90 protein-coding genes, 3 pseudogenes and 1 riboswitch (1 of these 94 cut by a window edge) are annotated in these 90942 nt (G+C 34.9%); of the genes and pseudogenes, 63 read left to right on the forward strand and 30 right to left on the reverse strand.

The features are described 5' to 3' along the window. The 6 genes from AC1Q8M_RS00330 to AC1Q8M_RS00355 all read left to right on the forward strand — a co-directional run. A protein-coding gene (locus tag AC1Q8M_RS00330) for a BglG family transcription antiterminator (protein WP_072939921.1) crosses the window boundary here: on the forward strand, window positions 1-187 show its 3' portion. It extends 1754 nt beyond the left edge of the window; the window shows 187 of its 1941 coding nt (coding positions 1755-1941); its start codon lies off the left edge, out of view; the stop codon is at window positions 185-187. A 110-nt stretch (window positions 188-297) separates the two neighbouring features. Then, on the forward strand, window positions 298-618 hold the full coding sequence (locus AC1Q8M_RS00335) for a PTS lactose/cellobiose transporter subunit IIA (protein ID WP_000774623.1): 321 nt from the start codon (window positions 298-300) through the stop codon (window positions 616-618). A gap of 1 nt (window position 619) precedes the next feature. Further along, the gene (locus tag AC1Q8M_RS00340; RefSeq protein ID WP_000275643.1) at window positions 620-925 is read left to right on the forward strand and encodes a PTS sugar transporter subunit IIB; all 306 of its coding nucleotides are present in this window, start codon (window positions 620-622) and stop codon (window positions 923-925) included. An 83-nt stretch (window positions 926-1008) separates the two neighbouring features. Continuing rightward, the gene (locus AC1Q8M_RS00345; protein ID WP_001013060.1) at window positions 1009-2319 is read left to right on the forward strand and encodes a PTS sugar transporter subunit IIC; all 1311 of its coding nucleotides are present in this window, start codon (window positions 1009-1011) and stop codon (window positions 2317-2319) included. Next, complete coding sequence (locus AC1Q8M_RS00350; protein WP_000900046.1) at window positions 2295-2573, forward strand: hypothetical protein; 279 nt, start codon at window positions 2295-2297, stop codon at window positions 2571-2573. The genes AC1Q8M_RS00345 and AC1Q8M_RS00350 overlap by 25 nt, the downstream gene beginning before the upstream one ends. Beyond that, window positions 2563-3648: a DUF871 domain-containing protein gene (locus AC1Q8M_RS00355; protein WP_098366075.1), complete on the forward strand. Its 1086-nt coding sequence runs from the start codon at window positions 2563-2565 to the stop codon at window positions 3646-3648. The genes AC1Q8M_RS00350 and AC1Q8M_RS00355 overlap by 11 nt, the downstream gene beginning before the upstream one ends. 274 nt (window positions 3649-3922) lie before the next feature. On the opposite strand, the gene entC is transcribed toward AC1Q8M_RS00355, so the two are convergent. The 4 genes from entC to AC1Q8M_RS00375 all read right to left on the reverse strand — a co-directional run bounded on the left by entC (window position 3923) and on the right by AC1Q8M_RS00375 (window position 8721). Next, window positions 3923-5311, reverse strand: coding sequence for a cell wall-binding protein EntC (entC, locus tag AC1Q8M_RS00360; protein WP_025118402.1), 1389 nt, complete (start codon window positions 5309-5311; stop codon window positions 3923-3925). Between the two features lie 457 nt (window positions 5312-5768). Continuing rightward, window positions 5769-6920 carry an ABC transporter permease gene (locus AC1Q8M_RS00365; protein WP_404978291.1) on the reverse strand — a complete coding sequence of 384 codons (1152 nt, stop codon included), beginning with the start codon at window positions 6918-6920 and terminating at the stop codon, window positions 5769-5771. 26 nt (window positions 6921-6946) lie between these two features. Then, on the reverse strand, window positions 6947-7621 hold the full coding sequence (locus AC1Q8M_RS00370) for an ABC transporter ATP-binding protein (protein ID WP_000609100.1): 675 nt from the start codon (window positions 7619-7621) through the stop codon (window positions 6947-6949). Then, window positions 7618-8721, reverse strand: coding sequence for an efflux RND transporter periplasmic adaptor subunit (locus AC1Q8M_RS00375; RefSeq protein ID WP_000728805.1), 1104 nt, complete (start codon window positions 8719-8721; stop codon window positions 7618-7620). Before AC1Q8M_RS00375 ends, AC1Q8M_RS00370 begins: the two co-directional genes overlap by 4 nt. A 211-nt stretch (window positions 8722-8932) precedes the next feature. Between AC1Q8M_RS00375 and AC1Q8M_RS00380 the strand changes: the two genes are divergently transcribed. The 3 genes from AC1Q8M_RS00380 (at window position 8933) to AC1Q8M_RS00390 (ending at window position 11628) form a co-directional block, all read left to right on the forward strand. Beyond that, window positions 8933-9667, forward strand: coding sequence for a YwaF family protein (locus AC1Q8M_RS00380; RefSeq protein ID WP_000388713.1), 735 nt, complete (start codon window positions 8933-8935; stop codon window positions 9665-9667). A gap of 88 nt (window positions 9668-9755) precedes the next feature. Then, window positions 9756-10622 carry an ABC transporter permease subunit gene (locus AC1Q8M_RS00385; protein WP_000239699.1) on the forward strand — a complete coding sequence of 289 codons (867 nt, stop codon included), beginning with the start codon at window positions 9756-9758 and terminating at the stop codon, window positions 10620-10622. 1 nt (window position 10623) lies between these two features. Continuing rightward, window positions 10624-11628: an ABC transporter permease gene (locus tag AC1Q8M_RS00390; RefSeq protein WP_000269952.1), complete on the forward strand. Its 1005-nt coding sequence runs from the start codon at window positions 10624-10626 to the stop codon at window positions 11626-11628. Between the two features lie 47 nt (window positions 11629-11675). Here the strand turns inward: AC1Q8M_RS00390 and brnQ2 are convergent, their stop codons facing one another. From brnQ2 to AC1Q8M_RS00410, 4 genes are all read right to left on the reverse strand, one after another. Then, complete coding sequence (gene brnQ2 / locus AC1Q8M_RS00395; RefSeq protein ID WP_000557554.1) at window positions 11676-12992, reverse strand: branched-chain amino acid transport system II carrier protein BrnQ2; 1317 nt, start codon at window positions 12990-12992, stop codon at window positions 11676-11678. 217 nt (window positions 12993-13209) lie between these two features. Next, complete coding sequence (gene cotJC, locus AC1Q8M_RS00400) at window positions 13210-13779, reverse strand: spore coat protein CotJC (RefSeq protein WP_000265273.1); 570 nt, start codon at window positions 13777-13779, stop codon at window positions 13210-13212. Window positions 13780-13791: 12 nt separating this feature from the next. Then, a complete protein-coding gene (locus tag AC1Q8M_RS00405; RefSeq protein WP_001076510.1) occupies window positions 13792-14055 on the reverse strand; it encodes a spore coat protein CotJB in 264 nt (87 codons plus the stop codon). Between the two features lie 8 nt (window positions 14056-14063). Continuing rightward, window positions 14064-14279: a spore coat associated protein CotJA gene (locus AC1Q8M_RS00410; RefSeq protein WP_001046257.1), complete on the reverse strand. Its 216-nt coding sequence runs from the start codon at window positions 14277-14279 to the stop codon at window positions 14064-14066. Between the two features lie 48 nt (window positions 14280-14327). Here AC1Q8M_RS00410 and AC1Q8M_RS00415 point away from each other — a divergent pair, with 48 nt between their 5' ends. Together AC1Q8M_RS00415 and AC1Q8M_RS00420 are read left to right on the forward strand one after the other, a co-directional pair. Then, entirely contained in the window at window positions 14328-14741 is a 414-nt protein-coding gene (locus AC1Q8M_RS00415) for a VOC family protein (RefSeq protein ID WP_072939912.1), read from the forward strand. A gap of 14 nt (window positions 14742-14755) precedes the next feature. Next, on the forward strand, window positions 14756-15535 hold the full coding sequence (locus tag AC1Q8M_RS00420; RefSeq protein WP_000440991.1) for a DUF2935 domain-containing protein: 780 nt from the start codon (window positions 14756-14758) through the stop codon (window positions 15533-15535). Between the two features lie 18 nt (window positions 15536-15553). Here AC1Q8M_RS00420 and ku read toward each other — a convergent pair whose 3' ends face one another. Further along, window positions 15554-16366, reverse strand: a complete 813-nt coding sequence (gene ku / locus AC1Q8M_RS00425) for a non-homologous end joining protein Ku (RefSeq protein WP_065228343.1) — start codon at window positions 16364-16366, stop codon at window positions 15554-15556. Between the two features lie 338 nt (window positions 16367-16704). On the opposite strand from ku, the gene AC1Q8M_RS00430 reads away from it, so the two are divergent. The 4 genes from AC1Q8M_RS00430 to AC1Q8M_RS00445 all read left to right on the forward strand — a co-directional run bounded on the left by AC1Q8M_RS00430 (window position 16705) and on the right by AC1Q8M_RS00445 (window position 18435). Then, complete coding sequence (locus AC1Q8M_RS00430) at window positions 16705-16986, forward strand: YkvA family protein (protein ID WP_000733837.1); 282 nt, start codon at window positions 16705-16707, stop codon at window positions 16984-16986. Between the two features lie 11 nt (window positions 16987-16997). Then, window positions 16998-17603, forward strand: a complete 606-nt coding sequence (locus AC1Q8M_RS00435) for a DedA family protein (protein WP_000435017.1) — start codon at window positions 16998-17000, stop codon at window positions 17601-17603. 98 nt (window positions 17604-17701) lie between these two features. Next, complete coding sequence (locus AC1Q8M_RS00440; RefSeq protein WP_001277540.1) at window positions 17702-18070, forward strand: DUF3992 domain-containing protein; 369 nt, start codon at window positions 17702-17704, stop codon at window positions 18068-18070. 20 nt (window positions 18071-18090) lie between these two features. Beyond that, on the forward strand, window positions 18091-18435 hold the full coding sequence (locus tag AC1Q8M_RS00445; protein ID WP_000525814.1) for a DUF3992 domain-containing protein: 345 nt from the start codon (window positions 18091-18093) through the stop codon (window positions 18433-18435). Window positions 18436-18494: 59 nt separating this feature from the next. Here the strand turns inward: AC1Q8M_RS00445 and AC1Q8M_RS00450 are convergent, their stop codons facing one another. Then, window positions 18495-18878, reverse strand: a complete 384-nt coding sequence (locus AC1Q8M_RS00450; RefSeq protein WP_232292655.1) for an S-Ena type endospore appendage — start codon at window positions 18876-18878, stop codon at window positions 18495-18497. On the opposite strand from AC1Q8M_RS00450, the gene AC1Q8M_RS00455 reads away from it, so the two are divergent. The 4 genes from AC1Q8M_RS00455 to AC1Q8M_RS00470 all read left to right on the forward strand — a co-directional run bounded on the left by AC1Q8M_RS00455 (window position 18763) and on the right by AC1Q8M_RS00470 (window position 22198). Continuing rightward, complete coding sequence (locus tag AC1Q8M_RS00455; RefSeq protein WP_033657453.1) at window positions 18763-19011, forward strand: hypothetical protein; 249 nt, start codon at window positions 18763-18765, stop codon at window positions 19009-19011. The genes AC1Q8M_RS00450 and AC1Q8M_RS00455 overlap by 116 nt on opposite strands. A 261-nt stretch (window positions 19012-19272) precedes the next feature. Beyond that, window positions 19273-21732, forward strand: a complete 2460-nt coding sequence (locus tag AC1Q8M_RS00460) for a LamG-like jellyroll fold domain-containing protein (protein ID WP_141533066.1) — start codon at window positions 19273-19275, stop codon at window positions 21730-21732. Between the two features lie 79 nt (window positions 21733-21811). Further along, a complete protein-coding gene (locus AC1Q8M_RS00465) occupies window positions 21812-22015 on the forward strand; it encodes a hypothetical protein (protein WP_000435797.1) in 204 nt (67 codons plus the stop codon). A gap of 12 nt (window positions 22016-22027) precedes the next feature. Beyond that, window positions 22028-22198, forward strand: a complete 171-nt coding sequence (locus AC1Q8M_RS00470; protein ID WP_001174835.1) for a hypothetical protein — start codon at window positions 22028-22030, stop codon at window positions 22196-22198. Window positions 22199-22226: 28 nt separating this feature from the next. On the opposite strand, the gene bcaP is transcribed toward AC1Q8M_RS00470, so the two are convergent. Then, window positions 22227-23630, reverse strand: a complete 1404-nt coding sequence (bcaP, locus tag AC1Q8M_RS00475; RefSeq protein WP_000838715.1) for a branched-chain amino acid transporter BcaP — start codon at window positions 23628-23630, stop codon at window positions 22227-22229. Between the two features lie 258 nt (window positions 23631-23888). Between bcaP and AC1Q8M_RS00480 the strand changes: the two genes are divergently transcribed. From AC1Q8M_RS00480 to AC1Q8M_RS00520, 9 genes are all read left to right on the forward strand, one after another. Beyond that, on the forward strand, window positions 23889-25016 hold the full coding sequence (locus tag AC1Q8M_RS00480) for a cation:proton antiporter (RefSeq protein WP_000899807.1): 1128 nt from the start codon (window positions 23889-23891) through the stop codon (window positions 25014-25016). Window positions 25017-25140: 124 nt separating this feature from the next. Then, on the forward strand, window positions 25141-25455 hold the full coding sequence (locus AC1Q8M_RS00485; protein WP_000704961.1) for a hypothetical protein: 315 nt from the start codon (window positions 25141-25143) through the stop codon (window positions 25453-25455). Window positions 25456-25484: 29 nt separating this feature from the next. After that, window positions 25485-26348 (forward strand): MurR/RpiR family transcriptional regulator, encoded by an 864-nt coding sequence (locus tag AC1Q8M_RS00490; protein WP_000648167.1) that lies wholly within the window; start codon window positions 25485-25487, stop codon window positions 26346-26348. A gap of 155 nt (window positions 26349-26503) precedes the next feature. After that, a complete protein-coding gene (gene murQ / locus AC1Q8M_RS00495) occupies window positions 26504-27388 on the forward strand; it encodes an N-acetylmuramic acid 6-phosphate etherase (protein ID WP_000892347.1) in 885 nt (294 codons plus the stop codon). A 24-nt stretch (window positions 27389-27412) separates the two neighbouring features. Further along, window positions 27413-28777: a PTS transporter subunit EIIC gene (locus AC1Q8M_RS00500; protein ID WP_098361164.1), complete on the forward strand. Its 1365-nt coding sequence runs from the start codon at window positions 27413-27415 to the stop codon at window positions 28775-28777. Window positions 28778-28825: 48 nt separating this feature from the next. Next, a complete protein-coding gene (locus tag AC1Q8M_RS00505; protein ID WP_025118497.1) occupies window positions 28826-29902 on the forward strand; it encodes a DUF871 domain-containing protein in 1077 nt (358 codons plus the stop codon). A gap of 152 nt (window positions 29903-30054) precedes the next feature. After that, window positions 30055-30459, forward strand: a complete 405-nt coding sequence (locus tag AC1Q8M_RS00510) for a DoxX family protein (RefSeq protein ID WP_001077751.1) — start codon at window positions 30055-30057, stop codon at window positions 30457-30459. A gap of 154 nt (window positions 30460-30613) precedes the next feature. Further along, window positions 30614-31015 carry a nuclear transport factor 2 family protein gene (locus tag AC1Q8M_RS00515; RefSeq protein WP_001126708.1) on the forward strand — a complete coding sequence of 134 codons (402 nt, stop codon included), beginning with the start codon at window positions 30614-30616 and terminating at the stop codon, window positions 31013-31015. Then, a complete protein-coding gene (locus AC1Q8M_RS00520) occupies window positions 31015-31500 on the forward strand; it encodes a PRK06770 family protein (RefSeq protein ID WP_492334107.1) in 486 nt (161 codons plus the stop codon). Before AC1Q8M_RS00515 ends, AC1Q8M_RS00520 begins: the two co-directional genes overlap by 1 nt. A gap of 34 nt (window positions 31501-31534) precedes the next feature. On the opposite strand, the gene AC1Q8M_RS00525 is transcribed toward AC1Q8M_RS00520, so the two are convergent. Beyond that, the gene (locus AC1Q8M_RS00525) at window positions 31535-32446 is read right to left on the reverse strand and encodes a DMT family transporter (RefSeq protein ID WP_001146242.1); all 912 of its coding nucleotides are present in this window, start codon (window positions 32444-32446) and stop codon (window positions 31535-31537) included. Window positions 32447-32651: 205 nt separating this feature from the next. Between AC1Q8M_RS00525 and AC1Q8M_RS00530 the strand changes: the two genes are divergently transcribed. Together AC1Q8M_RS00530 and AC1Q8M_RS00535 are read left to right on the forward strand one after the other, a co-directional pair. Continuing rightward, the gene (locus AC1Q8M_RS00530; protein WP_000446096.1) at window positions 32652-33146 is read left to right on the forward strand and encodes an Lrp/AsnC family transcriptional regulator; all 495 of its coding nucleotides are present in this window, start codon (window positions 32652-32654) and stop codon (window positions 33144-33146) included. Window positions 33147-33274: 128 nt separating this feature from the next. Further along, window positions 33275-33730, forward strand: coding sequence for an N-acetyltransferase (locus AC1Q8M_RS00535; protein ID WP_061660053.1), 456 nt, complete (start codon window positions 33275-33277; stop codon window positions 33728-33730). A gap of 80 nt (window positions 33731-33810) precedes the next feature. On the opposite strand, the gene AC1Q8M_RS00540 is transcribed toward AC1Q8M_RS00535, so the two are convergent. Beyond that, window positions 33811-34581 (reverse strand): SDR family NAD(P)-dependent oxidoreductase, encoded by a 771-nt coding sequence (locus AC1Q8M_RS00540; RefSeq protein ID WP_000878082.1) that lies wholly within the window; start codon window positions 34579-34581, stop codon window positions 33811-33813. Between the two features lie 134 nt (window positions 34582-34715). On the opposite strand from AC1Q8M_RS00540, the gene AC1Q8M_RS00545 reads away from it, so the two are divergent. The 5 genes from AC1Q8M_RS00545 (at window position 34716) to AC1Q8M_RS00565 (ending at window position 38294) form a co-directional block, all read left to right on the forward strand. Further along, on the forward strand, window positions 34716-35075 hold the full coding sequence (locus AC1Q8M_RS00545) for a MerR family transcriptional regulator (RefSeq protein WP_000288074.1): 360 nt from the start codon (window positions 34716-34718) through the stop codon (window positions 35073-35075). Window positions 35076-35486: 411 nt separating this feature from the next. Then, complete coding sequence (locus AC1Q8M_RS00550) at window positions 35487-35831, forward strand: DMT family transporter (RefSeq protein ID WP_000796020.1); 345 nt, start codon at window positions 35487-35489, stop codon at window positions 35829-35831. A gap of 2 nt (window positions 35832-35833) precedes the next feature. Next, window positions 35834-36148 (forward strand): DMT family transporter, encoded by a 315-nt coding sequence (locus tag AC1Q8M_RS00555; RefSeq protein WP_000539671.1) that lies wholly within the window; start codon window positions 35834-35836, stop codon window positions 36146-36148. 151 nt (window positions 36149-36299) lie between these two features. Further along, window positions 36300-36878: a TetR/AcrR family transcriptional regulator gene (locus AC1Q8M_RS00560; RefSeq protein ID WP_001999151.1), complete on the forward strand. Its 579-nt coding sequence runs from the start codon at window positions 36300-36302 to the stop codon at window positions 36876-36878. A gap of 213 nt (window positions 36879-37091) precedes the next feature. Further along, window positions 37092-38294: an MFS transporter gene (locus AC1Q8M_RS00565; protein WP_000742945.1), complete on the forward strand. Its 1203-nt coding sequence runs from the start codon at window positions 37092-37094 to the stop codon at window positions 38292-38294. A gap of 108 nt (window positions 38295-38402) precedes the next feature. Here the strand turns inward: AC1Q8M_RS00565 and AC1Q8M_RS00570 are convergent. Then, window positions 38403-38896 (reverse strand): annotated as a pseudogene (locus tag AC1Q8M_RS00570) (DDE-type integrase/transposase/recombinase); the annotation flags it as partial. A 669-nt stretch (window positions 38897-39565) separates the two neighbouring features. Between AC1Q8M_RS00570 and AC1Q8M_RS00575 the strand changes: the two are divergent. From AC1Q8M_RS00575 to AC1Q8M_RS00615, 9 genes are all read left to right on the forward strand, one after another. Then, window positions 39566-39946 (forward strand): hypothetical protein, encoded by a 381-nt coding sequence (locus AC1Q8M_RS00575; protein ID WP_000721368.1) that lies wholly within the window; start codon window positions 39566-39568, stop codon window positions 39944-39946. 487 nt (window positions 39947-40433) lie between these two features. Continuing rightward, window positions 40434-41132 carry a response regulator transcription factor gene (locus AC1Q8M_RS00580; protein WP_000802753.1) on the forward strand — a complete coding sequence of 233 codons (699 nt, stop codon included), beginning with the start codon at window positions 40434-40436 and terminating at the stop codon, window positions 41130-41132. Then, on the forward strand, window positions 41125-42210 hold the full coding sequence (locus tag AC1Q8M_RS00585; RefSeq protein ID WP_086387963.1) for a HAMP domain-containing sensor histidine kinase: 1086 nt from the start codon (window positions 41125-41127) through the stop codon (window positions 42208-42210). Before AC1Q8M_RS00580 ends, AC1Q8M_RS00585 begins: the two co-directional genes overlap by 8 nt. A gap of 276 nt (window positions 42211-42486) precedes the next feature. Then, a complete protein-coding gene (locus AC1Q8M_RS00590) occupies window positions 42487-43587 on the forward strand; it encodes an efflux RND transporter periplasmic adaptor subunit (RefSeq protein WP_086387962.1) in 1101 nt (366 codons plus the stop codon). Continuing rightward, window positions 43584-44258, forward strand: a complete 675-nt coding sequence (locus AC1Q8M_RS00595) for an ABC transporter ATP-binding protein (protein ID WP_000609180.1) — start codon at window positions 43584-43586, stop codon at window positions 44256-44258. Before AC1Q8M_RS00590 ends, AC1Q8M_RS00595 begins: the two co-directional genes overlap by 4 nt. A gap of 2 nt (window positions 44259-44260) precedes the next feature. Beyond that, a complete protein-coding gene (locus AC1Q8M_RS00600; protein WP_001020777.1) occupies window positions 44261-45439 on the forward strand; it encodes an ABC transporter permease in 1179 nt (392 codons plus the stop codon). A gap of 171 nt (window positions 45440-45610) precedes the next feature. After that, a complete protein-coding gene (locus tag AC1Q8M_RS00605) occupies window positions 45611-46381 on the forward strand; it encodes an ABC transporter ATP-binding protein (protein ID WP_000859666.1) in 771 nt (256 codons plus the stop codon). Window positions 46382-46457: 76 nt separating this feature from the next. Beyond that, a complete protein-coding gene (locus AC1Q8M_RS00610; protein WP_000172532.1) occupies window positions 46458-47825 on the forward strand; it encodes an FtsX-like permease family protein in 1368 nt (455 codons plus the stop codon). A 312-nt stretch (window positions 47826-48137) separates the two neighbouring features. Then, window positions 48138-49145: an MBL fold metallo-hydrolase gene (locus AC1Q8M_RS00615; RefSeq protein WP_000875674.1), complete on the forward strand. Its 1008-nt coding sequence runs from the start codon at window positions 48138-48140 to the stop codon at window positions 49143-49145. Between the two features lie 174 nt (window positions 49146-49319). On the opposite strand, the pseudogene AC1Q8M_RS00620 reads toward AC1Q8M_RS00615, so the two are convergent. Further along, a pseudogene (locus AC1Q8M_RS00620) lies at window positions 49320-49728 on the reverse strand (IS3-like element ISBt2 family transposase); the annotation flags it as partial. Between the two features lie 48 nt (window positions 49729-49776). Continuing rightward, window positions 49777-50115 carry a winged helix-turn-helix transcriptional regulator gene (locus AC1Q8M_RS00625; RefSeq protein ID WP_000997917.1) on the reverse strand — a complete coding sequence of 113 codons (339 nt, stop codon included), beginning with the start codon at window positions 50113-50115 and terminating at the stop codon, window positions 49777-49779. A 169-nt stretch (window positions 50116-50284) separates the two neighbouring features. Here AC1Q8M_RS00625 and AC1Q8M_RS00630 point away from each other — a divergent pair, with 169 nt between their 5' ends. Together AC1Q8M_RS00630 and AC1Q8M_RS00635 are read left to right on the forward strand one after the other, a co-directional pair. Further along, window positions 50285-50824: an ester cyclase gene (locus tag AC1Q8M_RS00630; RefSeq protein WP_086387960.1), complete on the forward strand. Its 540-nt coding sequence runs from the start codon at window positions 50285-50287 to the stop codon at window positions 50822-50824. A 23-nt stretch (window positions 50825-50847) separates the two neighbouring features. Then, window positions 50848-51396, forward strand: a complete 549-nt coding sequence (locus AC1Q8M_RS00635; protein WP_000789185.1) for an NAD(P)H-dependent oxidoreductase — start codon at window positions 50848-50850, stop codon at window positions 51394-51396. Window positions 51397-51458: 62 nt separating this feature from the next. Here AC1Q8M_RS00635 and AC1Q8M_RS00640 read toward each other — a convergent pair whose 3' ends face one another. Beyond that, window positions 51459-53219 carry an SgrR family transcriptional regulator gene (locus tag AC1Q8M_RS00640; protein WP_000569522.1) on the reverse strand — a complete coding sequence of 587 codons (1761 nt, stop codon included), beginning with the start codon at window positions 53217-53219 and terminating at the stop codon, window positions 51459-51461. A gap of 83 nt (window positions 53220-53302) precedes the next feature. On the opposite strand from AC1Q8M_RS00640, the gene AC1Q8M_RS00645 reads away from it, so the two are divergent. Then, window positions 53303-54559 carry an MDR family MFS transporter gene (locus AC1Q8M_RS00645; protein WP_000508235.1) on the forward strand — a complete coding sequence of 419 codons (1257 nt, stop codon included), beginning with the start codon at window positions 53303-53305 and terminating at the stop codon, window positions 54557-54559. A gap of 44 nt (window positions 54560-54603) precedes the next feature. On the opposite strand, the gene AC1Q8M_RS00650 is transcribed toward AC1Q8M_RS00645, so the two are convergent. From AC1Q8M_RS00650 to AC1Q8M_RS00670, 5 genes are all read right to left on the reverse strand, one after another. Beyond that, window positions 54604-54807 carry a hypothetical protein gene (locus AC1Q8M_RS00650; RefSeq protein WP_001063872.1) on the reverse strand — a complete coding sequence of 68 codons (204 nt, stop codon included), beginning with the start codon at window positions 54805-54807 and terminating at the stop codon, window positions 54604-54606. A gap of 325 nt (window positions 54808-55132) precedes the next feature. After that, the gene (locus AC1Q8M_RS00655; protein WP_000037522.1) at window positions 55133-55648 is read right to left on the reverse strand and encodes a type 1 glutamine amidotransferase domain-containing protein; all 516 of its coding nucleotides are present in this window, start codon (window positions 55646-55648) and stop codon (window positions 55133-55135) included. A 33-nt stretch (window positions 55649-55681) separates the two neighbouring features. Next, window positions 55682-57679 (reverse strand): catalase, encoded by a 1998-nt coding sequence (locus tag AC1Q8M_RS00660; protein ID WP_086387959.1) that lies wholly within the window; start codon window positions 57677-57679, stop codon window positions 55682-55684. Window positions 57680-57870: 191 nt separating this feature from the next. Further along, window positions 57871-59070, reverse strand: coding sequence for an ABC transporter permease (locus AC1Q8M_RS00665; RefSeq protein WP_492334108.1), 1200 nt, complete (start codon window positions 59068-59070; stop codon window positions 57871-57873). Between the two features lie 60 nt (window positions 59071-59130). After that, a complete protein-coding gene (locus tag AC1Q8M_RS00670) occupies window positions 59131-60555 on the reverse strand; it encodes an amino acid permease (protein WP_001186293.1) in 1425 nt (474 codons plus the stop codon). 147 nt (window positions 60556-60702) lie between these two features. Further along, window positions 60703-60884, reverse strand: a riboswitch (Lysine riboswitch). Window positions 60885-60993: 109 nt separating this feature from the next. Between AC1Q8M_RS00670 and AC1Q8M_RS00675 the strand changes: the two are divergent. Continuing rightward, window positions 60994-61233, forward strand: a pseudogene (locus tag AC1Q8M_RS00675) (glutamate racemase); the annotation flags it as partial. Between the two features lie 112 nt (window positions 61234-61345). Continuing rightward, a complete protein-coding gene (locus AC1Q8M_RS00680) occupies window positions 61346-62431 on the forward strand; it encodes a DUF3626 domain-containing protein (RefSeq protein ID WP_025118545.1) in 1086 nt (361 codons plus the stop codon). A 78-nt stretch (window positions 62432-62509) separates the two neighbouring features. Here the strand turns inward: AC1Q8M_RS00680 and gapN are convergent, their stop codons facing one another. After that, window positions 62510-63949, reverse strand: a complete 1440-nt coding sequence (gene gapN, locus AC1Q8M_RS00685; RefSeq protein ID WP_000213615.1) for an NADP-dependent glyceraldehyde-3-phosphate dehydrogenase — start codon at window positions 63947-63949, stop codon at window positions 62510-62512. 613 nt (window positions 63950-64562) lie between these two features. Here gapN and AC1Q8M_RS00690 point away from each other — a divergent pair. From AC1Q8M_RS00690 to AC1Q8M_RS00710, 5 genes are all read left to right on the forward strand, one after another. After that, window positions 64563-66323: an ABC transporter ATP-binding protein gene (locus tag AC1Q8M_RS00690; protein WP_000953766.1), complete on the forward strand. Its 1761-nt coding sequence runs from the start codon at window positions 64563-64565 to the stop codon at window positions 66321-66323. Continuing rightward, complete coding sequence (locus tag AC1Q8M_RS00695; protein ID WP_000116644.1) at window positions 66320-68320, forward strand: ABC transporter ATP-binding protein; 2001 nt, start codon at window positions 66320-66322, stop codon at window positions 68318-68320. The genes AC1Q8M_RS00690 and AC1Q8M_RS00695 overlap by 4 nt, the downstream gene beginning before the upstream one ends. Window positions 68321-68599: 279 nt before the next feature. After that, the gene (locus AC1Q8M_RS00700; RefSeq protein ID WP_000732856.1) at window positions 68600-69397 is read left to right on the forward strand and encodes an amino acid ABC transporter substrate-binding protein; all 798 of its coding nucleotides are present in this window, start codon (window positions 68600-68602) and stop codon (window positions 69395-69397) included. Beyond that, window positions 69384-70082, forward strand: coding sequence for an amino acid ABC transporter permease (locus AC1Q8M_RS00705; RefSeq protein ID WP_000281499.1), 699 nt, complete (start codon window positions 69384-69386; stop codon window positions 70080-70082). Before AC1Q8M_RS00700 ends, AC1Q8M_RS00705 begins: the two co-directional genes overlap by 14 nt. Before the next feature lie 28 nt (window positions 70083-70110). Further along, window positions 70111-70845 carry an amino acid ABC transporter ATP-binding protein gene (locus AC1Q8M_RS00710; protein ID WP_000623591.1) on the forward strand — a complete coding sequence of 245 codons (735 nt, stop codon included), beginning with the start codon at window positions 70111-70113 and terminating at the stop codon, window positions 70843-70845. Between the two features lie 51 nt (window positions 70846-70896). Here AC1Q8M_RS00710 and sasP read toward each other — a convergent pair whose 3' ends face one another. Further along, a complete protein-coding gene (gene sasP / locus AC1Q8M_RS00715; protein WP_000013338.1) occupies window positions 70897-71100 on the reverse strand; it encodes a small acid-soluble spore protein, SasP family in 204 nt (67 codons plus the stop codon). A gap of 451 nt (window positions 71101-71551) precedes the next feature. Here sasP and AC1Q8M_RS00720 point away from each other — a divergent pair, with 451 nt between their 5' ends. Next, window positions 71552-71797, forward strand: coding sequence for a hypothetical protein (locus AC1Q8M_RS00720; RefSeq protein ID WP_000510474.1), 246 nt, complete (start codon window positions 71552-71554; stop codon window positions 71795-71797). A 19-nt stretch (window positions 71798-71816) separates the two neighbouring features. Here the strand turns inward: AC1Q8M_RS00720 and AC1Q8M_RS00725 are convergent, their stop codons facing one another. Both AC1Q8M_RS00725 and AC1Q8M_RS00730 read right to left on the reverse strand, forming a co-directional pair. Beyond that, window positions 71817-73274, reverse strand: a complete 1458-nt coding sequence (locus AC1Q8M_RS00725; RefSeq protein ID WP_000658097.1) for a YheC/YheD family endospore coat-associated protein — start codon at window positions 73272-73274, stop codon at window positions 71817-71819. Window positions 73275-73294: 20 nt separating this feature from the next. Continuing rightward, complete coding sequence (locus tag AC1Q8M_RS00730) at window positions 73295-74347, reverse strand: YheC/YheD family endospore coat-associated protein (RefSeq protein ID WP_016513646.1); 1053 nt, start codon at window positions 74345-74347, stop codon at window positions 73295-73297. 129 nt (window positions 74348-74476) lie between these two features. Between AC1Q8M_RS00730 and AC1Q8M_RS00735 the strand changes: the two genes are divergently transcribed. The 4 genes from AC1Q8M_RS00735 (at window position 74477) to AC1Q8M_RS00750 (ending at window position 79687) form a co-directional block, all read left to right on the forward strand. Further along, entirely contained in the window at window positions 74477-75613 is a 1137-nt protein-coding gene (locus tag AC1Q8M_RS00735; protein WP_029948477.1) for a DUF445 domain-containing protein, read from the forward strand. A gap of 142 nt (window positions 75614-75755) precedes the next feature. Then, window positions 75756-76112 carry a YlbF/YmcA family competence regulator gene (locus AC1Q8M_RS00740; RefSeq protein WP_000164614.1) on the forward strand — a complete coding sequence of 119 codons (357 nt, stop codon included), beginning with the start codon at window positions 75756-75758 and terminating at the stop codon, window positions 76110-76112. Between the two features lie 579 nt (window positions 76113-76691). Then, window positions 76692-78995 carry an ATP-binding protein gene (locus tag AC1Q8M_RS00745; protein WP_016513648.1) on the forward strand — a complete coding sequence of 768 codons (2304 nt, stop codon included), beginning with the start codon at window positions 76692-76694 and terminating at the stop codon, window positions 78993-78995. A 35-nt stretch (window positions 78996-79030) separates the two neighbouring features. Continuing rightward, on the forward strand, window positions 79031-79687 hold the full coding sequence (locus tag AC1Q8M_RS00750) for a response regulator transcription factor (RefSeq protein ID WP_000626498.1): 657 nt from the start codon (window positions 79031-79033) through the stop codon (window positions 79685-79687). A gap of 526 nt (window positions 79688-80213) precedes the next feature. Here AC1Q8M_RS00750 and AC1Q8M_RS00755 read toward each other — a convergent pair. Both AC1Q8M_RS00755 and AC1Q8M_RS00760 read right to left on the reverse strand, forming a co-directional pair. Further along, window positions 80214-80810 (reverse strand): NDxxF motif lipoprotein, encoded by a 597-nt coding sequence (locus tag AC1Q8M_RS00755; RefSeq protein ID WP_098361170.1) that lies wholly within the window; start codon window positions 80808-80810, stop codon window positions 80214-80216. 21 nt (window positions 80811-80831) lie between these two features. Further along, the gene (locus AC1Q8M_RS00760; protein WP_086387956.1) at window positions 80832-81392 is read right to left on the reverse strand and encodes an HAAS signaling domain-containing protein; all 561 of its coding nucleotides are present in this window, start codon (window positions 81390-81392) and stop codon (window positions 80832-80834) included. 436 nt (window positions 81393-81828) lie between these two features. Here AC1Q8M_RS00760 and alsS point away from each other — a divergent pair, with 436 nt between their 5' ends. Further along, a complete protein-coding gene (gene alsS / locus AC1Q8M_RS00765; protein ID WP_000103523.1) occupies window positions 81829-83517 on the forward strand; it encodes an acetolactate synthase AlsS in 1689 nt (562 codons plus the stop codon). A gap of 16 nt (window positions 83518-83533) precedes the next feature. Next, the gene (gene alsD / locus AC1Q8M_RS00770; protein ID WP_000215018.1) at window positions 83534-84292 is read left to right on the forward strand and encodes an alpha-acetolactate decarboxylase; all 759 of its coding nucleotides are present in this window, start codon (window positions 83534-83536) and stop codon (window positions 84290-84292) included. A gap of 36 nt (window positions 84293-84328) precedes the next feature. Here alsD and AC1Q8M_RS00775 read toward each other — a convergent pair whose 3' ends face one another. Together AC1Q8M_RS00775 and AC1Q8M_RS00780 are read right to left on the reverse strand one after the other, a co-directional pair. After that, window positions 84329-84685, reverse strand: coding sequence for a hypothetical protein (locus AC1Q8M_RS00775; RefSeq protein ID WP_001214380.1), 357 nt, complete (start codon window positions 84683-84685; stop codon window positions 84329-84331). A 21-nt stretch (window positions 84686-84706) separates the two neighbouring features. Further along, window positions 84707-85324, reverse strand: coding sequence for a DNA-3-methyladenine glycosylase (locus AC1Q8M_RS00780; RefSeq protein ID WP_001148794.1), 618 nt, complete (start codon window positions 85322-85324; stop codon window positions 84707-84709). A 134-nt stretch (window positions 85325-85458) separates the two neighbouring features. Here AC1Q8M_RS00780 and AC1Q8M_RS00785 point away from each other — a divergent pair, with 134 nt between their 5' ends. Further along, entirely contained in the window at window positions 85459-86331 is an 873-nt protein-coding gene (locus tag AC1Q8M_RS00785) for a Cof-type HAD-IIB family hydrolase (RefSeq protein WP_000640419.1), read from the forward strand. A gap of 394 nt (window positions 86332-86725) precedes the next feature. Next, window positions 86726-90942 (forward strand): MSCRAMM family protein (locus tag AC1Q8M_RS00790; RefSeq protein ID WP_492334109.1); only part of this gene is annotated, 4217 nt, incomplete at its 3' end.

Here is a 90942-nt window from a genome sequence, read left to right on the forward strand (position 1 = left end):
GGCTGTTGATTGGGGAGATAAAAAAGTACAAGTAATTATTTTATTTAGTGTAAAGCGCAATAATAATGAAGATTTGCAAAGGCTTTATGATTTTTTATATGATATTATGTCTAGTCAAACTACGATAGAGAAACTTACTCAGACCGAGGTAATTGAAGATTTTCAAGAGATTTTATTATCATTTTGAAAAAGTATATAAAAACTTCCGTTACATAACGGAAGTTTTTTATGTTTAATTGTATGCGTTTTCATAATAAGATAAAAATATAGAAAACATATAGCTTGGGGGAATTTAAAATGGCTGATATGCAAACTCCATTTGCGTTAATTTTACATGGTGGCAATGCGAGAAGTGCAGCGCTTGAAGCAATCGCTTTTGCAAGACAAGGAGATTTTGAGAATGCGGGTGAAAAGATGAAACTTGCTAGTGAGGAAATTTCAGCAGCGCATCGTATTCAAACGGATTTAATTCAAGAAGAGGCAAGAGGAAATCATGCAGAAATCAGTTTACTGTTAGTGCACGCACAAGACCATTTAATGAATGCAATTACAGTGAAAGAACTAGCTGAAGAATTTATTACTCTTCATAAACGAGTAGAAGAGAAAGTGACAGTATAAGATGTATATTTTATTATGTTGTGCAGCAGGCATGTCAACGAGTATGGTCGTAAGAAAAATGCAAGAAGAGGCAAAGAAACAGGGGAAGAATTATAAAATTAAGGCGGTTGATTCAGAACTTGTGAAACTTGAAATAAAAGAAGCCGATGTCGTTTTAATCGGTCCACAAGTGAAATATTTATTTCCAGCTGTAGAGTTTCTTGCAAACTCATACAACATACCAGTTGCAATTATAGACCAACGAGATTATGGCATGTGTGATGGTTTGAAGGTGCTTAAGCAAGCAGAACAATTAGTTTTAACATAATTATATCTTTTTAAATATAAACATTATAATGTTATAAAGTTTATTTCATTCTTTTATAGTAGAGAGAAAGAGGAGGGCTATTGATGAATGGGTTTATGAGTTTTATGGAACAAAAGATTATGCCAACAACGCAAAAGATTGCAGGACAACGACATTTATTGGCAATTCGAAATGGGGTTATTTCTACATTACCGTTAACGATCGTCGGGTCATTTTTCGTTATCTTTTTAAATTTACCAATTGATGCATATATGGAATGGATTGCACCGTTCCGCCATATTTTAGATATTCCATTCCGATTTACAGTAGGACTAATGGCCTTATACGCAGCGTTTGGTGTAGGGGCTTCGCTCGCGAACTTTTATCAGCTCAATCAATTAAGTGCAGGGCTACTATCTGTACTCGCCTTTTTACTAGCATCAGTTGAACCAATTCAAATTACGAAAGCTGTACCAGGTGTTATTGATGCAGGTCGATATATTTCAGTAGGAACATTAAGTGCAACGTCTTTATTCGGCGCAATTGTTACAGCATTAATTGCAGTAGAAATTTATCATTTTATGATTAAGCATAATATTTCAATAAAATTACCAGACAGTGTACCACCAGCAGTTTCAAATTCGTTTGCAGCATTAATTCCAACATTAGTAGTTATTCTTTTATTCTGGGGCATTCGCTACGGTTTGAAATTCGATGTAAATACAACAATTACATACTTAATCGCACCATTAAAATCAGTACTAGTAGGAAATAACTTATTCGGTGGTTTATTAACAGTATTCTTAATCGTGTTCTTCTGGTCATTTGGTATACATGGACCGGCAATTTTAGGACCAATCATTCGTCCGATGTGGGATTCCGCAATTCTTGAAAATATGGAAGTGTTCACGGCTACAGGAAATGCACATCAGTTACCAAACTTATTTACAGAGCAGTTCATTCAATGGTTCGTATGGATTGGCGGATCTGGCTCAACGTTAGCTTTAGTAATTATGTTTATGTTCTCTAAATCTAAGTTCCTAAAAGAGTTAGGTAGATTATCATTCGTACCAGGTTTATTCAATATTAACGAGCCAATTATTTTCGGGGCACCAATTGTAATGAACCCAATCTTAATTATTCCGTTCGTTATTACACCGTTAGTGACAACGACAGTATCATATTTCGCAGTTGTTTCAGGTATGATTCCACTCATGATGGCGAAATTGCCATTTACGATGTTAGCACCAATTGCAGCGGTAATTAGTACGGACTGGACAATTATGGCTGGTGTACTTGTACTTGTTAACTTTGTAATCTCATTCGTTATTTACTATCCATTCTTCAAAATGTATGAGAAACAACAATTAGCAGGAGAGGAGAAAACAGAATGCTCGGAGCAATTATCATCTTAATTACATTCGTGGTCGGACAGTGTATTGCCCATTATTCGAAATGGGTACAAAGTAAATCTTTATTAGTGTTACTACTAGTATCAGTTTTATTTATCGGTTGTTCAATGGGTGCATATGTAATGTTAGGTCTACACTCACCGTACGTAATTATTGTACCGACAATTTTATGTGCAACGTGTTTATCTGCAAAATATAGATTTACGAGCATGGCATTAATACAACGTGTGAAGGAGATGCAAAAGCATGGAGCGTAAATTAGGAATTTCACTTTATCCAGAACATTCAACGAAAGAAAAAGATATGGCTTATATTTCCGCAGCGGCACGACACGGTTTTTCAAGAATATTTACTTGTTTGTTATCTGTGAATCGTCCGAAAGAAGAAATTGTAGCTGAATTTAAAGAGATTATTAATCACGCAAAAGATAACAATATGGAAGTTATTCTAGATGTAGCTCCAGCTGTGTTTGATCAGCTTGGTATTAGCTATAGTGATCTATCATTTTTCGCAGAGTTAGGTGCAGATGGTATTCGATTAGATGTAGGCTTTGACGGATTAACGGAAGCGAAAATGACGAATAATCCGTACGGTTTAAAAATTGAGTTAAATGTAAGTAACGATATTGCGTACTTAGAAAATATTCTTTCGCATCAAGCGAATAAATCAGCTTTAATTGGTTGCCATAATTTTTATCCGCAAAAATTCACTGGTCTTCCGTACGATTATTTCATTCGCTGTAGTGAACGCTTTAAAAAGCATGGTATTCGCAGTGCAGCATTTATTACATCACATGCCGCAAACATCGGTCCATGGGATATTAACGACGGATTATGTACGTTAGAACAACATCGGAATTTACCAATTGAAGTACAAGCGAAGCATTTATGGGCGACAGGGCTAATTGATGATGTCATTATCGGAAATGCTTATGCGAGTGAAGAAGAATTAGAGAAACTAGGAAACTTAAATCGTTACATGTTGCAGCTAAAAGTGCACTTTGTAGACGAAGCAACAGAAGTAGAGAAGAGAGCTATGCTGCAAGAATTACACGTAAGACGCGGTGACATAACAGAGTATATGGTACGTTCTACAGAAGTGCGTAAAAAATATAAAGACTATGACTTCCCAATGCGCGAAAGTGTGCTACAGGAAAGAGGGCAAGTTGTAATTGGTAATAACTCATTCGGAAAGTATAAAGGTGAACTGCAAATCATTCTAAAAGAAATGCCGATAGATGAACGGAAAAATATCGTCGGTACAATTGCGGAAGAGGAGCTATTCTTACTAAATTATGTAGGAGCTTGGACGCAGTTTACTTGTGTGGAATAGGGAAGATAGGGGGCGTTCCAAATTTTGGACCGCCTTTTTAATATTAAAGTACTTTTAACGTCAAAATTTGTCGGTAAATCGATATCTCTTGTCGAATCGTTGATATATTATAAGTTACGATAGATATATTCGAAAAATCGTTGATATATTGTAGGTTACGATAGATATATTTGAAAAATCGTTGATATAATTTCATTTACTATGTCATTTTTCAGTAGTTTAATAGAGTAAAAAAAGAGCCAGCCTCAACGATGAGACTGACTCTTTTTTATAACTAGTTTAATACTTTAACTGTAACTGTTTTACGTCCCCAGCTACTTGATGTGCCTTTATCTGGCATTAAAACGTCGATTTTATTACCTTTAATAGCTCCACCAGTATCACCAGCGATTGCTACTCCGTAACCTTCAACCCATACTTTTGAACCTAATGGAATGACACTTGGATCAACTGCAATTAGTTTCATGTTTGGATTAGCTGTTAAGTTGTGGCCTAAAGCTGATTTTACTTGGTCGCCTGCTTTATAACCATTTTCAAGTGGATCTGCTGTATAAGCTGTTGCTACAACACGTAACTCACGAGAAGATGATGGTGCACTTGTTTCAGTTTCTTTTGCAGCAGGTTGTTGTGTAGCTGGTTTTTGAGCTTTAGCTGCTTCTTTAGCTTTAGCCGCTTCACGAGCTTCAGCTGCTTCTTGAGCCTTAGCCGCTTGAGCTTCAGCATCTGCTTGAGCTTTAGCCGCTTCACGAGCTTTAGCTGCTTCTTGAGCCTTAGCCGCTGCTTGAGCTTCAGCATCTGCTTGAGCTTTAGCTGCTTCACGAGCTTTAGCCGCCTCTTGAGCTTTAGCTTCTGCTTGAGCTTCAGCATCTGCCTGAGCTTTAGCTGCTTCTTGAGCCTTAGCTGCTTCACGAGCTTTAGCTGCTTCCTGAGCTTTAACTTCTGCTTGAGCTTCTGCCGCTTCACGAGCTTTAGTTGCTTCTTGAGCTTTAGCTTTTGCTTGAGTTTCAGCTACTTCCTGAGCTTTAACAGCTTCACGAACTTTAGCTGTATCTTGAACTGTAGTTGTTTTTTCAGCTTTAACTACTGGTTGAACTTTAACTGGTGCTTTACCTGTTAAGTAAGGAACATGAACATAAGCTGTTTTTCCGTTATATTCAAATTGAATCCAATCATTTTGTACTTGGTGTGTTGTTTCGATTATATCATCTTTTTTCAACTTACCAAGAATCTCTGAGTCTGTGTTTGCACCAGCACGTACGTTTAATACGTTTGCTGTTACGTAGTAAGTGTCTTTTGTATAGTCAGCGTTTATGAAAGCTTCTTTACCGCTATTCAATTGAACTTTTGACCAACCATTTTCTGTATGTAAAACATTTACTTTATATCCATCTAATAATTTTCCTACAACTTTTGATTCAGTAGTTGGGTTTTCTCGTACGTTTAGTACGTCAGTCGTTACGATCGTTTCTGCTTTAGCAGATGTTGTGAAAATCCCAAGACCAAAAACCGCTGCTGTTGCTATACCCATAAATTTTTTCATAATAGCCTCCATTGCATTTGTTTTCGTTGACCTCATTATAGCAACCATTATTTTCTTATTTGCGAAAAACATATAATTACAAAGCTTTCGTAACGGGTCATTAATATTCTGTAACAATTCCATAAATATCCTGATAGCGCTTCCTTGTTGTTTTTTGGCGTATTAGGGCATGTAAAACACAAAATGAGTAGTATTTCAATTACTGTAACATTAATAATGTTACAGTAATGTTTCTTGAGGATATCTATAGTGTTACGAAAACAGCTTATTTTACTGTTTAAATGAAAAAATAGTTATGGGATAATAACCTTTTTAGATGGGAAAAGATATAAATGAGGTGAAATTTAATGAAATATCGATATAATTGTTACAAAATCAGTCGAAGCATGGAAAAAATTACGCCTTGATTTTCGTCTGTTACATAGTATTTTTGCAATAATAGGATTAGATAATAGCCTTAGTACCTATAAATAATGAAGAGTATTAGAATGATAGTTGTAACGTGAAACATATATAATAGAAGAAACTCGATTTAATAGGTAAATAAAAAACGTAGGAGTGTAAACTCCTACGTTTTTGTTTATTCATATCGTAAACATTCAATTGGATCAAGTTTTGCAGCTTTGTTAGCTGGTAATAGTCCGAATGCAATACCGATTAGCATTGAAATACCTACTGCAAGAAGTCCAAGTTCTTTTGAGACAACGAGTGGCCATCCAGCAAAGATTGAGACGATCCAAGCGAAGAAAATACCGAGCATGAATCCGATGAAACCACCAAGTCCTGTTAAAATACAAGATTCGATTAAGAATTGTGTTAATACTTTACCACGTGTTGCACCAAGTGCTTTACGAATACCAATCTCGCGCGTACGTTCTGTTACAGATACAAGCATAATGTTCATTACACCGATACCACCAACAAGTAAGGAGATAGCAGCAATACCACCGAATACCATTTTCATCATACCGATTGATTCGTCTAGTTGTTTCGTAAATTCACCTAAATCTTGTGCTTCGAATTTGTGCTCAAATTTAGGAGCTTTCATTTCGTTTAAGACAGAAACAGCTTGTTTTTCTACACTTTTACGTTCTGTCGGAGAGGTCATTGTTAATCTTACAGAGTCATACTCATTTACTCCTGAAATGACAGGCGCGTTTTCAAGTGACGTATAACCTTCAGGCATAGGCATTCCGAAGTCGTTTTTCGTTTCGTATACACCGACTATTTTATAAGGCTTTCCTTTTATATCTGTGTATTGGTTTGATTCCCAACCACTAAATAATTTGTTGAAAGCTTCTTCATTTAATATAACAGCAGGGATTGCTTGGTTTAGTTCACTGTCATTTAATTCACGACCGTGAACTAATTTTATTTTCGAATCTTTCATAAAGGCGCCTGTTCCACCTTTTAAATCAAGATTTACATCTTTTGAACCAGCAGCTGCTTTTACTTTCATACTTACGTCTGGATATACATCTTTAACGCCTGGTACAGTTTGCAGACGGTTTAGCATATCAGGTGTGATTTTGGCACTATCTGTTCCGTAATCAGGGTTGTTGTAGTAAATCGTTACTTCATTATCTTTTCCTTGGCCTAATTCTTTTTTAAACTTTGCGTTTGTACCATCACCCATTGAGATGATAGTAATAATGGCACTAATACCGATAATAATACCTAACATTGTTAAGATAGAACGCATCTTATGAGCAAAGATAGAGGAAAGGGCCATGCGTATATTTTCACTCGTATTCAAAATTAACCCCTCCAATCTTGGACGATATTTCCGTCACGAATTACAATTTGACGTGCTGCAGCTTCCCCGATTTCACGATCATGGGTAATCATAATAATTGTTGAGCCTTGTTTATTTAATTCGTAAAAGAGGTCCATAATTTGTGTGCTTGTTTTCGTATCAAGTGCTCCCGTCGGTTCATCGGCTAAAATGAATTTTGGGTTATTTACGATTGCACGTGCAACAGCGACACGCTGCTTTTGCCCACCGGACAATTCGTTCGGTAAGTGAGTAGCGCGATCAGCTAAGCCTACTTTTGTTAAAGCAGCTAACGAGCGCTCACGTCTTTCTTTTTTATCGACTCCAGCGTAAATAAGAGGTAGCTCTACATTTTGAAGTGCTGTAAGTCTAGGTAATAACATGAAGTTTTGGAATACGAATCCGATTTCTTTATTACGTACGTGTGCAAGTTCTGTTTCAGACATGTTTGAAATGTTTTGACCAGCTAGTTCGTACGTACCTGTCGTCGGTTTATCTAAGCAACCGATAATGTTCATTAATGTTGATTTACCAGAACCAGAAGGTCCCATAATCGAAGTGAATTCTCCTTGGTTCAGTGTTACATCAATCCCGTGTAATATTTGAACGGACTCTGCACCATTTTGGAAGGATTTCGTGATGCCTTTTAAGTTAATCACTGGGCGACAACCTCCATACCATCTTTTAAGTCTTTTTCAGGCTTAGAGATAATTTCCTCTCCTTTTTTCACTCCAGAAACTTTTGCTTCGCTATCAGTCTCGAATTCAACAGTAACTGCTTGTTCTTTCGCTTTACCGTCTTTTACAACGAAGACAACATTTTTGTCACCTTTTTTCACGATACTGCTTTTCGGAATAATTGTACCAGTTGCTTCGCCAGATTTACTTGTTACGTAAACGTGGAAGCCGTTTTGTAGTTCGTCACTATTATCTAATGTGACAGTGAATTGGTAATTAGAAACAGTTTTATTTTCATCCATGCTCTTTAAAGGTGTAGAACCGATTTCTGTTACTTTTCCTGTCCAAGTCTTACCAGCGACAGTTTTTGAGGAAACAGTTACTTCTTGCCCAACTTTCATACTAGCAAGCTCATATTCAGAAAGTTGACCTTTTACTTTAAATTGACCAGCGTGACGAAGAGTAATTCCGCTCATACCTGTTTTTTCGTCAGCAGTTTTTACGATATCATCAATTACGCCATCAGCAGGACTTGTTACAGAAAGATTGTTTGCTTTCTCTTTTGCTACTTTAATCATTTCATCAGCTTTTTCAACTTCAAACTTTTTCATTTCAATTTGTGATTCTAATTGCCCAACTTCGGCTTCTGATGCTTTTAATGCTTCAGCAGGAAGGCCTGCATTTTTATCTTTTTGTAATTTTTGTTTCGCTGCATCAATTTGTTTTTGGAGCAACGTTACTTCTTTTTGTGCGATTTTCTTTTGCATTTCTGCTTCTGTTACACCTTGTTTCGCAGTCGGATCATTGTATTTAAATAGAAGCTGACCCTTTTTCACTTCATCGCCTTTTTTCACAGCTAATTCATATGTTCCTTTTGTTGGATCGAATGAAATAGTTTCAATTCCGTTTGGAATAACTTCGCCACCAAATTTTTGCGCGTTTTGGATTTGTTTTTCAGTTACTTTATATCCGCTATATGCCATCGCTACATCTGAACCGCCCCCAGCAAATGCAAAGTATGATCCAGCTGCAATTCCGATTGCTACTACACTAGTAATTAACACTTTATTTTTCTTCTTCATCTATTTATCACCTTTTCGTTCGTTTTAGTATCTACATTAAGTATAGAAGAGGTGAAGAATCTGACAAATCGTTTTAGCTTACAATAACCTTACAGTTTTGTAAGGTATGAATATGTAAATGTAAGGTAGAGCTTGTCCAAGTGTAAGCAAATGAATTGACTCGTCGTTTCTTTCTTACAATAATATTGTATGAAGGAGAGGAGGAAGGAAGATGGAAGCTTATTTTAGTGCGCATCCATTAAAATCGTTTATTCCATACTCAAGGCAACATGCCATTATATTATTTATTATGTTGGTGGGGATATTTTTTCTGTATCAATACCAAGATGTATTACGTCAAAGTGAGTGGAATATAACGGTTCGATATGCAATTGCATTTTTATTTATAGGTAGTGAAATTGGGCTTCATATGTGGGAGTGGAAAGCGGGGATTTTTGAGCTAGCTACTTCATTACCGTTTGAATTATGTACGATTAGTTTATTATTAGCGTCGATTATGATCGTAACGAAAAGTTACCGCATATATGAGATTGTATTTTTCACGGGAATTATTGGTGCATCACAAGCTATTTTAACGCCAAACTTGCAGTATGCTTTTCCGCATTTTCGTTTCATTGAATATTTTATTGCGCATATATTGCTCATTTGGGCACCACTCTTTATGACTTGGGTGGAAGGATATCGTCCGACAGTACAATCTATTAAACGCACAATGATATTTTTAAACATATTGATTCCAATTGTTTCGTTTGTAAATTACAAAACAGGTGGTAATTATATGTTTTTAGCTCATAAGCCAGAAACAGCTTCATTACTTGATATGTTAGGGCCGCATCCTTACTATATTATTTCATTGGAAATAGCTGCGCTTATTGGATGTTTGGTTTTGTATATGCCGTTTGCGAAAAGAGAAAGGCATGCGCATAAGGAATCACTAGGATCATAGCCTAGTGATTTTTCGCTCTTAAAATATTTACAATTCAGAAAATTAAGAATAAAATTAAGGGGTAAATTATAGAGAGAGAAGGGCGAAAATGGTCAAAAAAGTATTTTTGAATGGAATGGAAGTGACGATTCAATTTCTTATTTCGATTTTGGGGATTATTATGTTAGGGGCTCTGCCGAAATTGTTTTATGGATTTAAGCTGGATGTATCAAAGTACATACAGAGTTTAAAAGAAGTGTTTGTGAACTTAATGGATATTTCCAATTTGCAATATGTGAGAGGTAAATTTTTATTTCCGCAGTTGTTCGTCCATTATAAAGAAACGATTATTATTTTTTTAGCTGCTTTTTTTATTTCATTATTTGTAGCATTTTGTATTGTTTATGTAATTATGAGTAGTTCACCGCGTATACAACATCGAATTAAATCATTTCTTATCTTCCTAGAATCCATTCCAGATATCCTTCTTATTTTAGTATCACAAATTTTAGTTGTATGGTTTTTTAAACAAACAGGTTTTTTACCTTTTCAAATTGCTTCAATTGGAGGCGAGTCGATTAGGGGGTTGCCAATATTGTGTTTGAGCATCCCGACTACGATTATGTTTGTAAAAATGGTCGTGCTTCGTTTTGAAAATGAACTAGAAAAAGATTATGTACTATTTGCTAAGGCGAAAGGGCTGGGGCGCTTTCATATTTTAAATCGTCATATTTTACGAAATGTGTTGCTTAGTACATTATTCTTTGCGAAAACGAATATCTTTTTTATGTTATCTAATTTATATATTATAGAATGGATTTTTAATACGGGTGGTATTTTTATGTTTTTGAAATCGTATTTCGGTATTAGAGTTGAGGTTTTCATAGTGAGTGTACTGCTTATATATATTCCGATTTTTATTTTATTTAAATTGTTTCATTATCTCATTCCGGCTGCGATGAAGGAGAGATTATAATATGTGGACGTATATAAAACGTGATAAAAGATTTTGGATAAGCATTGGTTTTCTTCTCCTATTAGTTCTTTTGAGCATCGGAAATACGTTATGGAATGATGGACATATTAGACAAGTTACATTGCAATATGATGCGGATGAAAATCCACAAGTGCCACCGTTTCCACCTTCATTACAATTTTTACTCGGGACAGACCGGAAAGGGTATGACCTGTTACATTTAGTCATTGAGGGCGCGAAGTGGACGATTGGTATATCTATTTTAATTGCGGCACTTAGAATGGTAATAGGTGTGTTTTTCGGTGTCGTACTCGGAACGTATATAAAAAGAGGATTTTCAAAAATTGAGGCTTTCTTTGATAGTTTTACAGTTATTCCGACAGTTATGATTGCGTATTTTTTTCTTCAATCTGCAAATGCATTTGGAAGCGGAGAGGAGACAACAACCTTTTTTGAAAGGGCTTCGTTTCAAGTGGTATTACTTGTACTGCTTGTAATGCCAGTTATTGCACTGTATGTGGCGAAGGAAGTTCGTAAATTGCGAACGGAAGAATTTGTTGATGCCGCGCGCATATTAGGTGGATCGAGAAGACATATTGTTATAAAACATATTTTTCCGCATCTCTATATGCCGTTTATACTCGTATTTCTTCAGCAGTTTACGCAGACTCTTACTATTTTACTGCACTTAGGATTACTTGAAGTGTTCTTTGGTGGGACTGTAATGTTTGGTGGACAAATAAAAGAGGTGGAATCTTATACGCATGAATGGTCAGGTTTAATTGGAGTATACTTTAGGTCATTAACAGTGAATCCGTGGATCCCTCTCGTTCCGATTACATTTTTTGGACTTACTATTTTTTCAGGAAATATGATTGTAAAAAGTATCGAAGAGGCGATGATGAAAGTAAGGTTAGGAGGAGAGCTAAAGAAGGATGTTGTAGAAGAGGAACAATCTGTTGTGCAGTCGAAAGAAGAGTTATTTACTTTTAAGCATACGATGTGAAAATAAAGAAAAGAAGCAAGCATGTATTTCATGCTTGCTTCTTTTCTTTATTTTGTAGAGACTTCGCCTTCCGCTTCTGCTTGCGGAATAAAGTATCCGATTATACCACCGATTATTGCTGGAATGATCCAGCCAATTCCTAGGTTATAAAAAGGAATTGTGTGTACGATATTAGCGATAAAACTTGGTATCAATTCCACATTATCAAGTGCATGAATACAGCTAATAATGAATGCTGCGAGCATTGCTCCGATGTAGACAGAAGGTTTACGTTTCGTATATTTATCAATAAATGATACGAAAATTAAAATGATTGTAATTGGATACAAAATGATTAATACAGGTAATGTGATTTTAATTAATAAGCTTAATCCTAAGTTTGAAATCACGAAGCTAAAAATACAAACGTATAGTACGAGCTTCTTATATGAAACGTTTGTTAGTACTGTTGCGAAATAGTTGGCGAACGCACTTACAACGCCGATTGCTGTTGTTAAACAAGCGAAGATAATGGCGATACTTAATAAAACATTACCGCTTGTCCCAAAGAATTGATACATAACAGTAGCTAATAGCTGCCCACCGTTTTCGAATTGTCCTAAGTTTCCGTTTGAAGCTCCAATATAACCGAGTAAGAAGTAAACAATTGTTAAGAATAGAGCAGCGATACTTCCGCAAATGATTGTATATTTTGCGATAGATTTCTTCTCTTGTATACCATTTTGACGAATTGCATTTACAACAATTGTTGATAGTACGAGAGCCCCAATTGCATCTAACGTTAAAAATCCTTCAAGAAATCCTTTGAAAAACGGGATGTCTTTATAGTCACCGATAGGTTCTGCAAACGTCCCTGGTGAAAGAATCGCTTTTGTTGCCATAATTGCAATAATTACAAGTAAAATTGGCGTTAATATTTTACCGATATGATCTACTAGCTTGGATGGATTTAATGATAAGAAGTAAACGACTGTGAAGAAAATCGCACTAAAAACTAACATAGAATACCATTGATCTGGGAAAAGTGGTGCAATCCCGATTTCATAAGATACAGATCCAGTTCGTGGAATAACAAATAGTGGGCCGATTGAAAGATAAATAATGATAGCGAATACTGCTGCGAATTTTGGATGAACACGGCTCGCTAAAGTGTTAAAACTACCACCAGCAAGGGCAACAGCAACGATAGCAAGTAAAGATAAACCGACGTCTGTAATAATAAACCCTGTAATGGAAACCCACATATTTTCTCCGGAAGAAAGACCAAGAAGGGGCGGGAAAATCATATTACCAGCACCGAAGAAAACTGCGAATAGTAATAAACTAATCGAAAGTATTTGCGCTGGTTTTAAAGTTGTATGCATATAAAGAAAATCCTCCTAATGAGTGTTTTTGTCGAAAATTCAAATAATTTGTCGAGTAACTGTTATTATTTTAAAGGTCTGATGACTAGAAAGCAATAGGGAATTTTGAAAATATTAAAAAATAATGCATTAAATCGAATAAATATACTATTTATATGTTTAATAGGAAGGATTTAACTTTTAACATAAAAAAACACATATCGCTAGGATACGTGTTTTAAAAAAATATTTTTTTATCGCGTTCTTCTTTTAAAATTTCAACTGCTTCTCGGAAACGTTGTGAATGGACAATTTCTCGTTCACGTAAGAAGCGTAGGCTGTCATTTATATCTGGATCATCTGATAAGTTAATGAGCCATTGATATGTTGCGCGTGCTTTTTCTTCAGCTGCAATATCCTCGTATAGATCGGCAATTGGATCACCTTTAGCTTGTATATAGGTTGCAGTAAATGGAACACCAGCAGCGTTATGGTAATGAAGAGCACTGTCATGATCAGCGTAATGAGGGTCAAGACCAGCAGCTTTCATTTGTTCAGGGGTCGCATCTTTCGTCAGCTTATAAACCATCGTAGCAATCATTTCAAGGTGAGCAAATTCTTCTGTACCAATATCAGTAAGTAGGCCAATGACTTTATCAGGAATTGTATAACGTTGATTTAAGTAACGTAGTGCAGCAGCTAATTCTCCATCTGCACCACCGTATTGCTCGATTAATAATTTTGCAAGTGCGGGATTACAAGTTCCCACTTTAACTGGGTATTGTAATTTCTTTTCATAAATCCACATAGTTTCTCTCCTTTATATTTGCCATGGCCAAGGACCTTTGCTCCATTCCCAAGGGGCATTAGAATAGCTGTTTCCAAACTGTTGGAGTGGTCCGTATTTTTCTTCCATCTTTTGTTTTAATACTCTCCGCTTATAGGAAAAGTCATTAAATTGATTAATCGCGGCGGTGTCATCTGGATGTGTATCTAAATAAAGAGTGAGTTCAACTAGTACAAAGTCTAATTCTTGAAGCTCCAGTAAAAGCTGATAGTATTCTTCTGGTAGCGATTGATTCACGTCAGTAGTCACCGCCCTTTTTTATAAGGATTTTCATAATAGTCATAAAAAACAGGCCATAAAGTCCCTTTTTGTAGTGCTTCTTTTGGTGTGAATTGAGGCAAGTTTGGCGGTTGAAAGCCTAAAAATAAATTAGGAGGAGTAGAATAATATTTTTTTCCGATAGGAGGACAAGGATCGAGAGGACTATGATAGGGCACGAATGATCTCATATATTTATTCATGAATAAACCTCCTTACATGTTCATTACTACGTATTGTATTCAGACATAATGAGCATTTATGACACATATAAAAAAGTAATAAGTACAGGGGGAATGAATGTGGAGAATGTAAAGAATTTAATCGTGTTAGAAGTAAAGAACTTAAAGGAAACTCTGTATTTTTATGAAGGGATTTTAGGAATCAAGCCTAGTTTAGAAAGACCCCAATTAGATGTAACAGGGGTTTGGTATGATACTGATTCAACGAGAATTAGTTTTGTAATGAATCGTAGTTTGGGTGGGCGTGAGAAGAGTGTTACGGATGCGGTTGATGTTCTAATGTTTTCAATTTCTAACATAGAGAATTTAAAGAAGAGGTTAGTGTTTTATAAAATTGCATATACAGAAAACAAAAGTGAGAAGAGTATTGTAGTACAAGACCCAGATGGATATAAACTTCAAGTGATAGAGAAGGATGAATAAACGGAGGCGATTTAGTGGAGAGGAATTATGAAGAAAGTGCGTTGTTTGAGCATCAATTTTGGCTAAGGGTGCTTACTGATCATTCGCAATTTTTACTTGATGCATTAGCTCCGAAGGAAAAAGAAGATATAAAGAAGGCCACATATTTTCTTGAAACATTTACGAATCTTTTAAATAAAGTTCATAATGTGAATCTCATTGCATTTTCAAAAGAGGCAGAACGAGCCGCAAAGGAAATACGAACGTTTAAATTAAGTATTATACAGAAACAACTCGAGGGAAAAATCACTATTCATTTTACACCAACTTTCATCAATCATATGGTAAACGAAGTAGAAGAATATATAACGGTGTTAGAATTTTTAAAGAAAGGAGAAGTTCCGCCTGTTTTTCATGAATTACATTACCATCTCGTTTGGTTAACGGATGCGGCTGGTCATGCAGGCTCTATTTCTGGTGGATTAGATCTTGTTGAAAAAAGATTGAAAGAGAAAAGTGAAGAATTTACGAAGCACTTTGAACAATTTTACTTAAAGGCAGTTGAGATGACAGGTTATTTACGGACAGAGCTTCATCATTTTCCTGCATTAAAGAAGTTTACAAAAGATGTTTCACTTGAGTTAAAATTATTTTCGCATTTTCTCCATGAGGTTGAAGAGATGGAGTTATCGAATGAAATATTAAGTGCATTATCTGCTAGAATGGCGGATCATATGGCAAGAGAAGAATGTTATTACTTATTAAAATTAGCACAATCTTCTGGACTTGAGATGCCAAAATGTAATCCGCTTTAAAGAAAAAAGAGGTCAATTTTATTTGGCCTCTTTTTCTGTTTTATTGTCTCTTTTTATTTTTGCTTGTTCAATACTTGCCTGTAATGTCTCCATAATATTGATGATGTTTGGAGCAGGAGAGATGGTTTCGGTTTTTTCTTGTTGTTCAATTTTATTTTCGATTAATTCGGTAAGAGCTTCTTTATATTCATCTGTATATAACTCTTGTTCGAAAGGATTTGTAAGATGGTGGATTAAATTGATTGCTGCTGTGAGTTCTTGTTTTTGAATTGGATAATTTTCATTACTTGGTAAGTTAGGTGTATTTGTTATATCGCGAATTTCATTAGGGTAGTGAATAGTTTGTAATATAAGCCCATCTTCAAAGTTACGGATAATAGCTAAATGTTGTTTTTTTCTAATGGAAATATGGATAAGACCAAGTTTATTCGTACGTTCAAGAGCTTCTTTTAATAATAAATATGATTTTTCATGTCCTAGGGTAGGTCCTATAAAATAAGAGCGATCATAGAGAACAGAATCAATTTCGTTATTTTGGACAAAAGATATAATACGAATGGATCGTGGTTCATGAGCTTGTTGTAATTCAGCTAATTCTTTTTCATCCATAATAATATATTTATGAGGTGCGTATTCATAGGCTTTTACAATATCTTTATCATCAATTTCTTCATCCGTACAATCAGGAGCAAATTTTTTATATTTAATAGGTGTTAAGCATTCTTTATGAAGACTTAAAAATTTTATGTCGTTTTCTTCTACGGCACTATATAGTTTGATTCCTATATTTAATAGTCCAAGTGAAAGTGCACCTTTCCATACAGTATGCAAATGAAACATCTCCTTTCGTTCAAAAATGATTATGTATATTATGAGATAGTAAGAAATTTCCTATACGTTTTTTGTTTTTTACGAAAGGGATTGGGATATAAAATATATTGACAAGCCCTCTGAAATATTTTAATGTGAGTGTATAAAATTGTGTATAAAGGGGAGTAACTTATTACAGTAAAGTCGTCATTACAGGGAGAAACCCTCGGCTTTATTGGCAACGTTTCGTTGTTAGTGAGACCTTTACCAGCAATGGTAAAGGCCCCTTTCTGTCTTTTTGAGGACCCTTACCATATTTGGTAGGGTCCTTTTCGTATACAAAGAGAGGAGATATAAAAATGAAAAAACTTATTAGTAGATTAAGAGTTGTATTTCATATTCGCCGATTTGTTCCATTCCTATTTGACTTTTTCACTTCAAAAGAGGTTTCAATAAAGAAGAAAATTTTATCTATTGCGTTTTTAGTTGGTTATGTTGCGATGCCGCTCGATTTAATTCCAGACTTCCTGCCGTTTATCGGTATTTTAGATGATATTGGAATTGTGTTATTTATTTTGAACCGAATTGTAAAAATGGCGCCAGTTCAATTACAAGAAAAGCATAACGTAAATGTAGGATAGGAGTTAAAAATATGGAGCAAATTATTTTAGATATAATCGAGTTTTTAAAGCAGTTTTCTTATTTTGGAGTTGTGTTAGCATTAACGTTTGAATTTATTCCGGCAGAAGTAGTTTTGCCCATGGTTGGGTATTGGGTATACGAGGGTGATATGAATTTTTGGCTTGCTGTACTAGCCGGAACGCTTGGCGGAACGACAGGACCGTTAACGTTATACGCACTCGGTTATTACGGTGGTCGTCCGCTATTAATAAAATACGGAAAATACTTCTTTATTAAAGAAGAACAAATTCAAAAAGCAGATGATTTCTTTGAGAAATATGGACCAGTTGTAGCATTTGTTGGACGCTTTGTACCGGGAGTTAGAACGCTTATTTCTGTTCCATGCGGTATGGCGAAAATGAACATATGGAAATTCAGCATATATACATTTGTAGCAATGTTCCCGTTAACGACTTTGTATGTTTATTTTGGAATGAAATTAGGTCCGCATTGGGAAAAAGCAGCAGATGTTGTTGGGCAATATATGCTACCGATATTAGGGGGCGTTATTCTTATCGTTGCTAGTATCTTTGTCTATAAATATATGAAGAAAAGAAACAAAACGGAATCTATCTAGTCATTTGAATATTTTTTGAAAATAGATGAATAGTACAGGCAAAAGACTCTGAGGGACATACACATATAGGGAATATAAAAGAGAGAGGGGAAACAACTATGTCTTGTGAGTGCTCAGGGTCAGCATTAACTTGTTGTCCAGATAAAAATTATGTGCAAGATAAAGTGTGTAGTCCGTGGTCTGCTACTGTAGTTGCAACAGCAATTGATAATGTTCTCTATACAAATAATATTAACCAAAACGTAGTTGGTACTGGTTTTGTTAAATATGATGTTGGACCAGGCCCAATTACTGTAGAAGCGCTTGATTCTGCTGGGGGTACAATTGATACACAAACATTAAACCCAGGAACGAGTATTGCTTTTACGTATCGTCGCTTTGATAGTATACAAGTTGTGTTACCTGCAACACCTGCTGGAACGTATCAGGGAGAATTTTGTATTACAACACGTTATCCACTTTCATAGCAGAATAGGAGAGGATCGAAATGGGAATGAGAAGTTCCAGTTTGTCTTGTTGTTCTAATAAAACACTTGTGCAAGACCAAGTATGTACAGACTGGTCTATTACAGGTGCTGGTACTCAAATTGTATATACAAATAATATCACGCAAGAAGTATATGGTTCAGGTTACGTGAAATATGATGTAGGTGCGAACCCGATTACAGTTGATTTTTTAGTTGGTGCTACAGTAATTGATACAATTACTGTACAGCCGCAAAGTAGTGGTACTTTCACTGTACGATATTTTACGACTGTTCGAATTACTACGACAGGAACAACTGTTAATCAAGGAGAGTTTTGTATTACTGTACGTTATCCGATTTCATAAAAAAAAGCATACCGTAAATGGTATGCTTTTTTTATTGAGAAAGTAATGAAATTGGTATTCTATAAGCAACATGTAAATTCGCAACAGTACTTGCCTTCTAAATATAGTGAAGGATTACTTGTTATATTGATAATATTGACCGACTGTAGGTTTTTTCCTGTGTACGATATTGTATTACCAGGAAACACAGTGAAAATATTGGTTACTGTTCCAACGATTTGAATTGTAATTGCTTCGGTGCTGCTAGTACTATTGTAAACCGAGACAGTACCTGATATAAGTAGTATCCCATCACTTTGCCATAGTATCATTGATTGTGATGCATCTTTGGCAGAGGGGATGGTGTTATTAGTTATGAGGAAATTCCCTGCAAATTCATTTGTTACTCGCTCGCAATTTGGATTTGGAGGAGGGGGCGGTGGACAAGGGTCTGGACAAATAATAGATAAAGGAGCGAAACAGCCGATATTTTTTTTATTCTTCAATACAACCCCTCCTTTTAAGTTGTTTTTTACTACTATTAAATGTAAAAGCATGGCCGATGTGTTAAAAAAAGAAGGAAATATTAAAAATTAAGATTGTCTAATAGGCTTAAACCTTAACTTATCATTAGCGTTATAGAAAAGATTATATGTGAATAGTCATAGGAAAAGAATGATCAGACTCTTTTAGACAAAAGGTGGTTGTATACAATAGTACGAGGAATGTTGGACTTAATTTCTAATTAACTGTATATTTACAAAAATCTAATAAAATTCATTTGTTATTTAAACGACATTAACATGTATTAGATAAAATAGCCCTTGTAATGAATCAATTATTATGAGGAGGATTCACGTGGACAGAAATGCTTTAAGAAAAGTAAAAGGCCTTATTGGATTATTAATGGTTTTTGTATTAGCGTTCGTATCATTTCCGTGGAGTACATCAGTCAAGGCGGAAGAGAAAAAGCAAGAAAAGGCATCAAGTGAGAAGAAGATAGTTTTTCCAGTTGTAAGTGATGTGCATATTAAAAATAGTGGAACAGATGATACGTTTCGCTGGAAAAGAGCGATCGAACAGTTTAATACATTAGCACCGAAGCAAGATGCATTTGTTATTGTAGGTGATTTCACGGATACAGGATCGGTGCAGCAATATGATCGTTTCATGCAAGTGTACAATGAAAATGCAAATAAAGATGCTGTGCGAATGAATTCTCTTGGTAACCATGATTATTGGAACGGTTTATCTGTAGAAGGTGCGCAGAAGCGTTTCTTAGAAAAAACAGGTATGGAATCAATTTATTATCATAAAGTGGTAAAAGGTTATCACTTCCTTGTTATGTCTCCAGAGAATGGAACAACTCATGGCTATTATTCGGACAAGCAAATTAATTGGTTAAAAGAAGAAATGGCAAAAGCGCAAAAAGATGATCCAGAAAAACCGATTTTTGTATTTTTACATCAACACATTAAAGAGACAGTATACGGTAGTCATGAATGGGGAACACAAGATAGCGCAAAAATTAATGCGGTATTAAAAGAATACCCACAAGTTATTACGTTTTCAGGTCATTCACATTATCCATTAGATGATCCGAGATCGATACATCAAAAAGACTTTACATCAGTTGGTACATCTTCAGTAAGTTATATGGAAGTTGAAGGTGGTAAAGTACAAGGGAATATCCCGCCAGGAGCTAGTACGTTAAGCCAAGGTTTATTAGTAGAAGTAGATGATAAAGAAGTAACGATTAATCGTCGTGATTTCCATACGAATTCTTGGACAGGCGAGCCTTGGAAAATTAAATTAACAGCAAAGAAAGAAACATTTACACATGTAGAAGATCGTGATAAAGAAAAGCCTTACTTTGCTAAGGATGCAAAGCTTGCTGTATCAAATGTAACAGAAAATGCGGCAACAGTAACATTCCCGCAAGCATTGGACAACCTCCTTGTTCACTCTTACCGTGTACAAGCTAGAGATAAGCAAACGGGTGAAATAAAAAATAAATTGTTAGCATTCTCAGAGTTTTATCGTGATCCAGTGCCGAAAGATCTTACGTTTACGCTTGCAGGGTTAGATGGCGGGAAAACATATACACTTGAAGTAGTTGCGATTGATTCATTTGGCAATGAAACCGCGCAGCCGTTAACTGCGGAAATTACTACGAAAAAAGATAATATTGACCCGAATGTGAAAGTACCAAAAGCTGATGTTTTCGATGTAAACTTTGCAGATGGTACATTTAAAGACAATTCACCATTTGGTACAAAAGGTGATATGAAGGGTAATGTGACTATTGAATATGATAAAACATTGAAGAAGAATGTTATGAAGTTAAACGGAAAAGCAAATACATTTGGATACCTTCCATTTTCAGCAGCACAAAAAGAGAAAATAGCAAATACGTTTACGTTAGAAACTGTATTTTCAATGAATGAAATTCGCGGACAAGGTATTTTGCAAAATACAGAAGGCGGCGGAATTGGATTTGAGTCTACAGGGAGTGGATATGTTGAATTATGGGCTCACATTGGTGGTAGCTATAAACGTGTTGGCGTTCAATTAGAAGCAAACAAAACATATCACTTAACAGGAACGTATAACGGAAGCGAAGTGGCAATTTACGTAGATGGTAAAAAAGTAAATAGTCAGCCAGCTACTGGGAAAGTGTATCATCCAAACGTACCATTTGCATTTGGAGCGGATCCTGATAGTAACGGAAATGGTGGTATTCCGTTAAATGGACAAATCGCGCTTGCGAAATTATATAGTAAAGCGTTAAGTTCTTCAGAAGTATTAGCGGCGTACAATGAGTTTTCTAACCGCACAAAGTTAGAGCAAGTGAACGCGTTATATGAAGAGCTTGGAAAAGTGAAAGAAGTGTTAGCTGGTACGTATGAGTTTGGTGATAAGCCAGGTCAATATTCAAAGGAAGCATTTCAAGAACTAGAGAAAAGCTATAACATTGCAAAGCAAGCATTTGAAAATGTAGGAAGTACTGGGGAACAAATTATTCAAACATATAACGAATTAAAAACAGCTAATGTAACATTTGTACAATCTAAAGTAGTAGAACAACCGAAAACACCGAAAGAAAAATTACAAATCAATATTGAATCTGCAAAAGTAGTAGTGAAAAAAGCGCAAGATGCAAATGTAACGGACGGTTCAATGAAAGCACTGATTCAAAAAATTACAGTGGCCGAAGCTGTAGTGAAAGATGTAAAAGTAAAAGATGCACAGGTAGAAACGATGAATCGTACATTAGAGTATACAATTTCACTTGTTGAAAAAAGCATAAACAAATAAGAGAGAAGAAAAGAAGCTTATCATGATAGGCTTCTTTTTTGTTATACTAAAAGTAGTATAGAATGAAGGAGCGAATAATTTGGAACAGAAAAAGCTAAAAAGAATTCTTGAATATGTATGGATTGCGGTTGTGCTCCTTGTAGGATATTATTTCTTAAAAGAGAAAAGTATTTGGGTTTTATTTTTAATGACTTTCTTATTAGCAGGACTAGGAACGTTATTTATTAACTTTTTCTTTGATAGTTTGAATGCCTGGAAGAATAAAAAGAAGGGAACGAAGTAAAGGAGGGAATATATGCAAAAGTGGAAGCTCATATATCAGGTGATTATTTTCCTATTACTTGTAGGTATTGGAATTATTAAATACGCAACGCCAATAGGAAATTGGGCATGGTTTACAGCTTGCATCGGCATATTTTTCATTTTACAGTCGTTAACGAAAAAATATAATAGTACAGAAAAATAGCTCGCCGCTAAAACGGCGAGCTATTTTGTTATGCTTTTTTCTTTTCATCATTCGTTTTTTCGGTAGCTAAATGACTATGTTTCCTAGAGTAGAAGAAATAGAAGCATAAGCCGACTATAAGCCAAACTGCAAAGCTAATCCATGTTGTTTTAGACAAATTGATCATTAAATATAAGCAGCAAAGAATCGCGACAACTGGTAATACAGGTACGAAAGGTGTACGGAATCCACGTTTTAAATCAGGATGTGTTTTTCGTAAAATAAGTACTGCGCAGCAAACGAATGTAAAGGCTGTTAACGTGCCGATGTTTACTAAATTCGCTAGCAAATGTAAATCTAAAAGTCCTGCTAATAAAGCGGCAACAACGCCAGTAATCCACGTATTTAATAAAGGGATTTTTACTCTTTTATTTACACGTGCTAACGCTTTTGGAAGTAGACCGTCACGGCTCATTGCATACGAAACGCGAACTTGTCCATACATAACGACTAAGAGAACGGTTGTCATTCCAGTCATCGCTCCGACAGCGAGTAGTCCTGCAATTGTATCCTCACCAACGAAATGCAATGCAAATGCAACTGGATCAGAGACGTCTAATTGCGTATAAGGAACCATACCTGTTAAAACGAAAGATACAATCATATATAAAACAGTACAAATAAGAAGAGAACCGATAATACCAATTGGTAAGTCACGCTGCGGTTTTTTCGTTTCTTCTGCAGCGGTTGCGATTGCATCAAATCCTAAGAAGGCGAAGAATACAGTGGCGGCCCCAGTAATAATACCGTCGTATCCGAATGGGATGAACGGTGTCCAATTTTCAGGTTTTACATATTTTGCACCTGCTACGATAAAGGCAATGATAACAGCTAGTTTAATAAGAACCATAATATTATTAATGCGTGCACTTTCACGTATACCAAAACTTAAAAGGCCAGTAATAAGAAGTAAAATGCAGACAGCTGGTAAATCGATGAGACCACCTTTTCCTACGCCGGGGGCCGAGGCGATTATGGCGGGCAGGTGTATATTGAATCCTTGTAGTAATGATTGCAAATAACCAGACCAACCGACAGCTACTGCCGCGACTGCAAGTAAATATTCGAGCATTAAACACCATCCGACGATGAAGGCGACGACTTCTCCGACTGTCATATATGCGTAAGTATACACACTTCCTGAGACAGGAATAGAAGAAGCAAATTCAGCATAACAAAAGGCTACACAAGCACAAGTAAATGCAGCAATAAGAAATGATAGCATAATACCAGGACCAGAATGTTTTGCTGCAACAATACCTGTTAATACAAAGATCCCTGTCCCAATTACGGCGCCTATCCCTAAAAACGTTAAATCGAGTGCAGTTAATGTTCTATCTAGCTGCTTTGGTGATTCAGTACTAAGCGCTTTTTTTCGTAATAATGACTTCACTGTGGACTCTCCCCCCGTTTTTTCATTTCCATAACTGCGACTATAGTATGAGCCCGTTAAAAAAGAGTATGTAAGGAAATGGAGGTACAGTTATGGTATGTAGTTTTTTAAAATTGCTGGATTAATCTTAATATAATTCAGAATATTTTGTCAAATAAAAATATGAAAAATAAAATTCGGATCAATAGGGGAAACTACTTGCAGAAATGAACGGGTGTTAACGACCCACTGATTAAAGTTAAAGTAGGAGCAGATGCTATGTTATTTTATTTTGAACTTGTCGTCATTTTACTTTGTACGAAATTAGCTGGTGACATTAGCGTGAGACTTGGTCAGCCTTCTGTACTTGGTAAGTTAATTGTCGGTATTATTATCGGTCCAGCTGTACTCGGTATTATTAATAGTTCTGAACTAATTGATGAACTGAGTGAGATTGGTGTTTTGTTACTTATGTTTATGGCGGGACTTGAAACAGATTTAGAAGAGTTAAATCGGAATTTGAAATCGTCATTTGCAGTAGCGGCTGGTGGAATTATTTTTCCTTTTATCGGTGGTTATGTAACAGGATTGCTGTTTGGATTAATGCAGTCCCATGCCATTTTTTTAGGATTATTACTTTGCGCAACATCGGTTAGTATTACGGTGCAGACGCTACGTGATTTAGGAAAAATGAATACGAGAGAAAGTACAACAATTTTAGGTGCTGCCGTATTTGATGATGTCATTGTCGTTATTTTATTGGCATTTGTAATGAGTTTTTTAGGAACACAAGATGTAAATATAACACTTGTCATTGCAAAGAAAATTATTTTCTTTGTAAGTATTGTTTTTATTGCTTGGAAAGTCGTTCCTTGGATTATGAAAATGCTTGTCCCGCTTCGTGTAACAGAAGCGTTAATTAGCGCGGCTCTTATTATTTGCTTCTCTTTTTCTTATTACAGTGAAATGATGGGAATTGCAGGCATTATTGGAGCATTTGCAGCAGGAATTGCTATTTCTCAAACAGAGTATAAGCATGAAGTGGAACATAAAATTGAACCGATTGCTTATGCAATATTTGTTCCAGTATTCTTCGTAAGTATCGGAATGGAAATTACATTTCAAGGCATTGGAAGCCAGCTTTGGTTCATTATTATTATGACCCTCATTGCAATTTTCACAAAGTTAATTGGATCAGGTTTAGGAGCGAGATTGACAGGTTTTAATCTCCAATCTTCTATTAGTATTGGCGCGGGGATGGTATCACGTGGTGAAGTAGCGCTTATCATCGCAGCAAATGGACTTACGGCGAATTTATTAGCGAAAGAAAATTTCACAGCAATTGTTATTGTTGTTATATTGACGACGATTATTACACCGCCACTTTTGAAGAAATATTTTGTATAGAGAGGAAGGGCTTATCTGATGTAGGTAAGCTCTTTTTTTATTCCCCAAAGCAATGATCATATAGCATGAAGGGTTTGTAATTATGGTAAAATCTATGTATGTGATATGACAAGGAGAGGGAAGTGTGAAGATTACGAAGGAGAAGGTTATCGGTGTAATCGTACTTATTGCAGTATGTATACCATTTACTGCATGGAAAGAATCAAAAGTGAAAGATTTTCCGGTTTCTATTTTTTCGAAAGAAGCAGATGGTGAGTACGATCAGAAGCTGAAATATACTGCTTTTTTACCTGATGTTGCGATTTGGATGAACGGTTGGAAAGAGAAGTGGACAGAAGGAGAAAGAACTGTTTATCAAAAAGGGAACCGCATTGTAAATGTGTTTCATCCTCCTGGCGATGATGGTTTTTACCTTCTTGAAGCAAGAGAAAATAAGTGAACGCAACCGTAAGAAGTGGAGGTTAAATAGTGAAAGCTTCAACGTTACTATTTAAAATTGAAAGTAATATGGATCAATTTTCACCAGCTGAAAAGAAGGTTGCCATGTACATAATGGAGAATGCAGAGATTGTTCCGAACTTAACGACGAAAGAAGTGTCAACGAATGCAGGAGCAAGTGAAGCAAGTGTTGTTCGCTTTTGTAAATCGATTGGGATCGGAAGTTTTAAAGCATTTAAGATAGCACTCGTTCGTGAATTAACGATTGCTGATTATAATATTAACGATTTTTCAGTGATGAATACGGAAGATGGCCCGTACGATTTGTTTAATAAAGTCACTTATGTGAATAAAGCTGCAATTGAGGCGAGCGTTACTGCGATAGATAAGAAGGAACTTGAAAAAGCTGCAGATCGTATTGTAAATGCGGATAAAATTATCTTTTACGGAGTAGGCGGATCAGCTACGCCAGCAATGGACGGGGCTTATAAATTTACGCGGCTTGGATTTACAGCGATGATGCTATCTGATTTTCATATGATGTTGCCGCTTGTGACGAATTTAAAAGAAGGCGATATATTTGTTGCGATTTCAACATCTGGTCGAACGAGAGATGTGCTTGAAATGGCGCAGTATGCAAAGAGACAAGGTGCAACTGTTATTGGAATTACGAAGCTAGATCAATCATCCCCCTTATATAAAGAAGCAGACATTCGTCTTTGTATGCCAGATGTAGAACAAGATCATCGTATTGCAAGTATTGCGTCGAGAATGACGCAACTGAATATGATTGATGCTTTATATGTGATTACTTTCAACCGAATTGGTAATAAAGTATTGGATCAATTTATGGAGACGCGAGAAGAAGCGTTGCGGTTACGGAAGTTAAAGTAGAAGAAAAGATGAGGAGACTCATCTTTTTTATTATCTTTGACACAAATATATCATGTTGTGAAATTTTATTTCATAAAATAAGAAAGGGTTATTGATTTTTAGTTTCTTAAAGTTATAATAAAAGTGTGAAATATAATTTCAAAGAGGGTGGAAATATGTTAGAAAATTTATCGACAGAACATCGTAATGAGAAAACAATGAATCTGGATGAAATGAGCATAAAAGAAGTGTTGCAAAGTATGAATGAAGAAGATCGAACTGTTGCGTTAGCAGTTGAAAAAGAGATAGAACAAATTGAAAAGGTTGTACAGACTGTTATTAAATCTTTTGAAGAAGAGGGACGTTTAATTTACATTGGTGCTGGTACGAGTGGTCGTTTAGGTATTCTAGATGCAGTGGAATGTCCGCCGACATTTGGCACGGATGATAAAATGGTGCAAGGATTTATAGCAGGTGGGTTGAAAGCGTTTACTAAAGCGGTGGAAGGTGCCGAAGATCGCGAAGAGTTAGCAGAAGAAGATTTAAAAAGTATTGGATTAAATGAGAAAGATACAGTGATTGGAATTGCTGCAAGTGGCAGAACTCCTTACGTAATTGGCGGCTTGAAATACGCACAGAGCGTAGGAGCGAGTACAGCGAGTATTTCTTGTAATAAAAATGCTGAAATAAGTAAATATGCAAAGTTAAATGTAGAAGTAGAGACAGGTGCAGAAATATTAACAGGATCAACGCGTTTAAAAGCTGGTACAGCACAAAAATTAGTGTTGAATATGATTTCAACAGCTTCGATGATTGGTGTAGGAAAAGTATATAAAAACTTGATGGTAGATGTTCAATCCACAAATGAAAAGTTAGTAGAACGGTCAAAACGAATTATTGTGGAAGCAACAGGCGCTAGTTATGAAGTAGCGACAGAGTATTATGAAAAGGCAGAACGTAACGTAAAAGCTGCCATTGTTATGGTGTTGTTGCAGTGCGAATATGGGGAAGCACTGGAGAAACTAAAATGCGCAAAAGGGTTTGTGAAGAAAGCACTATAAAATAATAGGGAGGGGGATTCTATTATGAAGAAAGAAGAGAGAATGGCCAAGGAAATTTCGGAGCAACTTGGAGGAATAAAAAATATTCGTAGTATTGCTCATTGTATGACGAGACTACGTTTAACGCTTCATGATGAAAGTAAAGTAAATATGGACCTTTTGAAAAAAGTTGAAGGTGTTATGGGTGTTATAGAAGATGAGACGTTTCAAGTTGTCGTTGGCCCAGGAACAGTAAATAAAGTAGCAGCTAAAATGGAAGGTTTGACAGGACTACGAATTGGTGAGGTAGCAGATCATCACCTTGAAGATATTGGGCAAGAGATGAAGTCAGAGATTAAGAAGAAAAATAATACGCCAGTGAAAAACTTTTTACGAAAAATAGGAAGTATTTTTATTCCGTTAATTCCGGGGCTTGTTGCGTCAGGAATTATAAACGGGGTTGCTAACTTTGCGAAAAATGCTGGTGCTGATCCAAATGCAACGTGGTTACAAATGTTACTACTCATTGGCGGCGGTATCTTTACATTCTTAGGAATTTTAGTCGGCTGGAATACAGCGAAAGAATTTGGCGGGACACCGGTTCTTGGGGCAATTGCTGGTATTTTAATTTTCAACCCGGCGATGGCAAACGTAAAATTGTTTGGTGAAGCATTAGTGCCCGGACGGGGCGGATTGTTTGCAGTTATTTTTGCAGCATGGCTTATGGTTGTAGTGGAAAGACAAGTTCGAAAAGCAGTGCCAAACGCAGTTGATATTATCGTGACACCACTCATTACTGTATTAGTTGTAAGTATCGTAACGATGTTAGCCATTCAGCCATTAGCAGGTTTCTTATCAGATGGTATTACGAGCGGAATTAATGCTATTTTAAATATTGGCGGAGCATTTGCTGGCGCAGTACTTGCGGGAACATTTTTACCTCTCGTTATGGTCGGATTGCATCACGGTTTAACACCAATTCATATGGAATTTATTAATCAAACACACGTAACACCTTTATTACCAGTACTCGCAATGGCTGGTGCTGGCCAAGTGGGCGCAGCAATTGCGATTTATGTGAAAACAAAAAACAAACGACTTCGAAATGTAATTAAAGGTGGATTGCCAGTTGGCTTTTTAGGAATTGGTGAGCCGCTATTATACGGGGTTACATTACCACTTGGGAAACCGTTTATTACTGCTTGTTTAGGAGCAGCTGTCGGTGGTGCATTCCAAGCAGTTATGCAAACAGCTTCTCTTGGGATTGGCGTATCAGGGCTATCTTTAATTCCGTTAATTGCTGACAATAAATATTTACTATATTTCTTAGGTTTAGTAATTGCATATGCTTTCGGATTTATCTTTACGTACTTCTTCGGATTTAAAGAAGAAATGGCAGAAAACATATAGAGAAAGGGATTCCTTTCTCTTTTTCTATTAATAGAAAGGGAGATTTATATGATCGGAGTTTCCATTTATCTTTCAAAAGAACGAGTAGAGAAACAAGAAGAGTGGCTAAAAGTAGCGAAGGAAAATGGGTTTACATCTATTTTTACATCACTGCACATTCCAGAAGATGATCCAAATACGTATAAAGAGTTAATTCAAATATTAGGGAAACAAGCTCTTGCACATGAAATGGAGTTAATGGTTGATGTTTCTCCAAAATCGTTACATCATTTAGGGCTAACATATGAAAATGTGGAAGAACTATTGGACTGGGGCATTACCGGTTTAAGAATGGATTACGGCATTGCGCCAAAAGAAATTGCAAGCGTATCTCATAAGATGAAAGTAGCTTTAAATGCGAGTACGATTACAAATTCATTTTGGAAAGAATTACTTGCAGAACATATAAGAGTAGAGAATGTAGAAGCATGGCATAATTTTTACCCACGTCCAGAGACAGGACTAGCAAAGTCCTTCTTACAAAAACAAAATCAATATTTACAGAAGTGCGGAATAAAAAAGACGATGGCATTTATTCCAGGAGATGCGGAAAAACGAGGTCCGTTATATGAAGGGTTACCAACGTTAGAAAAACATCGCAATATGCGCCCGCTTGAAGCCTATTTAGAACTTGTTCAAGATTGTGGTGTTGATAAAGTATTGATTGGAGATATAAGCGCAAGTTTGGAAAGTATGCAAGAAGTAGCTAGTGCGAGTAGAGGGATTATTCCATTGCGTTACAAATCATTTATAACTGATAAAGAAGTATTAAAAGTGGTGGAGCAAGTGCATACAAATAGACTAGATTCGGCTCGTGATGTTATTCGATCTATAGAATCAAGGGAAAGAAACAGAGTGGTTTTACAGCCGATGCATACAATTGTAAGAAAGAAAGGCAGCATTACAATTGATAATGAATTGTACGGTAGATATGCAGGGGAGATGCAAGTTGCTACACATGATTTACCTGTAGATGAGAAAGTGAATGTTGTTGGAATGGTTGTGGAAGAGGACGTTTCTTTACTACCTTATATTGGCGCTGGAAAAATGTTTCAACTTTTTCTATGCGATAGAATAAAAGCTTGAATTAGCGCTATTTTGTAGGAAAACATTATCCGTAAAACGGATAATGTTTTTTGTTTTCTTTAAAAAAGTATTTGACGAATGAAATAAAATACCGTATTGTTTTGACTTGTAAATAAAAGTTCACCATAACAAAACAAAAAGGAGAGTTCAAAATGAATCAATATATTGGGAATTTAATTATTCGTATCGTGTTAGGAGTTACGTTCTTTGCACACGGTTTAGCAAAATTTCAATCAGGTATCGATAATGTAGCAGGATGGTTTACAAGCATCGGTTTACCAGGTGGCCTTGCATACGGCGTAGCAACTGTAGAATTAGTTGGTGGTATATTATTAATTATCGGTTTAGGTGTACGATATGTAGGATTGTTATTCGCTCTTATTTTAGCTGGAGCTATCGTAAAGGTAAATGGAGCAGCAGGTTTATTAGGAGATGGAAAGAATCCAGGATATGAATTAGATCTTGCATTATTATCAATGGGTGCGTATTTATTCGTAGTAAAAGCAGAAGGATATGTAGATCGTTTCTTAAAAGAGAAAGTAATGAAAACGAAGTAAATTTTATTTATAAATTGTTGACTTGAAGAATTATTGTAACTATAATGATTACAACTGATGAATTACGAATGAAATAATTTAAATATTTTTTTACACAAGATGTAACTGCATTGGTTACGTCTTGTGTAAAAATAAATAAACGGGAGGAAGTAATATGCCTAAATCAAATTTAGAAATTATTCAAAGCACGTATGAAGGATCAGCTTCTTCGAATGCAAAGCATTTAGCAGAAGCCCTCTCTGAAAAAGTGGAATGGACAGAGGCAGAAGGTTTCCCGTATGGCGGAACATATACAGGCGTAGAAGCTATAATGGAAAATGTATTTAGCCGTTTAGGATCAGAATGGGATGATTATAAAGCAAGTGTAAATACATATCATGAAGTAAACGGAAAAGATGTAATTATTGCTGAAGGTATGTATTCTGGAGTTTATAAAGAAACAGGAAAATCATTTGAAGCAGAATTTGTTCATATATGGCAGCTTGAAAATGGAAAAATCGTGAAGTTTAAGCAGTATGTAGATAGTCATATTGTTAGGGAAGCGATGAAGAGCTAATGCTTTTTAAATGGATTGTAGGTATATGTATTACCATTATGGTAATCATCTCTTCTATAGTTGGCGGAAAGAAATTGCTTGCATATGTGGAAAAAGAAAATACAAATATTCAAACCGAGCGAGCGGCAAACGAAAAAGAGAAAAAAGCTGCAGAAGAAGCCCAGCAAATTAGTGAAGGTGAAATTATTTCTACTATGCATAAAATGGTGCACCAAAAGGTAAAATCCTCTGAAAAATGGGGATTTGTAGAGATGACAAAAAAGGAAATTTCTAATGTAAAAAGAGATATTGAAAATAGTACAGGTTTTCAATATAAAATGAAGTTATTTTCTATTATAAATAGATGGGAAAAAGGAGATTTTTCTCAAACTGTTGAGGAGCATAACTTTTTATGGAGCCTTCAAGGTGGAGATACTGGCAAGGCGACGGAACGTTTATCGCCAGAAGAGGAAAAGCAGTATATAAAAGAAATGAAGAGAAAATAAAAACATCGCCAACCTAGATGACGATGTTTTTTCATTAAGAATGTTTTCGCATTAAAGGTCTAACAGGCTGAACGGCAACAGTTTTAAAATGAGAAAATAAATAACATCCTGTTACAACGACAATTGTCCCTAAAATTTGTATCCACGTTAATTCTTCTCCGAGGAATATGAATGCTAAAATGGCTGTGAAAATTGGATTGAAGTTTAGAAAAATACCTGATGTAGTTGCGCCTAATTTTTGTACACCAATATTCCAAAATACCATACAAAGAACTGTCGAAATAAGCCCAGTATATAAAAGTGATGTGATGAAAGAAGTATTTATATTTGAAACAGTGAAGCTACCTATGTTAAACGGTAGTAATAAAATAACGCCGAAAATACCAGAGTACAACGTTGCCATAAGTGGTGTAGTTGTTTTTGTTGCCCATTTACTACAAACAGAATAGATTCCCCAAATACAAACTGCTGCAATCATCCATAAATCACCGCTATTAAAATGTAGTGAAAATAAAAGCGAGAAATCACCTTTTAATAGGACGAGGATAACCCCGAAGAATGAAAGAATCATGGATAGGATTTGAAGTGTATTTACTTTTTCTTTTAGAAATAATACTGAAAATAATGCGATTGAAATTGCATTCAAAGTAGAGATAAGACCTACATTCGTAGCGGATGTTTTTTCTAATGCTAAAAATTGAAAGATGTTAAAAAGAGCGACCCCTGAAATTCCCATCAATATTAAAGGAAGTATTGCGGTACGTGGTGGAAGAATTTTCTTTTCTTTAAACCATACCATTGGTAATAAACAAACAATCGCAATCATCCATCTTAAATTTGTCAGTGTCATCGGCGATGCATGATCGACGAGTGATTTTCCAACGACAAAATTTCCTCCCCATAATAAGCTCGTTAGTAATAGTAAAAAGACGTAAAAATAAGGCATGCTAAAATCCCCTTTTTTATAATCAATACGAATTGTAAATAATTTTAGCATTTTTCTTTATTGTATAATATATTCTTTTGTATAATGGTAAAAACTCGATAAAATATTTATCTGTGAATGATATTTACGGAATGATATTCAGTTTTGGATAAATTATAAGGTGTTTTTTCGAATAATCATCGGTAAGAAAAAAGGGGGAATTGTAATGGAGTCGTCTGTTATTAAAGTGTTGGATGATTTGGATGTACAAATTTTAGATATATTGCAGAAGGAGTCACAAGTAAGTAATGCAGAGCTGGCACGTCGCGTTAATTTATCACCGGCTGCGATGCATGCAAGAATAAAAAGGTTAGATGGGGAAGGGTTCATCGATAAGCAAGTTGCGATTTTAAATCAAGAAAAGCTTGGGTTTGATTTATTATGTTTTATTTTTATGAGTACAAATATTCATCAATTTGACAAGCTGGAAGTGTTGGAGAAAGAATTAGAATCGATGCCGGAAGTGTTAGAATGTCACTGTTTAACAGGAGAGTACGATTATTTATTAAAGGTTGCAAATCGTGATCGTAAAGAACTGGAGCAGTTTATTAGAAAGCTGAATAAGCTTGGTATTACAAGGATACAGACAAGTTTAGCACTTCGTGAAATTAAATATTCGACGGTATTGCCGATACGAGATGAGGAACCGAGCATCAATTAGATTGCTTGGTTTTTTGTTTGCATAAAGTGATTGACGAGGAGAAAAGAGAGCTGTATTATTATATAAAATTATGAATTAAAATTCATTTAAAGTTATAAATATTAATATCGAGGGCAAGGGGATGTAATATGAAAATCTGTAATGCGGTGACGAGTGATGTGAAAGAAATTTATAGTCTTATTGAGGTTTATGCAAAAGAGGGAGTGGTTTTACCACGTTCTCTTTTGTCTCTTTATCAATATTTGCAATGTTTATATGTTATGAAAGAAGACAAGAGAATTGTTGGAGTTGCTGGATTGCATGTATTAGGAGAAGATCTTGCAGAAATACGATCGTTAGTAGTTTCGCATACATATGCAGGGAAAGGGATAGGGCGTATGCTCGTAAATCATGTAATGGAGGAAGCTACGAAAATAAATGTAAGAAGAGTAATTTCCTTAACATATGAAACAGTATTTTTTCAAAAGTGTGGATTTGATTTTATAAACAAAGAAGCGTTGCCAGAGAAAGTATGGATTGATTGTAGACATTGTCCAAAGGTGGATTATTGTGATGAAGTGGCGATGGTGCGGTATGTTGGATGAAAAATTTATAGGGAAAAAGTTCCCACTATTATTTACATATATAGTGGGAATATATATTTCCATAAGAAATGGACAGGTTATTAAGAATTTGAGTTCTTTTGTCTCACGGCAAAATTATAAAGTGGATCTTTAAGTTCATAGTTATACGTTAAACCGTCGACAATTCCTACAACTTTATCATTATCATAAAGGTCGAGCATAAATTGTGCCATTTGTTTTGCAGTGTGGAATTTTGGTACAACATTATCGTATTGGAATTCATCAATATCAAATGAACGCTTCGCAAATTCTGTTTCAGTTGCAGCAGGAGCTAAAACTTTTGCTTGCAGTTTTGCGCCTTGTTCTTTCAGTTCGTGAGACAGCCCTTCTGTAAATGCACTTACATAGAATTTCGTAGCGCAATACGTAACAGCATCAGCAACAATCGTGTATCCGCCGCCCGATGAAACGTTAATAAGCTGTGTTCCATCAACCATTGAATAATCTCGAACGAAAAGAGAAGAGAGTATTGTTAGTGCTTCTATATTTACATGTAACATCGTTTCGATTTTATTTAAATTTTGTTCAGCAATTGAGGCGAAATTACCAAAACCTGCGTTGTTAATCCACGTTTCAATTTGAAAAGCTTGTAGGCTTTCATAAAGTTTATAAACATCTTCAGTAACAGATAAATCAGTTCTTCGAATGACAACATCTAACTCCGGATGCATTTCGTTAATTTTTAATTTTAATCCGTTTAATTCTTCTTGTCTTCGAGCTACAAGTACTAAATTTTTTCCGCGAGATGCAAATGCTAAAGCTGCTTCATAACCAATTCCGGAACTTGCACCAGTAATAACCGTGTATTTCATATAAAATCCCCCTAAATTCAAATTCATTTATGGTTAGATTGTATTTGTTAGAGTATACTCTAAGTCAAATGTTTTTTATAAATTTGATACGGTCATAAAATATATGAGGGTAAGCATGTGGAGGGAGCTTTAGTATGTACACAATTAGTGAGGTAGCAAAATTATTAGGCGTGAGCACACATACACTACGTTATTATGAAAAGGAAAATATATTAATTGCAAATCGTGATACAAATGGAAATCGACTTTACGAAGAGTCACATATAAAGTGGTTGCAGTTTGTAATGAAATTAAAACAAACGCAAATGCCAATAGCGAAAATAAGAGAATACGCTAGATTATATACAGAAGGGGTGCATACAACAGAAGCTCGTTTACAGCTCCTAGAAGATCATAGGAAATCTATTCAGATTCAAAGAGAAAACTTAGAGGTTACAGAGAAGATGCTTGAGAATAAAATTCGTACATACAAAAGCTCATTGGAAAATAAATAGATGTTGTTATGTGATGAAAAATGGATTTGATCTATGAGTATTTCATCATAGTGTGCGGATAAATAAAAAAGAGCAGTTAGCAAAAGCTAACTGCTCCATTCAAGGGATCTCTCCAAGGGGGAGTGGAGAAAATATTATGTTACTAGCATTATTGACAGATTATTAGGAAATATACAAATCAGATGAAAGAAATTTTAAATAAACTTTCGGCATTGACAGTTTTTAAAATGTTCATGTACAATATATATGAATGACATTCAGTCATTTTGTATGACAGGATGCAGTTTACTTGGAAACGGAACAAATATAAATGGTAAATGAGGATGATATTTGTTTTTATATAGTATTGATGAAAGAGTATATTTTTTTAAAATAAAAATGACTGATAGTCAGTCATAAGAGGTGAGAGGTATGAAAAATAGAGCTTGGTTATATGTCATATTAACATGTATCTTTGAAATTTTTTGGGTGTTTGGTTTTAATACGGCTAATACTTGGTGGCATTGGATTATTATTTTAGGAGTTATCGCTGTTGATTTTCACTTCCTTTCTAAAGCGTGTGAACATCTTGCAACAGGAACTGTATATGCTGTTTTCGCTGGAGCTGGTACGGTAGGTACTTTCTTAATGGATGTATTTCTTTTCGGTGGAAGTTTCAGCGCAGGCAAACTATTCTTCATTCTTATGGTAGTAGCCGGCGTTATCGGTTTAAAGTTAGCTGACAATAAAGAAGAAACTGTGGAAGGAGCTGCTTAAAAATGGGTTGGTTTTTCGTATTTTGTGCTGCAATTAGTGAAATAGTCGGTGTGATAGGACTTAAAATGTATAGTAAAGATAAGACATTAGCTAATGGTGCGATTTATATAGGTGGGTTTGCTACATCCTTCGCATTTTTGTATACTTCCTTCTTATTTTTACAAGTAAGTGTCGCGTATGCGGTTTGGATTGGTATCGGAACAGCAGGTGCAGTTTTGTTAAACATGTTCTTGTTTGGTGAGTCGAAAAGTAAAGCGCGTATCATTAGTGTGTTTCTTATTGTATGTGGAGTGACAGGATTAAAGGCACTTTCTTAAAGGTATATTGTATTTTTATCTCCTAATTGTTTATTAGGAGATTTTATTATAAAAAAATGATTTCCTCTTAGAGTTCACTATCATTGACAGTACAATCGATTATCTTATAAAATGAGTGACAGTCATTCAATATGCGTGTGAAAGGGTTTAGATGATGAATAAAAAAGAGAAAATTGTCTATGCAGCTATTGAAGTGTTTCAGGAAAAGGGCGTCGAAAAAACGAAGATTTCTGATATCGTGAAATTAGCTGGCATTGCGCAAGGAACTTTCTATTTATATTTTCCTTCTAAGTTATCTGTTATGCCTGCAATAGCAGAAGTGATGGTTGAAAAGATGATACTTGCAGTGAAAGAAAAAGTGCAAAACGATGCGCCTTTCTCAAGTAAAGTGACGCAAGTAATAGATGCGGTGTTTCACTTTATAGCTGAATATCGTGAAATACAAGCTTTAATGTATGCTGGTCTTGCATCTACAGAACATATAAAAGAATGGGAAGCTGTGTATGAGCCCCTTTATATGTGGCTAAGTGAATTTTTAAATGAGGCAAAAGAAGCTGGTGAAATTCGTGATTCGGTTCACGCAGAGCGAACAGCGAAGTTATTTATCGCTCTAGTTGAATCAGCAGCGGAACAAGTGTATCTATATGATCATAAAGATGATGAGCAAGTGGATTTGCAAAAGGCAGAAGTACTAGATTTTTTAACACATGCACTACATATAAAGAAATAGTGAGATGAACCTGTCTGAAAAGGTAGGTTCATTTTTGAGGAAAACTGAATGATAGTCATTCACCTAATGCGTATGTATGTGTGGAAGGATAGTGTGAAATTCTAACGAGTAGGGGGCATCTCTACTCATGACTAGCCCACAAATAGAAGGATAGAGAAAAAGCTTCTTGGGCATTATTTTTTGAGAGGAACTTACGGGAAGAGGTGTTAAAAAGTGAAGAAACCGATAAAAGAACAAAAGATGGTATTGGTCATTCTTTTGAGTAATATATTTATCGCTTTTTTAGGGATTGGATTAATCATTCCGGTTATGCCGTCCTTTATGAATGATATGGGTTTAACAGGGAAGACGATGGGATATCTCGTTGCAGTGTTTGCAATGGCACAGCTCATTACTTCACCTATTACAGGCCGGTGGGTTGATCTTTACGGTAGAAAGAAAATGATAATCATTGGATTATTTATTTTTGGTGTTTCAGAGCTTCTTTTTGGATTAGGAAAAGATGTATGGATGCTTTATGTAGCAAGGGTATTAGGCGGAATTAGTGCTGCTTTTATTATGCCTGGTGTTACGGCATATGTTGCGGATATTACATCTATTCAGGAACGTCCAAAGGCGATGGGATACTTATCTGCGGCTATTAGTACTGGATTCATTATAGGGCCTGGAATCGGCGGATTTATTGCAGAATACGGTATACGTGTGCCGTTTTTCGTTGCAGCAGTAATTGCTTTTATAGCATGTGTGATTTCGATCTTTATTTTAAAAGAACCGTTAACGAAAGAAGAACTTGCAGAGATTTCTTCTAATACGAAAGAATCAAGTTTTATTGGGGATTTAAAGAAATCATTACATCCAATGTATGCAATTGCATTTATTATCGTATTTGTACTCGCATTCGGATTATCAGCGTATGAAACAGTGTTTAGCTTATTCTCTGATCATAAATTTGGTTTCTCGCCGAAAGATATTGCAGCAATTATTACAATTAGTTCAATCTTTGGGGTAGTTGTGCAAGTATTTATGTTTGGCAAATTGGTAGACATGTTCGGTGAGAAAGTGTTAATTCAAATATGTTTAATTGTAGGTGCAGTATTAGCATTCGTCTCAACTGTAGTCTTTAATTATTGGATTGTACTTCTCGTTACTTGCTTCATTTTCTTAGCATTTGATTTACTTCGTCCAGCTTTAACGACATTTTTATCAAAAGCAGCCGGAAAAGAGCAAGGATTCGTCGCTGGTATGAACTCGACTTATACGAGTTTAGGAAATATCGCAGGACCAGCGATGGGCGGAATATTATTTGATATGAATATTCATTATCCATATGCATTTTCAGGCGTTGTTTTAATTGTTGGTCTCGGCATTACATTTATGTGGAGAGAGAAACAGTTGGCTGAAAGTTTTGCGAAGTAATAAAACCCCTTACGACGTGAGGTAAAGTGACCCCCGACAACGGGACACATATCAAAACACCTAAACCATCTGTTCCTTAAATTCTTTAGGGGATAGGTGGTTTGATTTTCATTGAATTTTCACATAATTGTAGTAATGAATGTATTCTAGCACAATCTTTCGCACAGTTTGGATACTTTTGTTATCTTTTGTGAATGGAAAGCTTCACTTTTTAAATGGCCAAAGAAGCTTTCCATGACGGCATTATCATGGCAATTTCTTTTACGGGACATGCTGGTGATGATGCCGTTTTGTTTGGCATACGCTTGAAATTCCTTCGCAGTATAAATACTTCCTTGATATGAGTGAAGGATGACATTTTTTACTTTTCACCCTCTCATTGCTTGTTTCAATGTCTTCGTCGCTAATGTCAGTGTTTGTAATTCGTTGATGACACAACTAATAATTTCGCGATTAAGGGCATCCATGATCGTTGATAAATACAAGGTACGCTCTCCAAATAAGAGATACGTCACATCCGTAAACCTGGATGTATTGAATTGGCACTCCAATCGATGAGGGGCTACCATTGGTTCCGCACCATTGATATATTTCTTTTTTTCGACGTCCTTTACTTTCTCTTCTAAATGGGATACCACCCGCATTTTAACGAAAGTATACGCTAAGCAAATTTTGACATAAAAAAAGCCGATTTTTCTACTCTAAGAAATTTTCGGCTCTAATTCGTTATAGGTTAGTTGTTACTTTGTGTGCTTCATATTCTTTCACTATTTTATAAAATTATTTTTCTTCAGTTTTAATAATTTCATAAACTTAACTCCTGTTATTTCTCTATTTTTCTACCTTGGATAAATTTCTTCTGTAAATATTTTGCATATAAAATTATCTCTTTACATTTGCTACCATAATTATACCGCTACAAACTAATGTTGATTTCCCAATAATCTGTTTTAATATTAAAATCTTAAAAGTAATTAATCTTTTATAGGAAGATATTTTTAAGCACATTTATTTTGCTTAAAGGTATCTTTAAATAGCATAAGTGAACAAGACTTGCTGGAAGTAATGAAATAAGAGCAATATTTAAAATAAGATTGCAAAATGCAGAGAGTTTAAAAATTTAATGAAAAATTTATATTTGCCCTACATTTTATTTAATTAATTTTCTCTATCTTATATATGTTGGAATTCATATAATACCTTTCTGTTAAAGAAGGAATTGTACTAAGTTACGCATTAGATAAAAAGTGATAATGAAAGGTAAATGTATAATGAAAAAAATAAAAAAGTTAATTGTTCCAATTAGCTTCAGTTTATTGCTAATTGGATGTAGCGGTAAAGAATTGAATGGGAATTGGAGATTAGCGGATAATGACACTACTTGTCCGGTTTCTTACCAGTTTGATAAAAAAATCGAAGTTAATCCAGAAAATAAAAAAAAGAAAACTATATGGTTAATAGAGATGCATACTCAAAAAATATCAAATGAATATAAAAATGCAGGGACATACACTTGGCTTGATAATGAATGGATAAATATTGATTACGGCAACAATTTTACTCAAAAACAAAAAATGGTACAAAATAAAGACAAATTGACAATTTATTTTCCATGGGTAGAAAAAGTATGTACGTATAAAAAAACAAATTAAGATGCCTTCAAAATTATAGAAGAAACTATGGATTGATAAAGAAACTTTAGATGGATGGCTAAAAAGTAATCTAGATATTATATATATTTGATATGTATGTAATGGAATACGAGCTGGTTTTGCTTGTTATCTATTCAATGATACTTTATTCCAAACTTGACTGTATGCGATAAGTTCTATTTATAATGGAGCTACATTTTCAATGAAGGAAAATATTAGAATGACGCTAGTAAGGTATTTAAAAATATTCTTTATTAGAGACATTCTGCGCTTTCCTCCTGAAAATGATAAGATTTCAATGTAGAGACGTGGAATTTTATAGCCATTCAAAAAATACTAAAAGAATTTGTCTTTTTAAGGGAATGATAGGAATTCAAACTATTTTCAAAAAGAATGAATTACACATTAGTAATTTTGCAGATGAAATTAATAGAGTGATCAATTTTTTTATTTGAATATAAGGAAGAAAAAGAAGAGGTAGGATAAAATGAAGCCGATTACAATTCTAATAGCTGATGATGACTTGAAGATTGCTGAATTAATTGAAATACATTTAAAAAAAGAAGGATACCAGGTTGTAAAAGCAACTGATGGAGAAGCCGCAATTGAAATTATTCAATCGCAGGCAATTGATTTAGTGGTTTTAGACATCATGATGCCAAAAATGGATGGTTATGAGGTGACGCGTCAAATCCGTACTAAACAAAATATGCCAATTATTTTCTTAAGCGCGAAAACATCTGATTTTGATAAAGTGACGGGTCTTGTACTAGGTGCAGATGATTATATGACGAAACCTTTTACACCAATTGAATTAGTTGCACGTGTGAATGCTCAACTTCGCCGATTTTTTACGTTAAATCAGCCGAAAGTAGAAGAAACATCTGTTTTAGAGGCTGGAGGCATTGTTATTGATTTTGAGAAAAGAACGGTACATGTATACGGAGAACGAATTGATTTGACACCAAAAGAGTTTGATATTTTATGTTTATTGGCAAGTCATCCGAAAAAAGTATATAGCCTTGAAAATATTTTTCAGCAGATATGGACAAATGATTATTATGATGATAACAATAATACAGTTACGGTGCATATTCGTACTTTACGAAAGAAACTTGGAGAAGATAAAAGGAAGAACAAGTTAATAAAAACGATATGGGGAGTAGGTTATACTTTCAATGGCTAAAATAGTAAAAAGTTTTAGGTTTAAAATGATTGCCTTGTTTGCACTAAGTATGATGTTAGCAGCTTTCGGAACATATATAATTTATAAAACATTAGGGTTCTCTTTTAGAATGATGGTTAGTCATGAAGACTATGTAGCAAATAGAGTGGTTGGGGGAAGTATTTATTTCTCTTTCCTTTCCTTCACTTTGCTATCTATTTTATTCTTTTTCTTTTTAACGAAACCTTATTTAAAGTATTTTGATGAAATTTCTAATGGCATTCATCATCTCTCTAAAGGAGATTTCACACATAAAGTTTATATTTCATCAAATGATGAATTCAGCGATATTGCACGCGCAATTAATATTGCAAGTGAAAAATTAAAAGAGGCGGTTGAACGAGGAGACTTTGCAGAAAGTAGTAAAGATCAACTTGTTGTTAACTTAGCTCATGATTTAAGAACACCATTAACATCTGTCCTAGGTTATTTAGATTTAATTCTCAATGAGAAAAACTTAACTGCGGAACAAATTAAATATTATTCTACAATTGCATTCGCAAAATCACAACGACTTGAAAGTTTAATTGATGAGTTATTTGAAATTACACGAATGAACTATGGTGTACAACAAATAGATAAAAAAAACATTAATATAAGTGAATTGCTCGTGCAATTAGATTTGGAATTATATCCATTATTAGAGAAAAATCAATTAGAGGCTAGATTACATGTTGCACCAAATTTAACTATCAACGGTGACGGGAATTTGTTAGCACGAGTATTTGAAAATCTTCTAACAAATGCGGTTCGATATGGAAATAATGGGAAGTTTGTTGATATGAATGGATACATTGAAGATGGAGACGTTGTTGTACAGATTATTAATTATGGAGAAAGTATACCAGAAGAAGAGTTACCTTATCTTTTTGATATGTTTTATACAGGTGATAAAGCAAGAACAGTACAGAAAAATAGTACGGGTCTTGGATTATTTATTGCTAAAAATATTGTTGAGAAACATAATGGGAAGATTTCTGCAGAAAGTAATGTAGTGAGAACAATTTTTGAAGTGAAATTACCAAAAGAAGAGAATTGAAAAATTTAATAAATATTTAATTATTACCCCACTTTTTATTTAATTAATTTCTTCTATCCTATTTATAGGTTAGGCCAAAGAGAAATTACTAATAAAAGGTGGGGCTTTTTATATTGCGAAAAGTATACGCCTAGATTTTTATCACAATTTGATTTTAAAAGAGATATGTTAATACTTTGAAATCTAATTTATATATAATTTCTAAAAATGTTAACTAATTATACAAACGGAAATAATGGTCTCCAAAAATAAAGTACAAGAAATAGTGAGGATAATATGAAGACAGTAAATAAGGTAGTCATTGTTGGTGTATTAACAGTTGGTTTAGGAGCTGGGGCTTATATGAATTTTGCCGGAAGTTCTGAACCAGTTATGACCTATAAAACATCTGAAGTACTAGAAAAACAAATCGAAAATCAGCAAAAGTTTGCTGGTGAAGTGATTCCAAATGGAATGGAGATCATTTCATTTGATCCAACAAAAGGTACGAATGAACTAGCTGTTAAAAAAGGCGATGAAGTAAAGAAAGGACAGCTTCTGTTTAAATACAATGATCCAACTGTTAAACAAGGTGTAACAGAAGTGGAAATGCAAAAGAAAATTGCACAAAAAGAAGTAACATTACAACAAAAACAAATTGATGCAGCAAAACAAAAGCTACAAAAAGATAAAAATGCTGGTCTTCCTGCAGAAGCAGTAAAAGCGTCAGAGATTGAAATTCAACAATTAGAATCACAGCTTGAAATGAAGAAGTTTGAAGTAGAAAAAGCGGATGAAATGATTAAAGTAGCAAAAGAGAAAGTAAACACACTTTCTGTTATGAGTCCTGCTGACGGTGTAATTGATGATATTATTACAGCTTCTAATGAAAGAAACGGTATGAGCGGAATTACACTTCGCCATGCAGGTCCATTTAAAGTAGCAGGTCAAATGTCTGAATTTGAACTTGCTAATGTAAAAATTGGACAAGAAATAACAGTTTCATCAAAAACTGTAGCGGGTAAAACATGGACAGGAAAAGTAACAGAAATTGGTTCTACACCATTAAAAAGTATGGATGAAAACAAAACAGTTTCTAGTTATCCATTTACTGTGACGTTAGACAATAGTGAAGGCTTACAAAATGGTTTCCACGTATACGTAGAAACTAAATCAGGCGAAGCAAAGGGTACAGTCATTCCAAAGACCAGTATTTTAAAAAAAGGTGATAAAAACGTTGTCTTTGTTGTAAAAGACGGAAAAGCAAAAGAACAAGTTGTTACGGTTGAATTTGAAACAAGTAATGAAGCAAAAATTTCCGGAGTGAAAAAAGGAGAAAAAATTATCTCTAGACCTACTGTAAATCTAAAAGATGGTATGGAGGTTGCCACGCAATGATTAATTTACAAGGCATTACAAAATCTTTTCAAAATGGTGAAGAATCCATTCAAATATTGCACGGAATTGATGTAACGCTAAATCAGGGAGATTTCACTTCTATCATGGGGCCTTCTGGTTCTGGTAAATCAACATTAATGAATATTATTGGGTGTTTAGATAAGCCTACGACAGGTTCCTATGAATTAGCTGGACAAAATATTTCAAACATGTCTGAAACCGAGCTTGCGCATGTTCGTAATAAAGAGATTGGATTCGTATTTCAAAACTTCATGTTACTGCCACGACTTACAGCGTTGCAAAACATTGAATTACCACTTATTTATGCGGGAGTCGATAAAAAGGAAAGACAAGAGCGTTCATTAGCAGCCTTAACAAAAGTTGGTTTAGCTGATCGCGCTACCCACTTTCCAAATGAATTGTCAGGTGGACAAAAACAACGCGTTGCAGTTGCACGCGCAATTGTAAATAACCCGAAATTTATTTTGGCAGATGAACCAACAGGTGCACTAGATACGAAAACAAGTGAACAAATTGTAAATCTATTTTATGAATTAAACAAGCAAGGTTCAACGATTATTATGATTACTCACGATCGTGAAATCGGGGAAGCCGCAGCACGTCAAATCGTTATTCGTGACGGAAACATTGTTCAGGATTGGAGAGAATAAAATTGAATATACATGAAAATATACGTATGGCTATCTCTTCTATCTTTGCCCATAAAATGAGATCTATTTTAACGATGCTGGGAATTATTATTGGAATCAGTGCGATTATTACAATTCTCGCAACGGGGGATGGAAATACTGCAAAGATGCAAAAAGAGATTGAAGAGAGCCGCCATATGGATGAAATTAATATAGAGTATATCAACCCAGATTTTCCGCTGGAAATAGCAAAGATTACACCAGATATGGTAAAGCAATTAGAAGTAATACCAGGTGTAAAGGATGTGTACCCACATGTGAATATGGACGTAAAAGCATATGTAGGTTCAAAAGAAGCTTCTCTTAATTTAAATGTGGGAACAGGTAATTTTATGCAGGATCACAAACTACGAATGATACACGGGCGTGAGTTAACAGAGACTGAGCTGGAAAAACCAATTCCTGTTTTGATTATCAGTGAAGCTCTATTTAAAAAACTATATGATACATGGGAAAATGATTTATATATAGATATAAAAGGAAAACCATATAATATTGTCGGGGTGTACAAATATGATAATATATGGCAATCAAATGTGTATGCAGGATATACCTCGGTTGATAATGCACCGTTGATCTCAGGTGTTGAGGAATATAATGCAGTGACCATTAAGTTATCTTCTTCTAGCGAGCGAGAAATTGTAGGGAAACAAGCTGTATCTGTATTAAATGGATTGAAACCACCAGAATTTGAGCATCTATTTACAGTAGAGGATGAGACAAAAAACGATTTGGTCGTAGAAGAATCATTAGATACGATGAAAATGGTATTCACTGGTGTTGCTGGAATCTCTTTAATCGTAGGTGGTATTGGTGTGATGAATATCATGCTTGTATCTGTTACAGAGCGTACACGTGAAATAGGTGTTCGAAAAGCACTTGGTGCAACGAGAAGGGAAATATTAATGCAATTTCTTATTGAAGCTTGTATTTTAACAGCATTAGGTGGAGTAATTGGTTTTGTGTTAGGTATTTTCTTTGCTTGGGTATCGGCAATCGTAGGTGGATGGCCACTTGTTATTTCAGTAAATCTAGGTCTACTATCTGTTGGAATATCTATATTGATTGGCATTGTCTCTGGTATACTTCCAGCAAATAAAGCAGCTAAACTAGACCCAATTGATTGTCTACGATATGAATAATAGTTGTAGGTGAAAGATAAGATATTCTAGAAAAGAGTAAATACCCATATGGGTATTTACTCTTTTTGAAAATAAGGATTTTCATGGTATAAGCAAAAATCTAAACAATCTTAACTCTAATTTTATATAGATTTCTTGGCTGTAAATACTAAGAGGAGAGAGGAATATAAAATGAAAACAGTGCTAGAAGCAAAAAATATTAAAAAAGTATATGACACAGGTGGAAATACATTTGAAGCGTTAAAAGGGATTAACTTACAAGTACAAGAAGGAGAATTTGTTGGGATTATGGGCCCTTCTGGTTCAGGTAAGACAACTCTATTAAATGTTCTTTCGACAATTGATCATGTGACGAGTGGTGAGATTTTAATAGATGGAAAAGATATTGTAAAAATGAGTGATGATACGTTGGCATTATTTCGGCGCAATCATTTAGGTTTTATTTTTCAAGATTATAACTTATTAGATACGTTAACGTTCAAAGAAAATATCGCATTGCCTCTCGCTTTATCAAAGGTGAAGGTTAGTGAAATTGATCGGCTTGTTCTTGAAATCTCTAAGAAGTTTGGCATGGATCATATCTTAAGTCAATACCCATATCAAGTATCTGGGGGACAGAAACAACGCTGCGCAGCATCACGTGCCATGGTTACGAATCCGAGTATGATTTTTGGGGATGAGCCAACTGGGGCGCTTGACTCTAAATCAGCAACGGATTTATTAGAAAGTATGAAGTCATTAAATGAATATGATAACTCAACCATATTAATGGTAACGCATGATGCGTTTGCGGCAAGTTATTGTAAACGAGTGATTATGATTAAAGATGGTGAATTATATAAAGAATTACACCGTGGAGAATTAACACGTAAGCAATTCTTCCAACAAGTCATTGATGTAATGTCTTCCATTTCTGAAGATAAGGCTGATGATCTTATCTAATATGGCCATTTATAACATAATGTGTGATTAAAACAATGTATATTTTGTAGAAATAGTTTTTAGGAGGTTAAAATAAATGACTTTAATTGAAATCGTTCAACGAAATATAAGGCGAAATTTTAAGGAGTATATACTTTATTTTGTATCTTTAGCTTCGAGTATGCTGATTTATTTTATATTTGCGTCACTTCGATATAGTACGCAAATAAAAAAAGAAATGCTTAATAATGTAATGATTAATAGTGTTCTTCAGTCTTCAAAAGTGATACTTATTATTTTTATAGCCATATTTATTATTTACTCTACTAATTTTTTTATAAGAAAACGTAAAAAAGAGATAGGGTTATATTCTTTACTAGGTATTACTAAAAAACAAATTGGTACGATGTTATTTTGTGAAACATTAATAATGGGGGGCGTAGCTTTAATAGTTGGGATATTGATTGGCAGTATAAGTTTTAAGTTATTTTTAGAACTTCTAATGAGTTTGATGAAATTAAATGTGCCAATTACGTTCGAGTTATCTATAAAGGCCATAATAGACACAATTATTGTTTTTTTATCGATTCTATTATATACAGCTTGGAAAAACTCGCGCTTAATTTATCAATTTCCATTAATTGAAATGTTCCAAGCGAATCATAAAGGAGAGAGTATGCCAAAAGGATCTAAATATTTGGCATATATAGGTCTTATTTTAATTGGCTTTGGTTATGTTTTAGCATTCTTTTTTCGCGAAGTCGTAAAATTTGTGCAGAACCCTGAGGACCCTATGCGTCCGCTAATGGATCCTAAAATAATTCCGTTATGTATTTTGATTGCGATTGTTCTTGCAACCTACTGTCTATTCACTTCTTATACAGTTATTGTATTAAAGAAAATTAAAAGTAAGAGCAATATCTATTTTAACGGTATGAATATACTAAATATTTCACAGTTGTTATATCGAGTAAAAGGAAATGCCAAATTACTTGCGACTATTGCTATCTTAAGTGCCACAGCTTTAACGGCAGTTAGTACAGTTGTATCAGGATATTATGTAGGGCAATCTGAAACAAATGAAGATTTTATGCAACTGTATGGAGTTACATTATTTATTGGAAGCTTTTTGGGAATTATATTTGTACTAGCAACTGGTTCTATTATTTATTATAAACAACTATCTGAAGCACATGCTAATCAGAAATACTATGAGGTTCTTCGTAAGATAGGTGTTACGAAAAAAGAAGTAAGAACGTCAATTTCGAAACAAGTTAGCTTTAGTTTTATTTCACCTATAATAGTCGGACTTACTCATAGCTTATTTGCTTTACCAATAATAAACAACATGCCTATATACAGTATTATGATTCCTATTTCCATTAGTTCTATTGCATATTGCATAATCTATTTTGGATATTATATATTAACTGTTAATTCGTATTTTAGAATTGTGTATAAATAATAAATTCTTTTGATATTGCGTAATAAAATTAGGAAATACAACCTATCAAGTTCTAAAGAATAATGAAATGAACAAAAGCCGATACCCTTAACGTGTAGGGAATCGGTTTTTTCTATATGGGGTACCGCCACATCGCTATCAAGCTAAGAAAACAAAATTCCTCCTAAAATGAAAAAATAAGCTATTCTTTCTGTAGAATCGTAGGAAAGGATGGCGTTTTTTAATTTTTATAGATACTTTGTGGTAACCTCAAGTAGGAGGATTTAGCACAGTCAAATAATAATATCTTTTGTCTAGAAAGGAGAATGTTTTTTGAAATATAAATTAAGAAAAAAATTAAGCGTGTTTTTTATAGGATTACTAGTACTAGTACTAATCGCTTCTATTTTCGTTTATTATAAGTTTCTAACACCTTCAGCAGATATTCAACAATACAAGGCATATTATGCTCCAAAAACAACACAAAAAGTATTGAATCACGGTGAGGTAAAGGTCACATTCTTAGGAACATCATCTTTACTATTTGATGATGGAAATACGCAATTAATGATTGATGGTTTTATTTCTAGGCCATCCTTACCAAAAATATTGTTCAGCAATATAAAAACAGATGAAGATACTGTGGATAAAATTTTTAATCAAATAGGGGCTGATAATAATAAACTTAAGGGATTATTTATTGCACATACACATTATGATCATGCGTTTGATTTAGCTTACATAGCTAAACGAACTGGAACACATGTATATGGTTCAGAGTCAGCAATTAACATAGGTATTGGTGGTGATATAAATAAGAACCAGATGTCTGTATATGAAGTAAATAAGGCTATGAAGTTTGGTGATTTTACTGTTACTGTCCTTCCATCGAAACATTCACCAACCTTTGATGAAGGAGAAAAAATAAAAAAGCCACTTAAACAACCAACTAAAGCACTAGATTATCATGAAGACTCTTCATATGATTACTTGATTACGTATAATAATAAAACTTTCCTTGTTAAACCAAGTGCTAACTATATAGAAGGTGTATTAGATGATATTCGAGCTGATGTCCTGTTTTTAGGAATAGGGGGATTAGGAAAGCAGGAAAGTAATTTCCAAAATATGTATTACGAGCAAGCTGTACGAAAAGTACAACCGAAGCTTGTTATTCCAATACACTGGGACGATTTCACCAAACCATTGACAGATACACTTGAAGCAATGCCTAAATATGCGGACAATACTAAAAATGGATTAGATTTTATAATTCAAAGGACAAAAGCAGATAAAATTGATCTTCAAATACTACAAGGTGTTAGAAGTATTTACTTCTAAAAAAGGGATCCACCACACCTCTATCAAGTTAAGAAACATAAAAAACGATAATAATGAACTTCCGTGCTAAAAAAGCTACAAAATTTTCGTTTAGGGACAATCTGTTCTGTTAGCTTGATGGCGATGTGTCTGTACCCCTATATCATCTTTCAGATCTTCCGTTCGTTGTAATCAACGATAAAATGTGGAAGGGGTAATTCTAATACGTTACGCAATTCTTTTACCGTTATTTTTGTTTTTAAATTTTTCCATAAAGTAACTACAGTTTCTGATTTCAGCCCCTTCCGATTTCCAGATAATTTCTCCATACAAGTAATTTTGTTTTTAGGTGTTTATTTTCTATACGTAGCTATTCTAATTCACTGAGCTCTTTTGGTCTTTTTCCATAAGAATACTGTTTTCCTACAGGTTGTTGAAACTGATACGTTCGATCTGTACGATACCATTTCATCTATATCTTAATTTGGGAAACATTTTTAATCCCGAGTTTCTCCATAATGGTCCAATTGGAATACCCATCCTTTTTCATTTCAATCACTTTCCACTTTACTTCTTCTGGGTAATGAACTCTTATTTTTTTCATGTACCACTATTCGGGTTCACTTCACTTTAACGGTAAGGCTTTTTTGTTTTATAAGCTTAATCCAAACCGTTTTAATTCAATAAAAATCCCCTCTAATTGCTTTCCTTTATCCGTTAATGTGTACTCTACACGAGGCGGAACTTCTGGATATACTTTTCTCGTTATAATGCCTTGAGACTCTAATTCTTTTAGTCGAAGCGATAATGTTTTTGGACTAATACCATCCATTGATTTTTGTAAATCACTAAAGCGTAATGTTCCTTCGATAAGAAGATCACGAATGATTAAAAACGTCCATTTTGTACTAATTACATCAAGCGTTTTAGCGATGGGACAAGGTATGCCAGGTAAACCTTTCGTTAATTCAACTGGATTTATATCGTTCATGGAACTAGCCTCCATAAAATTTTTTTGGATGAATTTGCTTTATAGTATCACAAAACTATACTTTTGGTAACTATATGAAAAAAATATCACTACTTCCATAAAGGAAGTTAGTGCATATACAATAGCAATACGAAACAAAAAGGATTTATATAAGGAGGTGGTGATTTCCATGGGGATAAAAAAGTTATTTAGATTTCTTAGTTTGTTTGTTATTTGTATTGTGCTTGTAGCATGTGGTGTGGAACAAAAAACTGAAGTTCAGTTATTAAAAGAAATGCCAAAGCCAAAAGCAATGACAATTGATCCCTCACTAAGTAAAAAAGAAGCGACAGAAATGGTTCATGCGGCGCAGCGTTTTTATGCATTTTGGGATACAGGTAAGGAGGAACTTATTCCGCAGACTGTTACTAAAGATTTCTTCGATAATACATTGCCGAAAGGGCGACCACAAGGCATTGAAGGATTAAAGTTTGCAGCGCAAAATTTTCGTAAAGTTGTGCCTGATATACATTGCGAGATTGAAGACTTATTAGTTGTTGGTGATAAAGTAACGGCCCGTCTTTCTTTTACAGGAACGCATAATGGTAAGAAAATTAATTTTTTTGCAATTGATATTTTACATGTGAAAGACGGAAAGATAACAGAAGATTGGCATTTAGAAGATAATCTTACACTACAGCAGCAACTCGGCTTAATAGCTGAAGAGTAGATCATATAAGGGAGAGGAAAGCGATGAAAAATATATTTATTATAAATGGACATGAAAAATACGGTACAAAGGAAGGACGATTAAATAAAACGTTAGTAGATTATATGGTTACTGTATTAGGCGAGAATCATTATGTGAAAACAACAACGATTCAAGATGGTTACAATATTAAAGAAGAACAGGATAAATTTTTATGGGCCGATGTTGTTATTTATCAAACACCAATTTACTGGTTTAGTGTTCCAGGCTTATTTAAAACGTATATGGATGAAGTATATGAATACGGTTTGTTCTTTAAAGGTGCAGATGAATATGGAACAGGTGGTTTATTAAAAGAGAAAGAGTATATGTTCTCTACAACTTGGAATGCACCTGAAAAAGCATTTGGAGATAAGACGAAGTTCTTTGAAGGAGAAAGTTTAGAATCAGCGCTTAGTCATTTACACCGCGTGCAAAAGTTTCTCGGTATGAGTCCGTTAAAGAGTTTTGCTTGTTATGATGTGGTGAAGAATCCGGATATAGAGAAGTTTTTAGTGAACTTGAAAGATCACTTAGATGGAGTAATTAAATAATAGTATGTGAAGAAGGTACTGCTAAGGATGTAGTACCTTCTCCTTTTATAATGACTCACATTTTAAGACATGGATGGCTGTATCCATAACTTCGCAAAATTTGCCCAACCGAATGAATCAATTGTTACGTTTTTTAAAGAAGAAGGGTATGTTTTTCTTTTTAGAACGTGATAGTTAAATAAAATGATGTGTTCTGCTTGTAAAAACTCTTCAATCTCATACATGAGTTCATAGCGCTTTTCTTTATTTTCTTCTAGTAAAAATGTATCTAGTAAACAGTTAATTTGTTTTTCGTAGTGCGGGTCCATGAACCGATTTACGAAGCAACTTTTATTTTTAAATACATTTAAGAATGCAATTTCATGATTGGCAGCAAATACTTCTCCCATGAAAATAATATCAGCATGTTTATCAATAGAGCGATTCATATAATCTGAAACGGGAAATGGGTGAAGCTCTACTTGTATACCTAAACTTTCACATCGTTCTTTTAAGAAATATGCATCATTTGCACTATCTTTAAATGCGAAGAAGTAAATATGTATCGTTTCTCCATTATATGTACTCTTTTTCAAATACTCTTTTGCCTTTTCTAAAGAGTAGGATCTTCTTGTTGCAAGGCGGCTTCTATCAGGGAAAAAGCTTGATGCAGCAATTGTCCGTCTACCCTCTATGTTACGAAGTATCATTTCAACATCATATAGTTCTCTCCAAGCTTTTCGAAAGTAAATGTCGTGATGAGGACCAGGTTTTTTAAAGTTGAAGCTAGCATAAATACAACCTATTTCTTCTATTTGTATATCATGCCTTTCATTTTCCTCTTCGTTTGGTAGTTCATAATCAGCATCTATTTGCACATGGTCAGGAATACCCCAAAATTCAATACGGTCTAATAACGCGCGCTCTTTAAAATAATGGGTGAACGCTTCGAGTATGATATTATCTTCAGAGTAATGAGCAAGTTTGAAAGGTCCAGTACCTATATAATGATGATTTTGAATACTCGTATCACGCGGTAAAATTGCGAGCTGCATTGAACTTACATAGTGTAAGAAAAATAAATTTGGTTTCGCTAAATGGAATCGAATTTGTAGTGGTGATGGCGTTTCAATTTGAACGATTTCTTCTGTTAACCATTCGAAAGGAGAGTAAACTTCTTTTAGTCTTTCAAATGAAAATTGTACATCTTTAGAAGTTAAAACTGTTTCGTTATGAAAATATACATCCTTTCGTAAATAAAAAGTCCACGTAAGCCCGTCTTCACTTAATTCCCACGTATGCGCAATGTGAGGCTCCATTTTTTCAGTAACATCGTTATAGACGACTAATGTATCAAAAATTTGACTCGTAAGATGGCTCTCTGTAGTTACAGCCACAAAAGCCGGATCTAATGGGAATATCTTTCTCGATATAGGAATCTTTAATACGTCGTACATATCATTTGAAGGTTCGTATCCAAAATGATGATGTAGTTTATTTTCTATCTTTTTTTGAAGTGCGAGGGGGAGGGGTTCTTTTAAAAGAAGAAAGATATCTTTTAATTTTTCTTGCGCTAACAGTTCATCTGTATAGGACTCAATCGCTTCTACGAAATTATGTATAAATAGAATTTCCGTTTTATTTCCGCGGCCTCGCCCTGGAGTCCAGCTAATTAATTGCTCCTCGCTCATTTTCTTTAATAAAATCTTTACGTTTTTCGTACTGCAATATAAAACATCCGCTAATTCTTGTAAGCTATTTCGCATATGTTGTTGATCTTGTGCATGTAGTCTTAGTCTAATGTAATAGTCCATAATTTTCATATATACACTTCCTTCTATCATAAAAGGGGAAACTCTTTAGAATATTCTAACCTTTTTCTTCCTTTTTTTCAAAGTAAAATAAGTAAGCATAAGGAGGGGAAACAATGGGATTTTGGAGTATGCATCGAAATATAAAAATTAGAATTATAACATCGTTTTTAACACGTACTGTGTCCACGATGATTTTTCCATTTATGGCGATTTATTTTTCCGTAAAGTTAGGTAGCGCGATTGCTGGTGCGTTACTACTTATTAATGTCATAGCTTCATTAGTAATTGGTTTATACGGTGGATATGTTGGAGACCGGCTTGGGCGTAAAAAGGTTATGATTATCGGTCAAAGTATACAAGTCATTTCCATTGCTTGTATGGGAGTTGCGAATTCGGATTACGTTGACTCACCGTGGTTAACATTTATCTTTATGCTAGTGAATAGTTTAGGATCGGGACTTATGAATCCTGCGACAGAAGCGATGTTAATTGATGTGAGTACACCTGAAAATCGAAAAGTGATGTACAGCATTAATTACTGGGCTATTAACTTATCCATTGCGATTGGAGCGATATTTGGAGGATTACTATTTGAAAACTATAGACTACAATTGTTTATCGTATTAACGCTTGTTGCCATTATGACTTTATATGTGATGGCTGTGTATATGGAAGAAGTGTATGTAGCACGAAAAACGATGGAGAAGAAAAATGTATTAAAAGATATGGCAGATAGTTATAAAGTCGTGATGAAAGATAAAGCATTTTTAATTTTTTGTGCAGCGAGTATATGTACATTATCGTTAGAGTTTCAAATTAATAATTATTTAGGGGTACGTTTGCAGAAGGAATTTGAAACGGTGCACTTTTTATTCGGGAATGGTTTTACGTTTGATTTAACAGGTATTCGCATGCTGAGCTGGATTTCTGCAGAGAATACAATTTTAGTTGTGTTATGTTCAGCACTTCTTATTAAAATGCTGAAAAGCTTCAACGATTTGAAGATCTTATATGTAGGCTTATTTATTTACACGATTGGATTTACAATACTCGGAACGAGCAATAGCTTATGGATTTTATTAATTGCAGGGCTTTTCCAAACAGTAGGCGAGATGATGTATGTGCCAGTGCGTCAATCTATTATGGCAGATATGGTGCCAAATGAGGCAAGAGGTTCTTATATGGCGATTAACGGAATGGTCTTTCAAGTGGCAAAAATGAACGGGGCATTAGGTGTTATGCTAGGTTCATTTATTGCATCTTGGGGTATGAGTGCTCTGTACTTTATCGTTGGTATGAGCAGTATTTTATTATTTATGAAGGCGATAGGGAAAGAGAAGTATGAGGGGGAGGTTTCTCAGATTGGATAAAACGATATGAAAAGCGATGCTAGAAATCGCTTTTCATATGGCTTTTAAAACGGATCAACTTCAGCTAAATCAGGATTGCTATTTGGGTTTGTTAATAAGACTTTCAGCTCACCTACTTCAGAGAGCGCAACGAGGATATAACCACTAATAAGGACGACGAGTCCGATGACCCTTAATGTTTGCAGTGTAATATCACGGCTATTGTTTTCGGAGTTGTCTTGGGGCGTTGAAGGTGGATTGTTATTCATAAATAAGGCTCCCATCTTTTGTATTTATATATGTGCGAAATCATTATTTAACTTATGGATAGGAATTATATAGTCATTTTCACTATATGAGAACTGCCTATGAAAAGTGATAAGGAATTTTGGGGCGAGAAAAGGGGGGAATCCAAAAGATTATTAAAACTGAACTTTTGGATTCCCCCCTTTTTTATTTATCCTGCTATTTGTGGTGGTCGGATTTCCTGCAAACGACCAGTTGGTGAGGGATAATTAATCAGTGGTGGATGAATAAAACCCCACTGATTAATTATTTTCATGTAAATAAAAGGAGGTTAGTTAACCGAAGTAGTTATCCTAATATACGCAACGATTCTTCAATAAACGCTGGGATGTCCTCTGGCTGTCTACTTGTTACTAGCTGATTTTGACATACGACAACCTCTTTGTCATGAAAGTTCCCGCCGGCATTTTTCAAATCGACTTCAATAGATTTATATCCAGTTACATCGCGTCCTTCAAGTGTTTGTGCAGTGATGAGTAGCTGAGGTCCGTGACAAATAGCGAAAACAGGTTTTTCCGCATCCATAAATGCTTTACTAAAGCGAACAAAACGTTCATCGGCACGAAGTATATCTGGAGAAAATCCACCCGGTATGAAGAGGGCATCAAAGTTCTCTGGAGAAACATCATCAATACTTTTATCAATCACGACTTCACTTTTTCCTTGCTTACCGTGTACCGTTTTACCTTTTTCTGCTTCAATAGTTGTTAATTCATATCCCTTTTGTTTAAAAGCTTCTGCTGGCTCTGTGTATTCTGTGTCCTCGAAATAATCCGTTATTAAAATAGCAATTTTTTTACTCATTCTAATCCGCTCCTTATATTATATTATATTATATTATCGGCTCCAGAATCTTCCTTGGGCAATGCCTTCTATAAATGATTCAATTGAAGTATTTGTTAAGTTGTAAACTCCTGCTCCATCCAGTTTAATCTTACTATGGTCCAAAGCATGAGGATTACTAAGGACATGAGCTATCGGTTTAAAATGTTTAAAAGTAGTTTCTGCAAATTCTAAAACAGGGGGTTGAATGACAGACTCACTACTAAACACTAATACTGCATCAAAAAGGGGGGAGTCTGTTGTTGTATAAGTATCAGTTACTTTAATGGAATCATTGAAATGATAAATTTTATTATCTATGATACTATAGTTAATTCGGTGTTGTACAAAAGCTTGAATCCATTCGGACAGAAGTGAGACGCTTGGGTCACCATTTAATAGAATTGCAACATTTTTGGAATCAGATTTAAAAATAGTATTGGACATACTTAGTGCAGGTGATTTTGCATCTGAATTTACTTCGTGATTTTCCTTAGGTAAAGGAGCTCCAATAATGTTAGCGACTTCTTGTGCTAATTGACGATCGACGTGGTTTAGAAGAGCAATTACATTTGCCTTCACCATGTCTGATTTACACTTCCCAACTTCAAAGCAAAAAGCTTCTTTTATGTGCTGCTTTTCAATAGGGCTCATACTATTGTAGAAAAGTTTAGCCTGAGAATAGAAGTTAAGAAAGCTTTTACTGCGACCTCTAATTTTATGCCCATCAATCTTTTCTTGATAATGTTCATATCCTCCTTGTTCGGCTTGGACGGTTGCAGGTTGATTGTTATTTAATCCATTAGGATGATAGCTTGTTTGACCGCGATGAATCTGCATTTGATGCATACCATCACGTTGATTATTATGAAAAGGACATACGGGTTGATTGATAGGGATTTGATGGAAATTAGGGCCCCCTAAACGAGATAATTGTGTATCTGTATAGGAGAATAATCTTCCTTGCAGAAGAGGGTCATTTGAAAAATCAATACCTGGTACGACATGACCAGGGTGAAAAGCTACCTGCTCTGTTTCAGCAAAGAAGTTATCAACATTTTTGTTCAGTGTCATTTTACCAACTAATTTTACGGGAACTTCTTCTTCTGGCCATAATTTCGTTGGATCTAAAATATCAAAATCAAATTTATGTTCATCTTCTTCTGGAATTAACTGTAATCCAAGCTCCCATTCAGGATAATGCCCTTTTTCAATTGCTTCGTATAAATCTTGACGATGAAAATCAGGATTTTTCCCAGCAATCTTTTGAGCTTCATCCCATACTAATGAATGAACCCCGAGGGTAGGTTTCCAGTGAAACTTTACGAAATGGGCTTTTCCTTCTGCGTTAATGAGTCGAAATGTGTGAACTCCAAAACCTTCCATCATTCGTAAACTACGCGGAATAGCTCGGTCGCTCATTTGCCACATGACCATATGAGTGGACTCAGGATTATGCGCAACAAAGTCCCAAAAGGTATCATGAGCGCTAGCTCCTTGAGGAATATCATTATGTGGTTCTGGTTTAACTGCATGGACAAAATCAGGAAATTTAATAGCATCTTGGATAAAGAATACTGGCATATTATTACCCACTAAATCATAGTTTCCTTCATCTGTATAAAATTTTGTGGCGAATCCGCGTACATCTCTTACTGTGTCGTTGGATCCTTTAGAACCTTGAACGGTTGAGAACCGTACAAATACAGGTGTTTTCTTTGAAGGATTAGTAAGAAAATCTGCTTTCGTATATGTTTCTAAAGATTCATAAAGCTGAAAATAACCATGAGCGCCAACCCCGCGTGCATGAACAATCCTTTCGGGAATTCGTTCGTGATCAAAATGGGTCATTTTCTCACGAAAGTGAAAATCCTCCATTAAGGTTGGGCCTCTTAAGCCCATCTTTAAAGAAAATTCATCTTCAGCTATTTTTACCCCTTGATTTGTTGTTAAAGCATGTTTGCATTGATTGTCAGTAACGTGATGCTTCAGTTGTTCCGTTTTTTTATTCACAATATAGGCCCCTCCTTTACTCTGTTAATTAATAGATACCCTTTTTATTAGGTCGTAAACATGTATTATCGTTTTTGTATGTAAAAATCATAAAATATCGGTTGTTTCAGTGATTCTTGTTTGAGGAAGCAAAATAAAAAAGCCAAGGAGATAATTTATTTGCTCCTTGGCTTTTAAGATATTTCTTTTCGTTAAAACGAAGAAACGCGTTGCTTCGTTTTTGGTACAATAATAAATTTGATCCAGAGTAACCCGACAATCATAATGATAAGGCTATGTAAAAATTGACCTGTAGCAATGAGTATAACAATTGAAAATACAATGAGTTGAATACTTAGCAATATAAAGATTAAGCGAAGAAATTGCTTCATTCTTTCTTCAGTACCAATCGGATATAATGCTACAATAATATTTCCCGAAAAATATTTCCACAGTGAACGGAGCTGCATAGAAATCATATATAGAACGATGTAAGCGATAGCGCCTTTTACGTATATATTTGGTATGAAATATAAGGCGAAAGCACCGATCAATCCTAAGCGAATATATATGCCGAAATAATCATTTCCACGTAAAAATGCTAGTGTATACAAGTAGAAGAAAGTTTCTCGTTTTTTATGTAATAAAGGTTCAATCCAATTTGTAAGCCATTTTCTTTTATTTACTTGTTTATTCAGTTGCGGAACATCTGTAAAAATGCTAGCAAATTGATAAAAACGAACGTTCATTTTTTCTTCTTGCTCGATTATGTAATCCCAAGGTATTCGTTTTGTAGGCTGTTTTTTCGTATATAGAAGTAGGAAAGCAAGTAGTAAAAGTAGTCCGCCTAATATGAGAACATTTGCGGAATAAAACAGCATGTAAATGATTAAGGCATTACAAGTAATACGGATGATCAGCCATATGTTTTTGTCGTGACTATCACGCCACATCCAATGTATGTACATGTTCCAAGCTTTCGTAATCATTAATACGATAAAGATTGTACACAAAAAAGGTACAGTTAATTGCAATGATTGCATAGCAAGTGGAACGAGAATAAGGAACGTAAATAACAATGGGAAAAGCTGAATGATGTAATTGTATAGAAGAGATTTTTTGAAATAAGATGTTAATTTCTCTTCTAGTGCTAGTAAATAGACAGCATCAGGTTTTTGAATAAATGTACGGATAGGGCATCTCGTTATAATGAATGTAAGTACAATCGTGATGAGTAGTAAAGATATTCCTTTAGAAGGAGATGTTTTTAGAAACTGAGCATAGTAGTATGCGCCAACGCATGAAATAAAGATAAAGCTATATAGTAAACTGTTAATCATACGTGCAAAGTATGTAATGATATTTTGAATATGTTGTTGGAAGCGACTGCTCCATAGCGATTCGATTGACATGTTTTTCACCTCTTTGTTCTATTATATATGTTTTACAAAAGAAAAAACGAGCAAATTGCGTTATGCAACTTGCCCGTTTTTCTTTTCGTTATTTTTTTTCTGATCACGATTCATTAATGGATAGAAAGCAAATCCAATTACGAATAAACCAATTCCGAGAAGGAACGTTTTTATATCGGATGCGCCGGTTTTAATAACCCATAGTGCGTAGCAAAGTGCGATAACTGCGACTATGCCATCTGTAATTCTTGCCCGCATTTCATTTTTATATGTTTCACCAGTTGCGACTAGTTTTAACTGGAAGATTGGTGAAACGAGATATGGAATGAGGTAGGCCAGTGTTGATACGGTAATAACGAATGTATAAGCTTCCGCAATGGTTCCTGATAATGTTGAGAATAGGAACACTTGCGACATAATGTTTGTTAATCGTAATGAGTAAATTGGACTTCCTTTTTTATTTGTTTTTGTGAAGAAGGAAGGGAAGAAACCTTCTTTTGCTGCTTGATATGGTACTTCTGAGCTTAATAAAATCCAGCCTAAGATAGAACCGAACAGGGAAGTAAGAGCAAGTAATGCCATCAGTTTCCCGCCGCCATGACCCATTGCAGCGTTTAGTGCATCTGCTAATGGACGTTCAGAAGTTTGTAATTTATCAACGTGAAGTACACCCATTGTTAAAATTGTAATTCCTAAGTAAATCGCAACTGTAATAAGTAATCCCGCAACTGTTGCACGTTTTACCGTTTTTGGAGAAACAGCACGGTTTGATAAAAGAACGGCTGATTCAATTCCGATAAACGCCCAAAGCGTTGTAAGAGCAGCTAAATTTACTTGTGAAAGAAGACCATGTGATACACCTGATTTATCAATCATCGGCGTGTACCATTGTCCAAACTTAGAAGCTTCGAATGCAAATAACGTAACGACGATGAATAAAAGGAATCCAGTTACTTTCGTTGTTGTTGCTAAGAAGTTTAGTTTTCCAGCTCCGCTTACACCATTTGTTAATATAATATGAGTTCCCCAAAGTAAGATGGAACAAATCGTAAATGTAATTAGTTTTCCGACTTCTATGTTAAAAGAACCGATTGAAAATAGTAGTCGCGTATCTTTCATAATTGGGAAGAAGAGTGATAAATATCCCGCAAATGATGTAATGATGGCAACGTTACTTGCCCAGTTTGCAACCCAATATCCCCATACCATACTGAATCCAGCCATTTTTTTCTTTTTTGGTGTTGAGAATAAAGCATATGCATGACTTTGTGGTCCTGTCGTTAAATCAGGACGACGAATTGCTAAATTACCGAAAACAAGAGCTAGCATTAAAACACCAAACCCTGTTGTTAACCAAGCTAAAGTGACACCGAGTGGGCTTGCTGTTTGTGCCAACGTACTTGGCACCATGAAAATACCAGCGCCAACCATGTTACCGACAACGAAAGCTGTTAGTACCCAAAAGCCCCATTTTTTTTGTTGCATAGAAAATACCTCCAAAGTTAGTATAACCAAGTCAAGCGAGGAGATATGTATGTCTTCCTGAGTCAGGAAGAGAAGTCCCAAACAAAACAAAAAAAGCACGTAATCTGCCGCTACATGCTTTCTATCTTATAAGAAACCCACGACATACCTCTCGATAGCTCTCCACAAACGAAACGTTTGTGACAGTTCTGCACTTATTAAATGCAGACCCAGCAAGCGTGCATGGTGGACACGACTTACTTCGGCAACCATTCCTTTCTCATTCCTTCATCAATGCCACTACATCTCCTGAAATGATACTCTTAATGATTGCAACCTCTACCTCACCGAGATACGAATGAGGATTTAAATATTAAATTAACGTCTTTAAGAGTAACAAATGTATTTTTATACGTCAATGGATATAGTAATAATCAGATTATAGAGAAGAGTTTGTGATTAAAAAGGGGGTTAGGAGAAGATGTAACGATTATTAGTTCTGCAGAAGAAACAGCGATAGAGTTAAGTACCATTTTACAGCACAAAGGAATTTTGTCTGACAATCTGAATCCGAAGCATCGTTTTTTTACAACGGGATCTGTTTTATCATTTGAACATATTGCTGAGCGATGGCTAGGATATCACATTTCTGTAGAATGTGTGGATTTACCCGTAAAGAATGCTCGTATCTGTAATTAGACTGTATTAAAGTACTTTTTGTTCAATAAATTAGGTTAATTGCATAAGAAGGAAAAAATGCACTTTTAATTGAAAGGATTAAGGTCATTTCAATTAAAGGGGAGATTGGATTATGGAATTATCAAGATCTCAATTATTTGCTTTAGAGTATATTTCAAAATATGCAGAGAACGAAAAACGTGAGGCTAAAGCAACGATTAATCATATACTTAAAATGTCTAATATTACAGATGAAATATTTGAAGAAGCTGTCGCTAATTTAAAATCTCATGCAAGGATTGCTTTACACTTTCATCCAGACAGACTTGATTCGAGTATGAAAAGTGTTGCTGAAGCATTGTTTGAGCAAGGAGTATATAAAAGTCAATTTGAAACATTACTATCTAATGGAAGCGTATCTGCTTACCCTGGTGGTGAACGTGACCTTTGGGAAAAGAGAATATTTGGAGGGGCATATCAATTAGAAGGCGTAACGAATGAGCAACGGCCAAAATACGGAGCGCTAAATTTAATGTTACATCCAGATGGGCCGGCTCCGCGTTTTGGTTCATGTTATTTTCTTTTATCTCCAAAAGTTTCTTCGCGCTCTACATATACGTATTTAGATTCGCATCAAGATCCGAAAGAAAAGGGGACTTATGAGGAGTTTGATATGATTTTAGTTGCTCTTTTGGAAGAGACATTTGTAAGAGATTTTGCAATTGGTGAAGGAAATTTGACTCCAACAATATTAATTAATCATTTACTGGCTAATCTGAAAAGGCCGTTTATAGATTTAGTAAGCAAAGAGCCAGCCCGTAATCTTAATCATTATATTGAAGCGCAGATTCATGGAGAGATTTCTCTGAAAGAAGACGTAGAGGTGCTTGTTGCAGATCCTTCATTTAAGGGTACGGATGTAGGAAGAGTTTTAGAAGAAATTTGCCTGAAGTATGCTATTGATTTGTATTGGCACATCGGTTTTGTACTTGCGGTAGACGAAGTTCCGATGGATTTTAGAGGTTCAAAAATGCCATCTTTAGCAAGACGCATTGCACGGAATAATTGTATCGATGCAAATATAATTGGCTCTGCTGTAGTGGATTTGAATCGCAATCCATTATCTTGGAGTGATCGTGGAACTTATGAAGAAGTGCTTCAGGAATTAAAATTATTATGGCATGTTTTAGTTCGATTTGGAAAACCAAATCGGAAGTAGAATGAAATACTCCGTTTTTGGAGGTATTTATATAGAAAAGAAGCTGATCTATAAATAGATCAGCTTCTTTTTATAAGATTAGACTAAGTTTAATACAGTTACTTTTTCACGTGTCATAGACTCAAGGCTCTTACGAATACCTTGTGCGCCCATACCTGAACCTTTTACACCGATGAATGGGAAGTGGTCAGGGCCGCGCTCTGTGCGTCCGTTAATTTGAACAGAACCAGTTTCGATTTTGTTAGCAATTGCAAATGCTTTGTTAATGTCTTTAGTGAAGACACTTGCTTGCAGACCGAACTCTGATTTGTTAGCAATTTCAATTGCTTGTTCATCTGAAGAAACGCGGATGATTGGAAGGATTGGGCCGAATGGCTCTTCCCAAGCAACTTTCATTTCTTCTGTTACGTGATCGATTAATGTTGGGTAAATTAAGTTACGCTCACGTTTGTTACCGATAACGATTGTAGCACCTTTTTCAACAGCATCGTCAACTAAACCTTGAACGAAATCAGCAGACTTGTCGTCGATTAATGGAACGATTGTGCTGTCTTGTTCTGGAGATCCAACTGATAGTTCAGCTACTTGCGCTTTTAATAAGCTAACAAGCTCGTCTGCTACGTTTTCGTGTACAAGTACACGTTTAATAGCTGTACAACGTTGACCAGAGTAAGAGAATGCACCGCTTACGATATGGTTTGCAGCATCTTGTAAGTCAGCATCTTCACGAACGATACCAGGATCTTTACCACCAAGTTCTAATACAAGTGGAATCATTGAAGCTTTTTTCGCTAAATGTTTACCTGTGTTTGTACCACCTGTGAACGATACCATATTGATGCCTTCGTGTTCTACTAAGTAGTCACCAATTACAGAACCGCGTCCTGTAGCTACGTTTACAAGACCTTTTGGAAGACCAGCTTTGTGAAGTGCTTCAACCATTTTAATACCACTAATTGCACCTTGAGTTGCTGGTTTGAAAATAACAGCGTTACCCATAATTAATGCTGGTGCAAGTTTTGCAGCAGATAAGTTTACTGGGTAGTTAAATGGTGCGATTGCTAATACAACACCAAGTGGTGCGCGTTGGATGATCGCAAGTTTCGATTTCGTTCCGCCAGGGAAGCTATCGCCCATCATGCTTTCTCCGTGCATATGTAAAGCTTCTTCGATCGTGTAACGAATGAAGTCAGCTGTACGAACAACTTCTTTCTTCGCATCTTTATAGCCTTTACCGACTTCTTTCATAATGATATCGGCAATTTCATCCTGCATATTTACGAGCTCATCAGCCCATTTATATAAGTATTTTGCGCGATCTTGTAGGGAAGCTTCAGCCCATGATTTTTGAGCTTCTTTTGCAGATGCAATTGCTTCATCTACTTCTCCGCGAGTAATTGCTTGTACTTGTCCAATTACTTCGTGTAAGTATGGAGATGGAATTTCGATTGTTTCTCCTGAAGAGCTTTCTCTCCATTCTCCGTCTAAATAAAATTTGTACGTATTGCTAGTTGTCATGATTAGTCCTCCTAAAATAGCAACTTGTAAGAGTGAGTATAAGGTGATTGTAGGGGGTTTGATAACATTTTTCAAATGAAATGTTTGTGAAAACGATTTCTTATTCTTTTTTTATTTTGTATGCCCTTTCTTACAGAACATTCTTTTATTTCAAACTGATTTATTATGTCATGAACCATTTGCATTTTCGTGCATTTTACTTTATGTGTAAAAAAGCAATTGACAGAATACTCAATAAAGTTGTAAGATTATAAATGGAAAATAAATGAAGGGGGTGTGCGTAATGATTGTAATTGTAAATGTAATGAGCTTAGGTCTGTTAAATGGCAGAAAACATTTATATCATTACGCAACCCGTGCGGATATATAGGGCATCTTTGTCTTATAAAAAGCGTACGTTGCGTATATCGTAACGTACGCTTTTTATGCATTCCTGTGCATATCGTCAAGCGGCGGTATGCTTTTTTTTGTTTATTTTCCATATTCCTATATAAAACTTTGGAAGGTGGAAAAATGTGATGAGATTGTATGGGTTACGAAATGTAAATGTAATGGGTTTGGATAGTGGATAAAGAAATGAGAAGTAAACGAGAACGAGAAGGGAGAGGTTACATTGTTATCAGTATTACTAAAGTTAAAGTGGTTTTTTAAAGAGCACTGGAAGAGATATAGTATTGCCATTGGAGCTCTTTTAATTGTGAATATAGTTGAAGTGATTCCCCCGAAAGTGTTAGGGGTTACGATAGATAACATAAAAACAGGAACGTTATCAAACGAAGCTATTATACAGTCTATTCTTATTTTAATAGGGGTTACGATCGTTGGATATGGCCTCACTTTCGTATGGCAACATCAATTGTTTGGCGGTGCATTTGTACTTGAGAAAACGATGCGCTCTAAATTTATGGGTCATTTACTTAAGATGACGCCGACTTTTTATCAAAAAAATCGTACTGGCGACTTAATGGCGAGGGCAACGAATGATTTAAAAGCAATCGCTATGACAGCTGGTTTTGGTATATTAACGCTTGTAGATTCTAGTTTATACATGCTTACGATCGTTTTTATGATGGGATTTACAATTAGTTGGGAGCTTACATTTGCAGCGCTTATCCCGCTTCCAATTATGGCGTATGCGATGAATATATATGGAAAGAAATTGCATGAAAGATTTACCGTTGCGCAAGATGCGTTTGGTGATATGAACGATAAAGTGCTTGAATCAATCGCTGGTGTGCGCGTTATTCGTGCATACGTACAAGAGAATGCAGACGAGGAAAGATTTCATCATTTAGGAGATGACGTCTACGAAAAAAATATGAAGGTAGCGAGAATTGATGCATTATTCCAACCAACTGTGAAAATGCTTGTCGGTCTTAGTTATTTAATCGGTTTAGTGTACGGTGCATACCTTGTGTTCCAGTCAAAGGTGACGCTTGGTGAACTCGTTTCTTTTAACGTGTATTTAGGGATGATGATTTGGCCGATGTTTGCAATTGGTGAATTAATTAATGTCATGCAAAGAGGAAATGCTTCGCTTGACCGTGTGAATGAAACGTTAGCGTATGAGCCAGATGTAAAGAATCCGAAACATCCAAAGCTTGTGCAAGAGCCGGATTATATTCAGTTTGATGATGTGTCTTTCTCATATCCTTCATCAACTGAAGAAAATTTAAAAAAGGTTTCTTTCACATTAAAGCAAGGAGAAACGCTTGGGGTTGTCGGAAAAACAGGAAGTGGGAAAACGACGCTTATACGTCAACTTCTTCGTCAATATCCGCTTGGAGATGGAGATATTGCAGTTTCTGATGTGACATTAGATAAAATAACGAATGAAAATGTACTCGGGTGGATTGGCTATGTACCGCAGGAGCATATTTTGTTCTCAAAAACAGCGCGAGAAAATATTTTATTCGGAAATAGGGAAGCGACTGAAGACGAACTCGAGAAAGCGATTGAAATTGCGGCGTTTAAAAAGGATTTAGAGTTTTTACCAGAAGGGTTAGAAACGCTCGTTGGAGAGAAAGGTGTTTCTTTATCAGGAGGGCAAAAACAAAGGATCTCGATTGCACGAGCTGTTATTCAAAATCCAGAAATTTTAATTTTGGATGATTCTTTATCAGCTGTAGATGCTCGTACGGAAGCAGCGATCATTGAAAATATAAGAACAGAAAGAAGCGGAAAGACGACGATTATTACGACGCATCGTTTATCTGCAGTGCAACATGCGGATTGGATTCTCGTTATGGACGAAGGTGAAGTAATGGAAGAAGGTACACATGCTCAGCTTATCCAAAAGGGAGGCTGGTATGCTGAACAGTTTGAAAGACAACAAGGTGAAAGTGAAAGTGCGGATAGTGGGGTGAAAATATGAGCGTTTCAAAACGATTGTTTCAATACGCGATGAAAGTGAAAGGGACGATTTTTGCAGCGATGCTGATGTTATTTATTTTCGTCATCGCAGAGCTTGCTGGTCCTTTCGTCGCTAAAACGATGATTGACGATCATATCGTCGGGATAGAGAAACCTTGGTATGAAACAGAACAGAGTGAAGATGCTGTTTCGTATAATGGGGCTTTTTATAAGCGAAGTGATCGCTTTGAACAAGGCGAGAAAAAAGGAAAAGAAGTACGCGTGATGCAAGTCGGTTTTCAATATTATTTTGTACCGAATAAAGTAAATGCGGAAGGATCACGTACTGTAAAAGGGGATATGATTACCGTTCAAAATGGTAAGGCGGTGCAAGTGTATAAAGCGAAAGCATTAACAAAGGAAGAAGTATTTGCATTTTATAAGCCAGAAATAAACCGTCTATTATTACTTGGTGGTGGCTATTTCGCTTTATTAGTAGTCGTATCATTATTTGCATACGGAAAGCAGTTCTTTTTGCAGAAGGCAGCGAACAAAATTATTCAAATTATGAGGGAAGATGTTTTTTCTCATATTCAAACGTTGCCGATTCGGTACTTTGATCATTTACCGGCGGGGAAAATTGTTTCGCGCGTGACGAATGATACAGAGGCCATTCGTGATTTATATGTAACGGTGCTGGCAACATTCGTTTCTAGTATCATCTATATTATTGGGATATTCGCTGCGCTATTTTTACTAGATGTGAAGCTCGCTTCATTATGTTTATTAATTATCCCAATTTTAATTGTTTGGGCGATTCTTTATAGAAAATATGCGTCTGTATATAATCATAAAATGCGCTCTCGTTTATCTGATATTAATGGAACGGTGAATGAATCCATTCAAGGGATGCCGATTATTCAAGCGTTCCGTCAAGAGCGTGAAACGAAAAAAGAGTTTGAAGAATTAAATGGCGATTATTTTAAGTATCAAAATAAAATTTTAAATTTAAATGCAGCAACTTCACACAATTTGGTATCCGTATTAAGAAATATCGCTTTCACAGGAGTGATTTGGTATTTTGGCGGTGCGTCATTAAGTGCTACAGGTATTATTTCACTTGGGGTACTGTATGCGTTCGTCGATTATTTAACACGATTATTCTCGCCAATTACGAATATGGTGAATCAGCTTGCAAACTTAGAGCAAGCGCGCGTTGCATCAGAACGTGTCTTTGAATTGTTAGAGGAAAAAGGGGAAGCGGTAGAAGAAGAACGTATGCCTCGTTTAAAAGGAAATGTGAAATTTGATAATGTATCATTTTCTTATAATGGAAAAGATGAAGTGTTAAAAAATATTTCTTTTGAAGCGAAACAAGGCGAGACAGTGGCACTTGTCGGTCATACTGGATCAGGAAAAAGTTCTATTATGAATGTACTCTTTCAATTTTATGAGTTTGAAAAAGGAAAGCTTACGATTGATGGTCATGATGTAAGAGAAATGCCGAAACAAGCAACTCGTGAGCATATGGGAATCGTATTGCAAGACCCGTTTCTTTTTAGCGGGACGGTCGCTTCCAATGTAAGCTTAGAGAACGAAAAAATTTCAAAAGAGCGTATTGTAAAGGCGTTACGTGATGTTGGTGCTGAAAGATTTGCAAACAATATAAATGAAGAAATTACAGAAAAGGGAAGTACGCTTTCCACTGGAGAACGTCAGCTTATTTCGTTTGCTAGGGCGCTTGCTTTTGATCCAGCTATCTTAATTTTAGATGAAGCAACGTCTAGTATTGATACAGAAACAGAGGCGATGATTCAACAGGCATTGGAAGTTGTAAAAAAAGGAAGAACGACATTTATTATTGCTCATCGTCTTTCAACGATTAAAAGCGCAGATCAAATTATTGTGCTCGATAGAGGAACCATTTTAGAAAAAGGCTCTCATGATGAACTCATGAAAAAGCGCGGGCGTTATTATGATATGTATAAAACGCAAATGGAAGGAAACCAGAGCGCTTAATGCGGGGAAGAACTTGCGATTGTTGCAAGTTCTTTTTTGTTGGCAAAATATCGGCGATAAAGGTACATAATAAGAAGTATTATTTTACCTTTCCTACAATTAATGCTATATTAAAAAATGTTACTTATTTTTTGTATGTGGCGTTATTTTTCCCTTTTGTTTGATTATGAAGAAAAAGGATAAACTAAATAAGAACATTTTCATTGAAAAATTGTTCAAGATTGCATACAATCAATATAGTTTTTAAATTCCTATCAGAATACTTGGAGGATTACAATCATGAAGAAATTATTTTCAGTGCTTGCAGTAACTACATTAGCGATCGGGATTGTAGCCGGCTGCGGTAAAGAAGAGAAAAAAGATACAGCTAGTCAAGACGCGTTACAAAAGATTAAACAAAGCGGTGAACTTGTAATTGGTACAGAAGGTACATATCCACCATTTACGTTCCACGATTCAAGCAATAAATTAACTGGATTTGACGTTGAATTATCGGAAGAAGTTGCAAAACGTTTAGGTGTAAAACCTGTATTTAAAGAAACACAATGGGATAGCTTACTTGCTGGTCTTGATGCAAAACGTTTCGATATGGTTGCAAACGAAGTTGGTATTCGTGAAGATCGTCAAAAGAAATACGATTTCTCTAAGCCATACGTTTCATCTTCAGCGGCATTAGTTATTGCAAAAGATAAAGATAAGCCTGCTACATTTGCTGATGTAAAAGGACTAAAAGGAGCACAATCTTTAACGAGTAACTATGCAGATATCGCTAAGAAAAATGGTGCGGAAATTATTGGTGTAGAAGGATTTAGCCAAGCAGCAGAATTATTAGCTTCAGGACGCGTTGATTTTACAATTAATGATAAGTTATCAGTATTAAATTATTTAGAAACGAAAAAAGATGCGAAAATTAAAATTGTAGATACTGAAAAAGAAGCTTCAGAAAGTGGATTCTTATTCCGTAAAGGTAGCGATAAGCTTGTACAAGAAGTAGATAAAGCGTTAGAAGATATGAAAAAAGACGGTACGTATGACAAAATAACGAAAAAATGGTTCGGTGAAAATGTATCTAAGTAGTGCATTGGTTTCAGATCGATTGTCTACTTGGATAGATATTATGCAGACTTCCTTCATGCCTATGCTGAAGGAAGCTGTTTTTACAACAATTCCATTAACGCTTATTACATTTATTATCGGGATTATACTGGCAACGTTAACAGCGCTCGCACGTATTTCTGGTAGTCGTATTTTACAATGGATTGCTCGTATCTATGTATCTATCATTCGCGGAACGCCACTTCTTGTACAATTATTTATTATTTTCTATGGACTTCCAACTCTTAATATTGAAGTTGAGCCATATACAGCAGCAGTTGTTGGATTTTCATTAAATGTCGGTGCATATGCATCGGAAATTATTCGTGCTTCTATCCTTTCCATTCCGAAAGGGCAGTGGGAAGCAGCTTACACAATTGGGATGACATACCCGCAAGCGTTAAAACGTGTTATTTTACCACAAGCAACGCGTGTATCAATCCCGCCGCTTTCGAATACATTTATTAGCTTAGTGAAGGATACTTCATTAGCATCGTTAATTTTAGTAACAGAAATGTTCCGAAAAGCGCAGGAAATTGCGGCAATGAACTATGAGTTTTTAATTGTTTATTTCGAAGCAGGTCTTATTTATTGGGTTATTTGTTTCTTATTATCAATCGTACAACAGATGTTAGAAAAGCGTTCAGAACGCTATACGTTAAAATAATCCTTTTACAAAAGGAGTTTTTGTTTTTATGATTTCAATTCAGCACTTACAAAAAAGTTTCGGAGATAATACCGTACTAAAGCATATAGATTTATCAGTTGAGAAGGGCGAGGTTGTTGTTATTATTGGGCCGTCTGGATCTGGTAAAACGACATTCTTGCGTTGTCTCAACGTACTAGAAACACCGGATGCTGGTAATATTAGCATCGGTAATAAAGAGCTTAATTTCGCTCAAAAAGTATCGAAGAAAGATATTGTAAATCTTCGTACACAAACAGGTATGGTCTTCCAGCACCATAACTTATTCCCTCATTTAACAGCACTTCAGAATGTAATGGAAGGGCTCATTACAGTGAAAAAAGTAGGGAAAGAAGAAGCAAAGAAAAAAGCAAACTATTTCCTTGAAAAAGTTGGTTTAGCAGATAAAGTGGATTTATATCCATTCCAATTATCAGGTGGACAACAACAGCGCGTTGGAATTGCGCGTGCGCTTGCGATGGAGCCAGAAGTGTTACTATTTGATGAGCCGACTTCAGCGCTTGATCCTGAACTCGTTCAAGAAGTTTTGAAAGTAATGAAAGAACTTGCTAAAGAAGGCATGACGATGGTTATTGTAACGCACGAAATGCGTTTTGCACATCAAATTGCCAACCGTGTTATTTTCATGGATGGTGGTGTCGTTGTCGAACAAGGTACACCAGAAGAAGTATTTACAAATCCAAAAGAAGAACGTACGAAGAAGTTTTTACAAATGTTGCAATAAATTAAGGAAGGTCTCAAGGCATATGCCTTGAGACCTTTTTGCCATATATATTTATTTGTGGAATCCGCCAAGGCTTTGCTCAGCCATTGCAACTAGACGTTTTGTAATTTCTCCACCAACTGAACCGTTAGCGCGAGCCGTAGAATCTGCTCCTAATTGTACACCAAATTCTTGAGCGATTTCGTACTTCATTTGATCGATTGCAGCTGTTGCACCTGGTACTACTAATTGATTTGAAGAATTTTGGTTTGCCATAGGAATATATCCTCCTTAGAGTTATAAAAATTTTTTTTGGTTGGACTAGCTGGAGTTGAACCAGATTATCGCCCCGGTTGGCGCTAATCCATCGGTAATTAAGTTTGTACTCATAGTATGGATGTTACCTAGAAAGATATACAAAATAATAATTTGTAAATTTTGTCAAAAAAACGTATTGATTTCGTAAATTATGAAATAAGAGTAATCGTTGTATTTTTAAGAAAACAGGCCAAACTAAGGAGGATATTAAATATAATTTTCTCATTGTAGCCTGCTACTTGTAGGCTAATTATTAGCTTCTTATTTATGATTTATTGAAATGAAATCGGTAGCGACTTCATAGTTCTATTTTTAAGTAGGGATGGAGTGACCGCTCCTATGCATGGGTAGGTGCTCTCTTCAATCTAAAAAAGAGAGGCTTTAAACGATAACGTATGGAGGAATCATGATGGGGATTTGCCCGCTTTGCAACGCATTAGAATCACAAACATATTCTTGTCAAAATTGCCAAAGTATACTCCAAGATTATGGGAAGTCTGTAGATTACATAGACGATTATAGTGCCTATATGGATCAAGAATTATTAAGTGCAGTAGATGGTTTAACGCATAATAATTCAAATGAATATTGCAATCATATTTTTTATTGCGGAGTATGTAACGTGGAAACTGAGGTGGTAGTGAAACTTGTGTAAATAGAAAACTTCCACCTTATTATCTAGGTGGAAGTTTTTGTTTTTGTATTTGTGAGTGAATCATAGGAGAAGGGATATGTTCGGTGTTTGATGAAGTCCCTGATTTTATTTGAGACATTTTTTCTTTTGTATCACGTAAAGAATGTTCAGTTAAGTAGACGGCATATTCGTAAAATAATTGGCGCGTCATTTCACTTTGTTCTTTTAATTTTTCATCTTGGAATACAGTTCGCCCAGGTTTAGAGTTAGCTTCAAAGAGCCACGGATTTTCCTTTGTGTCTAAACCGATATCAAAACCGATTTCTCCAATATTTCCGGTTACTTGTTCATCGAGCGCGTAACTTATTTGTAAGGCAGTATGTTTTAATTTATTTTCAATTTGAACTTGTTTCGTTGAATCTGGAAAAAGCTCTTGTAGCAATTTTGTATCACCGCCGCTATTTACGTGCGTTGTTAAACTGCCTTTGCCGGCGATTTTGGCGACGATTGCACTAACTATCCAATTACCGAAATGGTTTTTATTTGTATGAATGCGGAAATCAACAGGTTGCCCATCGAAGCGAAGTAATGAAATACCTTGCTGTACGATAAACTTTTTTAAATCATGTCCTTTTAATACGTGGTTTAGAAGAGTTTCTAATGATTGATACTTTCTCAGTTTATTTTTTTCATTTTCGCGATAACGACAGTAGTAGCAATTCTCTGTTTGAGAATAAAATATTTGATGAATATTTCTACCAAAGCTCCCGTGTATTGGTTTCATGTACACAGATTTATACGTGCCAAGAAACCGTTCTACTTGTTCAAAATGCTGAAATGCTTCTGTGTTTGGTAATAAGTGTCTAATTGATTCGTCTTTTATAAGAAGTTGATGAACGTCCCATTTATTGAAAAATCCTGGGTTAAACCATGGAATGGAGTAGTCATGTTCTAACTTTCTTTTTGCTCTGACGATCGGTTTGTAATTTTCTGCTTGTCGATTCGGTAATCGATCGTAAATAACATTTGGTAAAGGGACCTTTTTCTTTATCCATTGTTTCTCTTGAAAGAAATATCCTTCAATCGTTTCTTCTTCCCAGTTTATATGCTGAACGCCAAAGACGAATACGAACGGTCGTAATGAGAATGGTGGTGTTAACAACTCACTGAGAGCAATTGAACGATTTCCTAAAGGGTTAGAAGAATCATCGTTAAAGCCAGTTGTAAAAATGCCGATTAATGGTCCGAAAATAATTGTTTGGTTTTGTGTGAATGCATGAATAGTAGTGGATTGAGGTAGTAAAAGTTTTTCGGCAATATGTTTTCCGATAATAATTTCGCGAGTAAAGGAATAATGAATTTTCACCTCTTCACTTGCAATGTGACGTATACCGAAGGAGAGGGATGTAATAGGTGGCGTAATAGAAAAAACGTAAGGTAAAGTAATACTATTTGGATGTTCATCTGAAATGTTTAATGTATATATATGTTCTTTCAAAATAGGTTTACCTCCTTTCATTATGGTGTAAAGCGACTGAATTTAAGTGGTCCGTGAAATATCTTTTCAGCTAATGAATCACTATGACGAATGTATTGTTCGTAAGGGGGAATTGTGTTGACATACATAAGCCAAATTGCGCCTTTTTGATCCATAATTGTGGAAAGTTCTAGTTCAAATAACGAAGAATAAGACTGATCTAGTGTTTGGAATACTTCATTTACAATGTCGTGTAAAGCATCTTGCAATAGTTGCACACCCGTACTAGATAGTACGTATTTAATTTTTGAAAATGAATGTAATGAATCATCGTCCGTTGTTGAGGGTAAAAGTTGATTAGGAAATGAGCTTTTTTGTATAAATTGACCTATAACATTCCAGGTTTGTTCTTTGTTTTTTTGCAAAATGGTTCGAATGTGGAGTGGATATGTTAATTGGTTTGGTGGTTGTAGCATAGTGTGTGCTATGTAACGGGATGAACGTATGTTAGATTTACACCAAGATATAAATTCGTCTGTCCGTTTGTTTGTAATAGAAGTATGGTATTTTTCATTTACTGTATCGATATGAAACGTTTTATTTTTGTAAGCAATTCGATATAAGTTATCCTTAGAATGTATATTAGTGGGGCGTATAATAATATCTTTAGTTTTTAACAACAGTTTGAAAATGTTTTGTATCGTTGCAATTTCAAATTTTGGTATATAAGGAGACAGTTTTTTATTAGTGAGAAATAAATCATGTAGTTCACTTAAATTAATAAGTGTGTTATTTAAAAAGGTAGTGGAAGGACGATTGTGCAAAGAGTGAATAATTGATTTTGCTTTTTCAAAGTCTGTTTCCTCGTGAAAAGAATAACGATCATATATATAAGAAGGAATAGGGAATGTTTGCTCTTTCCATTTTCCTGTATCTGTATCGTAAATAAGACCAGAAATAAGGTCTGTTTTAGAATCAATACAAAATGGCGTAAACTGGGCAACGACATTATGATAAAGCCGAGCGCGTTTAGCGATTTCGGTGTAATACGTTTGTTCGTAATGAAGTTTAGAAGCTAAAAGACCGAGAACCAACGAAATCACTCCTTTACTACTATTTGCATAATAGGCGAAGCTATATATTGCAAATACGTTTTTATACCATTATACTTTTGTCCGTATGATGATATGCTATAGTTTTGGAGAAGTGAAAGGTTGATTGTAATGAATATATGGTTAAATATGTTAACGACGACAGGACTCGGAGCAATTATTGGGGGATATACGAATCATTTAGCGATAAAAATGTTATTTCGTCCTCATCGTCCTATTTATATCGGAAAGTTTCAAGTTCCATTTACACCAGGGTTAATTCCGAAGCGTCGTGATGAACTTGCTGTTCAATTAGGAAATATGGTTGTAGAACATTTGTTAACACCAGAAGGAATTGGAAAAAAGCTAACAAATGAAGAGTTTCAAAAAGGTTTAATTCACTGGGCGCAAGTGGAAGTGGATAAAGTAATTACGAATGAACAATCACTGCGACATATGTTAGAAAAATGGAATGTAGCGCATGTAGAAGAAGAAGCGACTCGAAAAATCGAACATGTTATTACAGAAAAAATTCATGCATTTTTAGCAGAGTATTATACATATACATGGGAACAGGCTTTACCTCATTCTGTAAATGAAAAAGTAGAGAATGCGATTCCGAATGTCTCGGCGTTTATTTTAGAGCGAGGAATTAGCTTTTTTGAAAGTGAAGAAGGGAAAGCACGTCTTTCAAAAATGATTGATGATTTCTTTGCTTCTCGCGGAACGCTACTTAACTTAGTCGGAATGTTTTTAGGAAATGTAAGTGTAGTGGATCGTGTGCAGCCAGAAGTTATTAAGTTTTTAGGTCAAGATGGTACAAAGCAGCTTTTAACTGACGTACTGCAAAAAGAGTGGGAAAAGTTAAAAGGAAGAGATGTAAAAGAATTAGAAGCATTTGTAGAGAAAGAAATGATTGTAAGCTCCGTGCTGTCAGCAGTTAAAGTAGAGGAAACAGTGAGTAAGTTTTTAAATCAATCTGTTCAGCAAGTATGTGAGCCGGTTCGAGAAACAATTATTGAAAAAGTGGTTCCGAGTGCAGTAAAGAAAGGCTTGAAGTGGGGAACAGAAAACGTAGAGAGTATACTAAATAATCTACACCTTGCGGAAATTGTTCAGCAAGAAGTGTCTACATTCTCAACAGAAAGATTAGAAGACTTAGTTCTGTCTATTACGAAAAACGAATTGAAAATGATTACGTATTTAGGAGCATTATTAGGTGGAATGATCGGTCTCATGCAAGGATTGTTACTATTGTTTCTTAGATAATAAGGTGAGTACATAGAAATAAAAGTGAAATTTCTTCACATCTCTTGCATAGTTTGATATGGTAAGAAGAGGTGCGTATGTAAATGCACTGAAAAGGCAGTGCGTATGAAAAGCGCTAGCCTTCTAAAGGAGGAAAAATAAAATGACAAAGAACATTCATGATGTTGCATATGAATTACAAAAAGCAATCGCTGAAAACGAAGACTTCAAAACTTTAAAAGAGAGCTACGCAGCAGTTCAAGCTGACACAGCTTCAAAGAATTTATTCGATGAGTTCCGTACAATGCAACTTAGCCTACAACAAAAAATGATGCAAGGCCAAGAAATCACTGAAGAAGACAACCAACAAGCACAAGAAGTTGTAGCTCGCATTCAACAAGATGCTAAAATTACAAAATTAATGGAAACTGAGCAACGCCTAAACGTTGTAATCGGTGACGTTAACAAAATTATCATGAAGCCACTTGAAGAATTATATAGCGCGCAACAACAAGCTTAATAGTGGAAGACGCTCCTAGTTTAGGAGCGTCTTTTTTGTTGTAGAAAAAGGCTTATATTTGGAATAAGGGGAACTGTACGTTTTATATTATATATCCGAATAATTCATGTTCGGTAAAGCGTAATCAATTTTTGATGAAATATGAATAAACTTTCATTAGTATTAACTAAGGTTTTTCTTTAAAATTACATATTAGGACAAGGAGGAAGGTGAACTGTGAGGCGTTGTATCGAGTTATATCACTTTAAATATGAAATATCATTAAAAAAGTTGGTACATGTGATGATGGAAAGTGATTTTTTATCAAAATTCTCAGCTATTAGGAATTTTACTTATAAATGAGTCTGAAATTAGGATAAATAATATTAGTATTACAACTAACAAAGTAGAGATTTATTGAATGAATGATAAATTCTATCTAACAAATGTGAATGATAATGTGAAAGTTATTCTATATTAGAGGATAACTATATTTTTTGTGCTTATAACCGTTAAATGAAATGTGTATGCTTTAATTTATGATTACAAAATGTGGAAAATGGAGTTATTGCTGTAGTTAAAAAGGAGTTTTGTACAAAAGTGATTCGAGTATTTAAGTATGAATATCAATTGATTGTAACGTTACTATCGCTTAGTTTATTTAGTTATTTTGCAATCGAAATTATGTTATATCCTAGGATAGGGATTGAGATAGAGCATCAAGAAAATCATTTGGTGATTAATAATATTGTGAAAAATAGCTGGGCAGCAGAACAAGATCTAGCAGTCGGGGATATTATTGAAAAAATAGATGGGATTCTCCCTGATGATAACTCTAATATTTCATTATATGGTGCTACTGAAAGGGTAAAGAAAATTACAATGAAGAAAGGGGGAACAATAGAAGAATATAAAGTAGAGTATAATCCGTACGATAAGCAATTGGTTTATCATCTTTTTTTACCAACTGTGTTTTATCTAACGTGTTTTTTTGTGGCTACATATATTTTAATACGTGCTCCATACTTGAATGCAGGAACGAAAGATTTAATCTATTTTCTGCATTGTTTAGGAATGAGTTACATTAGTATTATGGCGGGGTTACGAAAAGATTCAATAGCGTATATTGTAGTTGCTATTTCTTTAACGTACTCAGTTGTCTTTTTTATAAAATTTATGGACATGTTTACGAAAAACTTGAAGATAAGGTTTATAACAAAAACAAAATTAATCTACATAAATATAATAGCGTTTATTTTAGTTTGTTTAACCATTTTTATTTATTTAAAATATAATGATTTATCGACGAGTTATATTATATTGTTAAGTTCTGTTTTGTTTTTATTAACAGTATATGTATTGTTTAGATTTTATTTTAAAAGTAGAAAAAGTTATTATTTTAAGTTTATAAGAGTTATTATTATGAGCACAATCATATCAGCCATGCCATTTATATTCTTATTTTTAATTCCTAATTTGATAAATTACAAAGAAATAATAAGTGTCGAGACGACAGCGATCTTTTTTTTATTGGTTCCAATTTGTATTTTTTATATGATTATTGAAGGGAAAATATTTGATTATAATTTTGTTATTCATAGAGTTCAATATTATGCTTTACTGTCGATATGTCTAACGGGTTTCATCGTTATACTAGGGATTTTAATTTTCCACAATACTAGCGATAACATATTAGATGTTATTCGATTTGCTGGTATCTTGTTTGTTTCGTTAATGCTTTCTTGCTTTATAAAGGATTATTTGGATTTTAAATTAAGGAAAAAATTATATCATTCTCAGAAAAATTATCAGTTTAGTTTACATAGATTTTTACATCAGGCAAAAAATGAATATAAGTTTTCAAACTTAATTGTTAGCATAAAGAGAGAAATCAATGATGTATTAAGAATAGAAGAAATATGCTGTATTGAAGTGAGTAAAGGGGATAATTCGCTCCAAATTATTGGGGATGGATATGTTTCTGAAGATGTGCTAAAGCAATTGAATGGATATCAGTTAGAGACATATACTGTTGGTTCCATTATACAATTAGAAGATCATTTTGTGTTTGTTTTGTCCATTTCAGCAAAAACAATGATTATATTGTTATGTAAATCTAATAATAGGAGAGGTTTGAACATTCAAGAAATTGGATGGTTAGAGACATTGTGTAGTTATGCTGATTTATTATTAGAATGCTCATATCAAGTGGAAGAATTAGTGAATCAGTTGCAAACGATAAATGAACCGAAACAGCCTCCAATTTGGCTTTCAAAGTTACTATTTAATTTATCTGAAAAAGAGCGGACAAATTTGGCGAGTGATATTCATGATGGTGTATTACAAGACCAAATACGCTTGTCTAGGAAATTAGAGGAATATCATAAAGATATTCCAGATGTCGATATGAAAAAAATAATTAACGAAGTGTATGAAGATGTCTTAGATCATATTTATGTCATTCGTGAAACATGTAATAACTTACGTCCTCCATTTTTATATGAATTAGGTTTGAAAAAAGCATTATTAGATTTATTTAAACAAGTAAATCTTAAAGCTACATTTTTCTTCTATTATGAAATTCAAGATAATATTATTCTACCTAATGTAGAATATGAACAAGCAATTTATAGAATTATTCAGGAGTTATTAAATAATGCACTAAAGCATTCAAAAGCTTCTAAAGTTACAATTCGATTATATGAGCAAAATGGATATTTGAATTTAACTTATGATGATGATGGGATAGGAATGGGGATAGATTTAGACGAGTTAAATCATTCTTATAGTAGTTTAGGTTTATCCGGGATTGTAGCTAGAATTCATAGTTTAGGTGGAGAAATGTCAATAGATTCAAAGGTGAATAATGGATTAAAGATTAAAGTTAGTATGAAAATTGATTAATTGATTCAATCTTTAGATGTGGAAGGGATGAAAAAATGATTTCTGTTCTTGTTGTAGATGATCACGTTGCAGTTGGCCTAGGGACTAAAGCATTAATTGAAAGATATGATGATATAGAGGCTGATGTTTTCCATGATAGTGAAGAAATAAGAGAAGTTATGCATAATAAACAGTATGATGTATATTTAATAGATTTACAAATGCCAAAAATAAATGGTTTAGAGCTTTCTAAATATATACTTAGTGTGCAACCAGAAGCAGCTATTCTTATTTTTACAGGATTTGATGTGCTTGCACATTATAATTTATTAATAGATAACGGAGTACTTGGTGTATTAAGTAAAACTTCTTCTGAGAAAGAAGTGGTAAACGCAATCCGCCATGCAGTGAAAAAAGAAGTAGTTCTTTCTCATCAACTTGTAAGACAGTTAAGGATAGTAGAAAATGCATCTAATATAAATGTAGAAGGCGAAATGAAAAATATAATTTCTTTAAATGATGAAGAGAAGATGATTCTAGTTGAAGTTGGTAAAGGAAAAACAAATAGAGAGCTTGCCGAAATATTAAACTTAAGTCAAAGATCGGTAGAATATAAATTGACCGACATATTTCATAAGTTACAAGTTTCATCAAGAATGGAAGCAGTACAAAAGGCGAAAGAACTATGGTTTATTCCAACTATAAATTTTTAATGTAGCTCTTTATTAAGTTGCGGTATTCACGCAAGAAAAATGCGTGAATACGAGAGGAATGTTCGGTGATATAAATGGAAGAATATAGTATAGTTACATTAAAGGCAAAATAAACTCGCGAGGACTAACAGCTTAATATATTGCCTTTTATTAGGATGTATAGTCGTATTCAAGTATATACTAATTAATAACAATCAATATAAATAGAATTATTTGAAAGACAGTCAATTATTTAAGACACGGTAAAAAATTGCTGTAATAAGTTATTAGTATTGCATTGTTAAAAGAGTAATTTAGGGTTGAGTTACTCCAATTGATAAAAATCCTATACTTTGTCAATATAGTGATTTTATCGTCCATTATTTGTTGTTATTTTGCGTTTGTTGTTTTTGCTTGGGCCTCCTTTAAGGAGGCCTTTTTTTATAGGAAACGGATGAAGTGCATCCTTACACATAATAAAGTCTCTTTAAAATTTCCATATGTTGGTGAATGTTTTAAAGAGGAATGTATGATCTAACATGTATTATCACTTACTGAAATACTCAGTTTTAATGTTTTTTTCCTTCAAAAACTCTTCAATTTCTTTTTGCTTCCTACCATTAACTTTCTCAAAGCGTTTTGTAAAAGAAAAATCAGTTTTGAATAAGTTACCATCTTGGGCGAGTTTGTCTAATTCTTGATCTAGTTCTACTGAAAGTGCTGTAGATGATGAAATAAATTCATATATTTCTTTTGAAGGCTTTTTGTAATCATCGGGGATCGTATTGTTGCTAATAAAATTATGGAAGTTCGCGTCGTTTTGTTGTGCTAAATCTACTAGTTGTTTTAATTTCTCTCGGTCAGATTTCGTGGCATTCTCATCAGACATGGCTGATGAAAGTGGAACGATATTTTCGTCTAACTCTTCGCTATAATTTAAATAACTTTTTATATTTTGTTTCATTTCGTCTTCACTAATATTTTCATTTTTCTTTGAGGAACTAAATATATTTTCTGGAACTTTAATAGCAACATCTTTAATAGATTGTACATCGTTTTCTTCCTTAGGTTGTGCACTGTTTGAACAAGCTGATAGAAATAAAAGAGTAAGTAGCATGAGTGAATATAAAGTATATTTCTTCATTTTAATCTCCTTTTACATTCATTAGTGTCTTTGTAAAATAGCAATATTCCATTTCAAATACTTTACTAAAAGTGCATATAGATGTTTTACCATTTGATAAGATATGATGGATATGAGTAAACCGACGCAAAAAGCGATGAACACATTATAAACATCGGAATAACTAATTTGATGAAACCCTTTAAAGAATCCTAATCCTATTAATAAAATAGGCGAAATAATTAATACTGGCGTGGCAATGATAAGTGCTAGAAGAATCGGTAATAAAAAGAGTAGTACGAAAAAGGCGATAATGATACATATAAAGTTTAAAATACTTAAGCTCATAACAGAAAACAGTGCTGTCATAATATTTTTTAGGCTGCGCCTATTGTCAGCGTTACTTATTACATATGAAATATTAAGTTCTTTAGCGATAGTTTTAGGGTTTCCTAGCTTTTTAGAAATTTCCTCTTCAGATATTCCATCTTGTTTACCACTAATAAAATGAGTTTCGTACTCCGAGATAATATCCTCTTTTTCTAAATTAGGCATATTCCGTAGGGAAGAACTAAGTTGCTCTAAAAATTCATTTTTGTTCATAACAATCACTTTCCTTTATAAAATGATGAATTATGGCTGAAAATCCTATCTTTTTTCTAAACAGCACACTCAATCTATATCTACTTTTTGAAAGGAGATATACTAATTGTGAATAAAATTCCAAATGATGGGTATTCCATTATTTACAAATATATCACTTACTATTATTCTTTGCAAGGTACTATAAATTTGTTAATAATGTGAATAGGTGGAAGTATTTTTGTACATTTTTAGAAGAGATATAAAAATGTTATTTTAAGATAAACAAAAGGTTGTAAGCGTATTCTTTAAATCTTGTCAAAATAATGTCGAATTCATATTGTTGGAAAAATAATGCATTTGTAATATAATGATAAATGATACTTCACCAGCTTAATTAACTAGGTGAAATTAAAATCTTTATTACACACATTATGAAATAAAGGGATGATTAGTTTTGAGTACAGGTGTAAAAGCAAACGACGTGAAGACAAAAACAAAAGGAGCAGATCTTGTTGTTGATTGTTTAATTAAACAAGGTGTTACACATGTTTTCGGTATTCCAGGAGCAAAGATTGACTCTGTATTTGATGTATTGCAAGAAAGAGGACCAGAGTTAATCGTTTGTCGTCATGAACAAAATGCAGCATTTATGGCAGCTGCTATTGGTAGATTAACAGGGAAACCGGGCGTATGTCTTGTAACTTCAGGACCAGGGACATCAAATTTAGCGACAGGTCTTGTTACTGCGAATGCGGAGAGTGATCCCGTTGTTGCTTTAGCTGGTGCAGTACCGCGTACGGATCGATTAAAACGTACGCATCAATCTATGGATAATGCTGCACTATTCGAACCAATCACAAAATATAGCGTAGAAGTAGAGCATCCTGATAATGTGCCAGAAGCACTTAGTAATGCATTTCGAAGTGCGACTTCCACAAATCCGGGAGCTACTTTAGTAAGTCTTCCGCAAGACGTTATGACTGCGGAAACAACTGTAGAGTCTATCGGTGCGCTTTCTAAGCCACAGCTTGGAATCGCTCCCACACATGATATTACATATGTAGTAGAAAAAATAAAATCAGCGAAATTACCAGTTATTCTACTTGGTATGAGAGCGAGCACAAATGAAGTGACGAAAGCTGTTCGTAAATTAATTGCGGATACAGAACTTCCTGTTGTTGAAACATATCAAGCAGCTGGTGCGATTTCACGTGAGTTAGAAGATCATTTCTTCGGCCGCGTTGGATTATTCCGTAACCAACCAGGTGATATTTTACTAGAAGAAGCAGACCTTGTTATTTCTATCGGTTATGATCCAATCGAGTATGATCCAAAATTCTGGAATAAACTTGGCGACAGAACGATTATTCATCTTGACGACCATCAAGCAGATATCGACCATGATTACCAACCAGAGCGTGAATTAATTGGTGATATTGCCTTAACGGTAAATAGCATCGCGGAGAAATTACCGAAACTTGTATTAAGTACGAAATCAGAAGCGGTATTAGAACGATTACGCGCGAAATTATCAGAACAAGCAGAAGTTCCGAACCGTGCTTCGGAGGGTGTTACGCATCCACTTCAAGTGATTCGTACACTTCGTTCTTTAATTAGTGACGATACAACTGTTACATGTGACATCGGTTCCCATTCTATTTGGATGGCGAGATGTTTCCGTTCTTATGAACCACGTAGATTATTATTTAGTAACGGTATGCAAACGTTAGGTGTTGCACTTCCTTGGGCAATCGCAGCTACTTTAGTAGAACCAGGTAAAAAAGTAGTTTCCGTATCAGGTGACGGTGGTTTCTTATTCTCAGCGATGGAGTTAGAAACGGCGGTACGTTTAAATTCTCCAATCGTCCATCTTGTTTGGAGAGACGGCACATATGATATGGTTGCATTCCAACAAATGATGAAATACGGTAGAACATCAGCTACAGAGTTTGGTGATGTTGATCTTGTGAAATATGCGGAAAGTTTCGGAGCGTTAGGTCTTCGTGTTAACACGCCTGATGAATTAGAAGGGGTATTAAAAGAAGCATTAGCAGCAGATGGTCCTGTCATTATTGATATTCCAATTGACTATCGTGACAATATTAAATTAAGCGAAAAATTATTACCAAACCAATTAAACTAATGGAGGCAGATTTGAGATGACTGTTGCGCAATTAATTGATATTGATGCAAAAAAAACGAAAACGAGTAATGAAGTATATCAAACATCTACAATGCTTGCGCTATTAGATGGTATATATGATGGTGTGATTAGCTTTGAAGATTTGAAAAAACATGGTGATTTTGGCATCGGCACATTTGATCAATTAGATGGTGAAATGATTGCATTTGATAATGAATTTTATCATTTACGTTCAGACGGTTCAGCGGAAAAAGTAGAGCCAGAAGAAACAACGCCATTTGCGACTGTAACGTTTTTTGAAAAAGAAATGAGTTATACGGTAGAGCATCCGATGAATCGTGAAGAAGTTGAAGCGTTATTACATGAATTAATGCCAAGTAAAAACTTATTTTACGGTATTCGAATGGACGGTACGTTCCGTGAAGTAAGAACGAGAACTGTTCCAAGACAAGAAAAACCGTATACACCGCTCGTTGAAGTGACGAAATCACAACCAATCTTTTCATTTGAAAATACAGAAGGTACGCTTGCTGGATTTTGGACACCAGATTATGCGCAAGGTATTGGTGTAGCTGGATTCCACTTACATTATATTGATGATGAAAGAAGCGGAGGTGGACATGTTTTCGACTATGTTATAGAAAACTGTACGATCCAAATTTGTCAAAAAGCTCATATGCATTTAGCACTTCCAGAAACAGCTGATTTTATGGCGGCTGAATTATCAAGAGAAAACTTAGAGGATAATATTGCAACTGCGGAAGGTGCAGAGTAAAAAGGGAAGCCAATTCGGCTTCTCTTTTATTTTGAGTTACTCCCGATATGCGGAATAATGCTCATCAGAAATAGAATAGTTCTCTTTACCAGTTAAGGCTGATACTTCTACTAATTGATGTCCAAGCCCATCCCATACTGTAACAGTATATAAGGATGACCATTTAATATTCCCACGAGCGAGTCGGAAAGAATAATAGTCGTTATCTGTTGTTACTAAAACTTTGTTATAAATAATATTTTTCGTTTTTTTATTTTGTAAAATAATGACAAAGTCTAGTTTATCTTCTTGTTTCGGAATTTGTAGTATTCTTGCTATAAACATTCCATTTGGATTTTTCTTCGTTTTATATACTTTTTCTGATTCTATTTTTAGTTCAGGTTTGCCTCTCATAGTCTCTCCCTTTACATATGTTTATTTCTTTGAAACAAACGGATGCCCGTCATAATAAAAACGCCACGGATAATGTACAGCTTCTTCTGCATAGTCGATATTAATACGAGGTCCTGCTGCTGTTTTATATTGTGATGATATATGTTCATCTTTTGGGACCAGTTCAATATGCAATGTGTCACTTTGTAATGATAAGCCTCGTTCTTTTAAAGTAATTCCGAGTGCACGGCATAGTTTGCCAGGACCGCTTGTTAAGTTTTTATATTGCGCTTTTGTAATGTCTGTTTTGTTGTAGCGCGCTAGTTTTATTTCTTCAATACCGTCTACTGGCTCAAGGGCTCGAATGAGAACACCTTGCGGGGTGCCAACTGGTGCTGTAATAACGTTAAAACAATGGTACATACCGTAAATTAAATATACGTAAGCATGCCCTGGTGCGCCAAACATAACTTCTGTGCGATCTGTCCGTCTGCCGCCGTAACTATGTGCGGCCTTATCATCTGGGCCTTTATATGCTTCTACTTCTACAATGATTCCGCTTCGCTTTATTCCGTCTACAATATGAACAAGTTTTTGCCCGAGTAATTTTTTTGCGACTTCTAACGTATCGCCTTCATAAAAAGAAGGAGGTGCCTGCATTGTACTATCTCCTTTACTAAGTGTATATGTATATAGTAAACCAAATTTTCAGTAGTAATTCTAACTCGTTCTATTTGCTACATTTATTTCATAAATTATGGATAGAGTACAACAGCGAAGAGGGGGAGTGCGACATGATTTATCGCTTACTAGCTCTTAATATAGATGGGACACTACTATACAACAATGGAAAAATTGCAAAAGGATTAAGAGAAACAATTGAATTTGTGAAAAGAAAAGATGTATACGTTACGTTATTTACGAGCCGTAATTTTCAATCCGCTCATAAAGTAGCAAAGGCGTTAAAATTAGATTCTATATTAGTGACACATGGTGGTGCTTTCGTTTCAGCAACGTTAGATAAGCCGTACGTTCAAAGAAGATTATCTGAAGAGAAGACTTTTAACATTGTGCAAGTGTTAGAGCACTTTGATTGTAACGTACGTATTTCTCATGAACGGTTTTCGATAGGAAATCGTGAGAGAAATACACCAAACTTAATTGCGCGCACTGTATTATCAAGCGCAGATCCGTTATTTTATCCAGTTCAATTTGTAGATTCGTTAGGTGACGCGCTTCGTGACCATCCGGTAGCGGCGCCAAAAATTGATGTTCTTTTCCAAAGTAAAGGTGAAAAAGAACGCGGGCTAAATACATTAAGAAAAGCATTCCAAGATGTAGAGTATGTTGAATGTGATTCAAAACGAATAGAAATCTTGCCGCAAAATGTATCAAAGTTACGCGGATTACAATTGCTTGGAGAGCATTTAAATATTTCGCTAAATGAAATGGTTGCGATTGGAGATAGTATGGAAGATTTAGAGGTTATTGAAAACGTGGGACTTGGTGTAGCGATGGGGAACGCGCCTGTAGAGTTAAAGCAAGCAGCAGATTGGATTACACGTTCAAATAGTGAGAACGGTGTAGAGTACATGATTAAAGAGCATTTCCGTAAGCAATTCCCGCTTCCGTTTTTGAAGAATCATAAAAATACACCGAAACGATGACAGAAAAACGTAGCTTTTTGGCTACGTTTTTTTGTTTATCTTATTAAAAATAGTGAAAGCGTTTTAAAATATGAATTGTGTATGAAATCTATACAATTCACTTGAATCCTTTAGAAAACTAATGTAAAGTGGATGATGTTGCCAAAACAGTTACACCACATGAAATATTCTTCAGATTAATTTTATTGGGCTCCCATACGTAAAAGTATTTCCGCATGACAGTTTAGTTCACGTATTATTTCAAAAATGAATTGTAGCAATCTTATTAAGTAGTTGTAGTGTTTCTTTGTTTTATTTAAATGGATTATTTTAAGTTAATGTGAGTAAGGTTTGGTACATATGATATGTACTTCTTTTTGTGGTTTTAGGAAGTTTAAAAGGGGGAATGAATTTCTTGAGGAAATCATTTAATCAAAAAATTAAAAAGTTAAGTAGTAGTTTAATAGTTGTATTACTAATATGTATGAATTTTTTAATCCATTTACCATTAAAAGCAGAGGCAGCTACAACAGAATTAAAAGGTTTAGGTGATGTATCTTATTACAACGCCATCATTTTTGGAGATCATAGTGCAACGAGTGCGGATATTGAAGGTGCGATGGCTGTTCAGAAAAATATGAACGCATCAAGTTATACAGTCGTAGCGGCTGCAACTGGAGCAAATAACTTAGCTGGAGCAACTTGGGTAGATGAAGGATATCCATCATTGTTACTAGGCGGTCAATTTACGAAAGCGGGAGCAGGACAGGTAATTATTCAAGATGGAACAGTGGCGATGACAAAAGACGGTGACCCAGATGGAGCAATGAAAACGTCATATGACCGTATCTCTTATAAAGAGCAAGCGGAGATTGATGCTAAGTTTAAAGAATTTAGAAAAGACGTTGATGGTGTAATTGGGGATGCAAGTAAACTATACACTGATAAGCCAAAACCTAATATGAGCTTTGGAATCGGTGAAGATGTAAACAACCCTAATATTTATGTCTCTTCAGGCCAGACGGGAAAGAAAGCATTTGATGTAAAAGACGTTTTTCTTCCGAATGTAGAGAATAAAGACTTTATTGTTATTTATTCAGATGCAGAAGAAGTGAGTTTTGGTGGCGGTGCAATTTTGTATGATACAAGAAATACTGGGATGGCGACGGATTTAATTAATACATCTCAAGCATACGATCCTAATTCATCTTTTACTGAGTTAGCTAGTAAGGTAATTTGGGTATTTCCTAATGCTACAAAGATAACAACTAAAGGTTATGGTGTAGTAGGTAGTGTGTTTGCACCTAATGCAGTTGTAGAAACAAAAGGTGGTTCTATTAATGGACAAGCCTATGTTGGAGGATTACACCAAAGAGATGGTTTTGAGGTTCATAACTTTAAATTTAACTGGCCAAAGTGGAATAAACCAGCAGTTGAAAAAGGACATTTACAAATTAAAAAAGTTGATGAAAACGATGAAAACATTGTTTTAAAAGACGCAAAATTTGATGTTATAGACAAAGATAATAACGTTGTGGCTACTGTTACAACAAACGAAAAGGGTATTGCGGAAGTTAAAGATTTACCACTTGGTGACTATTTTGTAAAAGAAATAAATGCACCAGAAGGATATATAAAAGTTGATACACCAGTCAAAGTAACAATTGATAATACAAACGTAATTGAACTTGTTATGAAGAATACGAAAAAAGTAGAGAATGGCCAATTTAAATTATTGAAAAAAGATAGTGAATCTGGTCAACTTCTACCAGGTGCAAAATTTGATGTTATCGATAAAGATGGGAAAGTTGTGGAAACAATTGTTACAGATGATAAAGGTGAAGCCTTATCGAAACAACTTCCAGTTGGAAGCTATACATTAAAAGAAGTAGAAGCACCGAAAGGATATGAATTATCATCTAGTTCAGTTTCTGTTGATGTAGAGGCTAATAAAGTAGTGACTGTAGATGTAGTGAATAAAAAGATCCCCGAAAAAGTAACAGGTCAATTTGAAATTGTGAAAGTAGATGCGGAAGATAAAACGAAAGTATTATCAGATGCAGAATTCGAAGTATATAAAGATGGTAAAAAAGTAGATACGTTACGAACAGATAAAACTGGTAAAGTAGTTTCTCAGAAATTAGAACCAGGAAAGTATACATTAAAAGAAACGAAAGCACCACAAGGATATAAATTGTTAAAAGAAGAAATTGAAGTCGTTGTGGAAGCGGACAAAGTAGTAGAAGTACAAGTAGAAAATGCAAAAGAACTAGGAAGCTTACAAGTAATCAAAAAGGATGCAGAAAGTGGAAAAGTTCTAGCAGGTGCGGAATTTAAATTAAAGAACGAAGCTGGTCAAGTAGTTGGAGAAGCGAAAACAACGAATAAAGACGGTGTTGTGAAATTCGAAAGCTTAGTGCCAGGAAAGTATACGTTAGAAGAAACGAAAGCACCAGAAGGTTATAAAGCGTTAGAAGTGACAGTAGAAGTGAACGTTGTAGCGAACGAAGTAGTAAAACAAGAAGTTACGAATGAAAAAGTAACGGGTCAATTCGAAATCGTGAAAGTAGATGCGGAAGATAAAACGAAAGTATTATCAGATGCAGAATTCGAAGTGTATAAAGATGGTAAAAAAGTAGATACGTTACGAACAGATAAAACTGGTAAAGTAATTTCTCAGAAATTAGAACCAGGAACATACACATTAAAAGAAACAAAAGCACCACAAGGATATAAATTGCTAAAAGAAGAAATTGAAGTCGTTGTGGAAGCGGACAAAGTAGTAGAAGTACAAGTAGAAAATGCAAAAGAACTAGGAAGCTTACAAGTAATCAAAAAGGATGCAGAAAGTGGAAAAGTTCTAGCAGGTGCGGAATTTAAATTAAAGAACGAAGCTGGTCAAGTAGTTGGAGAAGCGAAAACAACGAATAAAGACGGCGTTGTGAAATTCGAAAGCTTAGTGCCAGGAAAGTATACGTTAGAAGAAACGAAAGCGCCGGAAGGTTATAAAGCGCTAGAAGTGACAGTAGAAGTGAACGTTGTAGCGAACGAAGTAGTAAAACAAGAAGTTACGAATGAAAAAGTAACGGGTCAATTCGAAATCGTGAAAGTAGATGCGGAAGATAAAACGAAAGTATTATCAGACGCAGAATTCGAAGTGTATAAAGATGGTAAAAAGGTAGCGGAACTGAAAACAGATGAGAGTGGAAAAGTGATGTCACCAAAATTACCGCTAGGTGAATACACAGTGAAAGAAACGAAAGCACCAGCGGGCTACAAGCTTTCAAATAAAGAATGGAAAGTAACAATTCAAAACGAGAAAGAAGTAGTAAAAGTAGAGGCAGAAAACGAAAAAATCTTAGGTTCTCTACAAATTATTAAAATGGATGATAAAGATCAAACGAAACGCTTAGCAGGCGCAGAATTTACATTGAAAGATGCGAAAGGAAATGTTGTAAAAGAAGGAATTACAACAGATAAGTCTGGAACGGTTAAAGTAGACGGACTTGTGCCAGGTGAATATACGTTAGAAGAAACAAAAGCACCAGAAGGTTATGAGTTAACAAAACAAATAATTCATGTAACAGTTGACGGTGAAAAAGTTGTTGATGTAAAAGTAACGAACAGTAAGAGTCTTGGTCAATTCGAAATTGTAAAAGTAGATGCGGAAGATAAAACGAAAGTATTATCAGACGCAGAATTCGAAGTGTATAAAGATGGTAAAAAAGTAGATACGTTACGAACAGATAAAACTGGTAAAGTAGTTTCACAGAAATTAGAACCAGGAAAGTACACATTAAAAGAAACGAAAGCACCACAAGGATATAAATTGCTAAAAGAAGAAATTGAAGTCGTTGTGGAAGCAGACAAAGTAGTACAAGTACAAGTAGAAAATGCAAAAGAACTAGGAAGCTTACAAGTAATCAAAAAGGATGCAGAGAATGGAAAAGTTCTAGCGGGTGCGGAATTTAAATTAAAGAACGAAGCTGGTCAAGTAGTTGGAGAAGCGAAAACAACGAATAAAGACGGTGTTGTGAAATTCGAAAGCTTAGTGCCAGGAAAGTATACGTTAGAAGAAACGAAAGCACCAGAAGGTTATAAAGCGTTAGAAGTAACAGTAGAAGTAAATGTTGTAGCAAATGAAGTAGTAAAACAAGAAGTTATGAATGAAAAAGTGAAAGAAGAAATTACAGGTCAATTAGAAATTACAAAGGTAGACGCTAATAATACAAATAAAATATTAGCAGGCGCAGTGTTTGAAATTTGGAAAGACGGAACAAAAATCGACACATTAACAACAAATAAGAGCGGTAAAGCGACTTCTAAGAAGTTAGAACCAGGAGATTACACTTTAAAAGAAATCCAAGCGCCAGAAGGATATACTTTATCCGATAAGGAAATGAAATTTACGATTTCTAATGAAAAAATTGAATTTGTAAAACTTCAAATTACAAATAAAAAAGATACAGAAAAAGGTCCGGAAAAACCAGGTGAAGGAACAGAAAAACCAGGTGAAGGAACAGAAAAACCAGGTGAAGGAACAGAGAAGCCAGGTGAAGGAACAGAGAAGCCAGGTGAAGGAACAGAGAAGCCAGGTGAAGGAACAGAGAAGCCAGGTGAAGGAACAGAGAA

This window comes from Bacillus sp. GW823-FHT06A10 (genome assembly GCF_058795375.1).

Bases quoted from the DNA above. Each gene is read 5' to 3' on its own strand.
- AC1Q8M_RS00695 (WP_000116644.1), top strand. From the start codon at position 66,320: ATGAGCGTTTCAAAACGATTGTTTCAATACGCGATGAAAGTGAAAGGG.
- entC (WP_025118402.1), bottom strand. From the start codon at position 5,311: ATGGAATTGTTACAGAATATTAATGACCCGTTACGAAAGCTTTGTAAT.
- AC1Q8M_RS00705 (WP_000281499.1), top strand. From the start codon at position 69,384: ATGTATCTAAGTAGTGCATTGGTTTCAGATCGATTGTCTACTTGGATA.
- AC1Q8M_RS00555 (WP_000539671.1), top strand. From the start codon at position 35,834: ATGGGTTGGTTTTTCGTATTTTGTGCTGCAATTAGTGAAATAGTCGGT.
- AC1Q8M_RS00785 (WP_000640419.1), top strand. From the start codon at position 85,459: ATGATTTATCGCTTACTAGCTCTTAATATAGATGGGACACTACTATAC.
- AC1Q8M_RS00355 (WP_098366075.1), top strand. From the start codon at position 2,563: ATGGAGCGTAAATTAGGAATTTCACTTTATCCAGAACATTCAACGAAA.
- AC1Q8M_RS00540 (WP_000878082.1), bottom strand. From the start codon at position 34,581: ATGAAATACACGGTTATTACTGGTGCAAGTTCCGGAATTGGTTATGAA.
- AC1Q8M_RS00505 (WP_025118497.1), top strand. From the start codon at position 28,826: ATGATCGGAGTTTCCATTTATCTTTCAAAAGAACGAGTAGAGAAACAA.
- AC1Q8M_RS00735 (WP_029948477.1), top strand. From the start codon at position 74,477: ATGAATATATGGTTAAATATGTTAACGACGACAGGACTCGGAGCAATT.
- cotJC (WP_000265273.1), bottom strand. From the start codon at position 13,779: ATGTGGATTTATGAAAAGAAATTACAATACCCAGTTAAAGTGGGAACT.
- AC1Q8M_RS00760 (WP_086387956.1), bottom strand. From the start codon at position 81,392: ATGAACAAAAATGAATTTTTAGAGCAACTTAGTTCTTCCCTACGGAAT.
- AC1Q8M_RS00635 (WP_000789185.1), top strand. From the start codon at position 50,848: ATGAAAAATATATTTATTATAAATGGACATGAAAAATACGGTACAAAG.
- AC1Q8M_RS00410 (WP_001046257.1), bottom strand. From the start codon at position 14,279: ATGAATAAATATATGAGATCATTCGTGCCCTATCATAGTCCTCTCGAT.
- AC1Q8M_RS00610 (WP_000172532.1), top strand. From the start codon at position 46,458: ATGACTTTAATTGAAATCGTTCAACGAAATATAAGGCGAAATTTTAAG.
- AC1Q8M_RS00755 (WP_098361170.1), bottom strand. From the start codon at position 80,810: ATGAAGAAATATACTTTATATTCACTCATGCTACTTACTCTTTTATTT.
- AC1Q8M_RS00630 (WP_086387960.1), top strand. From the start codon at position 50,285: ATGGGGATAAAAAAGTTATTTAGATTTCTTAGTTTGTTTGTTATTTGT.
- AC1Q8M_RS00520 (WP_492334107.1), top strand. From the start codon at position 31,015: ATGCTTTTTAAATGGATTGTAGGTATATGTATTACCATTATGGTAATC.
- AC1Q8M_RS00595 (WP_000609180.1), top strand. From the start codon at position 43,584: ATGATTAATTTACAAGGCATTACAAAATCTTTTCAAAATGGTGAAGAA.
- gapN (WP_000213615.1), bottom strand. From the start codon at position 63,949: ATGACAACTAGCAATACGTACAAATTTTATTTAGACGGAGAATGGAGA.
- AC1Q8M_RS00645 (WP_000508235.1), top strand. From the start codon at position 53,303: ATGGGATTTTGGAGTATGCATCGAAATATAAAAATTAGAATTATAACA.
- AC1Q8M_RS00560 (WP_001999151.1), top strand. From the start codon at position 36,300: ATGATGAATAAAAAAGAGAAAATTGTCTATGCAGCTATTGAAGTGTTT.
- AC1Q8M_RS00710 (WP_000623591.1), top strand. From the start codon at position 70,111: ATGATTTCAATTCAGCACTTACAAAAAAGTTTCGGAGATAATACCGTA.
- AC1Q8M_RS00390 (WP_000269952.1), top strand. From the start codon at position 10,624: ATGTGGACGTATATAAAACGTGATAAAAGATTTTGGATAAGCATTGGT.
- AC1Q8M_RS00680 (WP_025118545.1), top strand. From the start codon at position 61,346: ATGGAATTATCAAGATCTCAATTATTTGCTTTAGAGTATATTTCAAAA.
- AC1Q8M_RS00340 (WP_000275643.1), top strand. From the start codon at position 620: ATGTATATTTTATTATGTTGTGCAGCAGGCATGTCAACGAGTATGGTC.
- AC1Q8M_RS00500 (WP_098361164.1), top strand. From the start codon at position 27,413: ATGAAGAAAGAAGAGAGAATGGCCAAGGAAATTTCGGAGCAACTTGGA.
- AC1Q8M_RS00655 (WP_000037522.1), bottom strand. From the start codon at position 55,648: ATGAGTAAAAAAATTGCTATTTTAATAACGGATTATTTCGAGGACACA.
- AC1Q8M_RS00670 (WP_001186293.1), bottom strand. From the start codon at position 60,555: ATGCAACAAAAAAAATGGGGCTTTTGGGTACTAACAGCTTTCGTTGTC.
- AC1Q8M_RS00585 (WP_086387963.1), top strand. From the start codon at position 41,125: ATGGCTAAAATAGTAAAAAGTTTTAGGTTTAAAATGATTGCCTTGTTT.
- AC1Q8M_RS00550 (WP_000796020.1), top strand. From the start codon at position 35,487: ATGAAAAATAGAGCTTGGTTATATGTCATATTAACATGTATCTTTGAA.
- AC1Q8M_RS00640 (WP_000569522.1), bottom strand. From the start codon at position 53,219: ATGATAGAAGGAAGTGTATATATGAAAATTATGGACTATTACATTAGA.
- AC1Q8M_RS00345 (WP_001013060.1), top strand. From the start codon at position 1,009: ATGAATGGGTTTATGAGTTTTATGGAACAAAAGATTATGCCAACAACG.
- AC1Q8M_RS00335 (WP_000774623.1), top strand. From the start codon at position 298: ATGGCTGATATGCAAACTCCATTTGCGTTAATTTTACATGGTGGCAAT.
- AC1Q8M_RS00435 (WP_000435017.1), top strand. From the start codon at position 16,998: ATGGAGCAAATTATTTTAGATATAATCGAGTTTTTAAAGCAGTTTTCT.
- AC1Q8M_RS00430 (WP_000733837.1), top strand. From the start codon at position 16,705: ATGAAAAAACTTATTAGTAGATTAAGAGTTGTATTTCATATTCGCCGA.
- AC1Q8M_RS00525 (WP_001146242.1), bottom strand. From the start codon at position 32,446: ATGCCTTATTTTTACGTCTTTTTACTATTACTAACGAGCTTATTATGG.
- AC1Q8M_RS00440 (WP_001277540.1), top strand. From the start codon at position 17,702: ATGTCTTGTGAGTGCTCAGGGTCAGCATTAACTTGTTGTCCAGATAAA.
- AC1Q8M_RS00470 (WP_001174835.1), top strand. From the start codon at position 22,028: ATGCAAAAGTGGAAGCTCATATATCAGGTGATTATTTTCCTATTACTT.
- AC1Q8M_RS00605 (WP_000859666.1), top strand. From the start codon at position 45,611: ATGAAAACAGTGCTAGAAGCAAAAAATATTAAAAAAGTATATGACACA.
- AC1Q8M_RS00575 (WP_000721368.1), top strand. From the start codon at position 39,566: ATGAAAAAAATAAAAAAGTTAATTGTTCCAATTAGCTTCAGTTTATTG.
- AC1Q8M_RS00530 (WP_000446096.1), top strand. From the start codon at position 32,652: ATGGAGTCGTCTGTTATTAAAGTGTTGGATGATTTGGATGTACAAATT.
- AC1Q8M_RS00510 (WP_001077751.1), top strand. From the start codon at position 30,055: ATGAATCAATATATTGGGAATTTAATTATTCGTATCGTGTTAGGAGTT.
- AC1Q8M_RS00590 (WP_086387962.1), top strand. From the start codon at position 42,487: ATGAAGACAGTAAATAAGGTAGTCATTGTTGGTGTATTAACAGTTGGT.
- AC1Q8M_RS00580 (WP_000802753.1), top strand. From the start codon at position 40,434: ATGAAGCCGATTACAATTCTAATAGCTGATGATGACTTGAAGATTGCT.
- sasP (WP_000013338.1), bottom strand. From the start codon at position 71,100: ATGGCAAACCAAAATTCTTCAAATCAATTAGTAGTACCAGGTGCAACA.
- AC1Q8M_RS00375 (WP_000728805.1), bottom strand. From the start codon at position 8,721: ATGAAGAAGAAAAATAAAGTGTTAATTACTAGTGTAGTAGCAATCGGA.
- AC1Q8M_RS00775 (WP_001214380.1), bottom strand. From the start codon at position 84,685: ATGAGAGGCAAACCTGAACTAAAAATAGAATCAGAAAAAGTATATAAA.
- AC1Q8M_RS00665 (WP_492334108.1), bottom strand. From the start codon at position 59,070: ATGTCAATCGAATCGCTATGGAGCAGTCGCTTCCAACAACATATTCAA.
- AC1Q8M_RS00700 (WP_000732856.1), top strand. From the start codon at position 68,600: ATGAAGAAATTATTTTCAGTGCTTGCAGTAACTACATTAGCGATCGGG.
- murQ (WP_000892347.1), top strand. From the start codon at position 26,504: ATGTTAGAAAATTTATCGACAGAACATCGTAATGAGAAAACAATGAAT.
- AC1Q8M_RS00720 (WP_000510474.1), top strand. From the start codon at position 71,552: ATGGGGATTTGCCCGCTTTGCAACGCATTAGAATCACAAACATATTCT.
- AC1Q8M_RS00365 (WP_404978291.1), bottom strand. From the start codon at position 6,920: ATGGCCCTTTCCTCTATCTTTGCTCATAAGATGCGTTCTATCTTAACA.
- AC1Q8M_RS00415 (WP_072939912.1), top strand. From the start codon at position 14,328: ATGAGCATTTATGACACATATAAAAAAGTAATAAGTACAGGGGGAATG.
- AC1Q8M_RS00650 (WP_001063872.1), bottom strand. From the start codon at position 54,807: ATGAATAACAATCCACCTTCAACGCCCCAAGACAACTCCGAAAACAAT.
- AC1Q8M_RS00380 (WP_000388713.1), top strand. From the start codon at position 8,933: ATGGAAGCTTATTTTAGTGCGCATCCATTAAAATCGTTTATTCCATAC.
- AC1Q8M_RS00780 (WP_001148794.1), bottom strand. From the start codon at position 85,324: ATGCAGGCACCTCCTTCTTTTTATGAAGGCGATACGTTAGAAGTCGCA.
- AC1Q8M_RS00625 (WP_000997917.1), bottom strand. From the start codon at position 50,115: ATGAACGATATAAATCCAGTTGAATTAACGAAAGGTTTACCTGGCATA.
- AC1Q8M_RS00535 (WP_061660053.1), top strand. From the start codon at position 33,275: ATGAAAATCTGTAATGCGGTGACGAGTGATGTGAAAGAAATTTATAGT.
- AC1Q8M_RS00350 (WP_000900046.1), top strand. From the start codon at position 2,295: ATGCTCGGAGCAATTATCATCTTAATTACATTCGTGGTCGGACAGTGT.
- AC1Q8M_RS00545 (WP_000288074.1), top strand. From the start codon at position 34,716: ATGTACACAATTAGTGAGGTAGCAAAATTATTAGGCGTGAGCACACAT.
- AC1Q8M_RS00480 (WP_000899807.1), top strand. From the start codon at position 23,889: ATGTTATTTTATTTTGAACTTGTCGTCATTTTACTTTGTACGAAATTA.
- AC1Q8M_RS00515 (WP_001126708.1), top strand. From the start codon at position 30,614: ATGCCTAAATCAAATTTAGAAATTATTCAAAGCACGTATGAAGGATCA.
- AC1Q8M_RS00385 (WP_000239699.1), top strand. From the start codon at position 9,756: ATGGTCAAAAAAGTATTTTTGAATGGAATGGAAGTGACGATTCAATTT.
- AC1Q8M_RS00740 (WP_000164614.1), top strand. From the start codon at position 75,756: ATGACAAAGAACATTCATGATGTTGCATATGAATTACAAAAAGCAATC.
- alsD (WP_000215018.1), top strand. From the start codon at position 83,534: ATGACTGTTGCGCAATTAATTGATATTGATGCAAAAAAAACGAAAACG.
- brnQ2 (WP_000557554.1), bottom strand. From the start codon at position 12,992: ATGCATACAACTTTAAAACCAGCGCAAATACTTTCGATTAGTTTATTA.
- AC1Q8M_RS00445 (WP_000525814.1), top strand. From the start codon at position 18,091: ATGGGAATGAGAAGTTCCAGTTTGTCTTGTTGTTCTAATAAAACACTT.
- AC1Q8M_RS00750 (WP_000626498.1), top strand. From the start codon at position 79,031: ATGATTTCTGTTCTTGTTGTAGATGATCACGTTGCAGTTGGCCTAGGG.